At 63.9% G+C, this 113,326-nt stretch carries 106 protein-coding genes and 2 tRNA genes; 70 read left to right on the top strand and 38 right to left on the bottom strand.

The window, feature by feature from the left end; genetic code table 11:
- Positions 1-142: 142 nt before the first annotated feature.
- Positions 143-931 (bottom strand): enoyl-ACP reductase FabI, encoded by a 789-nt coding sequence (gene fabI / locus LPW30_RS04860; protein WP_025280904.1) that lies wholly within the window; start codon positions 929-931, stop codon positions 143-145.
- Between the two features lie 148 nt (positions 932-1,079).
- Here fabI and LPW30_RS04865 point away from each other — a divergent pair, with 148 nt between their 5' ends.
- From LPW30_RS04865 to LPW30_RS04880, 4 genes are read left to right on the top strand one after another with little or no spacing between them, the layout of a single operon-like run.
- Complete coding sequence (locus LPW30_RS04865; RefSeq protein ID WP_239680237.1) at positions 1,080-2,954, top strand: peptide-binding protein; 1,875 nt, start codon at positions 1,080-1,082, stop codon at positions 2,952-2,954.
- Between the two features lie 4 nt (positions 2,955-2,958).
- Entirely contained in the window at positions 2,959-4,341 is a 1,383-nt protein-coding gene (locus tag LPW30_RS04870) for an ABC transporter permease (RefSeq protein WP_025280906.1), read from the top strand.
- Positions 4,334-5,527: an ABC transporter permease gene (locus LPW30_RS04875; RefSeq protein ID WP_238625009.1), complete on the top strand. Its 1,194-nt coding sequence runs from the start codon at positions 4,334-4,336 to the stop codon at positions 5,525-5,527. The genes LPW30_RS04870 and LPW30_RS04875 overlap by 8 nt, the downstream gene beginning before the upstream one ends.
- Positions 5,528-5,529: 2 nt before the next feature.
- Positions 5,530-7,185: an ABC transporter ATP-binding protein gene (locus tag LPW30_RS04880; RefSeq protein WP_025280908.1), complete on the top strand. Its 1,656-nt coding sequence runs from the start codon at positions 5,530-5,532 to the stop codon at positions 7,183-7,185.
- Here LPW30_RS04880 and LPW30_RS04885 read toward each other — a convergent pair.
- The 4 genes from LPW30_RS04885 to LPW30_RS04900 all read right to left on the bottom strand — a co-directional run bounded on the left by LPW30_RS04885 (position 7,175) and on the right by LPW30_RS04900 (position 11,002).
- Entirely contained in the window at positions 7,175-7,888 is a 714-nt protein-coding gene (locus tag LPW30_RS04885; protein WP_238625010.1) for an FHA domain-containing protein, read from the bottom strand. The genes LPW30_RS04880 and LPW30_RS04885 overlap by 11 nt on opposite strands.
- 15 nt (positions 7,889-7,903) lie before the next feature.
- On the bottom strand, positions 7,904-8,626 hold the full coding sequence (locus LPW30_RS04890; RefSeq protein WP_239680238.1) for an FHA domain-containing protein: 723 nt from the start codon (positions 8,624-8,626) through the stop codon (positions 7,904-7,906).
- Between the two features lie 10 nt (positions 8,627-8,636).
- The gene (locus tag LPW30_RS04895) at positions 8,637-9,452 is read right to left on the bottom strand and encodes a Stp1/IreP family PP2C-type Ser/Thr phosphatase (RefSeq protein ID WP_238625012.1); all 816 of its coding nucleotides are present in this window, start codon (positions 9,450-9,452) and stop codon (positions 8,637-8,639) included.
- Positions 9,453-9,592: 140 nt separating this feature from the next.
- Positions 9,593-11,002 (bottom strand): LysM peptidoglycan-binding domain-containing protein, encoded by a 1,410-nt coding sequence (locus LPW30_RS04900; RefSeq protein ID WP_029762274.1) that lies wholly within the window; start codon positions 11,000-11,002, stop codon positions 9,593-9,595.
- Positions 11,003-11,083: 81 nt separating this feature from the next.
- Between LPW30_RS04900 and LPW30_RS04905 the strand changes: the two genes are divergently transcribed.
- From LPW30_RS04905 to dnaQ, 3 genes are read left to right on the top strand one after another with little or no spacing between them, the layout of a single operon-like run.
- The gene (locus LPW30_RS04905; RefSeq protein ID WP_238625014.1) at positions 11,084-11,842 is read left to right on the top strand and encodes a class I SAM-dependent methyltransferase; all 759 of its coding nucleotides are present in this window, start codon (positions 11,084-11,086) and stop codon (positions 11,840-11,842) included.
- Positions 11,835-12,290, top strand: coding sequence for a ribonuclease HI (gene rnhA, locus LPW30_RS04910; RefSeq protein ID WP_025280913.1), 456 nt, complete (start codon positions 11,835-11,837; stop codon positions 12,288-12,290). The genes LPW30_RS04905 and rnhA overlap by 8 nt, the downstream gene beginning before the upstream one ends.
- Positions 12,291-12,340: 50 nt before the next feature.
- The gene (gene dnaQ / locus LPW30_RS04915) at positions 12,341-13,054 is read left to right on the top strand and encodes a DNA polymerase III subunit epsilon (RefSeq protein ID WP_239680239.1); all 714 of its coding nucleotides are present in this window, start codon (positions 12,341-12,343) and stop codon (positions 13,052-13,054) included.
- A 4-nt stretch (positions 13,055-13,058) separates the two neighbouring features.
- Here the strand turns inward: dnaQ and smpB are convergent, their stop codons facing one another.
- The gene (gene smpB / locus LPW30_RS04920) at positions 13,059-13,535 is read right to left on the bottom strand and encodes an SsrA-binding protein SmpB (protein ID WP_025280915.1); all 477 of its coding nucleotides are present in this window, start codon (positions 13,533-13,535) and stop codon (positions 13,059-13,061) included.
- A gap of 96 nt (positions 13,536-13,631) precedes the next feature.
- Between smpB and LPW30_RS04925 the strand changes: the two genes are divergently transcribed.
- From LPW30_RS04925 to LPW30_RS04935, 3 genes are read left to right on the top strand one after another with little or no spacing between them, the layout of a single operon-like run.
- Entirely contained in the window at positions 13,632-15,023 is a 1,392-nt protein-coding gene (locus LPW30_RS04925; RefSeq protein WP_026623526.1) for a sodium-dependent transporter, read from the top strand.
- A 15-nt stretch (positions 15,024-15,038) separates the two neighbouring features.
- A complete protein-coding gene (locus LPW30_RS04930) occupies positions 15,039-15,476 on the top strand; it encodes a type II toxin-antitoxin system RatA family toxin (protein ID WP_238625015.1) in 438 nt (145 codons plus the stop codon).
- Positions 15,466-15,756 carry an RnfH family protein gene (locus tag LPW30_RS04935; RefSeq protein ID WP_238625016.1) on the top strand — a complete coding sequence of 97 codons (291 nt, stop codon included), beginning with the start codon at positions 15,466-15,468 and terminating at the stop codon, positions 15,754-15,756. The genes LPW30_RS04930 and LPW30_RS04935 overlap by 11 nt, the downstream gene beginning before the upstream one ends.
- A gap of 15 nt (positions 15,757-15,771) precedes the next feature.
- On the opposite strand, the gene LPW30_RS04940 is transcribed toward LPW30_RS04935, so the two are convergent.
- Positions 15,772-16,101, bottom strand: a complete 330-nt coding sequence (locus tag LPW30_RS04940) for an outer membrane protein assembly factor BamE (RefSeq protein WP_239680240.1) — start codon at positions 16,099-16,101, stop codon at positions 15,772-15,774.
- Between the two features lie 109 nt (positions 16,102-16,210).
- Between LPW30_RS04940 and fur the strand changes: the two genes are divergently transcribed.
- Positions 16,211-16,651 carry a ferric iron uptake transcriptional regulator gene (gene fur / locus LPW30_RS04945; RefSeq protein WP_025280918.1) on the top strand — a complete coding sequence of 147 codons (441 nt, stop codon included), beginning with the start codon at positions 16,211-16,213 and terminating at the stop codon, positions 16,649-16,651.
- Positions 16,652-16,693: 42 nt separating this feature from the next.
- Here fur and recN read toward each other — a convergent pair whose 3' ends face one another.
- Positions 16,694-18,367, bottom strand: a complete 1,674-nt coding sequence (gene recN / locus LPW30_RS04950; protein ID WP_239680241.1) for a DNA repair protein RecN — start codon at positions 18,365-18,367, stop codon at positions 16,694-16,696.
- A 66-nt stretch (positions 18,368-18,433) separates the two neighbouring features.
- Positions 18,434-19,315, bottom strand: coding sequence for an NAD(+) kinase (locus LPW30_RS04955; RefSeq protein WP_025280920.1), 882 nt, complete (start codon positions 19,313-19,315; stop codon positions 18,434-18,436).
- A gap of 148 nt (positions 19,316-19,463) precedes the next feature.
- Between LPW30_RS04955 and hrcA the strand changes: the two genes are divergently transcribed.
- The 8 genes from hrcA to greA all read left to right on the top strand — a co-directional run bounded on the left by hrcA (position 19,464) and on the right by greA (position 30,470).
- Positions 19,464-20,522 (top strand): heat-inducible transcriptional repressor HrcA, encoded by a 1,059-nt coding sequence (gene hrcA / locus LPW30_RS04960; protein ID WP_025280921.1) that lies wholly within the window; start codon positions 19,464-19,466, stop codon positions 20,520-20,522.
- A 145-nt stretch (positions 20,523-20,667) separates the two neighbouring features.
- Positions 20,668-21,258, top strand: coding sequence for a nucleotide exchange factor GrpE (gene grpE, locus LPW30_RS04965; RefSeq protein ID WP_025280922.1), 591 nt, complete (start codon positions 20,668-20,670; stop codon positions 21,256-21,258).
- A 112-nt stretch (positions 21,259-21,370) separates the two neighbouring features.
- Positions 21,371-23,317 (top strand): molecular chaperone DnaK, encoded by a 1,947-nt coding sequence (dnaK, locus tag LPW30_RS04970; RefSeq protein ID WP_239680242.1) that lies wholly within the window; start codon positions 21,371-21,373, stop codon positions 23,315-23,317.
- 127 nt (positions 23,318-23,444) lie between these two features.
- Complete coding sequence (gene dnaJ, locus LPW30_RS04975; protein WP_025280924.1) at positions 23,445-24,596, top strand: molecular chaperone DnaJ; 1,152 nt, start codon at positions 23,445-23,447, stop codon at positions 24,594-24,596.
- Positions 24,593-25,402 (top strand): 4-hydroxy-tetrahydrodipicolinate reductase, encoded by an 810-nt coding sequence (dapB, locus tag LPW30_RS04980; RefSeq protein ID WP_239680243.1) that lies wholly within the window; start codon positions 24,593-24,595, stop codon positions 25,400-25,402. The genes dnaJ and dapB overlap by 4 nt, the downstream gene beginning before the upstream one ends.
- A gap of 148 nt (positions 25,403-25,550) precedes the next feature.
- Positions 25,551-26,687 (top strand): glutamine-hydrolyzing carbamoyl-phosphate synthase small subunit, encoded by a 1,137-nt coding sequence (gene carA / locus LPW30_RS04985; protein WP_239680244.1) that lies wholly within the window; start codon positions 25,551-25,553, stop codon positions 26,685-26,687.
- Positions 26,688-26,772: 85 nt separating this feature from the next.
- Entirely contained in the window at positions 26,773-29,997 is a 3,225-nt protein-coding gene (gene carB, locus LPW30_RS04990) for a carbamoyl-phosphate synthase large subunit (RefSeq protein ID WP_239680245.1), read from the top strand.
- Positions 29,994-30,470 (top strand): transcription elongation factor GreA, encoded by a 477-nt coding sequence (gene greA, locus LPW30_RS04995; protein WP_025280928.1) that lies wholly within the window; start codon positions 29,994-29,996, stop codon positions 30,468-30,470. The genes carB and greA overlap by 4 nt, the downstream gene beginning before the upstream one ends.
- Before the next feature lie 73 nt (positions 30,471-30,543).
- On the opposite strand, the gene yhbY is transcribed toward greA, so the two are convergent.
- A complete protein-coding gene (gene yhbY, locus LPW30_RS05000) occupies positions 30,544-30,834 on the bottom strand; it encodes a ribosome assembly RNA-binding protein YhbY (RefSeq protein WP_025280929.1) in 291 nt (96 codons plus the stop codon).
- Positions 30,835-30,974: 140 nt separating this feature from the next.
- Between yhbY and rlmE the strand changes: the two genes are divergently transcribed.
- From rlmE to pnp, 30 genes are all read left to right on the top strand, one after another.
- Positions 30,975-31,610 (top strand): 23S rRNA (uridine(2552)-2'-O)-methyltransferase RlmE, encoded by a 636-nt coding sequence (rlmE, locus tag LPW30_RS05005; protein WP_025280930.1) that lies wholly within the window; start codon positions 30,975-30,977, stop codon positions 31,608-31,610.
- Positions 31,611-31,656: 46 nt separating this feature from the next.
- On the top strand, positions 31,657-33,585 hold the full coding sequence (gene ftsH / locus LPW30_RS05010) for an ATP-dependent zinc metalloprotease FtsH (RefSeq protein WP_025280931.1): 1,929 nt from the start codon (positions 31,657-31,659) through the stop codon (positions 33,583-33,585).
- Between the two features lie 136 nt (positions 33,586-33,721).
- On the top strand, positions 33,722-34,591 hold the full coding sequence (folP, locus tag LPW30_RS05015; protein ID WP_238625023.1) for a dihydropteroate synthase: 870 nt from the start codon (positions 33,722-33,724) through the stop codon (positions 34,589-34,591).
- Positions 34,592-34,655: 64 nt separating this feature from the next.
- Positions 34,656-36,017 carry a phosphoglucosamine mutase gene (gene glmM / locus LPW30_RS05020; protein ID WP_025280933.1) on the top strand — a complete coding sequence of 454 codons (1,362 nt, stop codon included), beginning with the start codon at positions 34,656-34,658 and terminating at the stop codon, positions 36,015-36,017.
- A gap of 137 nt (positions 36,018-36,154) precedes the next feature.
- The gene (gene tpiA / locus LPW30_RS05025; protein ID WP_239680246.1) at positions 36,155-36,913 is read left to right on the top strand and encodes a triose-phosphate isomerase; all 759 of its coding nucleotides are present in this window, start codon (positions 36,155-36,157) and stop codon (positions 36,911-36,913) included.
- A gap of 3 nt (positions 36,914-36,916) precedes the next feature.
- The gene (secG, locus tag LPW30_RS05030; protein WP_025280935.1) at positions 36,917-37,276 is read left to right on the top strand and encodes a preprotein translocase subunit SecG; all 360 of its coding nucleotides are present in this window, start codon (positions 36,917-36,919) and stop codon (positions 37,274-37,276) included.
- 133 nt (positions 37,277-37,409) lie between these two features.
- Positions 37,410-37,494: transfer RNA gene (locus tag LPW30_RS05035), tRNA-Leu, on the top strand.
- 262 nt (positions 37,495-37,756) lie between these two features.
- Complete coding sequence (locus tag LPW30_RS05040) at positions 37,757-38,113, top strand: NADH-quinone oxidoreductase subunit A (protein WP_025280936.1); 357 nt, start codon at positions 37,757-37,759, stop codon at positions 38,111-38,113.
- On the top strand, positions 38,104-38,580 hold the full coding sequence (locus LPW30_RS05045; RefSeq protein WP_025280937.1) for a NuoB/complex I 20 kDa subunit family protein: 477 nt from the start codon (positions 38,104-38,106) through the stop codon (positions 38,578-38,580). The genes LPW30_RS05040 and LPW30_RS05045 overlap by 10 nt, the downstream gene beginning before the upstream one ends.
- A gap of 27 nt (positions 38,581-38,607) precedes the next feature.
- Positions 38,608-39,333 carry an NADH-quinone oxidoreductase subunit C gene (locus LPW30_RS05050; RefSeq protein WP_025280938.1) on the top strand — a complete coding sequence of 242 codons (726 nt, stop codon included), beginning with the start codon at positions 38,608-38,610 and terminating at the stop codon, positions 39,331-39,333.
- A complete protein-coding gene (locus LPW30_RS05055; RefSeq protein ID WP_025280939.1) occupies positions 39,326-40,579 on the top strand; it encodes an NADH-quinone oxidoreductase subunit D in 1,254 nt (417 codons plus the stop codon). The genes LPW30_RS05050 and LPW30_RS05055 overlap by 8 nt, the downstream gene beginning before the upstream one ends.
- A complete protein-coding gene (locus LPW30_RS05060; protein ID WP_025280940.1) occupies positions 40,579-41,085 on the top strand; it encodes an NADH-quinone oxidoreductase subunit NuoE family protein in 507 nt (168 codons plus the stop codon). Before LPW30_RS05055 ends, LPW30_RS05060 begins: the two co-directional genes overlap by 1 nt.
- A gap of 7 nt (positions 41,086-41,092) precedes the next feature.
- Positions 41,093-42,373 (top strand): NADH-quinone oxidoreductase subunit NuoF, encoded by a 1,281-nt coding sequence (gene nuoF / locus LPW30_RS05065; RefSeq protein ID WP_239680247.1) that lies wholly within the window; start codon positions 41,093-41,095, stop codon positions 42,371-42,373.
- 32 nt (positions 42,374-42,405) lie between these two features.
- Positions 42,406-44,790 (top strand): NADH-quinone oxidoreductase subunit NuoG, encoded by a 2,385-nt coding sequence (gene nuoG, locus LPW30_RS05070; RefSeq protein ID WP_239680248.1) that lies wholly within the window; start codon positions 42,406-42,408, stop codon positions 44,788-44,790.
- 16 nt (positions 44,791-44,806) lie between these two features.
- A complete protein-coding gene (gene nuoH, locus LPW30_RS05075; RefSeq protein ID WP_025280943.1) occupies positions 44,807-45,871 on the top strand; it encodes an NADH-quinone oxidoreductase subunit NuoH in 1,065 nt (354 codons plus the stop codon).
- Positions 45,872-45,885: 14 nt separating this feature from the next.
- Complete coding sequence (gene nuoI / locus LPW30_RS05080) at positions 45,886-46,377, top strand: NADH-quinone oxidoreductase subunit NuoI (protein ID WP_025280944.1); 492 nt, start codon at positions 45,886-45,888, stop codon at positions 46,375-46,377.
- Positions 46,378-46,396: 19 nt separating this feature from the next.
- A complete protein-coding gene (locus tag LPW30_RS05085; protein WP_025280945.1) occupies positions 46,397-46,990 on the top strand; it encodes an NADH-quinone oxidoreductase subunit J in 594 nt (197 codons plus the stop codon).
- A gap of 116 nt (positions 46,991-47,106) precedes the next feature.
- Positions 47,107-47,412, top strand: a complete 306-nt coding sequence (nuoK, locus tag LPW30_RS05090) for an NADH-quinone oxidoreductase subunit NuoK (protein WP_025280946.1) — start codon at positions 47,107-47,109, stop codon at positions 47,410-47,412.
- A gap of 3 nt (positions 47,413-47,415) precedes the next feature.
- Positions 47,416-49,404, top strand: coding sequence for an NADH-quinone oxidoreductase subunit L (gene nuoL / locus LPW30_RS05095; protein ID WP_025280947.1), 1,989 nt, complete (start codon positions 47,416-47,418; stop codon positions 49,402-49,404).
- Positions 49,405-49,462: 58 nt separating this feature from the next.
- On the top strand, positions 49,463-50,977 hold the full coding sequence (locus LPW30_RS05100) for an NADH-quinone oxidoreductase subunit M (RefSeq protein WP_025280948.1): 1,515 nt from the start codon (positions 49,463-49,465) through the stop codon (positions 50,975-50,977).
- 18 nt (positions 50,978-50,995) lie between these two features.
- Entirely contained in the window at positions 50,996-52,441 is a 1,446-nt protein-coding gene (gene nuoN, locus LPW30_RS05105; RefSeq protein ID WP_025280949.1) for an NADH-quinone oxidoreductase subunit NuoN, read from the top strand.
- Positions 52,442-52,500: 59 nt separating this feature from the next.
- Positions 52,501-52,857 (top strand): DUF2818 family protein, encoded by a 357-nt coding sequence (locus LPW30_RS05110; protein WP_025280950.1) that lies wholly within the window; start codon positions 52,501-52,503, stop codon positions 52,855-52,857.
- 67 nt (positions 52,858-52,924) lie between these two features.
- Positions 52,925-53,001 (top strand) — tRNA-Met (locus LPW30_RS05115).
- Between the two features lie 176 nt (positions 53,002-53,177).
- Positions 53,178-53,624, top strand: a complete 447-nt coding sequence (gene rimP, locus LPW30_RS05120) for a ribosome maturation factor RimP (RefSeq protein ID WP_026623521.1) — start codon at positions 53,178-53,180, stop codon at positions 53,622-53,624.
- A 131-nt stretch (positions 53,625-53,755) separates the two neighbouring features.
- Positions 53,756-55,261 (top strand): transcription termination factor NusA, encoded by a 1,506-nt coding sequence (nusA, locus tag LPW30_RS05125; protein ID WP_025280952.1) that lies wholly within the window; start codon positions 53,756-53,758, stop codon positions 55,259-55,261.
- A gap of 92 nt (positions 55,262-55,353) precedes the next feature.
- A complete protein-coding gene (infB, locus tag LPW30_RS05130; RefSeq protein ID WP_025280953.1) occupies positions 55,354-58,074 on the top strand; it encodes a translation initiation factor IF-2 in 2,721 nt (906 codons plus the stop codon).
- A gap of 63 nt (positions 58,075-58,137) precedes the next feature.
- Positions 58,138-58,533 (top strand): 30S ribosome-binding factor RbfA, encoded by a 396-nt coding sequence (gene rbfA, locus LPW30_RS05135; protein WP_025280954.1) that lies wholly within the window; start codon positions 58,138-58,140, stop codon positions 58,531-58,533.
- A complete protein-coding gene (gene truB, locus LPW30_RS05140; protein ID WP_239680249.1) occupies positions 58,530-59,450 on the top strand; it encodes a tRNA pseudouridine(55) synthase TruB in 921 nt (306 codons plus the stop codon). Before rbfA ends, truB begins: the two co-directional genes overlap by 4 nt.
- A gap of 135 nt (positions 59,451-59,585) precedes the next feature.
- Complete coding sequence (gene rpsO / locus LPW30_RS05145) at positions 59,586-59,855, top strand: 30S ribosomal protein S15 (RefSeq protein ID WP_025280956.1); 270 nt, start codon at positions 59,586-59,588, stop codon at positions 59,853-59,855.
- Between the two features lie 55 nt (positions 59,856-59,910).
- Positions 59,911-62,001: a polyribonucleotide nucleotidyltransferase gene (gene pnp, locus LPW30_RS05150; protein WP_238625027.1), complete on the top strand. Its 2,091-nt coding sequence runs from the start codon at positions 59,911-59,913 to the stop codon at positions 61,999-62,001.
- 138 nt (positions 62,002-62,139) lie between these two features.
- Here pnp and LPW30_RS05155 read toward each other — a convergent pair whose 3' ends face one another.
- Positions 62,140-62,535, bottom strand: coding sequence for a cytochrome b5 domain-containing protein (locus LPW30_RS05155; RefSeq protein WP_239680250.1), 396 nt, complete (start codon positions 62,533-62,535; stop codon positions 62,140-62,142).
- 267 nt (positions 62,536-62,802) lie between these two features.
- Here LPW30_RS05155 and LPW30_RS05160 point away from each other — a divergent pair, with 267 nt between their 5' ends.
- Positions 62,803-62,997, top strand: a complete 195-nt coding sequence (locus LPW30_RS05160) for a hypothetical protein (protein WP_025280959.1) — start codon at positions 62,803-62,805, stop codon at positions 62,995-62,997.
- 83 nt (positions 62,998-63,080) lie between these two features.
- On the opposite strand, the gene LPW30_RS05165 is transcribed toward LPW30_RS05160, so the two are convergent.
- Entirely contained in the window at positions 63,081-64,481 is a 1,401-nt protein-coding gene (locus LPW30_RS05165; RefSeq protein WP_025280960.1) for an alanine/glycine:cation symporter family protein, read from the bottom strand.
- Between the two features lie 90 nt (positions 64,482-64,571).
- Positions 64,572-65,531, bottom strand: coding sequence for a hydrolase (locus LPW30_RS05170; protein WP_025280961.1), 960 nt, complete (start codon positions 65,529-65,531; stop codon positions 64,572-64,574).
- 135 nt (positions 65,532-65,666) lie between these two features.
- Here LPW30_RS05170 and LPW30_RS05175 point away from each other — a divergent pair, with 135 nt between their 5' ends.
- From LPW30_RS05175 to LPW30_RS05185, 3 genes are all read left to right on the top strand, one after another.
- Entirely contained in the window at positions 65,667-66,344 is a 678-nt protein-coding gene (locus LPW30_RS05175; protein ID WP_025280962.1) for a class I SAM-dependent methyltransferase, read from the top strand.
- A 65-nt stretch (positions 66,345-66,409) separates the two neighbouring features.
- Complete coding sequence (locus tag LPW30_RS05180) at positions 66,410-67,864, top strand: circularly permuted type 2 ATP-grasp protein (protein WP_025280963.1); 1,455 nt, start codon at positions 66,410-66,412, stop codon at positions 67,862-67,864.
- Positions 67,865-67,868: 4 nt separating this feature from the next.
- Positions 67,869-68,819 carry an alpha-E domain-containing protein gene (locus LPW30_RS05185; RefSeq protein WP_025280964.1) on the top strand — a complete coding sequence of 317 codons (951 nt, stop codon included), beginning with the start codon at positions 67,869-67,871 and terminating at the stop codon, positions 68,817-68,819.
- 39 nt (positions 68,820-68,858) lie between these two features.
- Here LPW30_RS05185 and LPW30_RS05190 read toward each other — a convergent pair whose 3' ends face one another.
- From LPW30_RS05190 to LPW30_RS05220, 7 genes are all read right to left on the bottom strand, one after another.
- Positions 68,859-69,668, bottom strand: a complete 810-nt coding sequence (locus LPW30_RS05190) for a proteasome-type protease (protein ID WP_025280965.1) — start codon at positions 69,666-69,668, stop codon at positions 68,859-68,861.
- 77 nt (positions 69,669-69,745) lie between these two features.
- Entirely contained in the window at positions 69,746-70,288 is a 543-nt protein-coding gene (locus LPW30_RS05195; RefSeq protein ID WP_128571854.1) for a DUF7931 domain-containing protein, read from the bottom strand.
- A gap of 99 nt (positions 70,289-70,387) precedes the next feature.
- Positions 70,388-70,690, bottom strand: a complete 303-nt coding sequence (locus LPW30_RS05200; protein ID WP_025280967.1) for a high-potential iron-sulfur protein — start codon at positions 70,688-70,690, stop codon at positions 70,388-70,390.
- Positions 70,691-70,936: 246 nt separating this feature from the next.
- Positions 70,937-71,419: a DUF3833 domain-containing protein gene (locus LPW30_RS05205; RefSeq protein ID WP_239680251.1), complete on the bottom strand. Its 483-nt coding sequence runs from the start codon at positions 71,417-71,419 to the stop codon at positions 70,937-70,939.
- A 32-nt stretch (positions 71,420-71,451) separates the two neighbouring features.
- A complete protein-coding gene (locus tag LPW30_RS05210; RefSeq protein WP_025281274.1) occupies positions 71,452-72,681 on the bottom strand; it encodes an SAM-dependent methyltransferase in 1,230 nt (409 codons plus the stop codon).
- Complete coding sequence (locus LPW30_RS05215) at positions 72,681-73,490, bottom strand: DUF1365 domain-containing protein (protein WP_420797711.1); 810 nt, start codon at positions 73,488-73,490, stop codon at positions 72,681-72,683. The genes LPW30_RS05210 and LPW30_RS05215 overlap by 1 nt, the downstream gene beginning before the upstream one ends.
- On the bottom strand, positions 73,487-74,830 hold the full coding sequence (locus LPW30_RS05220) for an NAD(P)/FAD-dependent oxidoreductase (RefSeq protein WP_238625032.1): 1,344 nt from the start codon (positions 74,828-74,830) through the stop codon (positions 73,487-73,489). The genes LPW30_RS05215 and LPW30_RS05220 overlap by 4 nt, the downstream gene beginning before the upstream one ends.
- Before the next feature lie 291 nt (positions 74,831-75,121).
- Between LPW30_RS05220 and folE the strand changes: the two genes are divergently transcribed.
- Positions 75,122-75,685: a GTP cyclohydrolase I FolE gene (gene folE, locus LPW30_RS05225; protein ID WP_238625057.1), complete on the top strand. Its 564-nt coding sequence runs from the start codon at positions 75,122-75,124 to the stop codon at positions 75,683-75,685.
- A gap of 48 nt (positions 75,686-75,733) precedes the next feature.
- Positions 75,734-77,185: a cryptochrome/photolyase family protein gene (locus LPW30_RS05230; protein ID WP_239680252.1), complete on the top strand. Its 1,452-nt coding sequence runs from the start codon at positions 75,734-75,736 to the stop codon at positions 77,183-77,185.
- On the opposite strand, the gene LPW30_RS05235 is transcribed toward LPW30_RS05230, so the two are convergent.
- Positions 77,173-78,123, bottom strand: coding sequence for a MerR family transcriptional regulator (locus tag LPW30_RS05235; RefSeq protein WP_239680253.1), 951 nt, complete (start codon positions 78,121-78,123; stop codon positions 77,173-77,175). The two genes, LPW30_RS05230 and LPW30_RS05235, sit on opposite strands and share 13 nt — an antisense overlap.
- Before the next feature lie 66 nt (positions 78,124-78,189).
- Between LPW30_RS05235 and LPW30_RS05240 the strand changes: the two genes are divergently transcribed.
- Both LPW30_RS05240 and LPW30_RS05245 read left to right on the top strand, forming a co-directional pair.
- On the top strand, positions 78,190-78,981 hold the full coding sequence (locus LPW30_RS05240) for an SDR family NAD(P)-dependent oxidoreductase (RefSeq protein WP_238625035.1): 792 nt from the start codon (positions 78,190-78,192) through the stop codon (positions 78,979-78,981).
- Positions 78,978-79,418 (top strand): nuclear transport factor 2 family protein, encoded by a 441-nt coding sequence (locus LPW30_RS05245; RefSeq protein WP_239680254.1) that lies wholly within the window; start codon positions 78,978-78,980, stop codon positions 79,416-79,418. Before LPW30_RS05240 ends, LPW30_RS05245 begins: the two co-directional genes overlap by 4 nt.
- A gap of 49 nt (positions 79,419-79,467) precedes the next feature.
- On the opposite strand, the gene LPW30_RS05250 is transcribed toward LPW30_RS05245, so the two are convergent.
- The 3 genes from LPW30_RS05250 to LPW30_RS05260 form a co-directional block, all read right to left on the bottom strand.
- On the bottom strand, positions 79,468-79,956 hold the full coding sequence (locus tag LPW30_RS05250; RefSeq protein WP_239680255.1) for a DUF302 domain-containing protein: 489 nt from the start codon (positions 79,954-79,956) through the stop codon (positions 79,468-79,470).
- A gap of 54 nt (positions 79,957-80,010) precedes the next feature.
- On the bottom strand, positions 80,011-80,469 hold the full coding sequence (locus LPW30_RS05255; protein WP_238625037.1) for a C40 family peptidase: 459 nt from the start codon (positions 80,467-80,469) through the stop codon (positions 80,011-80,013).
- 80 nt (positions 80,470-80,549) lie between these two features.
- Positions 80,550-82,154, bottom strand: a complete 1,605-nt coding sequence (locus LPW30_RS05260; protein ID WP_025281284.1) for a bifunctional aminoglycoside phosphotransferase/ATP-binding protein — start codon at positions 82,152-82,154, stop codon at positions 80,550-80,552.
- Positions 82,155-82,240: 86 nt separating this feature from the next.
- On the opposite strand from LPW30_RS05260, the gene mrcB reads away from it, so the two are divergent.
- Positions 82,241-84,655 (top strand): penicillin-binding protein 1B, encoded by a 2,415-nt coding sequence (gene mrcB, locus LPW30_RS05265; protein WP_239680256.1) that lies wholly within the window; start codon positions 82,241-82,243, stop codon positions 84,653-84,655.
- A 16-nt stretch (positions 84,656-84,671) separates the two neighbouring features.
- On the opposite strand, the gene LPW30_RS05270 is transcribed toward mrcB, so the two are convergent.
- Together LPW30_RS05270 and LPW30_RS05275 are read right to left on the bottom strand one after the other, a co-directional pair.
- Positions 84,672-85,700, bottom strand: coding sequence for an agmatine deiminase family protein (locus LPW30_RS05270; protein ID WP_239680257.1), 1,029 nt, complete (start codon positions 85,698-85,700; stop codon positions 84,672-84,674).
- A 23-nt stretch (positions 85,701-85,723) separates the two neighbouring features.
- Positions 85,724-86,032, bottom strand: coding sequence for a hypothetical protein (locus LPW30_RS05275; RefSeq protein ID WP_084306754.1), 309 nt, complete (start codon positions 86,030-86,032; stop codon positions 85,724-85,726).
- 60 nt (positions 86,033-86,092) lie between these two features.
- Here LPW30_RS05275 and sfsA point away from each other — a divergent pair, with 60 nt between their 5' ends.
- The 3 genes from sfsA (at position 86,093) to lolD (ending at position 88,990) form a co-directional block, all read left to right on the top strand.
- Complete coding sequence (sfsA, locus tag LPW30_RS05280) at positions 86,093-86,800, top strand: DNA/RNA nuclease SfsA (protein WP_239680258.1); 708 nt, start codon at positions 86,093-86,095, stop codon at positions 86,798-86,800.
- 211 nt (positions 86,801-87,011) lie between these two features.
- Positions 87,012-88,259 (top strand): lipoprotein-releasing ABC transporter permease subunit, encoded by a 1,248-nt coding sequence (locus LPW30_RS05285; protein WP_238625040.1) that lies wholly within the window; start codon positions 87,012-87,014, stop codon positions 88,257-88,259.
- Between the two features lie 11 nt (positions 88,260-88,270).
- Complete coding sequence (gene lolD, locus LPW30_RS05290) at positions 88,271-88,990, top strand: lipoprotein-releasing ABC transporter ATP-binding protein LolD (RefSeq protein WP_239680259.1); 720 nt, start codon at positions 88,271-88,273, stop codon at positions 88,988-88,990.
- Positions 88,991-89,089: 99 nt separating this feature from the next.
- Here lolD and LPW30_RS05295 read toward each other — a convergent pair whose 3' ends face one another.
- A complete protein-coding gene (locus LPW30_RS05295) occupies positions 89,090-89,623 on the bottom strand; it encodes a DUF2062 domain-containing protein (protein ID WP_025281290.1) in 534 nt (177 codons plus the stop codon).
- Positions 89,624-89,705: 82 nt separating this feature from the next.
- Here LPW30_RS05295 and LPW30_RS05300 point away from each other — a divergent pair, with 82 nt between their 5' ends.
- The 8 genes from LPW30_RS05300 to kdsB all read left to right on the top strand — a co-directional run bounded on the left by LPW30_RS05300 (position 89,706) and on the right by kdsB (position 98,033).
- Positions 89,706-91,997: a DNA internalization-related competence protein ComEC/Rec2 gene (locus tag LPW30_RS05300; RefSeq protein ID WP_239680260.1), complete on the top strand. Its 2,292-nt coding sequence runs from the start codon at positions 89,706-89,708 to the stop codon at positions 91,995-91,997.
- A gap of 80 nt (positions 91,998-92,077) precedes the next feature.
- A complete protein-coding gene (locus LPW30_RS05305) occupies positions 92,078-92,710 on the top strand; it encodes a MotA/TolQ/ExbB proton channel family protein (protein WP_025281292.1) in 633 nt (210 codons plus the stop codon).
- Entirely contained in the window at positions 92,707-93,126 is a 420-nt protein-coding gene (locus tag LPW30_RS05310) for an ExbD/TolR family protein (RefSeq protein WP_025281293.1), read from the top strand. Before LPW30_RS05305 ends, LPW30_RS05310 begins: the two co-directional genes overlap by 4 nt.
- Positions 93,123-94,907, top strand: a complete 1,785-nt coding sequence (gene msbA, locus LPW30_RS05315) for a lipid A export permease/ATP-binding protein MsbA (RefSeq protein WP_239680261.1) — start codon at positions 93,123-93,125, stop codon at positions 94,905-94,907. Before LPW30_RS05310 ends, msbA begins: the two co-directional genes overlap by 4 nt.
- Positions 94,861-96,036 (top strand): hypothetical protein, encoded by a 1,176-nt coding sequence (locus LPW30_RS05320; RefSeq protein ID WP_239680262.1) that lies wholly within the window; start codon positions 94,861-94,863, stop codon positions 96,034-96,036. The genes msbA and LPW30_RS05320 overlap by 47 nt, the downstream gene beginning before the upstream one ends.
- Positions 96,033-97,034 (top strand): tetraacyldisaccharide 4'-kinase, encoded by a 1,002-nt coding sequence (lpxK, locus tag LPW30_RS05325; RefSeq protein ID WP_238625043.1) that lies wholly within the window; start codon positions 96,033-96,035, stop codon positions 97,032-97,034. The genes LPW30_RS05320 and lpxK overlap by 4 nt, the downstream gene beginning before the upstream one ends.
- Before the next feature lie 5 nt (positions 97,035-97,039).
- Positions 97,040-97,237 carry a Trm112 family protein gene (locus LPW30_RS05330; protein WP_025281297.1) on the top strand — a complete coding sequence of 66 codons (198 nt, stop codon included), beginning with the start codon at positions 97,040-97,042 and terminating at the stop codon, positions 97,235-97,237.
- 31 nt (positions 97,238-97,268) lie between these two features.
- Positions 97,269-98,033: a 3-deoxy-manno-octulosonate cytidylyltransferase gene (kdsB, locus tag LPW30_RS05335; protein ID WP_025281298.1), complete on the top strand. Its 765-nt coding sequence runs from the start codon at positions 97,269-97,271 to the stop codon at positions 98,031-98,033.
- 387 nt (positions 98,034-98,420) lie between these two features.
- Here kdsB and LPW30_RS05340 read toward each other — a convergent pair whose 3' ends face one another.
- Positions 98,421-98,705 (bottom strand): hypothetical protein, encoded by a 285-nt coding sequence (locus LPW30_RS05340; RefSeq protein ID WP_238625044.1) that lies wholly within the window; start codon positions 98,703-98,705, stop codon positions 98,421-98,423.
- Positions 98,706-98,806: 101 nt separating this feature from the next.
- On the opposite strand from LPW30_RS05340, the gene LPW30_RS05345 reads away from it, so the two are divergent.
- On the top strand, positions 98,807-99,406 hold the full coding sequence (locus LPW30_RS05345; RefSeq protein ID WP_025281300.1) for an NUDIX domain-containing protein: 600 nt from the start codon (positions 98,807-98,809) through the stop codon (positions 99,404-99,406).
- A gap of 107 nt (positions 99,407-99,513) precedes the next feature.
- Here the strand turns inward: LPW30_RS05345 and acs are convergent, their stop codons facing one another.
- From acs to dksA, 10 genes are all read right to left on the bottom strand, one after another.
- Positions 99,514-101,457, bottom strand: a complete 1,944-nt coding sequence (acs, locus tag LPW30_RS05350; RefSeq protein WP_025281301.1) for an acetate--CoA ligase — start codon at positions 101,455-101,457, stop codon at positions 99,514-99,516.
- A gap of 272 nt (positions 101,458-101,729) precedes the next feature.
- Complete coding sequence (locus tag LPW30_RS05355) at positions 101,730-102,797, bottom strand: DUF294 nucleotidyltransferase-like domain-containing protein (RefSeq protein WP_239680263.1); 1,068 nt, start codon at positions 102,795-102,797, stop codon at positions 101,730-101,732.
- Between the two features lie 209 nt (positions 102,798-103,006).
- Positions 103,007-104,779 carry a sodium:solute symporter family protein gene (locus LPW30_RS05360; protein ID WP_239680264.1) on the bottom strand — a complete coding sequence of 591 codons (1,773 nt, stop codon included), beginning with the start codon at positions 104,777-104,779 and terminating at the stop codon, positions 103,007-103,009.
- An 18-nt stretch (positions 104,780-104,797) separates the two neighbouring features.
- Positions 104,798-105,064, bottom strand: coding sequence for a DUF4212 domain-containing protein (locus LPW30_RS05365; RefSeq protein WP_026623515.1), 267 nt, complete (start codon positions 105,062-105,064; stop codon positions 104,798-104,800).
- A gap of 136 nt (positions 105,065-105,200) precedes the next feature.
- On the bottom strand, positions 105,201-107,126 hold the full coding sequence (locus LPW30_RS05370; RefSeq protein ID WP_239680265.1) for a putative nucleotidyltransferase substrate binding domain-containing protein: 1,926 nt from the start codon (positions 107,124-107,126) through the stop codon (positions 105,201-105,203).
- Positions 107,127-107,287: 161 nt separating this feature from the next.
- A complete protein-coding gene (locus tag LPW30_RS05375; protein ID WP_025281305.1) occupies positions 107,288-108,610 on the bottom strand; it encodes a sigma-54-dependent transcriptional regulator in 1,323 nt (440 codons plus the stop codon).
- Complete coding sequence (locus tag LPW30_RS05380) at positions 108,607-111,567, bottom strand: sensor histidine kinase (protein WP_239680266.1); 2,961 nt, start codon at positions 111,565-111,567, stop codon at positions 108,607-108,609. The genes LPW30_RS05375 and LPW30_RS05380 overlap by 4 nt, the downstream gene beginning before the upstream one ends.
- Positions 111,557-111,799 (bottom strand): hypothetical protein, encoded by a 243-nt coding sequence (locus LPW30_RS05385; protein WP_035369100.1) that lies wholly within the window; start codon positions 111,797-111,799, stop codon positions 111,557-111,559. The genes LPW30_RS05380 and LPW30_RS05385 overlap by 11 nt, the downstream gene beginning before the upstream one ends.
- 15 nt (positions 111,800-111,814) lie before the next feature.
- A complete protein-coding gene (gene gluQRS / locus LPW30_RS05390) occupies positions 111,815-112,720 on the bottom strand; it encodes a tRNA glutamyl-Q(34) synthetase GluQRS (RefSeq protein WP_239680267.1) in 906 nt (301 codons plus the stop codon).
- A 74-nt stretch (positions 112,721-112,794) separates the two neighbouring features.
- On the bottom strand, positions 112,795-113,250 hold the full coding sequence (dksA, locus tag LPW30_RS05395) for an RNA polymerase-binding protein DksA (RefSeq protein WP_025281308.1): 456 nt from the start codon (positions 113,248-113,250) through the stop codon (positions 112,795-112,797).
- Between the last annotated feature and the right edge of the window lie 76 nt (positions 113,251-113,326).

Raw genomic sequence — 113,326 nt, forward strand, 5'->3', positions numbered from 1 at the left:
GTCCATCAGAAGTTCATTGTTACCCTGGGTTGCCGACCCATCTCCCCTGCGGGGAGATGGGCGCTTGCAGGCCCTCAATATAGCCCCTCTCCCCCATGGGGAGAGGGGTTGGGGTGAGGGGAGAAGAGCACAGTAGAACCCATCAGACCTCCGCCGGCCCCAGCCCCAGTGTGCTGTAGCCGGAGTCCACGTAAGTGATCTCCCCGGTGATGCCCGAGGCCAGGTCCGAGCACAGGAACGCGGCGGCGTTGCCCACCTGCTCGATGGTCACGTTGCGACGCAGCGGGGCATTGTTCTCCACATGGTCCAGGATCTTGCGGAAGTCGCCGATGCCGGCGGCGGCCAGGGTGCGGATGGGGCCGGCGGAGATGCCGTTCACGCGCACGCCCTCCGGGCCCAGGGTGTAGGCCAGAAAACGCACGTTGGCCTCCAGGCTGGCCTTGGCCAGGCCCATGAGGTTGTAGTTGGGCATGGAACGCACGGCGCCCAGGTAGGACAGGGTGAGGATGGACGCATCCCGGCCCTTCATCATGGGCCGGGCCGCCTTGGCCAGGGCCGCCAGGCTGTAGCTGCTGATGTCATGGGCGGTGTTGAAGGCCTCCCGGGACATGCCATCCAGGAAATCACCCTCCAGGGCCTCCTTGGGGGCGAAGGCGATGGCATGTACCAGGCCCTCCAGTCCATCCCAGTGCTGACCCAGTTGCTCGAAAACCGCATTGATCTGTTCGTCGCTGGATACATCGCAGGGCAACACGATGCTGGAGCCGCATTCCCCGGCGAGCTTGGCCACCCGATCCTTCAGGCGATCGCCCTGGTAGGTGAAGGCCAGTTCCGCGCCCTCACGCGCCATGGCCTTGGCAATGCCATAAGCGATGGAGCGGTTGCTGGCCACGCCCGTGATGAGCACCCGCTTGCCGGTCATGAAACCCATGCTGTGATCTCCTGTCTGTCTGTTTCAGTGGTATCAAGATGATTCGGCGGACATGATACTACTAACGGTGCGGGACGCGCGCCCCACCCCTTGTCACACCCTCGCCGAACCCGGAGACTTGGCCCTCAAGCCGTCATGGACCCGTCCGATGGAAAAACGCTACACCTCGAAAGACTTCGTGATGCTGGGCCTGTTGCTGGGTCTGGGGTTGCTGTTGATCCTGCTCATGTACCAGGTGGATCGGCAGTGGTCCCGCATGGCGGAGATGCAGCGTACCCTGCAGGAGCAGGGAGACGATCTGCGTCGCATCCGCGGGGCGGTGCAGGGGCTGGATGCGCGGCTGCGGGCCGGGGTGGTGGCGCCCGGTGCAGGGGAGGGGCCGGCGGATGCCGATGCCGTGCCCGAGGCCTTTGCCCGGGCCTTCGAGGCCAGCCAGCAACCGGACTTTGCCACCGGAGACTGGCTGGTGCGGGCCTTTCCCACCGGCTTATCCACACTGACGCCGCTGGTGTCCAGCGATGCCTACGCCAGCGAGGTGCAGAGTTATGTGCTCGAGTCCCTGCTGGTGCGCGACCCGGACACCCTGGAATGGCAGGGCCTGCTGGCCCGGGACTGGGCATTCAGCGACGATGGGCTCACCATCACCTTTCAGCTGCGGCAGGGCCTGGAATTCTCCGACGGCGAGCCCCTCACCGCGGATGACGTGGTGTTCACCTACGAGTTCATCATGAACGATGACATCGCTGCCCCCCGGGCCCGGGCCTTCCTGGAAAAACTGGAAAAGGTGGAGGCCCTGGGCGAGCACGAGGTGGCCTTCACCTTCTCCGAGCCCTATTTCAACAGTCTTTCCCTGGCCGGCGGCATGCAGGTGATGCCCCGCCACTTCTACGAGCCTTACCTGGATGAGCCCCGCCGCTTCAATGAATCCCGCGGCCTGCTGCTGGGCTCGGGTCCCTATCGCCTGAGCGATCCCAAGGGCTGGACACCGGACGCCGGCATGGTGGAACTGCAGCGCAATCCCCGTTACTGGGGTCCGGTGGACCCGCCTTTCAACCGCTTGCTGTGGCGGGTGATCGAGAATGACAGCGCCCGGCTGACCACCTTCCGCAATCAGGACATCGATCTCTACACGGCCCGGCCCCGGGAATACCGGCAGTTGCTGGAGGATGAGCGCCTGCAGGCCCGCACCCAGCACTTCGAGTACATGAGTCCCACCGGCGGCTACACCTACATCGGCTGGAATCAGCGGCGCAATGATGAGCCCACGCGATTCGCCGACCGGCGCGTGCGCCTGGCCATGACCCACCTCACCGATATGGAGCGGGTGATCGACGAGATCATGCTCGGCTATGCGGAGGTGGCCATCAGCCCCTTCAATCCGCGCAGTCCCCAGCATGACAGCAGCCTTGAGCCCCATGAGTTCAGTTTGGACAAGGCCCGCGCGCTGCTGGAGGAAGCAGGCTTCGAGGACCGCAATGGTGACGGTATCCTCCAGGGGCCCGACGGCAAGCGCTTCGAGTTCGATATGGTGTTCTTCCAGGACAACGAGGACACCCGGCGCATGGTGCTGTTCCTGCGGGATTTGTATGCCCGCGCCGGCATCCTCATGCGCCCCCGGCCCACCGAGTGGTCGGTGATGCTGGACCTGCTCAACCGCAAGGATTTCGATGCCATCACCCTGGGCTGGACCAGCGGCGTGGAGATCGATGTCTACCAGATGTTCCATTCCAGCCAGACCGTGTCGGGCGGGGACAACTTCATCAGTTACGAAAACCCGGAGCTGGATGCCCTGATCGAAAAGGCCCGGGCCACGGTGGATGAGGAGGAGCGCATGGCCATCTGGCACCAGGTGCAGCGGGTGCTGCACGAGGACCAGCCCTATACCTTTTTGATGCGTCGCCAGACCCTGGCCTTCGTGGATGATCGGCTGGCCAATCTCAAGCGCACCCGCCTGGGGCTGAATTTGGGCACGGTGCCGTTGGAGATCTACGTGCCCATCGAACAACAACGTCACGCGCGCTGACCCCGTGTTCACCTACATCCTTCGGCGTCTGCTGTTGATGATCCCGACCCTGATCGGGATCACCATCGTGGTGTTCGTTGTCATGGCGGCGGCCCCCGGGGGCATCAGTGCCCAGTCCCTGGTGGACGGCATGAACCTGGAGCCCCAGGCCAAGCAGGCCATGGAGGACTACTACAACCGCATGTACGGGCTGGATCAGCCGCCGCCGGTGCAGTATCTGCGCTGGGTGAACAACATCTCGCCGGCCGGTTTCACCTTCGACCGGGATGGGGCCATCGAGGGTTTTTCATTCTGGAAGGGCTCTGAACTGGGCACCAGTTTCCGCTATGGGAGGCCGGTGGGGGACCTGATCGCCGAGCGATTGCCCATCACGCTGCTGCTTAACGTGTTGTCCATTCCCATCATCTACATCATCGCCATCGCCGTGGGAGTGCAGGCCGCCACCCGGCGCGGCGGCAGCTTCGATACCGGCTCCGGCGTGGTGCTGCTGGGCCTGTGGTCGGTGCCCACCATGCTGGCCGGGGTGCTGCTCATCGGTTTCTTCGCCTCGGAACAATTCTGGCGCTGGTTCCCCACCGGGGGCATCAATCGTCGCGAGGCCCTGGACATGACCTTCCTGCCCCACTGGGGCACGGCCACCGACCTGCTGATGTTGTTCCTGCTGGCGGGCCTGGGAGCCGCCCTGATGGTCTGGCTGGCCCTGCGCGCGGCGCAGCGCTGGCGACTGCTGGTGGGCAGTGCCACCGGCGCAATCCTGGGTTTCATGATGGCGGCCCAGGTGTCGGATCAGGCCTTCGGGTTGCTGCACCTGCTGCTCATGGCCGGCGTCGGTGGCAGCCTGGCCCTGGCGGCGGGGAACAGTTTCGTGGCCCTGCGCGTGGGCCTGCTGGGGCTGGTGGGCATGGCCATCGGCATCGGCCTGGCGGCGGGGCTGGCCCAGGGGGAGTTCGTGCGCGGCTTCCTGCTGGATCGGCTCTGGCATCTGGTGCTGCCGGTGCTGTGCCTGGCCTACGGGGGCTTTGCCTTTCTCGCCAAGCTCACCCGCTCGGCGGTGCTGGAGAACCTGCTCTCGGACTATGCGCGCACCGCCCGGGCCAAGGGGGTGAGCGAGCGGGACGTGCTCTGGCGGCATGTGTTCCGCAATTCATTGTTGCCGCTGATCACCGTGTCGGCCACCCTGCTGCCCAGCCTGCTGGCCGGATCGGTGATCGTGGAGACCATCTTCTCCATCGATGGCATGGGCAAGCTGGCCGTGGAGGCGGTGCAGACCCGTGACCGGGAACTGGTGCTGTCGGTCACCCTGATCAGTGGTGTGCTCACCCTGGCCGGCTACCTGATTGCTGATCTGTGTTATGCCATTGCCGATCCCCGGGTGAGTTATGACTGAATCGACCCAGGAAGCGCTTGCCCCGCCGCGCCAACGCCGCAGCTATGCCGCCCAGGTGGTCCGCGAGGTGCTGCTGCGCTGGGGCGCGCGCATCGGCCTGACCTGGATCCTGCTGCTGGTGATGGTGGCGGTGTTCGCCCCCTTCCTGGCCACCAGTCATCCGCTGCTGGCCATGGGCGAGGGGGGGCTGATGGCGCCGGTGCTGACCCATCTCACGGCGGCGGACGTGACCCTGCTGGCGGTGTTCTTCACGGCGGTGGCGGTGTGGTTCCTGCGCCGGCCCTTCTGGCACAAGCTGCTGGCGGTGCTGGCCGTGCTGGTGATCAGCGGCAGCCTCAGCCACTTCACCGTCTCGCCGCCGGAACTGGTGATCTACGAGCAGCATCGCGAGGCCGAGGCGGCGGGGCAGTATGACTGGGTGCTGTGGGCCCCGGTGCCTTACTCCCCCAAGGACTATCTGCGTGATTTCGGTGACACCGGGCTGGAGTCGCCCCTGGCCGACGAGATCCGCCGCCACTGGCTGGGCACCGAGGAGAACGGCGCCGATGTGCTCTCGCGCATGATCCATGCCTCGCGCATTGCCCTGGGGATCGGCTTCATCGCCACCGGCATCGCCCTGGGCATCGGCATCATCGTGGGCGGGCTGATGGGGTATTTCTCGGGGATCGTCGACATCATCGGCATGCGCATCGTGGAGATCTTCGAGGCCATTCCCACCCTGTTCCTGCTGCTCACCTTCGTGGCCTTCTTCGGACGCAGCCTGTACATGATGATGATCATCATCGGCATCACCTCCTGGTCCGGTTACGCCCGCTACGTGCGCGCGGAGTTTCTCAAACTGCGTGAGCAGGACTACGTACAGGCAGCGGTGGCCTGCGGCCTGCCGCTGCGTTCGGTGCTGTTCCGGCACATGCTGCCCAATGGGGTGGCCCCCATCCTGGTGGCCGCCAGCTTCGGGGTGGCCTCGGCCATCCTGGCGGAGGCCACCCTGAGCTTTCTGGGGCTGGGGCTGGTGGACGACCCCTCCTGGGGGCAGATGCTCAACCAGGCGGTGCAGTCCTCCTCCTTCAACTGGTGGATGGCGGCCTTCCCCGGCGGCGCCATCTTCCTCACGGTGTTCGCCTACAACCTGGTGGGCGAGTCCCTGCGTGACGCCCTTGACCCCTACCTGAAGAAGAAGGCCTGACCGTGCTGCTGGAAGTGAAGGATCTGCACACCCATCTGGAGGCCGGCGGCGAGACGGTGCGCGCCGTGGACGGGGTGAGTTTTGGCATTCAGCCGGGCGAGACCTTCTGTCTGGTGGGGGAGTCGGGCAGCGGCAAGTCGGTGACGGCGCTGTCGGTGATCCAGCTCCTGCCCCGGGACATCAGCCGGCATCCGGGCGGCCAGATCCTGTTCCGGGCCCGGGACGTGCAGGGTCGCAGCGAAGTGGTGGACATGCTGCAACTGGATGAGGCCCGGCGGCGGCAGATCCGCGGCATGCGCATGAGCATGATCTTCCAGGAGCCCATGACCTCCCTGAACCCGGTGTTCCCGGTGGGCGATCAGATCGTCGAGGTGCTCAAGCTGCACCAGCCCCAGCTCAGTGACGCCGAGGCCCGGGAGCGGGCCGTGGAGGCCCTGGCCCAGGTGCAGATCCCCAACCCCGCCGAGCGGGCCGACGAGTTCCCCCATCGCCTTTCGGGTGGCCAGCGCCAGCGGGTGATGATCGCCATGGCCATGGCCTGCGAGCCCGACCTTTTGATCGCCGATGAGCCCACCACGGCCCTGGATGTGACCGTGCAGGCGGAGATCCTGCGCCTGATGCGGGAACTGCAGGAGCGCAATGGCATGTCCATCCTGTTCATCACCCACGATTTCGGGGTGGTGGCGCAGATGGGCCATCGACTGGGCGTGATGCGCCTGGGCAAGCTGGTGGAGGAGGGCACGGTGCGCCAGGTGCTGGATCACCCGGAGCACCCCTATACCCGCCAACTCATCGATGCCCTGCCGGAGAATCTCACCCGGCGTCGGGAGGCGGCGGGGGAGGGCGGGACACCAACACCCACTGGCGATCCCCTGGTGCGGCTGGATGACCTGCAGATCCATTTCCCGGTGCGCAAGGGGCTGATGCGCCGGGTGGTGGACCACGTGCGAGCCGTGGACGGGGTGAGCCTGGAGATTCCCCGGGGCCAGGTGCTGGCCCTGGTGGGGGAATCCGGCTGTGGCAAGACCACCCTGGGTCGGGCCATTCTCCGTCTGGTGGAGCCCACCGGCGGCTTCATCCACTTTGGTGGCGACGACATCACCCGTTTGCCCCGAAGCCGCATGCAGCCTTACCGGCGGCGCATGCAGATCATCTTCCAGGACCCCATGTCGTCGCTGAATCCGCGCCTCACGGTGGCGGCCACGCTCACCGAGCCCATGGCGGTGCACGGGATCGGCATCGACAAGGAGGATCGTCTGGAGCGGGCGGCCAGGGTGCTGGAGCAGGTGCAACTGCCCACCGATACCCTGTGGCGCTATCCCCATGAATTCTCCGGAGGGCAGCGTCAGCGCATCGGCATTGCCCGGGCCTTGGTGCTGGATCCGGCCTTCATCGTCTGCGACGAGGTGACCAGTGCCCTGGATGTGTCGGTGCAGGCGCAGATCCTGGAGATCCTCATGAGCCTGACCCGGGAGCGGGGGCTGACCCTGCTGTTCATCACCCACAACATCGGCGTGGTGGAGTACCTGGCCGATACCATGGCGGTGATGTATCAGGGGCGGGTGGTGGAATACGGGCCGGCGCGCCGGGTCTGTCGCCAGCCGGAGCACGAGTACACCCGCAAGCTGCTGGCCGCCGTGCCCCGGGTCAGTCCATGACCAGGACCATGCGCACCCCGGCCACCTCCAGCACATCGCAATCTTGCAGGCTGCGGCTGTCCCCCTCGGCCAGGGGCTCTTCGTTCACCTGGGGTGGATCCAGTTCCGAAAACAGGTTCGTCAGCGTGGTGGCCTGGCCCCGTTCTCCCAGGGCAATGACCACCACCTGACGGCCCGGCTCGCCCAGGACGTTCAGGGGTGAGAGCAGATCCAGGTTGCGACCCTGATTGCGGCCGCTGCCGATGTGCAGGCGGGCGTGGGGTCGCGGGGCGTGTGGATCTTGTGTGGGGCGTGCGTCCACTTGTGTTTGCATGTCCTGGATGCGGCGGGCCACCTCGTCGCAGACCGGGCCCGGTGGCATGCCGGGCGTGGCCAGGCGCAGCATATCCATGGGTGGGGGCGCAGCGGCCGAAGGCGATTCCAGTTGCAGCCGCAGGCGCCAATTGCCGATGAGGATGAAATCCCCATCCTTGAGGGCCTTCTCCTGGATGCGCTCGCGATTGACGTAGGTGCCGTTGGTGCTATCCAGGTCCTGCAGGATCACCTCTTCCCGGTACAGCCGCAGGCGCGCGTGGTGGCCGCTCACGGTGCGGTCCTGCAGACAGATGAGGTTGTCGGGCTTGCGACCGATGGTGGTCGTCCCCTCCGAGAGGGGGAACTCCCCTTGGGGTTGGCGGTTCTTGTAGGCCAGGAGTCGTGCCATGGAGAGCGGTTCCGGTCAGTGATGCTGGCTCAGCGTGGAACGGTCGATGAATTCCATGCTCACGCCGGCGATTTCGATTACGTCCTGGTGTTGTAGTGCCCGGGGCTGGGTGCCCAGATCCTCACCGTTCAGGCGAGGGGCGTGGGGGTGGCTGCCACCCTCCACGCGGCTGATGTGAAAGGTATCACCCCGACGGCTGATGGCTGCCACCTGTACTCCAGGGCTGCCGATGGTGGTCAGCGCCTTGGTCAGCGGCCATTCCCGCCCGGCCTGTGCGCCGGTGAGCACCTGCAGACAGGCGCCATGGGTGAGGGGCGTGTGTCCCGGTGCCCGCGTTGCGCCGGCACTCGCCCCGTCTGAGGGGTTCTTGCCGGTGCGGGTAGTGATGATCAGCGTTTCCTCGGGTGGATCAGGGTCCTGATCCTCGGTCATGTCCTCCGGCGGGACGCGGGTGAACAGCAGTTCGTGACTGCCGATGGCGATTCTGTCACCTTCGAGCAGGACCCGCTTGCGTACGGACTGATCGTTCACCAGGGTGCCGTTGGTGCTGTTCAGATCTTCCAGGATGATGTCATTGAGCAGGGGGATCAGCTGGGCGTGATAGCCGCTGACCGCCAGGTTGTCCAGGCGGATGTCGTTGTCAGGGCGGCGACCGATGGTGATCGGCTTGTTGCCCAGGGCCACGGTGCCTCTGAGGGTTTCACCGGTGTTGATGATCAGTCGGGGAAGTGACTTCATGGCCATGAGCTTACCGTCGCAGACCCAGGAGTCGATGATACCAGCGACCCCGCGTTCGCGAGGCCAACGAGGTGCGCCCGATCAGCACCGAGACGTTGTCCCGGCCACCCGACTCGTTCGCGTGTCGTACCAGTTCCCGGGAGGCCTCGTGCGGGTCGGCCTGATGGCGGCCGAGAACGTCCTCGATCATGGCATCCTCCAGCATGTCATTGAGGCCATCGGAGCATAGCAGGTAGATGTCGCCGGGCATGACCAGTTCCTCGCGGATGTCCACCGCCACGGTGGAGTCGATCCCCAGGGCGCGGGTGACCAGGTTGCGGTTCAATGATGTCCGTGCCTGGTCGGCGCTGCACAGGCCCCGGTCCACCAGTTCCTGGATGAGGGTGTGATCCACGGTGAGCTGTTCCAGCTCGCCGTTGCGAAAGCGATAGATCCGGGAGTCCCCCACGTGGGCGAGAATGATGCGCCCGGGACGCAACAGGGCCACGGCCAGGGTGGTTCCCATGCCGGCGTTGCCCACGTTATCCGCGGCGGCCTCATGAATCGCCCGGTTGGCCTGGATGACGGCCTCGCGCACCTGCAGGCTGATCTCATCGTTGCTTTCCCCCTGGCCGCCCCCGGCGCGGGCCAGGCTCTGGCGTAATTCGGCAATGATGGTGTCCACGGCGATGCGGCTGGCCACATCCCCCCCGGAATGCCCCCCCATGCCATCGGCCAGCACCATGAGGCCCAGTTCCGCGTCCTCGCCGATGGCATCTTCATTTCTTGCCCGTGTGCGTCCCGGGTCGGTACATCCGGCAATCTGCAGCGTCTCTTTCAGGGTCATCCGGGCTGTCGCCGTCTGCGTGCGGTGAGGTGGTCAAGGAACTCTCAGGATAGCCTCGCCCGTTTGCCGATGCCATCACAGAATAGCGCGAAAGGTGGCAATCGGTGGGGTGACCGGCCACCCGGGGCCAATGTTCGGCTTCAGGCAGAGACTGCCTCACCGCTGGTGCGGATGATCAGGGTCTGGCCCGGGCGCAGGATGTCGGAGGTGGACAGTTCGTTCCAGCGGGCCAGGTCCCGGACAGTCACGCCATGATGGCGGGCCACATGCCAGAGGGTGTCGCCGGGTTTGACCGTGTATTCCACCTGGCGGGTGGGTTCGTTGCCTTGAGTCGGGCCCGCGGCGACCTGCCGGCTGACGCCCGGGGACGGGATCAGCAGATGATCGCCGGCACGGATGATGGTGCCTTTGAGGTTATTGACCTCCTTGAGCGTGCCCACGGTCACGTCATAACGAGCGGCGATGCGGCCCAGGTTTTCACCTGACCGGATGCGATGACGCTGCCAGGTCACGCGCTCGCCATCGTCCAGCTGGCTGAGGCCATCGTGAAAGTCGCTCACGCGGTCTGCTGGCAACAGCAGATGATGCGGGCCGTTGGGTGCCGTCGCCCAGCGGTTGAATCCGGGGTTGAGCGTTCTCAGGGTTTCCTTGTCCACTCCGGCCAGTCTGGCGGCCACTGCCAGTTCAATCTGCCCCTTGGTATCCACTACCTGGATGCGAGGTTCATCGGGCACCGGTGTCAGGCCGACCTGATAACGCTGCGGGTCGCGCACGATGGCCTGCAGGGCCAGCAGGCGAGGGACGTAGTGCTGTGTCTCCCGGGGGAGGTCCAGATGCCAGTAGTCGGTGGGTTTGCCCCGACGCTCATTGCGTTGAATGGCGCGGCTCACCGTGCCCTGGCCAGCGTTGTAGGCGGCCAGGGCCAGCGGCCAGTCGCCTTCAAAGCGTTCATTGAGTTGGGTGAGGTAGTCCAGGGCCGCTTGGGTGGAGGCGTGGATGTCCCGACGACCGTCGTACCACCAGTTGCTCTCCAGGCCGAAGTGGCGGCCAGTGGAGGGGATGAACTGCCAGATGCCCGCCGCCTGACTGGGGGACTGGGCCATGGGGAGATAGGCGCTTTCGACGATGGGCAGCAGCAGCAACTCCGTGGGCAGCCCCCGGGCCTCGATCTCTTCCAGGATGTAGTGAAGGAAGGGGGCGGCACGGGCGGTGACCTGCTCCAGATATTGGGAATATTCCTGGTGCCACTCGATATACCGTAACACGCGGTCCTCGTCACGGGCGTCGGGCATCCCCATGCCCCGGCGAACCCGGGCCCACAGGTCATCGTCGACCCCCAGCTCGGCGACCGAATGCTCGCTGATGGCCCGTGCCACCTCGCTCCTCAGATGCTCGGCCTCTGCCTCGCTGGGAGGGCTCGGCAGCATGGGCTGGACCGCCTCCTCGGCGCCCTCCAGGGGCTCCCGATCGGGCAGGCTGGCACACCCTGCAAACAGGATGCAGATGCCAGTGGCGGCCCCCCAGTGTCCAAGCGTTTTCTTCTTTATCATAGGCGCGCTAGGATAGCGGGGGCGGTTCCCCCCCTCAACCCTGACTGGCCACTCTTCGCGAAAGTCTCTATCCTCCGCCCTATGTCGCCCTCCCATGCTCCCATCGTCGATCGCCAGGACGCCTTGCGCCGCTGGTATTCGACGCCCCCCGGGCGAGCGCTCCTGGCGGCGGTGCAGGTCCACCTGGATCGTTTCCTGCCGGAGTTGTTCGGTTTTCATGCCCTGCAACTGGGGCAGGTGGCCCTGGGTGAGGATCTGCTGACCAGCAGTCGCATCAATCATCGATTTTGTATGGAATACCGACCGGTTGAGGGCCATGTGGCGGCGCTTCCGGAGGCGTGGCCGGTGCTGGCCGACTCCCTGGATCTGGTGCTGCTGATGCACACCCTGGAACTGAGCGATGATCCGCACCAGGTGATGCGGGAAGTGGAGCGCACCCTGCTGCCGGAGGGCAATGTGATCATCGTCGGCTTCAACCCCCTGAGTGCGATGGGGTTATGGGAGATGTTGCCCGGGCGTCGTGGGAGCACACCCTGGGCCCAGCCCTGTTACAGCACCGGCCGCACACGGGAATGGCTGTCCCTGCTAGGCTTCGAGGTGCTCGCCCGGGCCTACGCGGGTTTTACGCCACCCGCTGGCGGAAAGGGGCTGCGGGAGCGGCTGGGTATCGTTCATGGGCTGGGGGGACGCAATCTGCCTTACCTGGGAGGGGCCTATGTGATTCTGGCCCGCAAGCGGGTGTCCACCATGACCCCGATGCGTCCCCGCTGGCGCGCCATGCGGGGAATGGTCCCCGGTGGCATGGCAAAACCCTTGTGCAGGAGACGTGATCGTGAGTGAAGTGGTGGAAATCTATACCGATGGCGCCTGTCGCGGTAACCCGGGTCCCGGCGGCTGGGGCGCGGTGCTGCGCTTCAAGGGGAATGAAAAGCACCTCAAGGGGTCGGAGGCGCTGACCACCAACAACCGTATGGAGCTGATGGCCGCCATCCAGGCCCTGGAGACCCTCAAGCGCCCCTGCCAGGTGGCGCTGACCACCGATTCACAATATGTGAAGAACGGTGTCAATCAGTGGATGCCCAACTGGAAAAAGCGCCAGTGGCGCACGGCCGCCGGCCAGCCCGTGAAGAACCAGGATCTGTGGCAGCGTCTGGACGCCGCCGCGGCGCTCCATCAGGTGAGCTGGCATTGGGTGCGCGGTCACACCGGTCACCCTGAAAACGAGTTGGCCGATACCCTGGCCAACCAGGCCATCGACGAGATGAAGGCGGGTGCCCTGGCCGGATGAGCCGGGCCTGCAAGCACGCGGCATCGCCTTAAAGCCCCACCGAGAGAACCATGCAGACCGATACCCCCGCACGTCAGATCATCCTCGACACCGAAACCACCGGCCTGGAGCCGGCGCAGGGGCATCGCATCATCGAGATCGGTTGCGTGGAGATGGTCAAGCGCCGCCTGACCCGCCGACACTATCACCAGTATCTGCAGCCTGACCGGGAGGTGGATGCCGGTGCCGAGGAGGTCCACGGCATCAGCAATGCCTTTCTGGCAGACAAACCCCGCTTTGCGGACGTGGTGGAAGACTTCCTCGAATTCATCCGTGGCGCCGAGTTGATCATCCACAATGCCCCCTTCGATGTGGGATTCATCAATCACGAGCTCAAGCTGCTGGGGGCAGACCGGGGGTGCGTGGAAGACCACTGCACGGTCACCGACTCTCTGGTGATGGCCAGGAAGATGCACCCGGGCCAGCGCAACAGCCTGGATGCCCTGTGCAAGCGGTACCAGATCGACAACTCCGGTCGCGAACTCCACGGGGCCTTGCTGGATGCCCGTATCCTGGCAGATGTCTACCTGGCCATGACCGGCGGGCAGAAGACCCTGTCCCTGGGGGGCGACGCGGAAGGGGAGGGGGCAACCGGGCCTGCCGAGGTGGCCATCCGCCGCCTGTCCGCCGATCGACCCCGGCTCGCGGTGCCCCGGGCCAGCGAGCAGGAACTCGAGGCCCACCACCGCGTGCTGGAAAAGCTGGGGGTGGAGGAGCGCTGGTGAGCGCTCAACCGCTCTTGAGTACCCGCGCCTTCTCCCGCTGCCAGTCCCGTTCCTTCTCCACGGCCCGCTTGTCATGGGCCTTCTTGCCCTTGGCCAGGCCGATCTCCAGCTTGGCCCGACCCCGTTTCCAGTACAGGGCCAGCGGCACCACGGTGTAGCCGCGCCGCTCCACCAGGCCGATGAGCTTGCTCAGTTCGGTGCCGTGCAATAGCAGCTTGCGGGTGCGCGAAGGGTCCGGGTTGATATGGGTGGAGGCCGTGGACAGCGGGCTGATGTGGGCCCCGAACAGCCAGGCCTCACCCCGCTTGATGAGCACATAGCTCTCGCTCAACTGCGCCCGTCCGGCGCGCATGCTCTTCACCTCCCAGCCCTCAAGCACCAGGCCCGCCTCCAGGCGATCCTCGATGAAATAGTCGTGTCTGGCCTTCTTGTTCAGGGCGATGGTACTGCCGCCCCCCTGGTTTTTTTGTTTCTTGCTCATGGCGGCGATTATAAACGAGGGGCGGCTCGTCGGGGTGAGACGTTGAGGCCTGAGCGGAATTTCATCAAAATGACCGGCAAATCCGGAGGATCCACAATGAGAAGAGAAACCTCGATACACGGGCAGTGGTCGTCCAAGCTGATTTTCGTGCTGGCGGCCACCGGCTCGGCGGTAGGGCTGGGGAACATCTGGCGATTTCCTTACATCGCCGGTGAGAACGGGGGAGGTGCCTTCGTGCTCATTTATCTGGCCTGCATCCTGGCCATCGGTCTGCCCATCATGATGGCCGAGATCAGCCTGGGGCGGCGGGGGCGCCAAAGCCCCATCAATACCATGGCCACCCTGTCCAGGGAGGAAGGCCTGAGTCGCATCTGGGGCATGGTGGGCTGGATTGGCGTGGCAGCCGGCTTCATGATCCTGTCCTTTTACAGCGTGGTCGCCGGGTGGTCGCTCTCCTATGTGTTTCGCGCTGCGGGCGGGGCCTTCTCCGGTCTGGACGCTCAGGGTGTCGAGGCCCTGTTCAACGGCCTGGTTTCCGATCCGGAGCGTTTGCTGGCCTGGCATACGCTGTTCATGATCATGAACGTGCTGGTGGTCGCGCGGGGGGTGCGCTCCGGCCTTGAACAGGCGGTGAAATTCCTCATGCCGGCCCTGTTCGTCCTGCTGCTGGTGATGGTGGGCTATGCCTACAGCCTGGGGCATTTCGGGGAAGGGTTGCGATTCCTGTTCAAGCCCGACTTCAGTCAGGTGACCGGCGATACCATCCTGCTCGCCATGGGGCAGTCCTTCTTCACCCTCAGCCTGGGCATGGGGGCCATCATGATCTATGGGTCCTACCTGAGCTCCCGGGCCTCCATCGCCCGGACCTCGGCTGCCGTGGTGTCGGCGGATACCGCAGTGGCCCTGCTGGCCGGTATGGCGATCTTCCCCATCGTCTTCGCCAGTGGCCTGGCCGCCGACGCGGGTCCCGGGCTGATCTTCATGACCCTGCCCCTGGCCTTTGCGGAGATGCCCTTCGGCCTGTTCTTCGGCACCCTGTTCTTCGTGCTGCTGGTGATGGCCGCCTGGACCTCGTCCATCTCCCTGATGGAGCCGGCGGTGGCGTGGCTGTCGGAAAACCGGGATATCGAGCGCCCGATGGCGGCGGTGATCGTCGGCGCCATCGCCTGGCTGCTGGGGATCGGTACGGTGCTGTCCTTCAACCTGTGGTCCGCTGGCTTTGGCTTCCACGTGTCCTGGGGCGGGGAGGTGATCTACGTTGGCGGCACGATATTCGACATCCTGGAATACCTGACCATGAATATCCTGCTGCCCCTGGGGGGGCTGCTGATCGCCCTGTTCGTGGGCTGGCGCATGACCCGTCGTTCGGTGGAGGATGAGCTGGGTATCGGCTCCCGGCTGATTTTTGGAGCGTGGTACTATGTGCTGCGCTTCGCAGCGCCCATCGGCATCCTGCTGGTGTTCCTCAAAGCGATCAATATCATCTAGTGCCAGAGGAGTCTCATGCCTTCCATCAGTCGTCAGGCCATCGTGCCGTACACGCCCCAGGAGATGTTCGATCTGGTGAACGACGTCAAGGCGTATCCGGGCTTCCTGCCCGGATGCCGTTCCTCGGCCGTGCTATCGGCCGATGAGGACGAGATCAAGGCCTCCATTGAACTGGCCAAGGGGGCAGTGCGCAAATCGTTCACCACGCGCAATCGTCTGCAGCGCAACAAGATGATTGAAATGCGCCTGGTGGATGGCCCTTTCCGCCACCTGGAGGGCTTCTGGCGGTTTGATGCCCTGAACGAGAATGCCACCCGGGTGTCCCTGGACCTGGAGTTCGAATTCTCCAACCGCATCATGAGCGCGGTGATCGGGCCTGTGTTCCACCAAGTGGCCAACAGCCTGGTGGATTCCTTCGTGAAACGCGCCCGGGTGGTCTATGGTGCCCGCTGACAAGCCATCGGGGTTGCGCGTGGAGGTGGCCTACGCCCGGCCCGAGAAGCAGGTGGTGCTGGAGGTGTCCCTGCCGGAGGGGGCCACCGTCGAGCAGGCGATTCAGGAGTCGGGAATCCTGGATCAGTGCCCCGAGGTCGACCTGGCCAGCAACAAGGTGGGTGTGTATGGCAAGCTGGCCAAGCTCAACGCCCCCTTGCGGGATCGGGACCGGGTGGAAATCTACCGGCCGTTGATCGCCGATCCCAAGGCGGTGCGCAAGCAGCGGGCTGCCCAGTAGCAGCCCGCTGCCGGATTAATGGTGCCCCCCGGTATCGCTGATCCGGCTCACCTGCCCCTGTTCGAAGAAAACGGTCAGGCGTCGGCGCTCCGCGGGGCCATCGCCGGGTTTGAGGTAGTAGACGTAATCCCAGCGCCGGTCCCCCTGGAAGGGGTCCCTGAGCACGGGTTCGCCCAGCAGGAAACGCACCTGGCGCGGTGTCATGCCCTCCTGGAGCTGTTCCACCTGATCTTCATTGAGGGCGTTGCCCTGTTGCACGTCCGGTTTGAACACCGAAAACAGCCCGCCGCTGCAACCCTGCAACAGGCCGGCGATAAGGATAGAATAGAGAATCAGTCTTGCCATGATTGCTTCCAGTAAGCCGTGAATTGCAAGATGGGTCCTGTCCCGAACACCACATAGCGCGGAATTCTACACCAAGCCAGGGTGTAGCCCCGCATGGAGAACCCCTCCGATGGAAACTCAAGACCTCAAAAAGGCCGGACTCAAGGTGACGTTGCCCAGGGTCAAGATTCTGCAGATCCTGGAAAAGGAAGAGGATCACCACATGAGCGCGGAGGCCATCTACCGGGAGTTGCTGGGGGCCGGCGAGGAGATCGGCCTGGCCACCGTCTACCGGGTGTTGACCCAGTTCGAGGCTGCCGGCCTGGTGAGTCGCCACCACTTTGAAGGCAACCAGGCGGTATTCGAGCTTGAGCGCGGGCGCCATCACGACCACATCGTGTGTGTGAAATGCGGGCGTGTGGATGAGTTCGTGGATCCCTTGATCGAGGAGCGACAGCAGGCCATTGCCAACCGCCTGGGCTACACCATCAAGGATCATGCGCTGATCATTTACGGCCAATGCAGCCAGAGTTCCTGCCCCTGCGCGAAGGATGAGGACGAGGAAGACTGAGTTCCGGGCTGCCGGGCGCTCAAACAGGGGGCGCCGTGAAGGCTAGGGCGATGCGCCTGCCCGATTGACCATTTCGGCTGCGTGGGCAAGGGTCTGTTCCGTGATCTCCACCCCGCCCAGCATGCGCGCCAGTTCCTGTACCCGGTGGTCGTCCACCAGGGGCTGGATGCGGGTGGCGGTGTGATCCCGTCCCTTGTGCTTGCTCACCTGCAGGTGATGATGGGCCTGGGCGGCCACCTGGGGAAGATGGGTGACGCACAGCACCTGGCGATGCTCGCCCAGGGAGCGCAACTGCCGGCCCACCACCTCGGCCACCGCGCCACCGATGCCCGTGTCCACTTCGTCGAAGATGAGCGTGGCCGTGGGCAGGGCGCGGGCGGCGATCATCTGGATGGCCAGGCTGATGCGTGACAGTTCGCCGCCGGAGGCCACCCGGGCCAGTGGCTGCACCGGCTGGCCCGGGTTGGCGCTGACCTGGAAACTGATCTGGTCGGTGCCATGGGGCGTGGGCTGTCCCTCGGGCTGGGAGGCCACCTGGCACTGAAAACGCCCCCCCTCCATGCCCAGGCCCTGCATGGCCTCGGTGACCGCCCGTGACAGCCGATCGGCAGCCTTGTGGCGCGATTGGTGCAGGGCCTGGGCTGCCTTGCGGCAGTCCGCCAAGGCCGTGTTCACCGCCTGGTGCAGTTCGTCCAGATTGCCCATGCCCTCCTCCAGATCGGCCAGCTCATCCTGCATCTGGTCCAGAACCTGCGGGAGTGCCTGCGGTTCCACCCGGTGCTTGCGGGCGAGGTCCTGAATGGCGGCCATGCGTGACTCCACGAATTCCAGGCGCGCCGGGTCCATCTCCAGGCCATCGGCATAGCGTCTCAGCCAGTCTGCCGCCTCGCGGATCTGGATGTGGGCGGTGGCCAGCAGTTCCCGGGGTTCGCTCAGGCGCGCATCCAGCGACTCCCCTTGCTCCAGTTCCCCGGCAAAGTGCCCGATGAGCGACTCGGCGCTGTCGTCGCGCTCATACAGGGCCTGGTAGGCGGACTCCGCCATTTCCATGAGTCTTCCGGCATGGGCCAGTCGGCCGTGCTCCTCCTCCAGTTGGCTCCATTCCTCCGGCGCCAGTTCCAGGGCCTGGAGTTCTTCCACCTGAAAACGCAGCAGGTCCCGACGGTCATCCCGTGCCTGGCTGTCCTCGCTCAGGTCGGCCAGGCGGCTTGCCAGCTTCTGCCACTGGGCATGGCTCTGGCGCATGGTCGCCAGCCGTTTGGGATGGTCCGCGTATTCATCCAGAATGCGCCGCTGCACCTCCTTGCGCAGCAGTGACTGGTGAGCGTGCTGGCCGTGTATGTCCACCAGCATCTCGCCCAGGGTCTTGAGGGATTGCAGGGTGGCGGGACTGCCGTTGATCCAGGCCCGGCTCTTGCCGTCCCGGTTGACCACCCGACGCAGCAGGCATTCGCCGCTGTCCAGACCCTGTTCCTCCAGCCACGCAGAGGCCGCTGCCTCGTTGCCGATCTCGATCTGCACGCTCACCTCGGCACGCTGTGCCCCGTGGCGCACCGCGCTGCTGTCGGCCCGATCTCCCAGGACAAGGCCCAGTGCATCCACCAGGATGGATTTTCCGGCACCGGTCTCCCCGGTGAGGGCGGTCATGCCATCCGTCAGATCCAGCGAGAGTTCATCGACGATGGCGAAGTCACGGATATGGATATGAGTGAGCATGGCCTCGGGTGTCCGCTATCAGGTTTCCTCTATTGTAATCACATACAGTATCCCGGCGCACCCGGCTCAGGGTTGCTCACCCCAACCCAGCTTCACCCGGAGGATCTGCAGATAGTCGTAACCGGTGGGGTGGATCAGGTGAAGTTTGCGGGGTTTGCTCTCGATGATGATGCGGTCCAGCGGTTCCATGTCGATGGTGTCCTGCCCATCCAGGGCGGCCTGGGCCCGGGTACGGCTGTGTTCGTTGACGGCGATCTCGATGCGGGCACCGGCCGGCACCACCAGGGGGCGGTTGCTCAGGCCGTGGGGGCAGATGGGGACCAGGACCACGGCCTCCAGGCAGGGGGAGAGGATGGGGCCGCCCCCTGACAGGGCATAGGCGGTGGAGCCGGTGGGGCTGGCCACCACCATGCCATCGGCTCGCTGGGTGTTGACGAAACGGCCGTTGATCCAGGTATCGAACTCGATCATGCGCACCACATCACGGATGTGCATCACCACGTCATTGAGGGCATCGCCTTCCGCTACCACCTGATCACCGCGCATGACACGGGCGGTGAGCATCTGCCGGTCATCCTCCACGTACAGTCCCGACAGGATCTCGTCCAGCCGGCCCAGCATCTCATGGGGAGACACATCCACCAGAAAGCCCAGGCGCCCGGCGTTGATGCCCAGCAGCGGCACGCCGGCGTCCACCAGGGTGCGGGCGGCGGCCAGGAAGGTGCCGTCGCCTCCGGCAATGATGGCCAGATCGGCACGGGCGGCGATCTCTTCCCGGGAGACGGTCTCGCAGCCGCCGATGTCGCTCAGCCAGGGCACGGCGCTGCTGTCGAGCAGGACGTGGCGCTGATGATGCAGAAGGTGCGACACCAGCGCATCCAGGATGTGTGCGAGGGGCTGGTCGCCGGTTTTGGCAATGATGCCGATGGTCTGAAAATGCTGGTTCATGGGCGGATTATGGTGGAAATCCCGTCAGGAGGGTATGGGCTGGATCATGGCCTGATGGATGGGCGGGGGCGGGGGTTTCTTGACAGCCGGGGGCGCAGGAGTAACATGCGGTCCTGGCACTCTGCCCTGATGAGTGCCAAGGTGGCCCATGAAGACGACCCACACGAGCAACACGCAGCCTCTCAATGATCGCGCCCGCCGGCTCCTGCGGGCGCTGGTGGAGAGTTATGTCCGCGAGGGTCAGCCGGTAGGGTCGCGTACCCTGGCGCGCACCGCAGGCCTGGATCTGAGTCCCGCCTCGATCCGCAACGTCATGTCGGATCTGGAGGAGATGGGGCTGGTCAGTTCGCCTCATACCTCGGCCGGTCGGGTGCCCACGGCCCAGGGATATCGCCTGTTCGTGGACTCGCTGCTGGAGATCAAGCCCCTGGACAGCCAGGAAGTACGCACCCTCAAGGAGCGCCTGAACCCGGAGCTGGATACCAAGTCGCTGGTGGAGTCGGCGTCCGATCTGCTTTCCGCAGTCACGCAGATGGCCGGCATGGTGCGGGTGCCGCGGCGAGATCATGCCGCCCTGGTACAGATCGAATTTCTCAAGTTATCAGGGCGCCAGGTGCTGGCGATCCTGGTGATGAACAAGAACGAAGTGCAAAACCGCATCCTGCAACTGGATCGGGAATATTCCCACAGCGAGTTGCAGCAGATGGCCAACTATCTCAATGAGCACCTGGCGGGGCTGGACCTGCGCCAGGCCCGTGAGCAGGTGCTGCGGGAGATGAAGGCGGTGCGCGAGCACATGAACACGATGATGCTGGCCGCCATTCAGCTGGGTGAGCAGGCCTTCAGTGACCAGGAGCAGGACGACCAGGTGGTGTTCACGGGGCAGATTCACCTGCTGGACTACGCGGAACTGTCCAGCGTGGAGAAGTTGCGCAGCCTGTTCGAGGCCTTCACCGAAAAACGGGATCTGCTCACGTTGCTGGATACCTGCATCAGTGCCCAGGGTGTGCAGATCTTCATTGGTCAGGAATCGGGCCACAAGGTGCTGGATGACTGCAGCGTCGTGACGGCGCCTTACAACGTGGGCGGCCAGGTGGTGGGCGTGCTGGGGGTGATCGGGCCCACCCGCATGGCCTATGAGCGCATCATCCCGGTGGTGGACATTACCGCCAAGCTGTTGGGCGCGGCCTTGAATTCCCGAAATTGAATCCCACATAGGTGGCAGGAGAGAGCCTCGGGGCTGGCGGCGGTGGCCGTCTGGCACTCCGTGGCTTTGTCATGTCGAGAACAAGGGCCCCGCGCCGGGAGCGGGGGGCCAGGAACCAGTCACGTATTAGCCGAGCGGAGTTTTCATGGCGAACGACGAACACAAAGATGATGCGCAGGCCGCAGAGGATACCGCGGCCCCGCAGGAGCAGCAGACCGAATTCAATCCAGCCACGCTGCTCAAGCAGCTGGAAGAGGCCCAGGCCGAGGCTCGGGAATACTGGGACAAGCTGGTGCGCAGTCAGGCGGAACTGGAAAACCTGCGCAAGCGCGCCAAGCGCGACGTGGAGCAGGCCCACAAGTACGCCCTGGAGAAATTCGCCGGCGAATTGCTGCCGGTGCGCGACAGCCTGGAGATGGGGCTGGACGCGGCCCAGGGTGAGGCGGATGTGAACAAGATCCGCGAAGGCACCGAGCTGACCCTGAAGATGCTGGTCCAGGCCATGTCGAAGCACGGTATCGAGGCAGTGGACCCCGAGGGGGAGCGCTTTGACCCGGAGCGGCATCAGGCCATGTCCATGCAGGAAAACGCCGAACTGGAGCCCAATACGGTGATGACGGTGATGCAGAAGGGCTATGTCCTCAATGATCGTCTGCTGCGCCCGGCCATGGTGATCGTCAGTCGGGCCCCGGCCTCCGAGCCACCTCCGTCGCAGGATCCGCCGGCCGGACAGTAAGGCATCGAACAATGTAAACGGTCAGGGGTTGAAAAGCCCGTGAGCGCCCCCACGTACCGGGTAGTCCTGACGAATACAGTCTTGAAAGTCATCTGAAATCTGGAGAATCACCATGGGTAGAACAATCGGTATCGACCTGGGAACCACCAATTCCTGCGTCGCCTTGATGGAAGGCGGCAAGGCCAAGGTCATTGAGAACTCGGAAGGTGGTCGCACCACGCCCTCCATCGTGGCCTTCGCCGAGGATGGCGAAGTGCTGGTGGGGCAGTCCGCCAAGCGCCAGGCGGTGACCAACCCGACCAACACCCTGTTTGCGGTCAAGCGTCTGATCGGGCGGCGTTTCGAGGAGCCCGAGGTGCAAAAGGACATCAACATGGTGCCCTACAAGATCATCAAGGCGGACAACAACGACGCCTGGGTGGAAGTCCGTGGCAAGAAGATGGCGCCGCCGGAGATCTCCGCCCGCGTGCTGCAGAAGATGAAGAAAACCGCCGAGGACTACCTGGGTGAATCGGTCACCGACGCTGTCATTACGGTGCCGGCCTACTTCAACGATTCCCAGCGCCAGGCCACCAAGGATGCCGGCAAGATTGCCGGTCTTGAGGTCAAGCGCATCATCAACGAGCCCACTGCGGCGGCCCTGGCCTATGGTCTGGACAAGAGCCGTGGTGACAGCAAGGTGGCCGTGTATGACCTGGGCGGCGGCACCTTCGACGTGTCCATCATCGAGATCGCCGAGGTGGACGGCGAGCATCAGTTCGAGGTGCTGGCCACCAACGGTGACACCTTCCTGGGTGGCGAGGACTTTGACACCCGCCTGATCGATTACCTGGCTTCCGAGTTCAAGAAGGAGCAGGGCATCGATCTCAAGGGCGATCCGCTGGCCATGCAGCGCCTCAAGGAAGCCGCCGAGAAGGCCAAGATCGAGCTGTCCTCCAGCCAGCAGACCGACGTGAACCTGCCCTACATCACGGCCGACAACACCGGGCCCAAGCACCTGAACATCAAGGTGTCCCGGGCGAAGCTGGAATCCCTGGTGGAAGAGCTCATCAAGCGCACCATCGAGCCCTGCAAGGTGGCCCTGAAGGATGCCGGCCTGTCCGTGTCCGACGTGGACGACGTGATCCTGGTGGGTGGTCAGACCCGCATGCCCAAGGTGCAGGAGGCGGTGAAGGACTTCTTTGGCAAGGATCCGCGCCGCGACGTGAATCCGGACGAGGCCGTGGCCGTGGGCGCCGCCATCCAGGGCGGTGTGCTGGGCGGCGACGTGAAGGACGTGCTGCTGCTGGACGTGACCCCGCTGTCCCTGGGCATCGAGACCCTGGGTGGCGTGATGACCAAGCTCATCGAAAAGAACACCACCATTCCCACCAAGGCGAATCAGGTGTTCTCCACCGCCGAGGACAATCAGACGGCGGTCACCGTGCATGTGCTGCAGGGTGAGCGGGAGCAGGCCGCGGCCAACAAGTCCCTGGGCCGCTTTGACCTGACGGACATCCCGCCGGCGCCGCGTGGTGTGCCGCAGGTGGAGGTGACCTTCGACATCGACGCCAACGGCATCCTGAACGTGTCCGCCAAGGACAAGGCCACCGGTCGCGAGCAATCCATCGTCATCAAGGCCTCCTCGGGTCTGAGCGAGGACGAGATCGACAAGATGGTCAAGGACGCCGAGGCCCACGCCGAGGAGGACAAGCGCTTCCATGAACTGGTGGGTGTGCGCAACCAGGCCGACAACCTGATTCACTCGGTGGAGAAGACCCTCAAGGACATGGGCGACCAGGTGGAGGCCGACGAGAAGTCCAGCATCGAGTCCGCCCTTAACGACCTGCGTGAGGCCATGAAGGGTGATAGCAAGGAGGATATCGAGGCCAAGACGCAGAAGTTGACCGAGGTCTCCGGTAAACTGGCCGAGCGCATGTATGCTCAGCAGGCTGACCAGGGGGGCGCCGAGGGCGCTACCGCGGGTGCCGGTGATCAGTCCGGCGGCCAGGGCCAGCAGTCCACCCAGGATGATGTGGTGGATGCCGAGTTCGAGGAAGTGGACGACAAGAAGAAGTAAACCCGCACGCGGGGCCGCTACATGGGGTCCCGTGTCAGGCAATCAGGGTCCGCTGGCTGTCTTTATCCCCTTCGGGGGAGGAAGGCGGCCTGCGGGCTTTACCGTTTCTGAGTGACCCACGGTAATCATGGCAAAACGCGACTATTACGAAGTCCTGGGGGTGGCGAAGAACGCCAGCGAGGACGCGCTCAAGAAGGCCTTCCGTCGGATGGCCATGAAATATCACCCGGACCGCAATCCAGGCGACAAGCAGGCGGAAGACCGCTTCAAGGAGGCTCGGGAGGCCTATGAAGTGCTCTCCGACGCCCGCAAGCGGGCCGCCTACGATCAGTTCGGTCACGCCGGCGTGGACGGCGTCCGCGGTGGTGGCGGCGGCCCTGGGGCTGGCGGGGGCAGCTTCAGCGATATCTTCGAGGACATCTTCGGCGATATCTTCGGGACCAGCGCCCGGGGCGGTGGCGGCAGTGGCGCCTTCCGGGGGTCCGATCTCCAGTACAACCTGGAGATGACCCTGGAGGAGGCGGTGTTCGGCACGGACGTGAAGATCCGCGTGCCCACCCTGTCCACCTGCAAGGCCTGTAACGGCAGTGGTGCCGCGCCCGGTACCACGCCCGAGACCTGCGACACCTGTGGCGGCATGGGGCGTGTGCGCATGCAGCAAGGCTTCTTCTCGGTGCAGCAGACCTGTCCCCGTTGCCGTGGCACCGGCAAGATCATTCCCAAACCCTGCGGCACCTGCCGTGGCCAGGGTCGCGTGGAGGAGCGTCGCACGCTGACGGTGACCGTGCCGCCCGGCGTGGACAGCGGCGACCGCATCCGCCTTTCGGGCGAAGGCGAGGCCGGCATCAATGGCGGCCCGTCCGGGGACCTGTACGTGCAGGTGCACGTGAAGCCCCACCAGATCTTTACCCGCAAGGGCAGCGACCTGTACTGCGAAGTGCCCATCAGCTTCGCCACAGCCACCCTGGGTGGCGAGCTGGAGATCCCCACCCTCAAGGGCCGTGTGGCCCTGAAGGTTCCGGCGGAAACCCAGACCGGACGGCTGTTCCGTCTGCGTGGCAAGGGGGTGCGTTCGGTGCATGGCGGCGCCGAGGGCGACATGATCTGCAGCGTCAAGCTGGAAACCCCCATCAACCTCACCAAGGAGCAGAAGGAACTGCTGCAGCAGTTCGAGGCCAGCATGAAGGCCGGCGGGGAGCGTCACAGCCCCCAGCATGAGGGTTGGCTCGATGGTGTGAAGGGCTTTTTTGAAGACCTGAAATTCTGGAGAAAATCATGACGCCAGCGCGTATCGCCATTGTTGGTGCCGGCGGTCGCATGGGGCGCACCCTGATCGAAGCTGTTGGCCAGGCTCCGGGCCTGGAATTGACCGTGGCCACGGAACAGCCCGGCAGCAGCCTCCTGGGCAGCGACGCCGGTGAGTTGGCAGGGCAGGGGCGCCTGGGCGTGGCCCTGGAGTCGGATCTGGCCGCACTGACCGACCGTTTCGACCTGCTTATCGACTTCACGCGACCGGAGGGAACCCTGGACCACCTGGAGATCTGCCGCCAGGCGGGGCGGGGCATCATCATCGGTACCACCGGCTTCACGGATGAACAGAAGACGCGGATCAGCGAGGCGGCCCGGGAGATCCCGGTGGTCTTTGCACCCAACATGAGTGTGGGTGTCAACCTGTGCCTGCAGTTGCTGGACATGGCCGCCCGGGTGCTGGGCGACGAGGTGGACGTGGAAGTGGTCGAGGCCCATCATCGCCACAAGGTGGACGCCCCTTCCGGCACGGCCCTGCGCATGGGGGAGGTGGTGGCCTCGGCCCTGGGACGCGATCTCAAGGACTGCGCTGTCTACGGCCGTGAAGGTGTGACCGGGGAGCGGGATCGCAAGACCATCGGCTTTGAGACCATCCGCGCCGGGGATATCGTGGGTGAGCACACGGTGATGTTTGCCGGTCTGGGCGAGCGGGTGGAGATCACCCACAAGGCCTCCAGCCGCATGACCTTCGCCAAGGGGGCCGCCCGCGCCGCCACCTGGCTGGCAGGGCGCTCAGCCGGGCTCTATGACATGCAGGACGTGCTGGGTCTGCGCTGATTTCAGGCGGTGTTGACGGGGGCTGCATTGGACACCCCCGGGCCTGATCCGCTACTATTTGACCCATCCTTACGTTGTTGTCTAATCCTATCCGGGCTGGTCGGGCTGGTCTCGTCCCGCCCCTTCTGTATGCGTGTCGGAGGTCAGCTTGAAAACCACACCCGCCTTGTTGGCATTGGAAGATGGCAGCCTCTTTCACGGTCATGCCGTGGGCGCCGAAGGTCTCACCGTGGGTGAGGTGGTGTTCAATACCGCCATGACCGGATACCAGGAAATCCTCACGGATCCCTCCTACTCCCGTCAGCTGGTCACGCTGACCTACCCCCATATCGGCAACACCGGGGTCAACCCCGAGGACGAGGAATCCGACCGCCCCCATGCGGCCGGCCTGATCGTGCGTCATGTGCCCTCGCGCATGTCCAACTGGCGCGCCACCGAGACGTTGCCCGATTATCTGGTACGCCACGGCGTGGTGGCCATCGGCGGTGTGGATACCCGCCGCCTCACCCGTCTGTTGCGCGAGAAGGGCGCCCAGAACGGCTGCATCATGGCCGGCGAGGTGGATGAACAAAAGGCCCTGGAAGCCGCCCTGGGCTTCCAGGGCCTCAAGGGCCTGGATCTGGCCAGCGAGGTCACCACCCCGGAGACCTACACCTGGAATGAAGGTACCTGGGTGCTGGGCGAGGGCTACCGCAAGGCACCGCAAGCACAGCCCCATCACGTGGTGGCTTACGACTTCGGCACCAAGCGCAATATCCTGCGCATGCTGGTGGACAGGGGTTGCCGCGTGACGGTGGTGCCGGCCCGGACTCCGGCGGCCGACGTGCTGGCCCTGAAACCCGACGGCGTGCTGCTCTCCAATGGGCCCGGCGACCCGGAGCCCTGCGACTACGCCATCACCGCCATCCGCGAGCTGCTGGAGCAGAAGAACCTGCCCATTCTCGGTATCTGCCTGGGGCATCAGTTGCTGGGCCTCGCTGTCGGGGCGCAGTCCATGAAGATGAAGTTCGGCCACCACGGTGCCAACCATCCGGTGCAGGATCTGGCCACCGGGCGGGTGATGATCTCCAGTCAGAACCATGGCTTTGCCCTGGATGATGCCCAACTGCCGGACAACGTACGGCCCACCCACCGCTCCCTGTTTGACGGTACCCTGCAGGGCGTCGAGCTCACCGACCGCCCGGTACAGACGTTTCAGGGTCACCCGGAGGCCTCCCCCGGTCCTGCCGACGTGGCCCCGGGTTTCGACCGGTTCATTGACATGATGCGAGCCCGCGCCTCCTGAAGACGGCGCAAGCCGCGGCATCGCCAGACCCCATTCGCCCACCGGCGCGCCCGAGCGCGCCGCGTTGCCCACGGTAAGACATTCCATGCCCAAGAGAACCGATCTTAAGAGCATCCTGATCCTCGGTGCCGGCCCCATCGTCATCGGCCAGGCCTGCGAGTTCGACTATTCCGGCGCCCAGGCCTGCAAGGCCCTGCGCGAGGAGGGCTACCGGGTGATCCTGGTGAACTCCAACCCGGCCACCATCATGACCGACCCGGAGATGGCCGATGCGGTATACATCGAGCCGGTGGAATGGAAGACCGTATCGCGCATCATCGCGCGCGAGAAGCCGGATGCGGTCCTGCCCACCATGGGCGGACAGACGGCGCTGAACTGTGCCCTGGACCTGGCCAAGCATGGCGTGCTGGACAAACATGGCGTCAAGCTCATCGGTGCCTCCGAGGATGCCATCGACATGGCCGAGGACCGGCACCGCTTCCGCGAGGCCATGAGCGAGATCGGCCTGGAGTCGCCAGTGGCCTACATGGTCAACAGCTGGGAAGAGGCCCAGCGGGTGCAGCCGGACATCGGCTATCCCATCATCATCCGGCCATCCTTCACCATGGGCGGCAGCGGTGGCGGCATCGCCTACAACCGCGAGGAATACGAGGACATCGTCAAGCGCGGCCTGGATCTCTCCCCCATCAACGAGGTGCAGGTGGAGGAGTCCGTGCTGGGCTGGAAGGAATTCGAGATGGAGGTGATCCGCGACAAGGCGGATAACTGCATCATCATCTGCTCCATCGAGAACCTGGACGCCATGGGGGTGCACACCGGTGATTCCATCACCGTGGCCCCCGCCCAGACCCTCACCGACAAGGAATACCAGATCATGCGCGACGCCTCCGTGGCCGTGCTGCGCAAGATCGGCGTGGAGACCGGTGGGTCCAATGTGCAGTTTGCCGTGAATCCGGAGAACGGCCGCCTGGTGGTGATCGAGATGAACCCCCGGGTGTCCCGCTCCTCGGCCCTGGCCTCCAAGGCCACCGGCTTCCCCATCGCCAAGGTGGCGGCCAAGCTGGCCGTGGGCTTCACCCTGGACGAGCTGCGCAACGAGATCACCGGCGGCGTGACCCCGGCCTCCTTCGAGCCCTCCATCGACTACGTAGTCACCAAGATCCCCCGCTTCACCTTCGAGAAGTTCCCCAGTGCCGAGGCCAAGCTGACCACCCAGATGAAGTCGGTGGGCGAGGCCATGGCCATCGGTCGCACCTTCCAGGAATCCTTTCAGAAGGCCCTGCGGAGCCTGGAGACGGGCAATGACGGCCTCAACGGCAAGGTGGACCTGGGCAGCGAGGACGCCGACGCCGAGGTGCGTGCGCGCCTGGCTGATCCCGGTCCCGACCGGATCTGGTACGTGGGCGATGCCTTCCGCCTCGGGTACAGCGTCGAGCAACTGTTCGAGATGACCTGGATCGACCCCTGGTTCCTGGAACAGATCCAGGAGCTGGTGCTGATCGAGCAGTCCCTCAAGGATCGTTCGCTCAAGGAGATCGATGCCACCGAGATGTTCCGTCTCAAGCAGTACGGCTTCGCCGACCGCCGCCTGGCCACCCTGTTGCAGGAAACCGAGCGCACCGTGCGCGAATATCGCCACGGCCTCAAGGTGCATCCGGTGTACAAGCGGGTGGATACCTGCGCTGCCGAGTTCGCCTCCACCACCGCCTACATGTATTCCACCTACGAGGAGGAGTGCGAGGCCGAGCCCTCCAGTCGCGAGAAGATCATGGTGCTCGGTGGCGGCCCCAACCGCATCGGTCAGGGCATCGAGTTCGACTACTGCTGCGTGCACGCCGCGCTGGCCATGCGTGAGGACGGGTACGAGACCATCATGGTCAACTGCAACCCGGAAACCGTCTCCACCGACTACGATACCTCCGATCGCCTGTTCTTCGAGCCTTTGACGCTGGAAGACGTGCTGGAGGTCGTGCACCTGGAGCAGCCCAAGGGCATCATCATCCAGTTCGGTGGCCAGACACCGCTGAAACTGGCCCGCGACCTGGAGGCCGCCGGTGCGCCCGTGATCGGCACCACCCCGGACTCCATCGACCTGGCCGAGGACCGCGAGCGCTTCCAGAACCTGATCAACGAGCTGGACCTGATTCAGCCGCCCAACCGCACGGCCCGCAGCGTGGAAGAGGCCGTGCGCCACGCTGAGGCCATCGGCTTCCCCGTGGTGGTGCGCCCCTCGTATGTGCTGGGCGGCCGGGCCATGGAAATCGTCTATAACGAGACCGACCTGCGCCGTTACATGCGTGATGCCGTGCAGGTCTCCAACGATGCACCGGTGTTGCTGGATCGCTTCCTGGACGATGCCGTGGAGGTGGATGTGGATGCCATCAGCGATGGCAAGGAAGTGGTCATTGGCGGCATCATGCAGCATATCGAACAGGCGGGCGTGCATTCCGGTGACTCCGCCTGCTCGCTGCCCCCGTACAGCCTGAGCATGGAATTGCAGGACGAGATTGCCGAGCAGGTACGCAAGATGGCCGTGGGTCTGAACGTGGTGGGTCTGATGAACACCCAGTTCGCCGTCCAGGGCGGTAACAAGATCTTCGTGCTGGAAGTGAACCCGCGCGCCTCGCGCACCGTGCCCTTCGTCTCCAAGGCCATCGGCATGCCGCTGGCGAAGATCGCCGCCCGCTGCATGGCGGGTCGCAGCCTGGCCGAGCAGGGTGTGACCGACGTGATCCGGCCCAAGTACTTCTCCGTGAAGGAGGCCGTGTTCCCGTTCATCAAGTTCCCGGGGGTGGACCCCATTCTTGGCCCCGAGATGAAATCCACCGGCGAGGTGATGGGCGTGGGTCGCAGCTTCCCGGAGGCCTTTGCCAAGAGCCAGTTGGGTGCGGGCGTGACCCTGCCCACCGCGGGCAAGGCCTTCATCAGTGTGCGTGACGCCGACAAGGACGAGATCGCTCAGGTGGTGCGTCACCTGGCGGACAAGGGCTTTGAGTTGATCGCCACCAAAGGCACCGCTCAGGTGCTGGAAGACGCTGGCATTGCCTGCAAGCGCATCAACAAGGTCACCGAGGGTCGACCGCATATCGTCGACATGATCAAGAATGACGAGATCAGCCTGATCATCAACACCACCGAGGGTCGGCAGGCCATCGCCGACTCCTACACCATCCGCCGGGAGGCCCTGCAGCACAAGGTGAGCTACACCACCACCCTGGCAGGCGCGTTTGCCACCGTTGAAGCCCTGTCCTTCCTGGATAGCGAGAACGTGTACTGCCTGCAGGACATGCATAAGGAGAACCTGGCATGAGCAAGACGCCGCTGACGGTCCGTGGGGCCGAACTGCTCAAGGCAGAACTGCAGAAGCTCAAGAGCGAGGATCGCCCTCGGGTAATCGCCGCCATTGCCGAGGCGCGCGCCCACGGTGACCTGAAGGAAAATGCCGAGTATCACGCAGCTCGAGAGCAGCAGGGGTTCATCGAGGGGCGCATCAAGGAGTTGGAGGGCAAGCTCTCCAACGCGCAGATCATCGACGTGACCACACTGAATGCGGGTGGCAAGGTGGTGTTCGGCGCCACCGTGGATCTGCTGGATCTGGATTCGGATCAGGAAGTGAGCTACCAGATCGTCGGCGACGATGAGGCGGACATCAAGGCGGGTCGGATCTCCGTGAACTCCCCCATCGCTCGCGCGGTGATCGGCAAGGAAGAGGGTGATGAATTCACCTTCAACGCCCCGGCGGGCGAAAAGCACTACGAGGTCGTGGCCGTCCGGTATGTGTGAGGCCCCCTCACCCCGACCCCTCTCCCGCTAGGGGAGAGGGGCTTCGAAACGGGGCCAGGCCCTTCTTTGCTCCCTAGGGCAGTTTCACCACCGGCTTTTCCGGATTGCGCCGAAACAGGGTGGCAATGTTGCCGATCCGCTGCACCAGAGTCGCGCCGCTTCGTTCGCACATCTGCGCCACCACCTGATCCCTCAGCTCACGATTGCCCACCCCCACCTTCACCTTGATGAGTTCATGATGATTCAGGGCAATGTCGAGTTCTTCCAGCACGGCATCGGTCAGGCCGTGTCGGCCGAGGCTGACCACGGGTTTCTTGTCATGGGCCAGCGTGCGAAGGTGTTTGATCTGCTGAGGGGTGGGCATGGCGGTGAACAGGGTTCCGACTGAGATGGACAGGCCGCGCAGTTTGAGGGCTCGCTCGTCAACTCTCAAGTGCTGTCGCCCCAAGGCCCATCCGGTTGAGGTATCCTCACGCGCTCGTCCATTCACAGACCTCGCCCATCATGTCCCGCAGCAAAAGCAGCCAACGCTGGCTCAAGGAACATTTCAGCGACCCTTACGTGCAAAAGGCCCAGGAAGAGGGCTGGCGCTGCCGGGCCGTCTACAAGCTCCAGGAGATCCAGGAGCGGGATCGGCTGATCCGCCCTGGGATGCGGGTGCTGGATCTGGGGTCCGCCCCCGGGGGCTGGAGCCAGTATGCCGCAGGCCTGGTGGGCCGCAAGGGCTGTGTGATTGCCTCGGATATCCTGGAGATGGCTCCCCTGGAGGGTGTCACCTTCGTGCAGGGGGATTTTCGCGAGGACGACGTGCTGGATGCCATCCTCGCCGCCATGGGGGCCGAGATGGGGGATGAGCCCGCTGACCTTGTACTTTCCGATATGGCCCCCAATATCAGTGGAATGGATGCGGTGGACCAGCCGCGCGCCATGTACCTGGCAGAGCTTGCCCTGGACACAGCCGGTCGGGTGTTGAAACCTGGCGGGGATTTCCTGGTCAAAATTTTCCATGGCGAAGGGTTCGACGAGTACGTGAAGACCCTGCGCGGGCAATTCAACAAGGTGCAGATTCGTAAACCCCAGGCTTCCCGGGCCCGCTCCCGCGAGGTGTATGCGTTGGCCAGGGGCCGCAAACTGGTGTAAGGTCTGTGAAACCAACAGCACACCACGGAATAGTCGAGGTAGACCCTTGAACGAGCTGGTAAAAAACCTGATTATCTGGGCGGTTATTGCCATCGTGCTGATGTCGGTGTTCAACAACTTCACACCGCAGCAGCAGGAGGCTCAAGCCTGGTCCTATTCGGAATTCATTGGCGAGGTGAAGGCCGGACGCATTGACAGCGTCTTCATCGAGGACAAGACCATCGAGGGGCGCACCATCAACGGTGAGCAGTTCCGCACCCATGCCCCCGATGATCCGGGTCTGATCGGCGATCTGCTCAACAGCAACGTCGAGATCCGCGTCGACGAGCCCGCGCAGCGCTCCCTGTTCACGGACATCCTCATCAGCTGGTTCCCGTTCCTGCTGCTGATCGGCGTGTGGATCTACTTCATGCGTCAGATGCAGGGTGGGGCCGGTGGTCGTGGCGCCATGTCCTTTGGCAAGAGCAAGGCGCGCATGATGAGTGAGGACCAGGTGAAGATCACCTTCACCGATGTGGCCGGCTGCGACGAGGCCAAGGAAGAAGTCAGCGAACTGGTGGATTTCCTGCGCGATCCCAGCAAGTTCCAGAAGCTGGGCGGCAAGATTCCCCGCGGTGTGCTGATGGTGGGGTCTCCGGGTACCGGTAAGACGCTGCTGGCCAAGGCCATCGCCGGCGAGGCCAAGGTGCCGTTCTTCAGCATCTCCGGCTCCGACTTCGTCGAGATGTTCGTGGGTGTGGGCGCTTCCCGGGTGCGTGACATGTTCGAGCAGGCCAAGAAGCATGCGCCCTGCATCATCTTCATCGACGAGATCGATGCCGTCGGTCGCCAGCGTGGCGCCGGTATGGGTGGAGGTCATGATGAGCGCGAGCAGACGCTGAACCAGCTCCTGGTGGAGATGGACGGCTTTGAGGGAACGGAAGGCATCATCGTCATTGCTGCCACCAACCGTCCCGACGTGCTGGACCCGGCGTTGCTGCGCCCCGGTCGCTTCGACCGCCAGGTGGTGGTGCCGTTGCCGGATGTGCGTGGTCGCGAGCAGATCCTCAAGGTGCACATGCGCAAGGTGCCGGTGGATGACAACGTCAAGCCCGACCTGATTGCCCGCGGTACGCCCGGTTTCTCGGGGGCCGACCTGGCCAACCTGGTCAATGAGGCAGCGCTGTTTGCCGCCCGGGCCAACAAACGCCTGGTGGAGATGATCGACTTCGAGCGGGCCAAGGACAAGATCATGATGGGCGCCGAGCGCAAGTCCATGGTCATGAGCGAGGACGAGAAGAAGCTCACCGCCTATCACGAGGCTGGGCATGCCATTGTGGGGCGCCTGGTGCCGGAGCATGATCCGGTTTACAAGGTGAGCATCATCCCCCGTGGGCGGGCGCTGGGCGTCACCATGTTCCTGCCGGACGAGGATCGCTACAGTCACAGCAAGACGCGCCTGGAAAGTCAGATCTGCTCCCTGTTTGGCGGCCGTATCGCCGAGGAGATCATCTTCGGGCCGGACAAGGTCACCACGGGTGCGTCCAACGACATCGAGCGGGCCACCTCCATTGCCCGCAACATGGTCACCAAGTGGGGTCTTTCCGACCGCCTGGGTCCGCTGGCCTACGGTGAGGACGAAGGCGAGGTCTTCCTGGGTCGTCAGGTGACTCAGCACAAGCAGATGTCCGACGAGACGGCCCATGCCATCGACGAGGAAATCCGCCGGGTGATCGATTCCAGCTACGAGCGGGCAAAGACCATCCTTGAGGAGCACATGGAGAAACTGCACACCATGTCGAGGGCGCTCATGAAATATGAGACCATCGATGTGGAGCAGATCAACGACATCATGGAAGGGCGTGAACCCCGGGATCCGGACGGCTGGACCGGTGGTGATGAACCCGGTTCCGGCGACGGTGACGCCAGTGCCAAGGGTGATGGCAAGGACAAGGAAGGCAAGGGCATCATTGGTGGCCCTGCCAGTCAGACCTGAGCCCCGGATGCCGCCTCACGGCGGCATTTGAAGCCGGTAAGACAGAGAAGCCGCCCTCAGGGGCGGCTTCTCTGCGTCTGGCCCTGTCATGGTCCCGGAATGGCCCCGGAATGGCCATGAGTGCCCATGGCCGGTTATGATCCAGTTCTTTCACGGCCATGGTTTCGTCATGCAGTTTGGTCAGTACACCATTGATCTCACCCAGCCCCGCATCATGGGCATTCTCAACGTCACCCCGGACTCATTTTCCGACGGGGGTGCCTTCATTCATCCTGCCCAGGCCATTGAGCACGCGCTCACCATGGTGGAGGAGGGGGCCGATTTCATTGATGTGGGCGGTGAGTCCACACGCCCCGGCGCTGCATCCGTCCCTGTCGAGGAGGAACTGACCCGGGTCGTTCCCATCATCGAGGCCCTGGCGCCCCGGGTGCCGGTGCCGATTTCCGTGGATACCAGCAAGGCCGAAGTGATGCGGGCCGCCTGCGCCGCGGGTGCCACACTGATCAACGATGTGCGTGCCCTGCAGGACCCGGGGGCCCTGGAGATGGCAGCGCGGTGCGAGGTTCCCGTGTGCCTGATGCACATGCAGGGTCAGCCCCGCAGCATGCAGGTGGATCCCCGGTATGGGGACGTGGTGGCCGAAGTGCGCGATTTTCTGGCCGAGCGGGTGGTGGCTTGTCGGGCCGCAGGCATTTTGGCGGACCGCCTGTTGCTGGATCCGGGTTTCGGTTTCGGCAAGAACCTGGAGCACAATCTCACCCTGTTGCGCCGTCTCCCGGAGCTGGCCGTGGAGGGATTGCCGCTTTTGGTGGGGATGTCGCGCAAGACCATGATCGGCCGGATGCTGGGTGATGAGCGGCCAGCCTCGGAACGAATCCAGGGCAGCGTGGCGGCGGCCCTGCTGGCTGCCCAGCAGGGGGCCAGCATCCTGCGTGTGCACGACGTGGCGGCCACCCGGGATGCGCTGCGCGTGCTCCGGTCGGTGGGTGAGCCGTTCATTCACTGAAAACTCGGGCAAGCGCGCCGCTTCGCTGCGCCGAAACCCTCTTGATCAGGACAGGCTTGGATTGATGACTCAGGAAAGACAGTATTTTGGTACCGACGGCATTCGCGGACGGGTGGGGCGTTACCCCATGACGCCGGATTTCGCCTTGCGCCTGGGCTGGGCGGCAGGGCGGGTGCTGGCCCCCGATGGTGAGGGCCTGGTGCTGATCGGCAAGGACACCCGTGTGTCCGGTTACATGTTTGAGTCGGCCCTGGAGGCCGGCTTGTCGGCGGCCGGGGTGGATATCCGCTTGCTGGGCCCCATGCCGACGCCCGCGGTGGCCTACCTCACCCGTACCTTCCGGGCCTCGGCGGGGATCGTGATCAGCGCCTCCCATAACCCCTATTACGACAACGGCTTCAAGTTCTTCTGCACCAACGGCAACAAGTTGCCCGACCCGGTGGAGCTGGCCATTGAGGCAACCCTGGGTCAGCCCATGGAGACCGTGGATTCCGCGGATCTGGGCAAGGTGGAACGGGTGGTGGATGCAGCCGGTCGCTACATCGAATTCTGCAAGAGCACCATCCCGACCGGTACCCACCTGCACGGCCTGCGTATCGTCGTGGATTGTGCCAATGGCGCGACCTACGCGGTGGCACCCCATGTGTTCGAGGAACTCGGTGCCGAAGTGATCCCCGTGGGCGTCCGGCCCGATGGATTCAATATCAACGAGGGTTGCGGGGCCCTGCATCCTCGTGAGCTTCAGGCCGCTGTGCTGGCCCACAAGGCGGATCTGGGCATCGCCCTGGATGGGGACGGGGACCGTCTGATCCTGGTGGACGAGCGCGGCGATGTGGTGGACGGGGATCAGGCCCTGTGCATCATCGCCCTGGCGCGCCACCGGGACGGCATCCTGCAAGGAGGCGTCGTGGGTACCCTGATGAGCAACCTGGGTCTGGAACAGGCCATGGAGTCGGCAGGCATTCCCTTCAGGCGGGTGGCCGTGGGCGATCGTTATGTCATGGAGGCCCTGCATCACGAAGGCTGGTTGCTGGGTGGGGAGTCCTCCGGGCATCTGATTTGCCTGGATCGTACCTGTACCGGCGACGGGATCATTTCGGCGCTGCAGATCCTCGAGGTGATGGGCACCACCGGGCGGCCGCTTTCCGAATTGCAGCGGGGCATGGAAAAATACCCGCAGACCTTGTTGAACGTGCCCGTCAACCCAAGCGCTCGTCCCCACGGGTTGCTGGATACCCAGACCGTGCGCGAGGCGGTCAGGGATGCTGAATCCACCCTGTCTGGCCGTGGTCGCGTACTCCTCAGGCCCTCGGGCACAGAGCCGCTTGTGAGGGTGATGGTGGAGGGATCCGACATGGCCCTGGTGGGGCGCCTTGCCCAGGACCTGGCGGACTGCGTTCGCCACGCGGCCGAGCGTGCATCCTGAAATTGATTTATCGGCCGCGCGCAGGTAGGATTCCCCGCTTCATGATCCGGGGACGACAGGGGCCGGATTGCTCCCTCCGGGGAGGCAGAGGACCTCTGTGTTCAGCCGGGTGGGTGTCCATTTCACGGAGATGATCCATGCGTAGACCCCTGGTGGCTGGTAACTGGAAGATGAACGGTTCGCGCTCGGCGAACCAGGCCCTGATGCACGACGTGGCTGCTCAGGTGGCCGCTCTTGACTCGGTCGATGTGGCGGTCTGCCCGCCATTCGTCTACCTGGAGCAAGTGTCGTCGCTGGTGGGATCCGCGATTGCCCTGGGTGCCCAGGATCTTTCCGATCAGGACGAGGGCGCTCACACCGGCGAGGTGTCCGGAGCCATGCTCAAGGACCTGGGTTGCCAATACGTGATCGTTGGGCATTCCGAACGGCGCACCCTCTATGGTGAGGATGATGCCTTCACGGCCCGCAAGTTCGCCGCGGCGCGTCGCCATGGGCTCAAGCCCATCCTGTGCGTGGGCGAATTGCTGGAAGAGCGCGAGCAGGATATCACCGAAAAGGTGGTGGCCCGACAGTTGGACGCCGTGCTGGATCTCGAGGGTGTGGAGGCGTTTCGTGACGCCGTGGTTGCCTATGAGCCCGTCTGGGCCATTGGCACCGGTCGTACCGCCACGCCGGATCAGGCCCAGGCCGTGCATGCCTTCATTCGGGAGCGACTGGCGGGGCACGATGCCTCTGTGGCAGCGGGCGTGCAGATTTTGTATGGAGGCAGCGTTAAAGCCGACAATGCTGTCGAGTTGTTCAACCAAGCGGATATTGATGGCGGCCTGATCGGCGGCGCCTCACTCAAGGCGGCGGATTTCCTTGCGATCTGCAGGGCCGCCGGTCAAGCAGGATAAACCATGCTGTATAGCATTTTATTGGTAGTTCAGGTAGTCTTGTCCATCGGTTTGATCGTGCTGGTTTTATTGCAGCATGGCAAGGGTGCTGATGCAGGAGCGGCCTTTGGTAGTGGCGCCTCGGCTACCGTTTTCGGGGCTCGGGGGTCAGCCAATCTGCTCACGCGCGCCACGGCACTGACCGCCACGGGGTTCATCATCAATAGCCTGGTGCTCACCTACCTGGTGGCCAATAGGCCTGAGGCTCCGAGCGTCATTGACCTGATCGATACGACACCCCAGCGTGTTGAACAGCCGGCCAGCATGCCTCCGGAAGATGATGACTCCGGAGACGATGTCGGCCCGGTGGACGTCCCCAACTAAGAGGGATGCCACCCAGGCAGGTCACCCTCGGGGAGGCCTGTCCGAAGGAGTGGGGAGGAGGAGTTGCCTGTGGCGCCATGACGTTGCCACAGGTGAGTGGGGCGTCACAGGCCCCGTGTTCGTGATGCATCGTGCAGATGTGGTGGAATTGGTAGACACGCCGTCTTGAGGGGGCGGTGGCGAAAGCCGTGCCGGTTCGAGTCCGGCCATCTGCACCATTCTTCATTCAGGCGTCGCTGTCGTTCCGGCCATTTCTTGCGGCGCTGCACAAAAAAATCCAGCAGTATCAATGAATTAGTTTATTCTAATGCTTGACACCCTTATAACGGGTGCCATAGACTCCCCCGGGCTTTGAGAAATTCAGGGCACTTTCCAGCGGCCCCGATAACTAAAAACTAGGTGGCATGCGCGCTCTTGCATGCACACATAGCATCACCGAGGCCTGCCGCATGCATCGCCATGGGGTGGGAGGAGAGGAACATGCTCGAAAACTACCTGCCTGTATTGGTGTTCATCGGCATCGGCGTGCTCGTTGGGGTGATTCCTCTCGCTCTGGGCATGGCAGTGGGCCCCAGTCGCCCTGACGCCGCCAAGGGCTCCCCCTACGAATGCGGTTTCGAGGCCTTTGAGGACTCCCGCATCAAATTTGACGTCAGGTTCTACCTGGTCGCCATCCTCTTTATCATCTTCGATCTGGAAATCGCGTTTCTCTTTCCCTGGGCCGTCGCCCTGGATTCCATTGGATTGTTCGGGCTTCTGGCCATGGCCATGTTTCTGGGTATCCTGGTGATCGGGTTCATTTACGAGTGGAAGAAGGGGGCCCTGGAATGGGAATAGAAGGCGTCCTTGAAAAAGGCTTTGTCACCACCTCTGCCGACAAGCTGATCAACTGGGCTCGCACGGGTTCCCTGTGGCCCATGACCTTCGGGCTGGCGTGTTGCGCCATCGAGATGATGCACACCGGTGCAGCGCGATACGACATGGACCGCATGGGTGTGGTGTTCCGCCCCAGCCCCCGTCAATCGGATGTGATGATCGTCGCCGGCACGCTGGTCAACAAAATGGCCCCTGCGCTCCGCAAGGTGTACGACCAGATGCCTGAGCCGCGCTGGGTGATCTCCATGGGGTCGTGTGCCAACGGTGGTGGTTACTATCATTACTCCTATTCAGTCGTGCGGGGCTGTGATCGCATCGTCCCCGTGGACATCTATGTTCCCGGATGTCCTCCCACGGCCGAAGCGCTGCTATACGGAATCCTGCAACTGCAGAACAAGATCCGTCGCACTCACACCATCGCCCGCTGACGGGCGGCCTCCAGCCAGGATCTCATGATGAGCGAGAAACTCGACAGACTGGCCGCGTGCCTGGAGAAAAAGTTCAAGGGCCGGCTGCTGGGTCTGACCCAGGCGCGTGGCGAGATCACCATCCAGGTGGCGCCAGACGACTGGCTACCCTTGGCACGCATGCTGCGAGACGATCCCGAGCTGGGTTTTGAGATGCTCGTTGACGTCTGCGGCGTGGACTACATGGCCTATGGCGTGACCGAGTGGGCTACGGAGGCCTCCAGCAGCGAAGGCTTCAGTCGCGGTGTGGAAGCGGCGACCTTCGGGCGCTTCACTTTCGACGAGGCCCCAGCGGCTGGAGGACACGAGGGACCGCGCTTCGCTGCGGTCTATCATCTGCTTTCCATCTCCCATAATCACCGCTTGCGCGTGCGCTGCTTTTGTCCCGACGACGAATTCCCCGTGCTGCCATCGGCGGTGGAGGTGTGGTCCTGCGCCAACTGGTTCGAGCGTGAAGCCTTCGACCTTTTTGGAATCGTCTTCGAGGGGCATCCGGATCTGCGTCGGATCCTGACCGATTATGGTTTCGTGGGCCACCCCTTCCGCAAGGATTTCCCCCTGGTGGGGCATGTGGAGATGCGCTACGACCCGGAACAACAGCGGGTGATCTATCAGCCGGTGACCATCGAGCCCCGTGTGCTGGTGCCTCGGGTCATTCGCGACGATCACCGTTATCTGGATGACTCGGCCGAGGAGACATCCGCCGATGCCTGAGATTCGCAACTACACCCTGAACTTCGGTCCCCAGCATCCGGCGGCCCACGGCGTGTTGCGCCTGGTGCTGGAGATGGATGGCGAGGTGGTGCAACGAGCCGATCCACACATCGGCCTGCTGCATCGTGGAACGGAGAAGCTGGCCGAAAGCAAGCCCTACAACCAGAGTATCGGTTACATGGATCGGCTCGATTACATGTCCATGATGTGCAACGAGCACGGCTACTGCATGGCCATCGAGCGTCTGCTGGGCATCGAGCCTCCGCTGCGAGCCCAGTACATCCGGGTGATGTTTGATGAGATCACCCGCATCCTCAACCACCTCCTGTGGCTGGGCACCCATGCTCTGGATGTGGGGGCCATGACCATGTTCCTGTACTGCTTCCGCGAACGTGAGGATCTGGTGGATTGCTACGAGGCTGTGAGTGGTTCGCGCATGCATGCCACCTATTATCGCCCCGGCGGTGTGGCCCGGGATCTGCCCGACACCATGGCGCAGTATCAGCCGTCCCGCTGGAAGAGCAAGGCCGATGTGGCCGTTCTCAATAAGGAGCGCCAGGGTGGGTTGCTGGACTTCATCGAGGCGTTCACCGAACGCTTCCCCACCAAGGTGGATGAGTACGAGACCCTGCTTACCGAGAACCGCATCTGGCGCCAACGCACGGTCGGGATCGGAGTGGTCGATCCGGAACGCGCGCTGCAGCTGGGCTTTACCGGGCCCATGCTGCGTGGCTCGGGGGTGGAGTGGGATCTGCGCAAGAAACAGCCCTACGCCGCCTACGATCGCGTGGATTTTGACATCCCCGTGGGCGTTAACGGCGACTCCTACGATCGCTACCTGGTGCGCATGGAAGAAATGCGCCAGTCCAACCGGATCATCCGCCAGTGTGTGGAATGGCTGAAGAACAATCCCGGCCCGGTGCGTGTGGATGATCGCAAGATCATGGCGCCGGCACGGGAAGAGATGAAGGCAGATATGGAATCCCTGATTCATCACTTCAAGCTCTTCACCGAGGGCTACTGCGTGCCCCAGGGGGAGGCCTACGCCACTGTGGAGCATCCCAAGGGAGAGTTCGGCGTCTACATGATTTCCGATGGGGCCAACAAGCCTTATCGAGTGAAGGTGCGGCCGCCGGGTTACGTGCATCTTTCGGCCCTGGATGAAATGTCCCGAGGGCACATGCTGGCCGACGTGGTGACCCTGATCGGCAGCCTGGATATCGTTTTCGGGGAGATCGACCGCTGATGTCAGCCAATCCGACCCAACGCAAGTCCGACCTGCTCAGCGAGCACGTCCGCCATGAAATCGACGACTGGCTAGCCCGCTACCCGGAGGATCAGCGACAGTCCGCTGTGCTGGGTGCGCTGCGGGCAGTTCAGCATGAGCATGGCCACCTGTCCACCGAGATGATGGATGCAGTGGCCGACTATATCGGCATGCCCGAGATCGCCGTCTACGAGGCGGGCAGTTTCTACTCCATGTTCGAACTGCAGCCAGTGGGCAAGCACAGCATTTCGGTGTGCACCAACATCTCCTGCATGCTGCGGGGCGGCGACAAGATTCTGGAACACCTGGAGAACAAGCTGGGTGTCGGCCTGGGCGAATCGACCCCCGACGGCCGTTTCTTCCTCAAGCGCGAAGAGGAATGCCTGGCCGGGTGCTGTGGCGCTCCCATGATGCAGGTGAACCACGTCTATCACGAGCATCTCACCCCCGAGCGGGTCGATGAGATCCTCGACAAGCTGGACTGAGGCGGCCATGGCGAATCGTATCTGTTTCATCACCCGGGGTTTTGACGAACCCTGGACCTACGAGAACTACCTCAAGGTGGGTGGCTATCAGGCCCTGGAAAAGATCCTCAAGGGTGAGCTGTCACAAGAGGCGGTGATCGAAGAGGTCAAGGCTTCCAATCTGCGCGGACGGGGCGGGGCCGGCTTTCCTGCGGGCCTCAAGTGGAGTTTCATGCCCCGCACGGCGCCGGGCCAGAAATACGTGGTCTGTAACTCGGATGAGTCCGAACCGGGCACCTGCAAGGACCGCGATATCCTGCGCTACAACCCACACGCATTGGTGGAAGGCATGGCCATCGCCGGCTTCGCCATCGGCGCCACGGTGGGCTACAACTACATGCGAGGCGAGTTCCTGGACGAGCCCTACCAACGATTTTGCCAGGCCGTGAAGGAGGCCTACGAGCATGGCTGGCTGGGCAAGGATATCCAGGGATCGGGCATCGATTTCGACCTGTATCCCACACTCGGCGCCGGTGCCTATATCTGCGGCGAGGAAACCGCACTCCTGGACTCCCTGGAAGGCAAGAAGGGAATGCCGCGCTTCAAACCACCGTTCCCTGCCAACTTCGGGCTCTATGGTCGTCCCACCACCATCAACAATACCGAGACCCTGGCCTCGGTGCCCATCATCATCCGCGAGGGCGGGCAATGGTTTGCTGACATGGGGGTGGAGCGATCCGGCGGCGAGAAGCTGTTTTCGGTGTCCGGTCACGTGGAAAAGCCCGGCAATTTCGAGGTGCCCCTGGGCACGCCCTTCAGCGAATTGCTGGAGATGGCGGGCGGTGTCTGGAAGGGGCGCAAGCTCAAGGCCGTGATTCCCGGTGGCTCGTCAGTGCCGGTGGTGCCCGGTGACATCATGCTCAAGACCAATATGGATTACGACGCCATCGTCAAGGCCGGCTCCATGCTCGGCTCCGGGGCCGTCATCGTGATGGATGAGACCACCGACATGGTCAAGGCCCTGCAGAGGATCTCGCGGTTCTACTTCGCTGAATCCTGTGGCCAGTGCACGCCCTGCCGGGAAGGCACCGGCTGGTTGTACCGGGTACTGACACGGATCGTGGAGGGGCAGGGTCGCATGGAAGACCTGGAGCGACTGGACGACGTGGCCGCCAAGATCGAAGGTCGCACCATCTGTGCCCTGGGGGACGCTGCCGCCATGCCGGTGCGCAGTTTCGTCAAGCACTTCAGGCATGAGTTCCAATACTACATCGAGCATGGCCGCAGCCTTGTGGCAGACGCGGCCTGACCCATGGCGTTCGGTGCAACGGGAAGCGAAGCATGAGTGAGGATCTGGTCAATTTCGAGGTCGACGGCATCCCCTTGAAGGCAGAAAAGGGGAGCATGCTGATCCGTGCGACGGACGCGGCGGGTATCCACATCCCCCGGTTCTGTTATCACGACAAGCTGTCCGTGGCCGCCAACTGCCGCATGTGCCTGGTGGAGGTGGAGCGGGCGCCCAAGCCCATGCCTGCCTGTGCCACGCCGGTGGCCGAGGGCATGAAGGTCTATACCCGCTCGCCCAAGGCGCTGGCCGCACAGAAATCCACCATGGAGTTTCTGCTGATCAATCATCCCCTGGATTGTCCGGTCTGTGATCAGGGTGGCGAGTGCGAGTTGCAGGACGTATCCATGGGCTTTGGGGAGGATATCTCCCGCTACAGCGAACCCAAGCGGGCGGTCAAGGATCAGGATATCGGTCCGCTGATCGCCACGGAGATGACCCGCTGCATTCATTGCACCCGTTGCGTGCGCTTTGGCGAGGAGATCGCCGGCATGCGCGAACTGGGAGCCACCGGTCGTGGCGAGAACATGGAGATCGGTACCTTCGTGGCCAAGACGGTGGCCTCCGAACTGTCGGGTAACGTCATCGACCTGTGCCCGGTGGGTGCCCTCACCGCCAAGCCCTCGCGCTTCACCTACCGAGCCTGGGAGCTGGTTCAGCACGCCACTGTTGCCCCCCATGACTGCGTGGGCTCGAATCTCTATCTGCATACCTACAACGGGCAGGCCATGCGCGTTGTGCCCCGGCGCAATGACGGCGTCAACGAGACCTGGATCTCCGACCGGGATCGCTTCAGTTACACCGGTCTGTCTGCCGACGATCGCCTGACTCAACCCATGATCCGCCAGAAGGGCGAGTGGGTGGTGACCGACTGGGAGACGGCGTTGACCCGCGTGGTGGAAGGATTGCGGGCTCAACCCGCCGAGGCTTGCGGGGCCTTGCTCTCCCCCCAGGCCAGCCTGGAGGAACTCTATCTGGCGCAGCAGTGGCTGCGTGGCCTGGGTATCCATCACCTGGATCATCGTCTGCGCCAGTCCGACTTCTCGGATCAGGGGCGTGCCCCGCTGTTCCCCTATCTGGGCGGTAGTCTGGAATCCCTGGAGCAGGTTTCCGCCTGTCTGCTGGTGGGCTCCAACATTCGCAAGGATCAGCCCATGGCGGCCCATCGCCTGCGCAAGGCAGCGCTGGACGGTGCGGCCATCATGGCCATCAATGTCCGTGACTTCCCTTTCCATTTCCCGGTGGAGCCGCAGGTGGTGGTGGATCCCCAGGGCATGGTGATGACACTGGCGGCGGTGGCCGCGGCGGCCCTGGAAAAGGCCGGTGGCAGCACTCCGCGCGGTTTCGCGGATCTCCTCAAGGCCGCTCAGGTTACCGATGAGGCCCGCGCCATGGCCGAGAGGCTGGCAGGGGAGGGCGATGCGCGCATCCTGCTGGGCATCCAGGCTCAACATCATCCCCAGTTCTCGCTCCTGCGTGCCCTGGGGGGCGTCATCGCCGATCTGACGGGGGCCACCCTGGGTTATCTCTCCGAGGGCGGCAATGCCTCGGGTGCCTGGTTGGCGGGTGCCGTGCCCCATCGGGGCCCCGGTGGGGCTGCCCTGGAGACAGCCGGTCAGCCGGCGGGTGACTGGTTATCGGGCGCTCCCAAGGGTTGTGTGCTGCTGAACGTGGAACCCGACCTGGATTGTGCCGATCCCGCCCAGGCAATGCAGGCCATGGAGAACGCCGATTTCGTGGTGGCCCTGACGCCATTTGCCGGGGAGTCCTTGCGCAAGGTGGCCCATGTGCTCCTGCCGGTGTCCACCTTTGCCGAGACCGCCGGTACCTACGTGAATGCCGAGGGTCGCTGGCAAAGCGTGAAGGGTGCAGCCACGCCCCCGGGGGAAGCGCGCCCTGCCTGGAAGGTGCTGCGGGTGCTGGGAAACATGTGTGATCTTGCCGGCTTCGAGTATCTGTCGTCCGAGCAGGTTCGCGACGAGGTCAAGGCACGCCTGGCAGAGGCCGGGGTGAGTGACTTCGATACGCGGGTGCACCATGACGGCAGCAAGCTGCCGGTGCCACCCAAGGCGGCCGGCCTGCAGCGGGTGTCATCGGTGGGTCTGTATGCGATTGATTCGCTGGTGCGGCGTTCGCGTCCGCTGCAGGCCACGCCAGACGCCGGAGACGGTGATGCGGCGCGGATCAATGCGGCCCAGGCACGCAGCCTGGATCTGTCCGAGGCCGCCGAGGTGGTGGTGCGCCAGGGCAAATTGACTGCACGCATGCCGCTGGTGATCGACGAGAGCATCCCCGAGGGGTGTGCCTGGCTGCCTGCGGGCGTCAGTGTCACCAGCGGCCTGGGGCCGTCCCACGGGCCGGTGGAATTCCACAAGGTTTGACGATCAGGGTTCAAGCATGCAGCAAGCCATGATTCAGTTCTGGGAAGGGTTGCCGTTGATCGTACAGATCAACCTCAAGATCATGGCAATCCTCACGCCGCTGATGCTGGCGGTGGCGTATACCACCTTCGCCGAGCGCAAGATCATCGGCTATATGCAGGTGCGGGTGGGCCCCAATCGGGTGGGTCCCCGAGGCTGGCTGCAGCCCATCGCCGACGCGCTCAAGTTGCTCACCAAGGAGGTGGTGATCCCCACCAATGCCAACCGGTACCTGTTCCTGATCGCTCCGGTACTGGCCATTGCCCCCGCCCTGGCGGCCTGGGCGGTGGTGCCCTTCGACGATGGTATGGTGCTGGCGGATATCAACGCCGGACTGCTCTTCCTGCTGGCCCTCACCTCCATGGGGGTGTACGGCATCATCATCGCGGGCTGGGCCTCCAATTCGCGCTATGCGCTGCTGGGCTCCATGCGCTCGGCGGCTCAGATCATCTCCTACGAGATCGCCATGGGATTCGCCCTGGTGGGTGTGATCATGGCTGCGGGCAGCCTCAACGTGGGGGAGATCGTGATGGCTCAGCAGGGCAGCGTCTATCACTGGTTCCTGCTGCCGCTGTTCCCCCTGTTCCTGGTGTATTTCATCTCCGGGGTGGCTGAGACCAACCGCGCGCCCTTCGACGTGGCGGAAGGGGAGTCGGAAATCGTCGCGGGTTTCCATGTGGAATACTCGGGCATGGCATTTGCCGTGTTCTTCCTGGCCGAGTACGCCAACATGATCCTCATCTCGGCCCTCACCGCCCTGCTGTTCCTGGGAGGATGGCTGTCGCCGTTCGAGGGGATTCTGCCCGAGTCCGCCTTCGCCATTCCGGTGCTCGGCTGGCTTCTCGACAGTGGCATCCACTGGTTCCTGATCAAGACGGCCTTCTTCCTGTTCCTTTTCCTTTGGTTCCGCGCCACCTTCCCCCGGTATCGCTATGACCACATCATGCGCCTGGGCTGGAAGGTGCTTATTCCCGTGACCATTGTCTGGCTGTTTGTCGCGGGTGTCGCCGTGGCCATCGGCGTCGGACCCTGGTTCGCGTGAAGGAGGTTTTCATCATGGGCACGGCCATTCGTCAGTTCTTCAAGACCTTCCTGCTCTGGGAGCTGCTGCTGGGCATGAAATTGACCGGCCGCCACCTCTTCGAGCGCAAGATCACGGTGCAGTATCCGGACGAGACGACCCCCATATCGCCTCGCTTCCGCGGGCTGCACGCCCTGCGCCGTTACCCCAACGGTGAGGAACGCTGCATTGCCTGCAAGCTCTGCGAGGCCGTGTGTCCTGCGCTGGCGATCACCATCGAGTCGGAACAGCGCGATGATGGCACTCGACGCACCACGCGCTACGACATCGACCTGTTCAAATGCATCTATTGCGGGTTCTGCGAGGAGGCCTGCCCGGTGGACTCCATCGTCGAGACCCATATCCAGCATTATCACTTCGAAAACCGGGGTGAGCAGATCATGACCAAGGACAAGCTCCTGGCCATTGGTGACAAGTACGAAAAAGAAATCGCCGCGGCCCGGGCGGTCGACGCGCCCTATCGTTGATGAGGAGGCCCCGGATCACATGACTTTCGAAGCATTCCTGTTCTATTTCTTCTCGGTGGTTCTGGTGGGATCTGCCGTGGCGGTGATCACCGTGCGCAACCCTGTGCATGCGGCATTGTTCCTGGTGCTGGCCTTTGTGGCCACGGCTGCCCACTGGATCATGCTGGAGGCAGAATTCCTCGGCATCCTCCTGGTGCTGGTCTACGTGGGCGCGGTCATGGTGCTGTTCCTGTTCGTGGTCATGATGCTGGACATCAACATGTCGCGTATCCGTGAAGGCTTCATGAAGCTCCTGCCGGTGGGCATCGTGGTGGCGGTGGGCATGATGGTGGTCATGGCCATGGTGGTGGGTGCCCAGGTGTTTCAGGTGGAACCGCCGGTCCCGGCCAGCGCCGACTACAGCAACACCGAGGCCTTGGGGCAGTTGCTGTACACCGAATACGTTTATCCATTCGAAATCGCCGCAGTGATCCTGCTGGTGGCCATCATCGCCGCCATCGTGCTCACCCTGCGAAAGCGCCCCGACACCCGCTATCTGGATCCGGCCAAACAGATCCAGATCCGGCGGGAAGACCGGGTACGCATGGTGAAAATGGAATCCGAAAAGAAATAAGGGTAGAGGGCGCCCCGGCCCGGTGACACCGCCGGCGCCGGGAAGTCAGGGCTGAACAAAACCACCCGAGCGGGCACCGTCGAGAGACCTGCGCAGGGCCAACAACGGGACCAAGCATGATTCCTCTGTCGCATTACCTCGTTCTGGGGGCGATCCTGTTCGCGCTCAGCGTGACCGGGATCTTCCTGAACCGGAAAAACCTGATCATTCTGCTCATGTGCATCGAACTGATGCTCCTGGCGGTGAACATGAACTTCGTGGCCTTCTCCCACTATCTGGGGGATCTGGCGGGCCAGGTGTTCGTGTTCTTCATCCTCACCGTGGCCGCTGCCGAGGCGGCCATCGGACTGGCCATCCTGGTCCTGGTTTTCCGTAACCGAGAGACCATCAATGTCCAGGATCTGGACGAGATGAAGGGGTAAGACATGGAGACGCTCTATCTTGCCATTGTGCTGGCGCCCTTGCTGGGGGCCATCGTTGCCGGACTCTTCGGGCGTCAGGTGGGCCGCGTGGGTGCCCACAGTGTCACCATTGCCGGCGTCGCCATCTCCTTCGTGCTCTCCCTGGTGGTCTTTTGGTACCACGCCATGGCCGGTGGGGAGGTCTATAACGAGACCGTCTACACCTGGCTGGTGAGTGACGGCATCCGCTTCGAGATCGGTTTCCTGGTGGACAACCTCACCGCCATGATGATGCTGGTGGTCACCTTCGTTTCACTGATGGTGCATGTGTACACCATCGGTTACATGCAGGATGACCCGGGTTACCAGCGTTTCTTCGCCCTGATCTCGCTGTTCACCTTCTCCATGCTGATGCTGGTGATGGCCAACAACTTCCTGCAGTTGTTCTTTGGCTGGGAAGCCGTGGGCCTGGTGTCCTATTTGCTGATCGGCTTCTGGTTCAAGCGGCCCACGGCCATCTATGCCAACATGAAGGCCTTCATCGTCAACCGGGTGGGCGACTTCGCCTTTGTCCTGGGGATCGGCGCGGTGGTCTTCCATGCCGCCAGCCTGGACTACATGGAGGTCTTCGCCCAGGCCGACACCATGGCCGATGCCACCATCAGCATCCTGCCGGGCAGCGAGTGGTCGCTGCTGACGGTGGCCTGCATCCTGCTGTTCATCGGTGCCATGGCCAAGTCGGCGCAGGTGCCCCTGCACGTATGGCTGCCGGATTCCATGGAAGGCCCGACGCCCATCTCGGCCCTGATCCATGCCGCCACCATGGTGACGGCGGGTATCTTCATGGTGGCCCGCATGTCGCCCTTGTATGAATACTCGGTGGCAGCCCTGAGCTTCATCCTGGTCATTGGCGCCATCACCGCCTTCTTCATGGGCCTGATCGGCCTGGTGCAGAACGACATCAAGCGGGTGGTGGCCTATTCCACCCTGTCCCAGCTGGGCTACATGACGGTGGCCCTGGGTGCCTCGGCCTATGCGGCGGGCATGTTCCACCTGATGACCCACGCCTTCTTCAAGGCGCTGCTGTTCCTGGCGGCCGGCTCGGTGATCATGGCCCTGCATCATGAGCAGGACATGCGGCGCATGGGCGGGTTGCGCAAGTACATGCCCATCACCTACGCCACGGCGTTGATTGGCTCGCTGGCGCTGATCGGCTTCCCGGGGCTGGCCGGTTTCTTCTCCAAGGACGGCATCATCGAGGCGGTGCACATGTCCTCGACCCCAGGGGCGACGTTCGCCTATGTGCTGGTGCTGGCGGGCGTGTTCGTCACGGCCCTGTACACCTTCCGGATGTTCTTCATGGTGTTCCATGGGGAAGAGCGCTTCCGCCATGCGCCGCCGGCCGCGGGGCATGATGAGGGGCACGGTCATGGACATCACGGTGGCACGCCCCACGAGTCTCCGTGGGTGGTGACCGTACCGCTGATCCTGCTGGCCATCCCTTCCGTGCTGGCCGGCTATTTCGTGGGCCCCTTGCTGTTCGGTGACTTCTTTGCAGATGCCCTGTTCGTGGACGAGAGTCGCGATGTGCTGGCCAGGCTGGGTGAGGGCTATGACGGCGTCCTGGGCTTCATCATCCACGGCATCATGATGCCCCCCTTCTGGCTGGCCATGGCGGGCCTGGGCACGGCCTGGTACGTGTACATGAAGCGGCCGGAACTGGCCCAGAAGGCGCGGGATACCCTGCCTTGGGCATACAACATTCTGGACCGCAAGTATGGGTTCGACGAGTTCAATGATGTCGTGTTCGCCGGTGGGGCGCGCCGTCTGGGGCAGTGGTTGTGGCGCTTTGGCGACACGCTGCTGATCGATACGGTCATCGTCAACGGCAGTGCCCGCGCGGTGGGCTGGGTATCGGGTCGTCTGCGCCTCGGCCAGACGGGTTACCTGTACCACTATGCCTTCGCCATGATCATCGGGCTGCTGGTGTTGATCCTGGCCTTCGCGCTGTAGGGTCGGCACCTCTTGCACCACGATACGGTTAAACGCGGGATTCCAACGGGAAGAGCACATGTTTGCTGACTGGCCACTTTTGTCTCTGGTGATATGGACGCCGATTATCGGTGGACTCATCGTATTGTTTGTGGGTGATCGGATGCCGGAGGCATCCCGGCGCCTGTCCCTGTCGATTGCGGTCCTGACTTTCCTGTTGAGCCTGCCATTGTTTGCGCTCTTCGACCGCTCCACCCACGAGATGCAGTTCGTGGAATGGGTGCCCTGGATCAGTACCTTCGACATCCATTACCACCTGGGGGTGGATGGCATCTCCATGCCGTTGATCCTCCTGACCACCTTCACCACTGTGTTGGTGGTGCTGGCGGCGTGGGAGGTGATCCAGTACCGGGTGTCCCAGTACATGGCTTCGTTCCTCATTCTGGCAGGTCTCATGAACGGGGTGTTTTCGGCCCTGGATGCCGTGCTGTTCTACGTGTTCTTCGAGGCCATGCTGATCCCCATGTTCCTGGTGATCGGGATCTGGGGCGGGCCCAACCGGATCTATGCCACCCTGAAGTTCTTCCTCTACACCTTCTTCGGGTCGGTGTTCCTGCTCATCGCACTGATCTACCTTTACACCCAGGCAGGCAGCTTCGCCATCCTGGACTTCCACCATACGCCGCTGGGCATGACCGCCCAGACACTGATCTTCCTGGCCATGCTGCTGGCCTTCGCGGTCAAGATTCCCATGTTCCCGGTGCATACCTGGTTGCCGGATGCCCACGTGGAGGCGCCCACCGGGGGGTCCGTGATCCTGGCGGCCATCATGCTCAAGATCGGCGGCTACGGCTTCCTGCGCTTCTCCCTGCCCATTACGCCGGATGCGGCCATGGCCCTGGATTGGCTGATGATCACCCTGTCGTTGATCGCAGTGGTGTACGTGGGCATGGTGGCGCTGATGCAGAAGGACATGAAGAAGCTCATTGCCTACTCCTCCATTGCGCACATGGGGTTCGTGACCCTGGGCTTCTTCATCGTGTTCATGATCTACAACAATACCGGTGACTGGCAGGGGGCCGGGCTTGGGATCAGCGGCGGCATGGTGCAGATGGTCTCCCACGGCCTGATCTCGGCGGCCATGTTCCTCAGTGTGGGCGTGCTCTATGACCGCATGCACAGCCGCCAGATCGCCGACTACGGCGGCGTGGCCAACACCATGCCCTGGTTTGCAGCATTCTTCGTGCTGTTCGCCATGGCGAACACGGGACTGCCCGGCACTTCTGGTTTCGTGGGCGAATTCATGGTCATCCTGGCGGCCTTCCGTGCCGATTTCTGGATCGCCCTGCTGGCTGCCACCACGTTGATCCTGGCCGCCGCCTATACCCTGTGGCTGGTGAAGCGGGTGATCTATGGCGAGGTGGCCAACGACAACGTGGCCCAATTGCAGGATCTGAACCGGCGGGAATTCTGGATCCTCGGCGTGCTGGCCTTTGCCGTACTCCTTCTGGGAGTCTGGCCGGCGCCGCTGCTGGACGTGCTGGACGCCACCGTGGACAACCTGGTGCGGCATATCGCCGTCTCCAAGCTCTAAGCGTTCCTGGATACCGATATGACCTTTGAGATACCGGATTTCGTTCCCATCATCCCCGAGCTGTTCCTGCTGGGCATGGCTTGCGCCATCCTGGTCGCGGATCTGTTCATTCCCCAGGCGCGTCGGGATATCACCTACGGGCTCACCCAGTTCACGCTGTTGGGCACCTTTGCCCTCACGGTGATCCTGGCGGCCCCGGAGACCCGGCTCACCTTCAGTGACAGCTTTGTGGCCGATCCCATGTCGGATCTTCTCAAGTCAGTGGTGCTGCTGATATCCGCGGCGGTGTTCCTCTATTCCAGGCCCTACCTGCAGAGTCGGAATCTGCACAAGGGCGAGTTTTATGTGCTGGGCCTGTTCGGTGTGCTGGGGATGTTGATCATGATCTCCGCCCACAGCCTGCTCACCCTGTACCTGGGGCTGGAACTCCTGGCTCTCTGCCTTTATGCCCTGGTGGCCTTCGATCGGGACTCGACCGTGGCCTCCGAGTCGGCCATGAAGTACTTCGTGCTGGGTTCCATCGCCTCGGGCATGTTGCTCTATGGCATGTCGCTGCTCTACGGGATCACGGGCACCCTGGATATCGCCGGTGTCACCCAGGGTGTGGTGGCCGCGGCAGCCGGTTCGGCTGATCATGGTATTGCCCTGGTGTTCGCCCTGGCCTTCGTGGTGGTGGGCCTTGGCTTCAAGCTGGGGGCCGTGCCATTCCACATGTGGTTGCCCGATGTCTATCATGGGGCGCCCACGCCGGTGACGCTGTTCATCGGTGCCGCACCCAAGATTGCCGGTTTTGCCATCGCCATGCGTCTGCTGGTGGATGGCTTGGGGCCCTTGCACGGCGACTGGCAGGGCATGCTGCTGATCCTGGCGGTGCTTTCCCTGGCGGTGGGCAACGTCGTGGCCATCGCTCAGACCAACATCAAGCGTATGTTCGCCTATTCGACCATCGCCCATGTGGGTTTCATCGTCATGGGGCTGATGTCGGGTACTGAGGCGGGCTATGCCGCCGCGATGTTCTATGTGATCGTGTACGCCATCACCTCGGCGGGTGCCTTCGGCATGGTCCTGTTCCTGTCACGCAAGGGCTTCGAGGCGGACAATATCGAGGACTTCAAGGGATTGAATGATCGCAGTCCCTGGTTCGCGTTCATCATGCTTCTGCTGATGTTTTCCATGGCCGGGGTGCCACCCACCGTGGGCTTCTATGCCAAGCTGGCGGTGCTGCAGTCGGTGGTGCAGGTGGAGTTCGTCTGGCTGGCGGTGTTTGCCGTGCTCATGTCGGTGATCGGTGCCTTCTACTACCTGCGGGTGGTCAAGTACATGTACTTTGACAAGCCCACGGACACGGCGCCGTTGCCCCAGGGAACCGGCATCAACGTGGTGCTGTCCATTAACGGGTTGCTGGTCATCGGCCTGGGGATCTTCCCCGGTCTGCTGATGGCCCTGACGGCCGCCGCGAGATAGGCTGTGCGGATGCCGCGCATCGCGTGGGGCCCGGACTCACGGAAAACCGGAACTGATTGATGGATACGTTGCAGATTGCTGTATGGTTTTACCTGGGCGCCATGATCCTGGCGGCCAACCTGCCCTGGATGACCGACAGGGTGTTCTTTTTCTTCTCTGCCCCCGGCGGCAGAAAGGCACCGGGTTGGCGGTTCGCGGAATGGGGTGTCCTGTATGGCGTGGCCCTGGCACTGGGTTGGGCGCTGGAGAACTACATGACCGGCAATGTCCACGGGCAGGGTTGGCAGTTCTACGCCATTACCCTCTCCCTGTTCGCCGTGTCTGCCTTCCCGGGGTTCATCTACCGCCACGATCTGCGCAAGCATCTGGTCCGTCGCAGTCGGGTACCGCATGCTGCCTCGGAAACGGCAGATTGATTTAAAGAAAAGTGTGAATCGGGGGTTGCAGTCCCTGGAAAAGATGCGTAATATTCACAGCCTCAGTTGCGGGGTGGAGCAGTCTGGCAGCTCGTCGGGCTCATAACCCGAAGGTCGCAGGTTCGAATCCTGCCCCCGCTACCAGGTACCGTAAAAGGCCCCTCTTGGGGCCTTTTTCTTAGCCGCAGCAGTGTCCTTGGCGTCTATTTCATGCGCACCCGACAGGGGGCGCCAGATGAAAGGTTGCTGCTACGGCGATGTTCTCGAATGGGCCCTGGGGCCCATTTTTTGTTTGTGGGGTGCATGTGCGACAGGACTCCCTGGAATTGACGCGTCTGATTCGTCCCGTGGTCGAGGGGCTCGGTTACGAGTTGTGGGGCCTGGAGTATCGGGTTCAGCGCACCAGTGCCTTTTTGAGGATCTTTATCGACGGCCCGGACGGCGTCACCCTGGACGACTGCGCCACCGTGAGTGATCAGGTGAGCGGCGTGCTGGACGTGGAAGATCCCATACCGGTGCCCTATCGCCTGGAGGTGTCTTCGCCCGGCATGGACCGTCCGCTCTTCGAGTCGGCCCATTACCGGCGTTACCCGGGTGCCCGTGTTCGGGTCCGCACCATCTGGCCCGTGGAGGGCCAGCGCAACTTCAAGGGCGTGATCGAGTCTGTGGAGGATGAGACGGTGGTGCTCGCCCTGGATGATGGCGAGGGCTCTGTGCGCATCCCCCTGGAATCGGTTTCCCGGGCACGATTGGTGCCCAGCTTCTGAAAGCCTGGATCTTGCCGGATGAGTCCGGCGTCGGATTCACCCCAGGTCGTCATGGTGGCCAATCACCGGGCGCTGTGAGCCGGACGCCGCCGAGCAGGCCGCGCCGGGGCAATTCATGTGGAGACGTTTGAATGAGCAAAGAAATCCTGCTGGTGGTGGACGCCGTCTCCAATGAGAAGGGCGTCGACAAGAGCGTGATCTTTGAGGCCATTGAGTCCGCTCTGGCCTCCGCCACACGCAAGAAGCACGGCGGCGAGATCGACGTGCGCGTCAGTATTCACCGGGAGACCGGCGACTACGAGACCTACCGTCGCTGGTGCGTGGTGGACGACGAGGACCCGGAGTTCGAAAGCCCCGAGCGGCAAATCCTCTATTCCTACGCGATTCAGGATCACCCGGACATTCAGGTGGGCGAATACATCGAAAAGCCCATCGAGTCGGTGGAGTTCGGTCGCATCGCTGCCCAGACCGCCAAGCAGGTCATTGTGCAGAAAGTGCGCGAGGCCGAGCGGGCCAAGGTCGTGGATGAGTTTCAGGATCGCGTGGGCGAACTGGTGATGGGCACGGTGAAGCGCTCCGAGCGCAACGGCGTGTTTCTGGACCTAGGGAGCAATGCCGAGGCCCTGATTCCCCGTGACGAGATGATCGCCCGGGAGACGGTGCGCCCCAACGACCGACTGCGCGGTTATCTGCGCGAGGTGCGTACCGAGCAGCGGGGACCGCAGTTATTCGTGAGTCGCACCGTGCCCGAGTTCCTGGTGGAGCTGTTCAAGCTGGAAGTGCCGGAAGTGGGGCAGGGTTTGATCGAGATCATGGGGGCGGCCCGGGATCCGGGCATGCGCGCCAAGATCGCCGTACGCTCCCACGACCCTCGCCTGGACCCGGTGGGTGCCTGCGTGGGTATGCGTGGCTCCCGGGTGCAGTCCGTGTCCAACGAACTGGCCGGTGAGCGTATCGATATCATTCTCTGGAACGAGAACCCTGCCCAGTTCGTCATCAACGCCATGTCGCCGGCGGAGGTGCTGTCCATTGTGGTGGACGAGGACCGCAACAGCATGGACATCGCCGTGGCCGAGGAGAAGCTTTCCCAGGCCATCGGTCGTGGCGGTCAGAACGTTCGTCTGGCATCGCAACTCACGGGGTGGGAATTGAACGTGATGAGCGAAAAGCAGGCCGTGGAGAAGAACGAACACGAAACGGCCGAACTCCAGAAAATGTTCATGGACAGCCTGGACGTGGATGAGGAAGTGGCTGCCATCCTGGTGCAGGAAGGCTTTTCCAGCATTGATGAAGTGGCCTACGTGCCCACCGCCGAGATCATGCAGATCGAGGAGTTCGACGAGGAAATCGTCGAGGAACTGCGTCGCCGTGCCCGGGATGCCCTGCTGACCAAGGCCATCGCCTCGGAGGAGCAGCACACGGGTGGGGCGCCGGCGGCCGACCTGCTGGAAATGGAGGGCATGGACTCCGAGTTGGCGCATCGTCTGGCCGCTCGCGGAATCTGCACCATGGAGGACCTGGCCGAGCAATCGGTGGACGACCTGGTGGAACAGGCATCGGTCGACCCGGAGCAGGCGGCCAGCCTGATCATGGCGGCTCGTGCCCCCTGGTTTGCGGACCAGACAAAAGACGCGTAAGTAAGAAGGACCAGCGCGCCTGCCGTGCGCGCGCCCCAGGCCAAAGGTCGGGGCCCGGTCCGCGGAAGCATTCAGATCGGAGGTAACGGCACATGACCGACGTTACGGTGAAACAGTTGTCAGAGATGGTGGGAACGCCCGTGGAGCGGCTGCTTGAGCAGCTCTCCGAAGCGGGTGTGTCCGTCTCCGATCCCGATCAAATGGTGACCGAGGAGCAGAAGTTCAAATTGCTCGAGCACCTGCGAAAGGCCCATGGCAAGTCCGAAGAGGATGGCCAGGGGCGACGTATCACACTACGTAGACGCAGCACGACCGAGTTGAAGGTGGCCGGCGCCCAAGGGCGCGCCAAGACCGTCAGCGTGGAAGTGCGCAAGCGCCGCACCTACGTCAAGGGCGGGGCCACCGAGCCCGAACAGCCTGAGGCCCCGGCTCCGGTGGCCGAGTCCGGTCCGCCAGAAGGGAAGCCCGAGCCCCTACCGGAATCTCCGCAGCCGCAGGCTGTCGAGCCCACGGCAGAGGCCCCCGCAAAACCGCGCACCGAACAGCCGGCCGAGCCCGAACAGGCCCCGGTGGTCGAGGAGGCCAAGACGGCCGAGCAGGAACAGGCCGAAGCCGAGGCGCGCGCCGCAGAGCGCGCCGCCGAGGAACAGCGTCAGGCCGAAGAGGCGGCGCGCCAGGCGGAAGAGCAGCGCAAGGCGATTGAAGCCGAAGTCCTCAAGGCGGCAGAACAGGAAACCCGTCAGCAGGCCGAGCAGCAAACCCGTCAGGCTGCCGAGGAACTCGCTCGTCGCGAGGCCGAAGTGCGCGCTGCGGCCGCCGCGGCCGCCGCACCTCCTGCTGCCGCTCCGGCCGCGCCCGCCACCCCGCCGCCCGCTGGCGATCAGCCCCGTGGCAAGCGTCGTCGCGGCAAGGAACGGGAAGATGCGGGCAAATCCAAGCGCGAGGAACTGCACGTCTCCAGCGACAAGCGGGGGCGTCGTGGCAAGGGCAAGGGTGGCCGCGCAGCGGCTGCCGTCACGCCCAGCAAACACGGTTTTGAAAAGCCAACGGCACCCGTGGTGCGTGAGGTTGCCATCCCCGAGACCATGACCGTTGGCGAACTGGCCCAGAAGATGGCCATCAAGGCGCCTGAGCTGATCAAGACGCTCATGGGTATGGGCGTGATGGCCACCATCAACCAGTCCATTGATCAGGACACCGCCACCCTCGTGGTGGAGGAGATGGGGCATATCGCCAAGCCCATGCAGGAAGCCGAGGTGGAAGAGGAGCTCTCCCTGGAAGTCGAGCAGGCTGGCGAAGCCGTGCTCCGTCCCCCGGTGGTCACCGTGATGGGGCATGTGGACCACGGCAAGACCTCTTTGCTGGACTACATCCGACTGACCCAGGTGGCCGAAGGCGAGGCGGGAGGCATTACCCAGCATATTGGTGCCTATCATGTGCCCTTCAAGAACCGCGCAGGTGTCACTTTCCTGGACACCCCGGGCCACGCGGCCTTCACCTCCATGCGTGCCCGCGGTGCCAAGGTCACCGACGTGGTGGTCCTGGTGGTGGCGGCGGACGACGGCGTGATGCCGCAGACCCTGGAAGCCATCCAGCACGCCCAGGCGGGCGAGGTGCCCATCGTGGTGGCGGTCAACAAGATCGACAAGCCGGAAGCCGATCCGGAACGGGTGAAGAGCGAACTGGCGCAGCACAACGTCATCTCGGAAGAGTGGGGTGGCGAGACTCAGTTCGTGCACGTCTCCGCCAAGTCCGGCGAGGGGATCGACCGCCTGCTGGAGGCCATCCAGTTGCAGGCTGAACTCATGGAACTCAAGGCCCATCAACATGGGCAGGCCCGTGGCGTGGTGGTGGAATCCAAGCTGGACAAGGGCCGGGGCGCCGTGGCGACACTGCTGATCCAGTCCGGCACCCTGGAGAAGGGCGACGTCATCCTCACCGGCCAGGAGTTCGGTCGCGTGCGGGCCATGTTCGACGAGAACGGCAAGCCGGTGAAATCTGCCGGACCCTCCATGCCCGTGGAGGTGCTGGGTCTGTCGGGCGTGCCCAACGCTGGCGATGACATGCTGGTGGTTCAGGACGAGCGCAAGGCCCGTGAAGTGGCCCTGTTCCGGCAGGGCAAGTTCCGCGAATCCAAACTGGCCACCCAGCAGGCTGCCAAGCTGGAGAACCTGTTCAGTCAGATGCAGGAAGGTGCTGCCTCGGTGGTCAACATTCTGTTGAAGGCCGATGTTCAGGGCTCTGCCGAAGCCTTGCGCGACTCGTTGGAGAAACTCTCCACCGACGAGGTGAAGGTCAAGATCGTGTCCGCCGGCGTGGGGGGTATCACCGAATCCGACGTGAACCTGGCCACGGCCTCCAGTGCCATCATCATCGGCTTCAACGTGCGGGCCGATGCCGGGGCTCGCAAGGCCGCCAGCGACATGGATGTGGACCTGCGTTACTACAGCGTGATCTACGAAGCCATTGACGATGTGAAGCAGGCCCTCTCCGGACTGTTGTCGCCGGAGATGCGCGAGGAGATCATCGGTCTGGCCCAGGTTCGGGATGTGTTCAAGTCCTCCCAGTTTGGCGCGGTAGCCGGCTGCCTGGTCATCGAAGGCAGTGTGCGCCGGGGCAATCCCATCCGCGTGCTGCGTGACAACGTGGTCGTCTATGAGGGTGAGCTGGAGTCCCTGCGCCGCTTCAAGGATGACGTCAACGAGGTCAAGACCGGTACCGAGTGCGGTATCGCCGTGAAGAACTACAATGATGTGAAGCCCGGCGACCAGATCGAGGTCTACCATCGGGTCGAGGTGGCGCGGTCCCTCTGAAGTCGGGGACACGCCACATGAACCGACGTCACGCCATGGCATCCAACGCCCGGGGTTTTTGACATGCCCAAAGATTTTTCCCGTTCACAACGCGTGGGCGACCAGATCCAGCGGGAGCTGGCCGAACTGATCCGCGAGCAGGTCAAGGATCCCCGTGTGGGCATGCTGACCCTCTCGGGGGTGGAGGTGAGTCGCGATCTGGCCCATGCCAAGGTCTTCTTCACCGTGCTGGGGGATCAGGACGCCATCGAGGGAACCACCCAGGGGTTGCGTCAGGCGGCCGGGTTCCTGCGGCGAGAACTGGGTCGGCGGATGCGCATCCGCACCGTGCCGGAACTGCATTTTCGCTATGATGATACCCAGGAAAAGGGGGCCCGACTGTCGGCCCTCATTGATGAGGCGGTGGCCAGTGACCGCGCGCGCCATCCGGATGCCTCCGACGACAAAGATCCTCAATGAGCAAACCGAAAATCCAGCGCCGTGACGTCCACGGCCTGATCCTGCTGGACAAGCCTCAGGGGTACACCTCCAATCAGGCCCTGCAGCGGGTGAAGTACCTCTTTCGGGCCCGCAAGGCCGGCCATACCGGCAGCCTGGATCCCCTGGCCACCGGCCTGTTGCCCCTGTGCTTTGGCGAGGCCACCAAGGTTTCCGGGTTTTTGCTGGATGCCGACAAGCGCTACCACGCCGTGTGCCGTCTGGGGCAGAAAACCCTGACCGGCGACGCCGAGGGTGAAGTGATCGAAACCCGGGCCGTCCCTGCCCTGGTTGGGGCGCAGATCGAGTCGGTCCTGGACCGGTTTCGCGGGCCCATCGAGCAGATCCCGCCCATGTATTCAGCGCTCAAGCACCAGGGCCAGCGGCTGTACGATCTGGCCCGCAAGGGGCAGGAAGTGGAGCGTCCTCCCCGGCCGGTGACCATCCATGACCTGCGCTGCCTGGCCCATGATGACGATACCCTGACCCTGGACGTGGTGTGCTCCAAGGGGACCTATATCCGTACCCTGGTGGAGGATATCGGGGAGGCCCTGGGTTGCGGGGCCCACGTCATCGCCCTGCGGCGCATCGGCCTGACGCCTTTCGAAGATCCGCAGATGGTCACCCTCGAACAAATCGAGGCCCTGGCAGAACAGGGCCCCGAGGCACTGGATGATGCCTTGAGGCCCCTGGATGAGGCGCTGGTGCACTGGCCGGCGGTCACACTGGACGCCGATAGTGCCTTTTACCTGGGGCAGGGGCAGGCGGTGTTCGTGCCTGGCCTGATGCATCGGGGTCACTTGCGGCTATATGGCCCCAAGGATCGCTTCCTGGGGGTGGGGCGCCTGCTGGATGATGGCCGGGTGGCCCCCAAGCGGCTGATCGTCCAGCCGACCTGACCCTACGCGTATGACACGATGGCTGGCGCCTACAAGCCCCTGTTCTGAAAAGGGGGGGCATGATAGAATCGCGAGCCTTCAGAAAAGAATGCAGCGGCCCCGTTTGGCCGGATCCCATCCCAGGAGTTTTCAAGAATGTCCCTGAGCAGTGAAGTGAAGTCCGAGATCGTTGAGAAGTACAAGCGCGATGCCGCCGACACCGGTTCCCCGGAAGTCCAGGTGGCCCTGTTGTCCGCGCGTATCCAGCACCTGATGGGGCACTTCTCCACGCACAAGAAAGATCATCATTCCCGCCGTGGTCTGTTGAAGATGGTCAACCAGCGCCGGAAGCTGCTCGACTATCTCAAGAGCAAGGATCAGCAGCGCTATCAGGATCTGGTCAGCAGCCTGGGTCTGCGCCGCTAAGTACCCGGCAACGTCCTTGCCGAGTCCACTCAGAACAAGCCAACCGGGATACAACGTGCCGTCAATTACCAAGTCGTTCCAGTACGGTCAGCATACCGTCACCCTCGAAACCGGCGAGATCGCCCGTCAGGCCACGGGCGCCGTCATGGTGGATGTGGCCGGTACCGTGGTGCTGGTAACGGCCGTAGGCCGCAAGGAGGCCGTCCCGGGGCGCGATTTCTTCCCCCTGACGGTCAACTATCAGGAGCGGACCTACGCAGCAGGGCGTATCCCCGGCGGTTTCTTCAAGCGCGAGGGGCGTCCCTCCGAAAAGGAAACCTTGACCTGTCGCTTGATCGACCGCCCCCTGCGGCCGCTGTTTCCCAAGGGCTTCACCAATGAGGTGCAGGTGGTGGCGACGGTCATGTCGCTGAACCCGGAAGTGGACCCGGATATCCCGGCCCTGCTGGGAGCCTCCGCTGCGGTGGCCCTGTCGGGCATGCCGTTCGCCGGCCCCATCGGCGCTGCCCGGGTGGGTTATCAGGATGGCGAATACCTGCTGAACCCCGACATCACCCCGCTGAAGGATTCCCAGCTGGATCTGGTGGTGGCCGGTACCCAAAATGCCGTCATCATGGTGGAGTCTGAGGCGACCGAGCTTTCTGAAGAGGTCATGCTGGGCGCCGTGATGTACGGTCACGAGCAGATGCAGGTGGCCATCAACGCCATTCGCGAACTGGCCGCCGAAGCCGGCAAGCCTGCCTGGGACTGGCAGCCGCCGGAAGAGGACAAGGACCTGCGCACGCGCGTGGAAGAGGCCTGTCTGTCGGATTTGACCGCTGCCTACCAGATCGCCGAAAAGCAGGAGCGGACCGCGCGCATCAAGGAATTGCGCGATGAGGTGAAGGCCCGTCTCGCCGATGGCGAGGAGGGCTCCCCCGAAGCCGAAGAGATCAAGGAGGTCTTCCACGACATCGAGAAGCGCATTGTGCGCAACCTGGTTCTGGACGGTAAGCCACGCATCGACGGTCGCGACACCACCACCGTGCGCCCGATTGGTGTGCGCGTGGGTGTGTTGCCCCGCACTCACGGCTCGGCACTGTTCACACGGGGTGAAACCCAGGCCATCGTCACCGCGACCCTGGGCACGGACCGGGATTCCCAGATCATCGATGCCATCGAGGGCGAGCGCCGCGAGCGCTTCATGCTGCATTACAACTTCCCTCCCTACTGCACCGGCGAGACCGGCATGGTGGGCACGCCCAAGCGCCGCGAGATTGGGCATGGCCGTCTGGCCAAGCGGGGTGTTCAGGGTGTGATGCCGGCAGACGAGGACTTCCCCTATGTGCTGCGGGTGGTCTCGGAGATCACAGAATCCAATGGATCCAGTTCCATGGCTTCGGTCTGCGGCACCAGCCTGGCGCTGATGGATGCTGGCGTGCCCCTGAAGGCGCCAGTGGCCGGTATCGCCATGGGCCTGATCAAGGAACAGGACCGCTTTGCGGTGCTGTCCGACATCCTCGGGGACGAGGATCACCTGGGCGACATGGACTTCAAGGTGGCCGGTACGGAAGACGGCGTCACTGCGCTGCAGATGGACATCAAGATCGACGGTATCACCCGCGAGATCATGGAAAAGGCCCTGGGTCAGGCCCGCGAAGGCCGACTGCATATCCTCAAGGAGATGGGCAAGGTCATTACCACGCCGCGCGGTGAAATGTCCGCCTATGCGCCGCGTTTCATCACCCTGCGCATCAATCCGGAGAAGATCCGGGACGTGATCGGCAAGGGTGGCGCCACCATCCGTGCCCTCACCGAGGAAACCGGTGCCACCATCGATATCGACGATTCCGGTGTGATCAAGATCGCCTCGGTGGACAAGGAAGCCGGCGAGGAGGCCAAGCGCCGCATCGAGGAGATCACCGCCGATGTGGAAGTGGGCCGGGTCTACGAGGGTCGTGTCGCCAAGATCATGGACTTCGGCGCCTTTGTCACCATCCTGCCCGGCCGTGACGGCCTGGTGCATATCTCCCAGATCTCGGAAGAACGTGTGGAGAGTGTGTCGGACAAGGTGAAGGAAGGGGAGACGGTCAAGGTGAAGGTGCTGGAAGTGGACAAGCAGGGCCGTATCCGCCTGAGCATGAAGGCTGTCGGTCAGGGCGAGTAGGTTCTCCCGCCGGCGTGAGAGGGGCTCAGGACGCCCCTCCTGTCCCCATGATTTTCCCTCCGCAGTAGATGCACTGGCATCTCCCTTCTCCGCTCCGGGGAGAAGGGCCGGGGATGAGGGGCGTGGCGCCCCCGAAGTTCAGTCCTGCTCGCGATCTGCCGACGCCTCCCCCTCAAGAATACCGATCAGATACCCCTCCAGCAGGATCCCCGCTGCGTCGCTGTGGGGCATGCCGTAACCCTTGGTTTCCCAGGCCTCCGTGGCCTCCTGGCCGCACCAGTGCAGTACCAGCGCGGGCGGTCCCGGGTGACGCGGCAGGTACTCGCTGATGTCGTATACCTTCCCGTGAATCGCTTTCCAGCAATCCTCCGGTTGATCATGTCGCGCCAGTTCCTCCTGAGTGATCACCGGCAGTGTCTCGTCCGCCTCATCGGCCATCGATGCAAGAGGGGAGGCGAGCAGTGCCGTCCCGAGGAACGCAGCCAGCCCCCATTGACGTGGAGAGAGGAGCGGGACGAAGCGGGTCGAGGGCATGGAATCATCCTTTGGGCGGAAGAGTGTCGGGCGATGGGAGCAGCGGGCGTCACCACGACGCGGTGCGCCACCCCCATAACATAAGGGATCGGACCCGCAAGTGAATAGAAACCGGCCTCGCTGGAAGGGGTGATTCAATGATCCCGGACAATCACGAAGCGGGCTTGATTCGCGCACGCCGATGTTCTCAGCTAGCATCCTGGGTCAGATGACATCCGTCCTGAACGGCGGCGCCGAGGGCGCTGCCCCGGCAATGAGGTTGCACACGTGCGAATCGGTATCGGTATCGGTGTATTTCTGGTGGGTCTGATCTGGCTGTTGATGCGAGCGGGCAATATCCCGCTGGAGATGAGTGGCCTGGGGGTCATCGGTTACCTGAGTCCTGCCCTGCTGGTGATTGTGGTGGGTCTGGGGATCTTTGCCTGGGGTCCGGGCAGTGAGGCCGAGACCTCCAGCGACTGAGGCGAACGCGCAAGCCACCCTGCCTGCTCCCTGCAAGGCCTTGATGGAAGGCCCGTGGGGAGCAGGCAGGGGTCAGGTTTGCCTTACCCGCCACCCTTGCCGCCATCCGACCCCTTGCGGGCCGCCATGGCTTTCTCGCGTTCTTCCTTCATGTACTGAACCTTCTCCTTGGCCAGCACGCCGGCCAGCAGCACCAGGGCGATCAGGTTGGGCGCTGCCATCAGGCCGTTGAGGGTGTCGGAAACATCCCATACGGTGGTCAGCCCGCCGATGGCCCCAAGGAACAGAAAGCCCACGAAGATGATCCGGTAGGGCAGGATCACCCGCTTGCCGAAGGCGTACTCCCAACTCTTCTCGCCGTAGAAGTTCCAGGTGAGCATGGTGGTGTAGGAGAACAGCACGATGGCCATCAGGACGATCCAGCCACCCAGGCCCGGCAGGCCGCTGGCGAAGGCGCTGCTGGTGAGTTCCGCACCGGTCTGCCCGGTCTGTATGACGCCGGTGACCAGGATCACCAGGGCCGTCATGGTGCACACCACCAGGGTGTCGATGAAGACCTCCCACATCCCCCAAAGACCCTGCGCATAGGGCTTGTTGCGGGCCTGGGCGTGGACGATGGAGGCTGAGCCCAGGCCCGCCTCGTTGGAGAAGATGCCCCGTGCAATGCCATAGCGGATGGCGCCCGCCACGGTGGCACCGGCAAAACCGCCGATGGCAGAGGCGGGTGTGAAGGCGCCCGCGAAGATCTGCGCAAATGCCCCGGGGATCTGGTCGTAAAAGCTCACCAGGATGCCGATGGCGCCGATGACATAGATCAGGGCCATCGTGGGCACGATGCGCTCGGCGGTCACGGCGATGCGCTTGATGCCCCCCAGGGTGACCAGGCCGACGAAGAACATGACCACCAGACCCGTCACCCAGTTGGGCACGCCCATGCTGGTCTCCAGGGCGTGAGCCATGGTGTTGGCCTGCACCATGTTGCCGATGCCAAAGGCCGCCAGGCCCGCCAGGAAGGCATAGAGCAGGGCCAGCCATTTCCATTTCTTGCCCAGGCCGTACTCTATGTAATAGAAGACCCCGCCCGAGACCCGACCGTCCGATTCCACCTGGCGGTATTTGAGACCCAGGGTGGCCTCGGCCAGCTTGGTGGCCATGCCCACCAGGGCGACGATCCACATCCAGAACACCGCCCCCGGCCCGCCAAGGGCGATGGCTGTGGCCACCCCGGCGATGTTGCCCACACCGATGGTGGCCGCCATGGCAGAGGTGACTGCCTGGAAGGGTGTGATGGCACCCTTCTCCACCTTCTGGTCGCGGCGGAAGAGGGTGCCGAACGTGCGTCGCCAGGCGAAGAAGAGATGGGTGAACTGAAAGAAGCCAAGCCGGATGGTGAGGTAAAGCCCCGTGCCCACCAGCAGGATCATGAAGGGAGGGCCCCAGACAATGTTGTTGACCCAATCGTTGACCGCAAGAAGTCCCTGCATCATGGTGTGTCTCCCCTGTCGGGCGGGTGGTGATTGCGTTTGCTTTTCTTGACCAACCTCAACGACAGTTTAACGGTTGCTCATGAACTCTCAAGCACCCGCAGCCAGGCTGCCTTGCAACCAATGAGGCACGCGGCGCTCCAGCCAGTAGCTGCCCCGGCCCTCCACGAAACCCACATGCCCCCCGTGGCGAGCCAGTTCCAGGTTTACGGAAGACGACAGCTCCGCTTCGGTGGGGATGACATCCGGGGTCATGAAGGGGTCATCCATCGCATGCAGGATCAGTGTGGGGACCTGGATGCCACGCAGGTACTGCCGGCAACTGCAGTGCCCGTAGTAGTCGTCCACATCCTTGAAGCCGTGCAGCCGGGCGGTGACGGCGTCGTCGAACTCCCGAAAGGTGCGCAAGCCTGACAGACTGTCGCAGTCGATGGGAAGGACCATGCGGCTGCATTTGGCCTGGGTGGAGCGCTTCAGTCGCCCCACCAGGTAGCCCTGGTACACGCGAGACAGGCCTTTTTCCATACGCCGTGCGGCCTTGTCCAGGTCGAAGGGCACGGAGATGGCCACCGCCGCCGTCAGGGGACTGGCGTTGCCCGTTTCGCCCAGCCATTTCAGCAGGGCATTGCCGCCGAGGGAGACGCCGATGGCCGCCACCGGCCGTTCGGGAAACCGCCGGGTCAGTTGTTCCACCACCCAGGCCATGTCACCGGTGTCGCCGGCAAAATAGCTGCGGGGCAAACGGTTGGGTTCGCCGCCGCAGCCACGAAAGTGCATGGTCAGGGCCTGAAAGCCCTGGTCGTGCAGCCGGTGCATCAGCCCCGCAGCATAGGGGGAGCGACTGGATCCCTCCAGGCCGTGAAACAGGATCACCAACGGGCCGTCCACGTTGGGCGCCCAGTCCAGATCAAGAAAATCGCCATCAGGCAGTTCCATGCGCTCACGGCGCAACGGGATCGAATGACGAGGGCGCAAAAGGTTGGGCAGGATGGTTTGCACATGACTGCCCCGCAACCAGAATGCCGGATGAAAATCGGCCTGCGTGATCATGGTCGTTGGTTTCTCGGTCGGGCTCGGGGGGCGGTCGTTGCCCCCCGGTGAATGGTCGTTTTATCGAGCGGGTCACTTGAAAGTGACGACACTAGTCGTTAAAACAGGTGCATACTCCCATATTGGAAGCATCTCATGGATCTCTCCTCGATCAAGAGCGCCTATCGGCGCTATGCGAGATATTACGACGCCGTGTTCGGCCCGATCTTCGCGGGTGGCCGACGCCTGGCGATGGAAATGGTGAACGCGGAACCGGCGCCACGCGTCCTGGAGGTGGGAGTCGGCACCGGGCTGTCCCTGCCCGATTACCGGGAGGATGCCCGGGTGGTGGGGATCGATGTGAGCCCCGACATGCTGCAGATCGCCAAGGAACGTGCCGAGGAGGGGCAGCTCAAACAGGTGGAGGCGCTCCTGGAGATGGACGCCGAATGCCTGGCGTTCGCCGACGACAGTTTTGACTGTGTCGTGGCCATGTATGTAGCCTCCGTGGTGCCCAATCCCGACAAGCTCATGCGGGAGATGCAGCGTGTGTGTGTCCCTGGTGGGGATGTGCTGGTGATCAACCACTTCGCCTCCAGTCACCCCGTGGTGCGCCGGGTGGAGCGGGCCCTGCGGCCCCTGTCGCGCCTGGTGGGTTTCAGGCCCGACATGGAGCTGGATAGCCTGCCCGAACTTCCCGGGCTCAACCGCGTGGGCGTGCACAAGACCAACCTGTTCGGTTACTGGAAGCTGGTGCATTACCGAAATGGCGAGGCGCCCCTGGCGGAGCCGGAGCAGCCATTGACGCCTCGCGCGGCGGACCAGCCCGGCTGATCCCGATTGCTATCTGCTCGCCGTCCCCGCTGGGGACGACGGACCCACCCACTCAAGAGTCCCTTATGAGCATCGACTGGAAGGCGTACGACCCCAATGGATTTTACGATGAACTCATCAGTGCCCCGGGCATCTCACGCCCGGCCGCCCAGACCCTGACCGATTATCTGCGATCCCTCGGTGACGCCGAGATACACGAGCGCAAGCAGGCCGCCGAGCATGCCATCATGGAGATGGGCATCAGCTTCACGGTGTATACGGAAGGTGGCAACATTGATCGGGCCTGGCCCTTCGACATCATCCCCCGGATCATCCCGCGGACCGAATGGAGCCGCGTGGAAGCCGGGCTGCGCCAGCGCCTCACAGCGTTGAACATGTTCATCAACGACATCTACAACGAGCAGCGCATCGTCAAGGACAAGATTTTCCCGGCCGAGGTCCTGGCCCAGTCCCGCAACTTCCGCGAGCAATGCCGGGGTATCCAGCCCACCCATGGGGTATGGGCGCATATCTGTGGTTCCGACCTGGTGCGCGATGCCGATGGCAGCTTCTATGTGCTGGAGGACAACCTGCGGGTGCCCTCGGGCGTGTCGTATATGCTGGAGAATCGTCAGGTCACCAAGCGGGTGTTTCCGGAGCTGTTCGAGAACTACAGCATCCAGCCCGTGGATGAATACCCCTCCCAGCTCTTTGACATGCTGGCCAGCCTTTCGCCCCGCCCCCTGGATTATCCCGAGGTGGTGGTACTGACGCCGGGTATCTACAACTCCGCGTACTTCGAGCACGCCTATCTGGCCCAGCGCATGGGCGCAGAGCTGGTGGAGGGGGCAGACCTGGTGGTCTGCGATGATGACTGCGTGTACATGCGCACCATCGATGGTCTGGAACGAGTGGACGTGATCTATCGTCGCATTGACGACCTGTTCCTGGATCCGGAGGCCTTCAGCCCCGAATCCATGCTGGGCGTGCCCGGAGTGATGCGGGCCTGGCGTGCCGGTAACGTGGCCCTGGTGAATGCACCGGGTGCCGGTGTGGCCGACGACAAGGTGGTGTACGCCTTCGTGCCCAAGATGATCCGTTACTATCTGGACGAAGACCCCATCCTGCCCAACGTGCCCACCTACCTGTGCATGGACGACAAGGAGCGGGAACACGTGCTGGCCAATCTGGACCAACTGGTGGTCAAACCGGCCAACGAGTCGGGAGGGTACGGGATGATCATCGGCCCCCACGCCACGCCCACCCAGCTGGAGGAGTTTGCCGAACTCATCAAGCGCGATCCGCGTAATTACATCGCCCAGCCCACCCTCAAGCTGTCCACGTCACCCACGCTGTGTGACGGGCACCTGGAGCCCCGGCATCTGGATCTTCGCCCCTTCGTGCTCCAGGGGGTGCGCACGGATGTGACCGCAGGGGGGCTCACACGGGTTGCCCTGCGCAAGGGTTCCCTGGTGGTGAACTCCTCTCAAGGGGGTGGCAGCAAGGACACCTGGATCGTTGACACGGATACCCGGGACTGAATACATGCTTTCACGCGTCGCAGAACGGCTTTACTGGATGGCCCGCTATATCGAGCGGACCGAAAACACGGCCCGTATGGTCACCGCCTTCAACCATCTGGCCCTGGACATGCCCTATCAAACCCGGGTGTCCTGGGCCGGGCTGGTGTCCATCACGGGCAGTGATGCGATATTCGAGGAGCGCTACTCCGAGTACAACGAGGCCAATGTGGTCAAGTTCCTCCTGGGTGACCCCGCCAACCCGGGATCGATCCTCAATGCCCTGACCAGCGCCCGGGAGAATGTGCGTACCACGCGGGATCGGGTGCCCACCGAGGTGTGGGAAACGGTGAACGAACTGCATCTCTACGCCCGCTTCAATCTGGATGCGGGGGAGGGCAAGCGGGGGCGCTATCGCTACCTGTCCCAGATTCGCAGCCGCTGTCAGCAGATCACCGGGATGCTGGCGGGCACCATGAGCCACGACCACGCCTATGATCTGATCAAGGCTGGGCGCAATCTGGAACGGGCGGACATGACGTCACGTCTGCTGGATGTGGGCGCCGTGGGGTTGCTCTCGCGTGGGAAAGATGCGGACGAGGACGCCTCGCCCTTCGAGGGACTGCTGTGGATCAACATCCTCAAGTCGTTGAGCGCCTTCCAGATGTACCGTCAGCATGTGCGCCGGCGGGTCAACGCGACCGATGTGCTGCGCTTCCTGGTGCAGGATCCGGAATTTCCCCGTTCCATCAGTCATGCCCTGGCGGAGGTGGAACACAGTCTGGCCAACCTGCCCCGTAATGACATCCCCCTGCGCATGGCCATGCAGGTGAAGCGCCATGCCGTGGACTCCCAGGTGGACAAGCTGCTGGAGCCCAAGGAGTTGCATCGGTTCATCGATGACCTGCAAAAGGAGATGGCGGAACTGCATGGCCTGGTGGCGGAGACCTGGTTCCGCCTGGACAAGGCGGCCTGAGACCCGGCATCCGGGTCTGGCACCCTCAAGCCGGCGTGCTTAGCCGGTTTTTTTGGAAGGTTTGCGCGTACTGCGGCGGTTGACGGTGACTTCCGTGCCGCGGCGTTTGCGTCCGCGAGCAGCCTCCCAGTCAAAGCGGGGCAGGTCCCGGAAGGCGGCCTTGATGTTGTCGTCCCAGGACCGCTTCAGATCGGTGAGATAGTCATCATCCGCCTCCAGGCACAGATAATGCTCGAAGGTCAGGCTGTCGCGTTCGTAGACAATCACCTCGATGGGAGGGCCCACGGTCACATTGGAACGCATGGTGGAGTCTATGGATACCAGGGCGCAGCGCGCCGCGTCACCCAGGCTGCCTTCGGGGCTGATGATGCGATCCAGAATGGGTTTGCCGTACTTGCTCTCGCCGATCTGCAGGAAGCGCGTATGGGACGAGGCCGTGATGAAATTGCCCTGGGGGTAGACCAGGTAGATCTCCGGTTCCTGTCCGGCAAACTGCCCGCCGATGATGAAAGAGGCATCGGCCCGGAATCCGGCCTTGGTGAGGGCCTCCCCGTGTTTTTCCTGCTCTTCACGGTTCACCCGGCCCAGGTATTCCGCCGCGTCGGACATGCCCCGCACGGTGTGCAGGCTCTCCTCCGCGCTGTCCTCGATGTCGCGCTTGAGGCGCGCCAGTACCGCCTGGGTGGTGGCCAGGTTTCCGGCGGCGAGTAAAACGAAGACACGATCCTCCTCCACTTCGAAGGTGTGCATCTTGCTGTAGGTGCTCACCTGATCGGCACCGGCGTTGGTGCGTGAGTCCGAGGCAAACACCAGCCCGGCGTCCATGGTGATGGCAAGGCAATAGGTCATTGAGGGATGTGGTTCCTGAGCGGCGGTAAGGCATAGTAGGAGGGGGTTGCACCGGGCGTCAATGCCAAGGGGCTTAATCACAGGTGCAGCCGCCGCAAATGGGGATCCGGTTCGCTCGCATCCCAGTAGGTGATGAATTGCTCACCCATGAGCTTGCACCGCCGGGGGGCGTGGAAATTCACCACTGCCTGATAGCGCAGGGCCTGGGGTTGATGAATGAGGCCCTGGCGGTCGGCAACGAGAAAGGCTTCAGCGACGGAGCGCCGATCCTTTTCACTCATGCGGCGGACCTGAATGCGGCTACTCAGGCGCTGGGCCAGGGCGATGAGGCGGTGGGTTGTACCTCGCAGCGGGTCGCTGTCCTGGATCAGGATGCGGATGTCCGCGTGGCGACTGCTACGAGCCAGCCGGGAGATGGGTTCCACCACCGCCGGGGTGTCGAAGATCGCCGGATCCAGGTGCCGGCTGGTGACCCAGAGGCTGCGCCGGCCCTGTTCCGCCATGCGTTGCACGGCCAGGCACAGCTGATCGGGCGTCTCCAGTGTGATATCGCCGTCGGTGCGGCCGAGCAGATAGCGTTCCGGGTGTTCCATCAGGGGTTGAGCGGAGGTGGTGTACATGATGGAGGCCTCCAAACGATAAGACCCGCACGGGGCGGGTCTTGAGCAACAGGCCCACCGAAAGTGGGCGCTGCTGCGGATCGATCATCCGGGACTGGATCAGCCGCGGGCAACCCAGGCGGTGCACCAGCCGTCGGCGGCCACGACCTTGCCGGGGAATACGGCGCAGGGGCCCCACTCTTCCTGGCTGGGATCGTTGTACAGCAGGCAGTTGGAGCAGTACTGACCTTCAACTTCGGACTGGTGCACGTACTGCAGGGCCTGGGCCTCGGCAGATTCGGGATCCAGGCGCTCGGCGGCTGCGGCAGTGGTGGTCCAGCCCAAGCCGGCGACGGGCACGGCCACCAGGCCGGCGACACCGAACTTCAGGAAGCTTCTACGGCTAAGGTCTTGCTTCTTCATTCTCTTTTACTCCTAGCGTCTCGCGATGATATCAACGGGGGCCGGCGCGGGGTTCTCTGCCCTGATCATCCGGTGATCCCGATTAAGCGGGCTGGGCCCGTCTTGCTGTCAGCCTTCGGTCACTGATAAAAATCATTCCCGATGGCCTTATCTTTATTCTGGTAAGTATCCAATAAACGGCGCCTGAGGGCTAGTCTTGACGGGAAAATCGTTACCCGGATGGCGGCCCCTCTGGAGAGGGATTCGTCAACTCGTGTTGTCGTCACTCCGACGAAAGAACAGTGTCACCTCACCCAGGCGGATGCCGAACTTGCTCATCACCGCGCGGTTCACCAGCACGCCGTCCTCGTGCATGAACATCCAGTCGTCGAAATTCACCCGCCAGATACGACCGCTGATGGGCAGGCGCAGGACATAGGTGAAATTGAAGGCCTGTCCGCAGAGCTTGCCCTTGGCTGTCCCCTCCACATCGTCGGCGCGACCCTCGTAGTGCTGGGCATCCAGGCGCTTGAGACGCCAGACGCGTCGATCCTTCTCGCCATCGTCGTAGACGAAATCCTCTTCCAGCACCAACTCATCTCCCTCCACATGTCCCAGGATGTCCACGGTGAACTGGCGATGCACCGTGCCAAATCGATCCTGAAACAGGCCCCAGGCCTTCACCTGACCATCGAAATAGGCCTCCAGGTCAAGGGTGGGCTTGCGGTCTTTGAATGCCTCGATCTTCATGGCTCACCTCCAGGGTGACGGCGACTGAATCATCAGGCGGGCGCTTCCAGCACGGCGTGCATCAGATCCGTGTTGCGGGAGCGGAAGCCCGCCTCGCAATAGGCCAGGTAGAACTCCCAGGTGCGCAAAAAGCGCTCGTCATAGGAGCCCAGGGAGAGAATCGCGCTGGATTGTTCCTGAACACGCTGGTACCAGCGGTCCAGGGTGCGGGCATAATGCTCTCCATGAAATTCTCGGTGACGAAGGGCCAGCCCGGCCTTGTCCGCGCATTCGCTGAAGATATCCACCGTGGGCAGCATGCCGCCGGGGAAGATATACAGTTGAATGAAATCTGCGGCGCGGCGGTAATAGCCGAAGGCACCCTCGTCAATGGTGATCACCTGCACGGCGGCACGGCCTCCGGGCTTGAGGCTCTTGCGTACCGTCTCGAACCAGGTGGGCCACCAGCGCTCGCCCACCGCCTCGAACATCTCGATGGACACCACGTGGTCAAATTGTTCGCTCACATCCCGGTAGTCCTGCAGGCGCAGATCCACGCGGTCGGCCAGGCCCGCCGCCTCCAGCCGTGCCTGGGCATAGTCCAGCTGCTCCCGGGAGAGGGTGACACCGGTCACCCGGTGGCCCTGGCGGGCGGCGTATTCGGCAAAGCCGCCCCAGCCACAGCCGATTTCCAGGATGTGTGAACCGGGAGCCGCGTCCAGGTGTTCCAGCAGGCGGGCGTACTTGCGTTGCTGGGCGGCCTCCAGGGGTTCATCTTCCTTCTCCAGCAGGGCGCAGGAGTAGGTCATGGTCTCGTCCAGCCACAGGCGGTAGAAATCGTTGCCCAGGTCGTAGTGGAACGAGATGTTGCGGCGGCTGCCATCGCGGCTGTTGGCGCGGAACTGGTGGCGAAGGAAATCTGCCACCCGTGACCAGAAGGCGCTGTAGACCAGACTGCGGATATATTCCTGATTGACCGACCCCATGGCCAGCAGGGCCTGCAGGTCCGGCGTGTCCCAGTCTCCCACCATATAGCCCTCACCCAGGCCCACCAGGCCCCGGGACAGCAGGCGCCGCAGCAGGACGCCCGGGCGGTGGATCCGGATGGTGCCACAGCCACCGGGGTGCGTGCCCTGAACCCGATGTTCGCTGCCATCGGGGCCGATCACCCGCAACTCCCCCGAGTGCAGGCCCCGCAGCCGCCGTAGCAGAAAACGCATGGCAAAGCCGCCGGTGCGGGCGCCCAGGGTACGGGGCTGGGTGGGTGTCTGTTCCACGGACATCAGTTCATCTCCTCTGAGGATGAGCTGGGCTTGCTGTAGTACTTGCCGCCTTTCCACCAGATCTTCAGGGCCTGCCAGTGAATGCCGAAGATCACCTTGAAGGTCATCAGGGGCATGGTGGCCACGGCCTTGAGCAGCTCGCGGTCACTGAGTGGACGTGCATGACCTGTCTGGCTGGCGGCCAGCATGAGTTTGGACCGCTGATATTCATGGATGAGAACACTCAGACCCTGTCCCGGTTCCGACAGCCGGAACTGATAGCGTGCATCCATCTCGATGAAGGGGGAGACGTAGAAGTGCTTGTCCTGGCTGGCACGCACCGGCCAGTCCAGGGGTTGATCCCCGTTGTGGAGGACATAGTGATGACAATCCCCGAGGGTATTGCTCACTTCGCAGATGATGGCCCGCAGGCTGCCGTCCCGGTGCAGGCAGTAGAAAAGGCTCAGGGGATTGAAGACGTAGCCCAACACCCGTGGGAATGCCAGCAGGAAAATGCGACCACCCTCCAGGTCCACGCCCGCCTGGGCCAGTTGCGTTTCTGCCCAGGGGCGCAGCGGGGTGCCGTCGCGGGCGCCATGGTCGCGATCATCCAGGCTCAGGAGATTGAAGCGGTTCACCGACAACAGCCGGAGTCGTCGATCCAGGGCGTTTAGCCGGTCCACGTCCACCACCAGGCTGAAGACCCGGTAGACGAAGCGGTAATCCACGGGAAACAGCCGCCGGTGCATGACCCGGGTGCGGTAAAGGCGTCCATCCTCCATGTCCGCCAGGCCCATGGGGGCTCCGGGGTCTCCTTCGGGAAGGCTCATGACGCCTCCGTTCCGACCGCGCCAGCTGGTTGCGCCGCCTCGTCACCGGTGGCCTCGCGGGGGATGCTCCAGGGCGGTGAGACGCCCAGGCGTCCGGCGATCTGAATGGCCGAGCGCAGGCCGTCCTCGTGGAAGCCGTATCCCGTCCAGGCGCCACAGAACCAGATGCGGTCGGCACCTTGCAACTCCGGGAGCTGCTTCTGGGCCTCCATGGCGCGCTGGTCGAACACCGGGTGATGGTAGCGGATCTCCCGGATGATGGTCTCCTCCCGCGGCTCGATCAGCGGGTTGAGGCTCACCAGGTAGTCCCTGGATTCATCCAGGGCCTGTAGCCGGTTCATCCAGTAGGTGACCGAGACGGCATTGGCCGGGGAATCGGCGGTACGCTGTCGGGCCATGTAGTTCCATGATGACCATACCCGCTTCATGCGCGGCATCAGGCGCACGTCGGTATGCAGCAGGGTGCGGTTGGGCTGGTAGGTGAAGCACTGCAAAATCCGGGATTCGGCCTCGGTGGGATCCTCCAGCATGCCCAGCACTTCATCGGCGTGGCAGCCGAACACCACCTGGTCGAACGCGTGTTCTCCCTGGTCATCGGTGATCACCCGTATCTGCCCCTCCTGACGCTGGACGGCCACGACCCGACGATTCGCATGCACGCCTTCGGGCAGGGCCTTGAGCATTTGCCGGACGTACTCGCGACTGCCCCCCTTGACCGTGTGCCACTGGGGGCGGTCGGCCAGGTCCAGGAGCCCATGGTTGGAGAAGAAGTTGAGGAAGGACTCCAGGGGGAAATCCAGCATGCGGTGGGTGGGGCAGGACCAGATCGCAGCCGCCATGGGCAGCAGGTAATCATCGCGAAAACCTGGGCCGTAACGTTCCTGAATCAGGTACCCGCCCAGCGTCACCTGGGGCACGTCGCCACTCTGGAGCAGGGCCTTGCCGGTGCGGTTGAACCGGAGGATGTCCCGCAGCATGCGCAGGAACCGGGGGTTGAACAGATTGCGACGCTGGGCGAACAGGGTATTCAGGTCCGAACCCGCGTACTCCAGCCGACCGCCGCCCACGGAGGCCGAGAAGGACATATCGGTGGGTTGCGACTCAATGCCCAGATGGGCGAACAGGGCCTTGAGGTGGGGATAGTTGCGGTGATTGAAGACCATGAATCCGGTATCCACCCCGCGCGGGCCCTGATCCCCGGGGACATCGACGGTGTTGGTGTGGCCGCCGATGTAATCATTCTTCTCGAATACTGTCACATCATAGTGTCGTGACAGCAGCCAGGCGCTGGCCAGTCCCGAGATCCCTGCGCCGATGACGGCGATGCGTTCGCGAGCCATGTGATTCCCCTAGTCCTGAAAAGGATACTTATACATTAACTGTACAAGCTTTGATTTTTATTGTACAAGGTTTTTGAGAGCGCTGCTTTTCAATCGAGTGCTCAAGATTGTGACCATACGATGGTGGCAAGACCCGGGACAAGAGCGCTGCGGGACAGGGTTGCGCCGCCGCGGTCATGAGAGGATGGAACGGTCCAACATACATGCTGTCACCTGCACGGAGAAAAGGCCATGACAAAGACGGTCACGAAGATTGCCGGGGGCAAGGAGCCGGTGGAGGCTCATGAGCCCATGTCGGCTGATGAACTTGCCGAACACTATCGGCTGATGCTCGAAGGGCTGGGGGAGGACCCGGGTCGCGAGGGGCTCCAGGGCACGCCACTCAGGGCCGCCAAGGCCATGCAATACCTCACCAGTGGCTATCATCAGTCCCTTGAAGAATTGGTGAACGGGGCGCTGTTCGCCTCCGACAGCGATGAAATGGTGCTGGTCAAGGACATCGAACTGTATTCGCTCTGCGAGCATCATTTGCTGCCCATCATCGGCAAGTGCCATGTGGCCTATATCCCCGATGGCAAGGTGATCGGCCTGTCAAAGATTGCCCGCATCGTGGACATGTTCGCCCGGCGCCTGCAGATCCAGGAGAGCCTGACCCGGGAGATCGCCCAGGCAGTGATGGACGTCACCGGCGCGCGGGGCGTGGGCGTGGTGGCCGAGGCCAGGCACATGTGCATGATGATGCGTGGGGTGGAAAAGCAGAATTCCGCCATGCTCACCTCGGTGATGCTGGGTAATTTCCGGGACGACGCCCGCACCCGCTCGGAGTTCCTGGAACTGATCCGCCGCAGCCATTGAGGAGGTTTCGGGTTTGCCTCGGGTATTCGGCCACAAGGGGTGAGGGCTATGACCACTGCACTGATCTGGTTCAGGCGGGATCTGCGCCTGGCGGATAACCCCGCGCTCATGGCGGCCCTGGACTCGGCCGAGCGTATCGTGCCCGTGTACATCCATGCCCCGGAGGAGGAAGGGGGCTGGGCGCCGGGTGGGGCGTCGCGCTGGTGGCTGCATCATGGCCTGGCTCGACTGGGCCAGGATCTGGCCGAACTCGGGGCACCACTGGTGATTCGCACCGGCCCCAGCCTGGAAACCCTCCAGGATCTGATCCGCGAGACCGGCGCGTCTCATGTGCACTGGAATCGGCTCTATGAGCCGGACATCATCCACCGGGACACCCGCATCAAGCAGGCCCTGCAGGCGCAGGGTGTGCAGGCGCGCAGTTTCAATGGGGCACTGCTCCTGGAGCCATGGGCGGTGCAGAACCGCTCGGGCGACCCCTACCGGGTGTTCACTCCCTACTGGAAAGCCTGTCAGGCCCAGGGGGCCCTGGAAGTCAGTCTGCAGCCCCGGCCCGGGCGGCTGATGTCGGCGTCGGAAGACTGCCGCGGCGAGGCCCTGGAAAGCCTGGGGCTGTTGCCCACCATTTCGTGGGATGCGGGACTGGCCGAGGCCTGGACGCCGGGGGAGGAGGGGGCTCACACGGCCCTGGAGGGTTTCCTGGATCACGCCCTGGCCGATTATGGGGAAGCCCGTAACCTGCCTGATCGGGTCGGTACGTCCCGCCTTTCACCGCATCTGCACTTTGGGGAGATCAGCCCCCGGCAGGTGGTTCACGCCTGTCAGCGGGCGGTGGCTCAGGGTCGGCACCGGGGAGCAGATGCCTCGGTGAAGGCCTTTCTCGGTGAGGTGGGCTGGCGCGAGTTCGGGCATCATCTGCTGTTTCACTTCCCCCACACGCCCTTGAATCCCCTGGACACCCGTTTCGAGGATTTCCCCTGGCCACCTCAAGATGACGACGCCCTGCAGGCCTGGCAACAGGGCCGTACCGGCCTGCCCATCGTGGATGCCGGGATGCGCGAGTTATGGACCACCGGCTGGATGCACAATCGGGTTCGCATGATCACCGCCTCGCTGCTCACCAAGAATCTGCTCATCCACTGGCGCGAAGGCGCCCGCTGGTTCTGGGATACCCTGGTGGACGCGGACCTGGCCAGCAACACCCTGGGCTGGCAATGGACGGCCGGCTGCGGGGCGGATGCTGCCCCCTATTTTCGCGTGTTCAACCCGGTGCTCCAGGGAGAGCGGTTTGACCCCAAAGGCGACTACGTGCGTCGCTGGGTGCCGGAACTCAAGAATCTGCCGGACAAGTACCTGCACAAGCCCTGGCAGGCCCCGGAATCCGTGTTGCGTGGCGCTGGCGTCCGACCTGGACGGGATTATCCGCGACCCATCGTGGATCTGGCGGTCAGTCGCCGCGAGGCCCTGGCGGCCTGGGAGACCCTGCGTCAATCCGCGTGAGCCGAGCGCAGATGGGCTTCCAGTTGACGCGTGGCCTGCCAGGGGTCGCGCTCCAGGGGAATCAGGCCGGCCCCCGTCAGGGCACGGCGGTGTTGATGGGCGCTGGGGCCGGCGGCCAGCACCGGGCTGTTGATCCTGCCCGACCAGGACGGCAGTCCCCGGGTGAGCAGGTCGCGGGACAGACGGTCCTCTCCTGCCAGGATCAGGCCCCGGGCCGGAACCTGATTCATGGTGGCCTCCAGGGTGTCCAGGGTGACGGGGCCGGCCAGCCACAGCACCCGCAGGCCCTGGGTGGCGGCCAGCAGGGCCAGCATGTCCAGGTCCAGGGCTTCGCCCTGCTCCGGGAAGGGCGCAAGGACCAGGACCGGCCCCTGGGCATGACTCAGTTCGTGACGAAATCGGGACGCCAGGGTGTAGCGGGCCCAGCCCTGGAAGAAGGCCCGGGCGGCGGCTGACAGAGGCGTATCCCCGACCCGATCCCGCAGCGCCGTATGGGCGGGCCAGAGCAACTGGGGGATGACCTGTTGCACCGGGAAGATCGACATGGCGTCGGCGTAAACCCGCTCCAGGGCGTGGCTGTCGAATTGCAGGGCTGCAGCCGTCAGTCGTGCCTGATAGTCGGCCCAGGCAGAGGAGGGGCCATGGCCCGGGGTGCCTTGCGTGGGCGTTGATGGGTCGGGGGCATCCAGCAGCTTACCCACCTGGCCGATGGAAATGCCCTGATCCAGCAGTTCGAGCACCTGGCGGATGCGATCAATGTCGCCGGTGCTGTAGAGTCGATGTCCCTTGGGTGTGCGTTGCGGACGGATCAGCCCGTGACGCCGTTCCCAGGCACGCAGGGTGACCGGGTGCACTCCGGTCATGGAGGTGACCGTGCGGATGGGGAACAGCCCGTCAGTCTCGGGCGGCGAGACCTTGGCTGGGGGTGTCGGCGTCATGTCGTGATTGTACAACCGTTGTATAATTTTTGTGTAGCCTCGAGCGAGGCGGGAGGGTATCGGGTCATGGCAGAGCAGACGCAAATGAACGGTGCGGCCACGAACACTGCCGGGGTCGTGTGGCTGGTGGGGGCCAGTACCGGCATCGGCCGTGCCCTGGCCTTGCGCCTGGCCGCCGCTGGCTGGTGTGTGGCGGTCACCTCCCGTAGTCGGGACAAGCTGGAGGCGCTGGCCGCCGAGGCCTCCGGGCCCGGGCGCATCCAGGCCTTTCCCGGAGATGTCACCGACGATGCCGGGCTCAAGACCCTGGTGGAGGAGATCGAGGCCCATGCGGGGCCGGTGGATATGGCCATCCTCAATCAGGGGGACTACCAGCCCATGGGGCTGGAGGAGTTCGATCCCGCCCTGTTCAAACGCATCGCGGACATCAATTACCTGGGCGTGGTGAATGGGCTGGCTGCGATCATGCCGCCCATGATCCAGCGCGGCCGTGGCCAGATCCTGGTCACCGCCAGTCTGGCCGGATACCGGGGCCTGCCTCGGGCTGCCCCGTATTCCGCCTCCAAGGCGGCAGTGATCAATCTGGCCGAGTCCCTGCACCCGGAGCTGGCACAAAAGGGGGTGAGCCTGAGGCTGATCAATCCCGGTTTCGTGAAAACGCCCATGACCGACAAGAACCAGTTCAAGATGCCGTTTCTCATCGAGACCGACGCAGCGGTGGATGCCATCATGAAGGGGCTGGACCGCAAGGGGTTCGAGATCAGCTTCCCCAGGCCCTTTGCCATCATCATGAAGACCCTGCGCCTGCTACCCTATGCTGTATTCCTGCGACTCACCGGGAGGATGGTGAAAACATGAAGGATGTCATGGAGGCCTCGGCACGCCGCTATGCCGGTTTCTTCACTCATCTCAAGGAAACGGATCTGGATCGGCTGGGCGAGGTCTTCACGCCCGACGCCCGTTTCAAGGATCCCTTCAACGACGTGAGCGGGCTGGACGGGATCGAGATGGTGTTCCGCCACATGTTCCGCAACTGTCCGGAGCCGCGCTTTTACATCCACGCCTGGGCGGTGAAAGACAACACCGCCTATTTTCACTGGCGTTTCACCGACCGGGAAGACAACGGCGTGAGCGGCATGCGTCTGGATGTGGATGGCATGAGTCGGGTGCTCTTCAATGATTCCGGTCTCGCCATCAGTCATGTGGATTACTGGGATGCGGCCGAATATCTTTATGAACAGATCCCTGTCCTGTCGGCAGCCATCCGGTTCGTGAAGCGCCGTATCACGGCCTGAACCGGCCCCGCCTCCGGCGGGGCCGGTGGCTGCATCCTGGAGCGTCAGGTCAGAACGTCAGGGCCTCGCGCACGATCTCATCGAGCAGATCTTCCACGGCCTGCAGGGCCTGGCGGGCGTCCGCGTCCTCCAGCAGCGCCGGTCGCCGATAACCCAGGTGGATCACGCCGGGTTCGTCCACGGTCTCATACACGGCCACCACGTAGGGACAGAAGACGATGTTGTGGGGGTCGGTCTCCATCATCTGCCGCGACAGCCCGGCACTGCAGAATTCCAGGGCCTGGGCGTGCTTGAACAGGGCTTCTCCCCCCACATCCGCCCCCGTACGCGCGAGCATGGCACCGATATGGGCCACATTGTTGATGACGATGCCTCGGTCGACGATGGCCATCTCCAGGGCCTCCCGATACCATTCGAAATCCCCTTCGATACTGTAGACGCGCATGTGCTCGGTGTCCCGATGCGGTTCCGCGGCGTGAATGGGGGCGGCGAGGATGAGGGCCATGAGGGTGGCCAGGACAATGAGGGGGCGTGGCATGGTGGTCGGCTCCTTGATCGGATCAGATCGGTTTGACTTGCAACTTCGGTCAGTTCATTCGTGCTCATAGTAATGACCGGCATGCAGGAAGCGGCGGCTCCAGTAGGGGTTATCCAGGCGCTCCGTGCTCACCGGGCGTCCGCTGGAGGGGGCGTGGACGAACTGACCGTCGCCGATGTAGATGCTCACATGGCTTGGGCCTGAGCCCTTGGTGCGGAAGAACAGCAGGTCACCGGGCTCCAGTGAGCGCGGCGATACCCTCTGGATCTGGCCACTTTGCTCGCGGGCGGTGCGGGGCACGGAAAGGCCGATGTGTCGATGGGTGTACCAGACCAGACCGCTGCAATCGAAGCCCTCGCGGGGGGATTGGCCACCATACTGGTAGGGGGTGCCCACCTGGTTGAGCGCGGAGAACACCACCCCTGCACGTTGTTCGGACAGCGACTCGGAGTGGCTGGGCGCCAGTGAAGCCTCCGGGCGCTCCGGCGTCGCGCCACAGGCCATCAGGGCCATGCCGAGTGTCAGGACGATCGCTCCCTGGAGGGAGCGGGCCCTGCTGACGGAGATCCGGCCGCGCCCTGTGGCCCGCAGGGTCATCTGCCCGGACCGGCGGGCCCGCCCGCGTCGTTTGCGGTCGGTGCCAGGGCTTCCTGCACCTGCTGAAGCGGGAGCGGGGCAGTGGTGTCGATGGTGATCACCGGTTCGGCGGGCAGCAGCGGCTCGTGGCTGTCCAGTTGATGGTTGACCACGCTCATGTCGGCATCGGAGGCATCATCTCCGGCGCGGGCGCGCTCGGCAATATGGGTCCGTAACTGTTCTGGGTCGGCCCGGTAGTCCAGTACCCGGAAGGGCATTCCACGGGTTCGGGCCAGCTCGGCAAAGCGCGCCCGCTGGGCCGTCTTGAGGAAGGTGGCATCCACGATCACCGGATAGCCGGCCTCCAGCACCTCCACGGCCAGCTCACTCAGTCGCCCATAGGTTCGTTCCGTCAGGTCCGGTGAATACAGGCCCTGGTTCGTCCCGTTGCTGCGCCGCTCGGTGGGACGGATGCCGGACATGCGCTTGCGTTCCACATCAGAGCGCACACGGATGGCATCAACCGCTTCCATCAGCGGCTGACTCATGGTGGTCTTGCCACTGCCGGAAAAGCCATGATTGATAAACAGGGCCTTGCCACGGGGTTTTGTGAAACCCTCTGCCAGGTCCAGGTAGGCGTGGCATTCCCCGGTAAGCCTCTCCCGATCGCCCTCAGGTAGTTCGTTCTGCCCCAGCCGGATCACTGCCACCTTGGCCCGCACCATGGCTCGGTAGGCCTGATAAAAATCCAGGAGGCGCATGCCCCGGTAGTCTCCCGTGTGTTCCAGCCAGATATTCAGAAAACGATTGGCATGGGCCGGGGCGCCTCGATCCTTGAGGTCCATGGTGAGGAAGGCCACTTCGCTGACGATGTCGATCCAGCGCATGAAGGGGTTGAACTCGATCCCGTCGAACAGCGTGGGCTCATCATCCACCATGGCCATGTTGCCCAGATGCATGTCCCCATGGCATTCGCGGATGAAGCCGCGCTGCTTGCGCTCCATCAGCAAAGGCCGGAGTTCCTCAAAGCGCGCCAGGGTCCAGGTTTCCACACGTTCCAGTTGCGCCAGCCGCTCGGTATCGTTGAGCAGCTTGCGGATCTGCTCGAAGTTCTGCTGCATGGGTTGGAGGACCTTCTCCGGTTCCCCGTAGTCGCTCTCCGGCGGGGCCACGGCGATCCGTTCATGGAAGGTGGCCACCCGACGGGCCATGTTTTCCATGAGCTCGATGGAAAGGTGGCCCTCGGACTGCAGATGGTCCAGCATCAGCGAGGTGTCGAAGCGTTTCATGCGCACGGCATACTCGAAGGGTGCATCCGGGCCATTGAATACCGGTGCCTCCGGGCTGCCGGAGAAGGCCACCAGGTCGTCGTAGATCCGGGGGGCGAGGCGTCGGTTCAGGCGCAGTTCCTCTTCACAATAGAACCGACGACGCTCCAGTTGCGTGAAGTTCAGAAAGCCCAGGTCCAGAGGTTTCTTGATCTTGTAGGCGAAATCGCCGGCCAGCAGCACCGTGGAGATGTGAGTCTCGATGCGTTCCACCTCATCCACGGGATGGGGATACGCATCGGGCTGCTCAAGGGTGCGGATCAGTCGCCGCTGTAGGGTCTGTTGATCGGTCATGATTGTGTGATGGGGCTTCGACCGCAAGGGGGCCTGAGTGGGTATAGTGTAGTGGAACCTCAAGAATCCTACCCGATCCCACGACCATGGCAAAACGAACCACCCGGCGCGCGGCGCCCAGGAAGGACAGCAAGGACAGCAGCAAGGAAGGCAAGTCCACTTCCCGGCGCCGATCGGGAAACCGGTCGTCCCGCAGCAAGCGCCGCAGTCGCCGCCGTTCCCGGCTGGGCATCGCGCTGGCGTTCACTGCCCTGCTGGGGCTGGGGACCCTGGTGGGGTTGGGGGGCTATACCCTGCATCTGGATCAACAGATTCGCTCCCAGTTCGAGGGCAAACGCTGGTCACTGCCGGCCCGGGTGTTCGCCCGTCCGCTGGAGATCTATGTGGGCCTGGATCTGGACCGCGAGACCCTGGAGCAGGAACTGCAGTTGTTGCATTACCATCCTGGGCAAGAGGGCGGCGGACGTTATGCCCGCCGGGGTGACAGCCTGGTCCTCAATACCCGTGGATTTCCCTTTGCCGATGGCTACGAGCCGGCGCGCAGCGTGCGCGTGTCCTTCAGTGATGGCCGCGTGAGCGGGCTTGAGGACCTGGAGCAAGGCAACTCGCTACCCCTGCTGCGCCTGGAACCGGCGCTGATCGCCAACATCTATCCCAGCCACGGCGAGGATCGCCTGCTGGTGCAACTGGACGACGTCCCCGAGGAACTGATTCGCACCCTGCTCACGGTGGAGGACCGCAAGTTCTACGAACACCGGGGCGTGGACCCGGCGGGCATCGCCCGGGCGGCCCTGGCCAACCTGCGGGCGGGGCGCACCGTACAGGGTGGCAGCACCCTGACCCAGCAGTTGGTGAAAAACTACTTCCTCACCCATGATCGCAGTTGGGGGCGCAAATTCAACGAGGCCATCATGGCCCTGTTGCTGGAGTGGCGCTACGACAAGGACGAGATCCTCGAGGCCTATCTCAATGAGGTCTTTCTGGGGCAGGACGGCATGCGGGCCATCCATGGGGTGGGCATGGCCAGTCAGTTCTATTTTCAGCGTCAGCTGAGTGAACTGGGCACCGCCGAGATGGCTCTGCTGGTGGGCATCATCCGTGGCCCAAGTTTCTATGACCCACGCCGCCGGCCCGAGCGGGCCATGGAACGCCGCAATCTGGTACTGGCCCTGCTGAAGTCGGAGGGCCACCTGGAGAGCGATCAGGCTCGCGCAGCGCGGGAGCGCCCGCTGAACGTCAGCGCCAATCCGCCGTCCGGAGTGACGCCGTTCCCGGCCTTCGTACAACTGCTCAGAGATCAGCTGCGTCGGGATTACCGGGACGCGGACCTTCAGGAAGAGGGCCTGCTGATCTTCACCACCCTGGACCCCATCAAGCAATTGGCCACGGAGCAGGCACTGGTGCGCCGTCTGGCGCGTCTGGAACAGGGCCGGGGGCTGCCCGAGGGAAGTCTGCAGGGCGCCGTGGTCTTGACTCGCCCCGACAACGGTGAAGTGCTGGCCGTGGTGGGGGATCGCCAGGTGCGCCAGGCTGGTTTCAACCGGGCGCTGCAGGCCCGCCGACCCGTGGGGTCGGTGATCAAGCCGATGGTTTACCTGGCGGCCCTGTCCCATCCGCATCGCTATTCACTGGCCACACTCCTGGAGGACGAGGCCTTCACCGTGGAACTGGATAATGGCGACACCTGGACGCCGCGCAATGCCAGTCGCGAATTTTATGGACAGGTGACCGCTCAGGAATCCCTGGTGCGCTCCTACAACGTGGCCACCACCCGCCTGGGCATGGACCTGGGCGTGGGGCGGGTGGTGGAACAGATCCGGCGTCTGGGCATCAGGCAGGACCTGCCCGCCTATCCTTCGCTGTTGCTGGGTGCCGTGGACATGAGTCCGCTGGAGGTCACCGGCCTGTATCAGGGCCTGGCCTCCGGGGGGTACCACGTGCCCCTGCGTGCCATCCGCGAGGTCATGGACCGTGAAGGGCAATTGCTGCAGCGTTACTCCCTGTCGCTGCGCCAGGCGGCGGACGAGAAGGCCGTCTATCTGGTGACTGCGGCCCTGCACGAGGTCACCCGCAGCGGCACCGGCCGCAGGCTGCAATCCAGTCTGCCCGAGGGGCTGGCCGTGGCCGGCAAGACCGGCACCACCGGGGAGATGCGGGATGCCTGGTTCGCCGGCTACAGCGGCGACGCCCTGGCCGTGGTCTGGGTGGGCCGGGATGACAATCAGCCCATGGGGCTGACGGGTTCCAGCGGGGCGCTGCCGGTGTGGAGTGATGTGATGCAGGCCGTCTCCCGCCGCGGCCTGATGCCCTCGGTCCCGGAAGGGGTGGCCTGGCGTCTGATTGACGCAGAAACCGGCCTGCTGGCCGAGGAAGATTGCGAAACCGCCCAGTGGATGCCCTTCATCGACGGCTCTGCACCCATGCAGCGCTCGGAGTGCGGGGTGCAAACGCCACCGCAGGAGGCGTCTCAACCCCGGTGGTTGTTTGGAGGGGGACAGTGAGGGTTTGGGCTCACTGTTAAGGCGATGATGGAATCTGCATCGTCACACAATGCAGACTCCCGAACTGGCGGATCAGCGCCCGGCAGTCGATGCCGATAACCTCCCGCTCCGGAAACACACCCGCCAGCGCCTCCAGTGCCACCTCGTCGTTGGGGTCGTTGTAGGTGGGTACCAGCACGGCCCCGTTGATGATCAGGAAATTGGCATGCGTGGCGGGCAGGCGCTGCCCCTCCTGGTTGTGGATGGGGGCCGGCAGGGGCAGGGGGATCAGACGGTAAGGGTGCCCCTGGGGCGTGCGCAGGGCCGCCAACTCGCGGGTCATGGCCAGCAACGGGCCGTGATGCGGGTCCTCCGGGTCTTCGCACACCACATGGGCAATGGTATCCGGGCTGCACAGGCGGGCCAGGGTATCCACATGGCCGTCGGTGTCGTCCCCCTCCAGATGGCCATGTTCCAGCCACAGCACCCGTTGTGCACCCAGTTCACGTTCGAGCATCGCCTCCACAGCCGCGGCGTCCAGACCCGCATTGCGCGAGGGTGTCATCAGGCAGCAGCGGGTGGTCAGTATCGTCCCCAGGCCATCGGATTCGATGGACCCTCCCTCCAGGACAAAATCCACCGGTCGCAGTGCACGCTCGCCGAAGACCCCCTGATCATGCAGACGGGCGGTGATGCGATTGTCCGCGTCGGCGGGATACTTGCCCCCCCAGCCGTTGAAGGTGAAATCCAGCATGACCGGGGTGTCGTCTTCCAGGATGGTCAGTGGGCCATGGTCCCGGGCCCAGGTATCATTCCCTGGTGCCAGGGCCGTGGTCACCCGCCGCATGTCCACCTGGGACTGGGCCAACTCGCGACAGACGTGAATCTCGTGGTCCTCGTCCCGGCAGGCCACGATAAGGGATTCCCGGCGGGTCACCTCCCGGGCGATGCGTGCAAACACATCCTCTCCCTCGGGCAGAATGGGGGCCCAGTCGGAATCCTCATGGGGCCAGGTGAGCATCACGCCATCCTGCGGCGCCCACTCAGGGGGAAGGATTCGTCTCATGGGGGGACTCGAGTGGGAAGCTGTCAGTGTCGCGGCAGATCGACGCGGTCGGCATCCACCACGGTATGAATGACGTGATGGCCCTCGAACACCACCGAGAAGCCATCATAATCCCAGCGGGTGATGGGCGGCTGGCCCACCGTCGGGTGGCGGGTGAGGGGCTCGCCGAAGCGTTGCACCACCGTGCGCTGGTGCATGCCACGCACCGGCTGCTCGGGCTTTTCCAGCACCTGGGGTTGCCCGCTGGGCAGCATCAGGATATCCGCCGACGCCGCAGGAGCCAGGCACAAGGCAATCACCAGGCTTGCGCATGAGGCGGACAATCTGGACATCATGGACTCCAGCGAAAGAAACATGACCTCAATATATCACCGGCCCCCCGGGGAGAAAACATGATCCTGCCCGCCCCCCTCATTCCTGGCACCCTGCAAAGACGCTACAAGCGCTTCCTGGCCGACGTCACCCTCGACGATGGCCAGGAAATCACCGCTCATTGTCCCAACACCGGCTCCATGATGGGCTGCATGGAACCCGGCGCCCGGGTCTGGCTCAGCCGCAGCGATGATCCCAAACGCAAGTGCCCCCACACCTGGGAACTGGTCCAGGCACGGGAAGGCGTCCTGGTGGGCATCCACACCGGTCGCAGCAATGCCCTGGTGGAAGAGGCCATTCGCAGCGGCCACCTGCCCACACTGGCCAACCCCACCGAGCTGCGCCGGGAAGTGCGCTACGGCCGAAACCGCAGCCGCATCGATCTCTTGCTCACCCTGGACGACACACCCTGTTATGTGGAAGTGAAGAATGTGACTGCAGCCGTGGACAACGGAGTCGCCCTGTTTCCCGACGCCGTCTCCACCCGGGGCACCCGCCACCTGCAGGAACTCATGGCCATGGTGGAAGAGGGGCATCGGGCCGCCCTGGTCTTCTGCGTGCAGCGTGAGGATGTCACCCGCGTGCGCCCCGCCGACGAGATCGACCCCGACTACGGCCACTGGCTGCGCCGCGCCGCCGAGTCCGGCGTCGAGATCCTGGCCCTGGGTGCCCGGGTGTCGACCCGGGATATCACACTGCATCGGACCCTGCCGGTGGATCTGGAATAATCGTCTGGCACTTAGGCAGCCCCTGAGGTGTCCGGGGGGCCGCGGGCGGGCGTTCACCGCATGGATGCGGTGGCCGAGCCTACAGGGACGTATTCACGGCGTCCCGCTGGCGGCCCCCCGGACACCTCAGGGGCGGTCGACGTCCCCGACCCGGAAGCGTCAACCCCGAACCCCCGTATCCATCCCACCCAACCTGTGATTTAATCCCGCCATGTTCCGACCCCTGGAAATCTTCATCGGCCTGCGCTACACCCGCGCCAAGCGCCGTAACCACTTCATTTCCTTCATCTCCCTGATCTCCATGCTGGGGATCGCCCTGGGCGTGACGGCACTGATCACCGTGCTCTCCGTGATGAACGGCTTCGAGAAGGAACTGCGCGAACGCATCCTGGGCATGGCCTCCCATGCCACCATCGCCGAATTCGGCGGCCAGTTACGCAACTGGGAAGCCGTCATGGCCCAGGCAGAAGGGGCCGACCGGGTGGTGGGCGTGGCCCCCTACGTGGAAGGCGAAGGCATGTTCTCCAGTGGCCGCCAGGTCAGCGGCGCCATGGTGCGCGGTGTCATCCCCGACCTGGAGGCCCGCGTCTCCCGGGTGGGCGAACACATCATCTTCGGCAGCATGGACGACCTGCAGGCACGCGGCTTTGGCGTCGTCCTGGGCAAGGAACTGGCCCTGGCCCTGGGCGTGGGGATGGGCGATCGGGTCACCCTCATCACCCCCCAGGCCGCCGTCACCCCCGTGGGCGTGCTGCCCCGAATGCGGCGCCTGAACGTGGTGGGCATCTTCGAGGTGGGCATGTTCGAATACGACCGCAGCACCGCCTTCATCCATCTCGACGATGCCCGGCAGATCTATCAGACCGACGATGCCGTGTCGGGCCTGCGCCTCAAGCTGGACGACATGATGCGCGCCCCCATCATCGCCCGCCAGGTGGCGGCGGAACTGGACGGTCGCTTCTGGGTGAACGACTGGACCCGCCAGCACGCCAACTTCTTCCGTGCCGTGCAGACGGAAAAGACCGTCATGTTCATCATCCTGTCCCTGATCGTGGCCGTGGCCGCCTTCAATATCGTCTCCACCCTGGTGATGGTGGTCATCGACAAGCAGGCCGATATTGCCATCCTGCGCACCCTGGGCCTCTCGCCACGCTCCGTGATGGCCGTGTTCATGGTGCAGGGCACCGTGATCGGCGTGGTGGGCACCCTGCTGGGTGTGGCCGGCGGCATCACCCTGGCCCTCAATGTGGAGACCATCGTCCCGGCCATCGAGTCCCTCCTGGGGCAGCAGTTCCTGTCGCCGGACGTGTACTACATCTCCGACCTCCCTTCGGAACTCAATCTCCAGGATGTGGGCCGCATCGGCTCGCTGGCTTTCGCCCTGACCGTGCTGGCCACCCTGTACCCGGCGTGGCGTGCCTCCCGCACCCAACCGGCAGAAGCCCTTCGCTACGAGTGACGAGAGATCGTATGGTGGATTTCGATTTTGATTCCGGCCCGGTGATACGTTGCCAGGGCCTGTCGCGCACCTTCGACGAGGGCGGCCTCACGGTAGAGGTCCTGCGCGGCGTGGATCTGGACGTGCAACCCGGCGAGAAGGTGGCCATCGTCGGCACCTCCGGCAGCGGCAAGAGCACCCTGCTGCACCTGATGGGCGGCCTGGACCTGCCCACGGCGGGCAGCGTGCAGGTCTGGGGGCAGGACATGGCCCGGCTCTCCGACGCCTGGCGAGGGCAGGTGCGCAATCAGCATCTGGGGTTCATCTATCAGTTCCACCATCTGCTGCCTGAATTCACGGCCCTGGAGAACGTGGCCATGCCTCTGCTGATCCGCGGCACCAACCCCAGTGCCGCGGCGGATCAGGCCAGATCCCTGCTGGAACGGGTGGGCCTGAGCAATCGCATGGCCCACAAGCCCGGTGAACTCTCCGGCGGGGAACGTCAGCGCGCTGCCATCGCCCGGGCCCTGATCACCGATCCCAAGGCCGTGCTGGCCGACGAGCCCACCGGCAACCTGGATCGTGGCCGGGCCGAGGAGATCCTCCAGCTCATGCTGCGACTCAACAAGCAATTGCGAACCGCCTTCGTCATCGTCACCCACGACCTGGAACTGGCCCAGCGCATGGACCGGATCATGGTGCTGGAGGGTGGCAATCTGCGGGTCTGGGAAGACAGCGCCGAGACCGCCTGAGCAAGGTTCAGCTATAGAAGCCCCTCTCCCCTGAGGGGAGAGGGGCTCGTAATGTATCTTTCATCATCTGGGGTGCCTCACCACCGTGATGCATGCGAGTTAGCGGGGGCGACGCAGGGTCGGCAGGCGGCGGCGCTTGTCCGCCAGGCGTCTGAGGATGTGCAGGCGCCATAGCAGCCGAATGCTCACATAGCCGGCCAGCCCCGCCACCGTGGACATCAGCAGACTGCCCAGCAGCAGGGGCTGCCAGATCATCAGCAATTCTCCGCTGAACCACGACAGGCTGAACTCGAAGGAAAACCCCCGTGGTGGCTCGCCCATCAGGTAGCGACCGATGGTGTATGCGGTGAGAAAGATGGGTGCCATGGTGAGCGGGTTCGTGATCCACACCAGCAGCACCGCGATGGGCAGGTTCACGCGCACCATCACGGCCACCGCGGCGGCCACCAGCATCTGCATGGGGATGGGCCAGAAGGCCACGAACAGGCCCACCGCAAAGGCGCCCGCCACCGATCTGCGGTTCAGATGCCACAGGTTCGGGTCGTTGAGCACGGCGCCGAACAGCTTCAGGATCTCGAAATCCCGCACCGTGTGGTAACTTGGGAACAGGCTCTTGATGAGCTTTCTCGGCATGGAGTGCTTGAAGTCGTGAGTCGCGGCCCCCGGCCGGCGTTGCGGGGGTGCCTATTATGGATGCTTTTCCAGGGAGTGGAAGATGCAGGGCCGGGCTTTGGTCTTTCTTGCGGGCGTGATGCTGCTGCACAGCCTGGGTGAGTTGCCCGCCCCGGGCTGGGCCTGGCTGCTGCTGGCTTTGCCCATATTTTACCGATTTGCCCCCTCGACGCGATGGCCCCTGTGGGCCATGGCCGGTTTTCTATGGGCCCTGATCCATGCCCACTGGGTGGTGGGACCGTCCCTGGATCCCTCACTATCCGGCCAGGATGTGCGCGTAGTGGGCATCGTCGACAGCCTGCCCGAACCCATGGAGCGCGGTGTGCGTTTCGGGTTTCGCATCGAGTCCGCCAGTGACGACGACTCCACTGCAGCATTGCCCGGGCGGGTTCGGGTGGGTTGGTATGGCCAGGCGCCAGATCTCGCGCCCGGAGAGCGCTGGGCACTCACCCTGCGCCTGCGTCAGCCCAATGGCCTGCGCAACCCGGGCGGATTCGATTATGAGGGCTGGCTCTTTCAGCAGGGCTTCCGGGCCACGGGCTATGTGCGCGACGGGCACACGGCGCGGCGGCTGGGGACGGCGCATTCTCCGGCTCGACACGTGGATCGCCTGCGCGCCGCCGTAGCCGGCCGGATGGACGCGGCACTCGGCGAAGCCGGTTACGGCGGCATCCTCCGGGCCCTGGCCGTGGGGGACCGTTCCGCCATCTCCCAGGCGCAATGGGCCACCCTCATCGACACCGGCACCAACCACCTGATGGCCATCTCCGGCCTGCACGTGGGACTGGTGGCCGGCATGGGGTACGCCATCATGCTCTGGGGGTGGCGGCGTGTCCCGGCGCTGGCCCTGCGCCTGCCGGCCCAGCGGGCCGCCGTCATCGCCGCCCTGATCTGTGCCACCGGTTATGCCGCCCTGGCCGGGTTTGCCGTCCCCACGCAGCGGGCCCTGGTGATGCTGGCAGTGGCGCTGGGTGCTGTCTGGCTGGGCCGCACGGCGCGGCCCTCCCACACGCTGGCCCTGGCACTGATGGCGGTCCTGGTGCTGGACCCCCGTGCCGTGCTGGCACCGGGATTCTGGCTGTCCTTCGCTGCGGTGGCGGTGATCCTTTACGCCGTGGCGGCCCGGGTGGGCCCCATGGGCAAGACCGATGCCCTGCTGCGGGTGCAGTGGGTGGCCGGGGTGGGCCTGCTGCCCCTCACCCTGGTCATGTTCCAGCATGGTTCGCTGATCTCACCCCTGGCCAATCTGTTCGCCGTGCCCTGGGTGAGTTTCGTGGTGGTGCCCCTGGTGCTGGTGGGCGTGGGTCTTTCGCCATGGGTTCCCTGGGCCGCGGAGGCCCTGTGGGGACTGGCCCATCTGGCGGTCTGGGCGCTTTGGCCGGTGCTGGAGCATCTGGCGGACTGGCCGGGCGCCCAGTGGCGAGCCGCACCGCCTGCCTGGACCCTGATACCCGCCTTGCTGGGCCTGGCCTGGTTCATGGCCCCGCGCGCCTGGCCTGCCCGGTGGCTCGGCCTGCTGCTGCTGTTGCCCATGCTCTGGCCGCCCCGGGCAGATCTGGAGCCGGGGGCCTTTCGGGTGGCGATGCTGGATGTGGGGCAGGGTCTGGCGGTGGTGGTCAAGACAGCCGGACACACCCTGGTGTACGACACCGGGCCGCGCTTCAGTCCCCGCTTTGATGCGGGCGAGGCGGCGGTGGTGCCCTACCTGCGACATCAGGGGCGCGACCGGGTCGACGCCCTCATGATCAGCCATGGGGACAATGATCACATTGGCGGCGCCGCCTCCGTGCTATCGCGGCTTTCGGTGAACGCGGTACTCAGCCGGGACCCTGGGCGCCTGGATCACCCCGATAGCATGGAATGCCTCGAGGGCCAGGAGTGGGCGTGGGATGGGGTGGTCTTTCGTGTCCTGCATCCGCCGCCCTTCTGGGGGGATGACAACGAATCCTCCTGTGTGCTCCGTATCCAGGGGTCGGGTGGCAGTGTGCTGCTCACCGGCGATGTGGAGGGCCTGGGGGAGGCCGTACTGGTTCACAGCCATGGTCCGGGTCTGGCCTCGGACGTACTGCTGGTGCCCCATCATGGCGCGGCCACCTCCCTGTCGGAGCCCTTTCTGGATCGGGTGTCGCCGCAGCTGGCACTGGTGAGCACGGGCTTCGAGAATCGCTTCGGACATCCCCATGAGCAGACCCTGGAGCGACTGGAGCGTCGTCGCATCCCGCTCATGGATACCGCGGGGGAGGGTGCCTTTCGGGTGGATGTGCATCCCGACGCCGGTGTGCGGGTCCACCCGGGTTATCGTCATGTGGGGCGACGCCACTGGCATCGCCCCTGACTTCCTTTGCCCGCGATCGCGGGAGTGCAGTATCATGCCCCACGCTTTATCAATCCCTTCCCAACCTAGGACGCCACTAAGTGTTTGAACTGGTCAAGGCCGGTGGCTGGCTCATGCTGCCCATCATCGCCTGTTCCGTGATCGCGCTGGCCATCGTCATCGAAAGGCTCTGGAGCCTGCGTCGCCGCCGGGTGCTGCCCCCGCAACTGGTGGTGCAGATCTGGCAGTGGATTCAGGCCGGTGAGCTGAACGACGCCCGACTGCGCGCGCTGCGCGAGGGGTCTCCGCTGGGCCGGGTCCTGGCCGCCGGGCTGGTCAACCGGCGCAGTTCCCGGGAGGTGATGAAGGAGTCCATCGAGGAGACCGGTCGTCGGGTGGCCCATGAACTGGAACGTTTCCTCAACACCCTGGGTACCATTGCCGCCATCACGCCCCTGCTGGGGCTGCTGGGCACCGTGGTGGGCATGATTCAGGTGTTTTCGGTGATTACCGCCGTGGGCGTGGGCAGCCCGGGTGAACTGGCCGGAGGAATCTCCCAGGCGCTGATCACCACCGCCACCGGCATCTCCGTGGCCGTGCCGGCCCTGATCTTCCACCGCTACTTCCGGGGGCGGGTGGACGAGCTGGTGCTGGACATGGAACAGGAGGCCATCAAGCTGGTGGAAGTGGTCAAGGGTGAACGGGCGCCCACACCCGGGGTGCGGGGCAGTTGAATTTCCGGCGCCGCCAGACCGAGGAGGTGGGGGTCAACCTCACGCCACTGATCGACGTGGTGTTCCTGCTGCTGATCTTCTTCATGGTGTCCACCACCTTCGATCGGCACTCCGTGCTGCAGTTGGAACTGCCCCGGGCCGATGCCACGGAGGAGCAGGCGCTGCCCCGCACCGTGGAACTGGTCATCAATGCCGAGGGGCGCTTCTTTCTGGATGGTGCCGAACTGGTGAATACCCGGCCGGAGACCCTGCGCGCGGCCCTGGGCGAGGTCATCGGCGATGACCAGGAGACCCCACTGGTGATCCGCGCCGATGCCCGCACACCCCATCAGTCGGTGGTCACGGCCATGAACGTGGCCCAGCGTCTGGGCCTGTCCCGCCTGTCCATCGCCACCCTGGGTGGTGAGTCGGAATGAAAAAGCCTCTCCCACCCTCGCAAGCCGCCTATGAGACCTCCGGCTTCCAGGTGTACAAGCGCCTGCTCAGCCATTCCCTTAAATACTGGCGCTACCTGTCCATTGCCGTGCTGGCCATGATCGTCACGGCGGCCACCGAAACGGGTTTTGCTGCATTGATGCGGCCGCTGATGGATGGCAGTTTCGTGGAGCAGGACGAAACCCTGATCCGCTGGATCCCCGTGATCATCCTGGCGATCTTCTTCATTCGCGGGATCGGCGAGTTCCTCTCCAAGTACACCATGAAGTGGGTGGGCCGGCAGGTCATCAAGGAACTGCGCAGCCAGATGTTCCGGCATCTGCTGCAGATGCCCGTGGCCTATTACGACCGCAATACCACCGGACAACTCATCTCCCGCCTCACCTACAACGTGGAACAGGTGGCCAAGGCATCCACCGACAGCATCACCATCCTGATCCGCGATTCGTTCACGGTGCTGGGGTTGCTGGGCTGGATGCTGTATCTCAACTGGAAACTGACCCTCACGGTGCTGATCGTTGCGCCGGCCATCGCTTTCGCCATTGACCGGGTCACCCGGCGGTTCCGCAAGCTGAGCCGCCGCATCCAGGGCTCCATGGGGGATGTCACCCATGTGGCGGGGGAAGTCATGGATGGCTCCCGTGAGGTGAAGATCTTCGGTGGCGAGGCCTACGAGCAGGAGCGTTTTGACGAGATCAACGAGAAGAACCGGCGCCTGCACATGAAAAAGGTGGCCCTGCAGGCCAGCAACATGCCCATCATCCAGTTCTTCGTGGCCATCGCTCTCGCCCTGATCGTCTGGTTGGCCACCCATGAGACCATGATGCAGGACGTGACCGTGGGGACCTTCGTCTCCTTCATCACCGCCATGCTGCTGCTGATGCAGCCCATACAGCGCCTGGTGACGGTGAACGCCACCCTGCAGCAGGGCATCGCCGCCGGCCAGAACATCTTCGGCCTGCTGGATGAACCCCTGGAGGCGGATAACGGAACGCGCACGCTGGAACGGGCCCGGGGCGACATCGAGATCCGTGACCTGTCCTTCAGCTATGACGAGACCAAGGGCAATGTCCTTGAGGACATCAATCTGCAGGTGCGGCCCGGCGAGACGGTGGCCCTGGTGGGTCGCTCCGGTAGCGGCAAGACCACCCTGGTGAACCTGCTGCCCCGGTTCTACGAGCCCCAGCAGGGGGCCATCCTGCTGGACGGCCTGGACATCCGTGAACTGCGGCTGGCGGATCTGCGCAACCAGATTGCCCACGTGGGTCAGCAGGTGACCCTGTTCAACGACAGCATCGCCCACAATATTGCCTATGGCAGCGCGGTGGACCCCTCGGACGAGGAGAAGATCATCGCTGCGGCCGAAGCGGCCCATGCCATGGAATTCATCCAGCGACTGCCCCAGGGGATCCACACCCAGGTGGGCGACAACGGCGTGCTGCTCTCCGGCGGCCAACGCCAGCGCATCGCCATCGCTCGTGCCCTGCTCAAGGATGCCCCGATCCTGATTCTGGACGAGGCCACCTCCGCCCTGGATACGGAGTCCGAGCGCCACATTCAATCGGCCCTGGAAAACCTGGTGCGCAACCGCACCACCCTGGTCATCGCCCATCGCCTGTCCACCATCGAGAACGCTGATCGCATCGTGGTGATGCAGTCGGGTCGCATCCAGGAAGTGGGCAGCCATGAGGAATTGATCCGCCGGGAAGGTGTGTATGCCCGCCTGCACCAGCTTCAGTTCCATGAAGCCGATGCCCCGTGATCCCTACGGCGCAGCCCTTTGGCCGGTGCTGCAGGCCAATCTCCGGGATCACCTTCAGGGGCGGTCCGGGCAGGCTTATGGTCGCATGGGTCGGCTGCGCGCCCCGGAGGCCAAGGGGCCGCTGATCTGGCTCAAGACGGGCGACACCCGGGCCTCGGTGCGCCTGGGGGCTGAACTCATGGGGGCCATCCGGCGCAAGCGCCTGGATGCCCGGCTGGTGCTCACCTTCGAGCGAGAGTACCGGGACGAGGTGCTCAGGCGCCTGCGTGGCATGAACCGCTTCGGCCTGGGCTTTGGCCCCTGTGACCGCCCGCGGGCAGTGTCCCGCGTGCTGGACAGACTCAAGCCCCTGGGGCTGATCCTGGTGGATACCCCACCGCGTCGGCATCTGGTGGAGCGGGCGGTGGAGCAGGGGGTTCACGTGCTGGCCTTCAACACCGGGCCCACCCCCGTGCCCGTGGAGGCCGCCTATCCCCGGGACGAGATCGCCGCCGCCCAGTGGCGCGACGCGGGACGGGCCGGGACCCTGGCGGAGCCGGCGGATCCGGCCAGCCTGCTGGCAGAGTCCCAGAATCAGGCCACCCTGCTGTCCATGGTGCCCGACGGGACGCCCATCTTCTGGTGGCATGGTCCAGCCCGGGCGTGGCCGGCCATGCGCGATGCCTGGCAGGCTTCGCCGCTGAGTGACTCGGCCCTGCTGTGCGTTTCCGTGGAACCTTCGGACGCCTTGCCAGAAGGAGAGGGGCTGGCCCTGAGTCAGTGGACGCGCACCTCGTTGGCTGCGGGCACCCTGCTATGGGTGGATGATTCGGCCTGGTGGCCGGCAGTGGCCAGCGCCGCCCTGGGTGTGCATCTGTGTGGTGCGGATCGGGACCTGTTGTGGCAGGTCCTGGCCGGTTCCGTTTCGTTAAGTAGCGATGATTCCCTGAGGGCGGCGTTTCCCTGGTTGCATCCCATGGCCCCCGAGTTGTCCAGGCCCGCGCAGGTGATCGACCATTGGCGGGCCGAGGCTGCCGACCCCATCGGTAGCCGCCAACGGGCAGACACGGGCCGGCGGCGCTTCTGGGAGGAGCGTCGGCGGGTTCAGGGTGTGATGGATGCCTTCTTGCAGCGGGTATTCGACTGGTGAAAAGGCTTGAGGATTATTGGGCGGACCGCAACCCGGTGGCGCTCACCCTGTATCCGCTGTCGCTGCTTTACTGCGGTCTGGCACTGCTTAATCGCCTGCGTCTGGAGTGGCGGGCACGCATGCGGCCCCGATTGCCCGTGCGGGCTGTGGTGGTGGTGGGCAATGTCACCGTGGGAGGCACCGGCAAGACGCCCATGGTGGTCTGGCTTTGCAACTGGCTGCGCGAACATGGCTATCGGCCCGGGGTGGTCAGTCGGGGGTATGGCGGACGCTCACGTACCTGGCCACGGGAGGTCACGCCCCGCAGTGATCCGGCCCAGGTGGGGGATGAGCCGGTATTGATTGCCACCCGTGGTGGATGTCCGGTCTGCGTGGGGCCGGATCGCAACCGGGCCGCTCACCTGTTGCTGGCCCAGCATGACTGCGATGTGATCGTCACTGACGACGGTTTGCAGCATTATGCCTTGCGTCGGGACCTGGAGATCGTCATGGTGGACGGTGAGCGGCGTTTTGGTAATGGCTTTTGCCTGCCCGCCGGGCCGCTGCGTGAACCTCTGGAGCGCGTACGCGAGGCGGATTACGTGGTGGTCACCGGTGGAGAGGCCCAATCCGGGGAATACGCCATGCGGCTGGTGTCCCAGGTGGCGATGAGCGTGCGGGACCCGGGCCGCACTCGCCCTTTGAGTGATTTTGCCGGCCAGCGTGTGCATGCCATGGCCGGTATCGGACATCCGCCCCGGTTCTTCGCCATGTTGCGCGAGCGGGGGCTGGAGGTGGTGGGACATGCCTTTCCCGATCATCATGTGTACGGCAACTGCGATATCCGTTTCGGGGACGGCAGTCCGGTGCTGATGACCGAGAAAGATGCCGTAAAATGTCGGGGTATCGCAGGCCCCGAGCACTGGTTCGTGCCTGTGAGTGCCGTGCCTGATCAGGCACTGGCTTTGGCCATTCTTCGCTCGGTCCAGGCCGTGGACCGTATTCACAGTATGAGGTAAAGGACATGGACAAACGTTTGCTCGATATTCTGGTATGCCCTGTCACCAAGGGTCCGCTCATCTTCGACAAGGATAAGGGTGAGTTGATCTCCCGGGCGGCTCGTCTGGCCTATCCCATCCGGGAGGGCATCCCGGTGATGCTGGAGGAGGAGGCCCGCACCCTCAGCGAGGAAGAGGTGGAGAAGTGGAAGGACAAGAAGTGAAGTCGGGCCCGAGGAAAGGGGAGTTGGCCTGATGGGCTTCAAGGTGGTCATACCGGCTCGCTACGCGTCCACCCGGCTGCCGGGCAAGCCCCTGGTGGTTCTGGGCGACAAGTCCATGGTGCAGCATGTGTACGAGCGCGCCCTGGCCAGTGGCGCCGATGAGGTGGTGGTGGCCACGGACGATACCCGCATTGAGGAGGCGGTCAAGGCCTTCGGCGCCAGGGTGTGCATGACATCGGTGCACCATGCCTCGGGCAGTGACCGCATTGCCGAGGTGGCGGCCCGCATGGAGTGGGGCGATGAGGACATCCTGGTGAACCTGCAGGGAGATGAGCCACTCACCCCATCGGCGATTGTGCGGCAAGTGGCGGATAATCTGGCCGATCACCCGGAGGCGGTGATCGCCACCCTGTGCACGCCGATCACGCGAGCGGCGCAGTTGTATGATCCACATACGGTAAAGGTGGTGCGCGATGCCCGGGATTTTGCCCTGTATTTCAGTCGCGCCCCCATTCCCTGGGAGCGTGATGCCCTGGATATGGAGGTCTCACCGGCCTTGCAGGTGTGTCAGCGGCACATCGGTCTGTATGCCTACCGGGTGGGTTACCTGAAGCGCTTCACCCGCATGGAGAGCTGCGCCCTGGAGCGCATCGAGTGCCTGGAACAACTGCGGGCCATGTACCACGGTGCCCGCATCCATGTGGATGTGGCCCTGCAGGCTCCGGGCGCTGGTGTGGATACCCAGGAGGATGTGGAGCGGGTGGAGATGATGCTGGCCCACGCCCAGCCCCGTTGACCGTGGGGGCCCCCTGTGGGAGCGGGCCTCGGCCGATCGTCCACACGCTGAACGAGGAGTGGTTGGAACGAGGAGTGGTTGGCGGAGCCCCCCGTGGGAGCGGCCCTCGGCCGCGAAGGGCGGAGCCCCCGCTGCCCATGCAGGATCATGGGTCGGAGTGGACCTCGGGGTGCCCGGATTCCTTCCAGCGGGACGCCGTGAATACATCCATGTAGGCTCTGCAGCCGCTTCCTGCGGCTGAAGCCCGCTTACAGGAATCCGGGCACCCCGAGGTCCGGACACATTGGAGTCTTTTTCGAAAAGCCTCTCGTGAAAGCATCCAGGTCAAGCCGTGGACACTCCCTCTCCCCGCAGGGAGAGGGGCTCGATTGATCCATCACCGGGGCGTCACCCCTTCAGGACGCGCCGCAGTTCGGCCACCCGGTCGTCACCGGCCAGGGTCTGGATCACGGGGTGGATGTCGCTGTGATCATCATTGAGCAGGGGCAGGGTGAAGGTGCGTTCCACACGTCGGTGTGGTTCACCGTGCTGGTCGGGCTGGATCACATGATGGCCCGCCACCTCGCCCACCACCAGTCGAGGTTCGGGGTCGGTGTCGAGGATCTCGATCACCTGACAGCGGATGCCATCCACCACGGCTTGCTGGCCAATGAGGGGGCTGAGCAGTTTCATGAGTCTGTCCATGGGTATAAGTATACCGATGCTGCCCGGGGATGCCATGGTGCCCGCTGTGCCCCATAATCAAAGAAGAAAAACCAAGGTACCCGAATCACATGAAATGGGACATCCTCAAGGTGGAAGACCTCTACCAGGGCTTCTTCAAGTTGTGTCGGCTGCGCCTGAGTCATGGACGCTTTGCCGGCGGGGAGCCGCTGGTGGTGGAGCGGGAATTGATTCGCCGTGGCCCGGCAGCGGCCGTGCTGCCCTATGACCCGGATACGGATCGGGTGCTGCTGGTGGAACAGTTCCGGGTGGGGGCCATCGAGTCACCTCACGGCCCCTGGCTCATGGAGACCATCGCCGGCCTGATCGAACCGGGGGAGCGCGCCGAGGACGTGGCCCGCCGTGAGGCCCTGGAGGAAGCCGATTGCTCCCTGGGCGAGCTGGTGCTTGCGCACGAGTATTTCTCCACCCCGGGCAGTTCCGATGAGCGTATCTCGGTCTATGTGGGCCAGGCAGATCTATCGGCCGCCAGGAGCGGCATTCATGGCCTGGTGGAGGAGGGCGAAGAGATCCGCACCCATGTGCTGCCGGCGGACGAGGCCTTCGATTGGCTGGATCGCCAGCAGGTGGACACGGCTTTCCCGATCATTGCACTGCAGTGGTTGCGGCTGAATCGGGAGATGTTGCAGGAGAGATGGGGGAGCGGCTAACTCGAGGATCGGCATGCCGCCAGTCCGGCGGTTACGATGGCTGCCGTAAAGAAGAGGGGTCGACCCCCATGGGTCGGCCCCTCTTGTCGTCTTAGGAGTTCAGACGGTTAGGAGTTCAGACGGTTGTCGATCAGCACGTTCACCACGTCCGGATCGGCCAGGGTGGAGGTGTCACCCAGGTTTTCCAGCTCATTGGCGGCGATCTTGCGCAGGATGCGGCGCATGATCTTGCCGGAGCGGGTCTTGGGCAGGCCGGGGGCGAACTGCAGCAGGTTGATCTTGGCGATGGGGCCGATCTCGTCCCTCACCAGCTTGATCAACTCCTTCACCAGGGCATCGTCGCCCTGCTCGCCGGACATCAGGGTCACGTAGGCATAGATGCCCTGACCGGTGATGTCGTGGGGGTAACCCACCACGGCCGCCTCGGCCACCTTGGGATGCAGCACCAGGGCAGATTCGATCTCGGCGGTACCCAGGCGGTGACCGGAGACATTCAGCACGTCATCCACGCGCCCGGTGATCCAGTAGTAGCCATCGGCATCCCGGCGAGCGCCATCACCGGTGAAGTACAGGCCCGGGTAGATGCTGAAGTAGGTTTCCACGAAGCGCTTGTGGTCGCCCCAGAGGGTGCGCATCTGGGCAGGCCAGGAATGGCGGATGCACAGGTTGCCCTCGGCCGGGCTTTCGGTGATTTCGTTGCCCTTGTCGTCCACCAGCAGAGGCTCCACGCCGAAGAAGGGCTTGGTGGCCGAACCCGGCTTCATGTCCACGGCGCCGGGCAGGTTGGCGATCATGTGAGCGCCGGTTTCAGTCTGCCACCAGGTATCCACGATGGGGCAACGGCCATCGCCGACCACCCGGTGATACCACTCCCAGGCTTCCGGGTTGATGGGCTCGCCCACGGTGCCCAGCAGGCGCAGGCTGGAGCGCTTGTGCTTGGTCACGAAGTCATCACCGGCACCCATCAGCATGCGGATGGCGGTGGGGGCGGTGTAGAAGATGTTCACGTTGTGCTTGTCGCACACCTGCCAGAAGCGGCCGTTGTCCGGGTAGTTGGGTACACCTTCGAACATCAGGCTCTTGGCACCATTGGCCAGCGGGCCGTACAGGATATAGGTGTGGCCGGTCACCCAGCCCACGTCGGCGGTGCACCAGTAGACTTCGCCGTCCTTGTAGTCGAACACCATCTTGTGGGTCATGGCCGCCTGCAGCAGGTAGCCGCCGGTGGTGTGCATCACGCCCTTGGGCTTGCCGGTGGAGCCGGAGGTGTAAAGGATGAACAGCGGATCTTCGGCGTCCACTTCCTCGGCGGGGCAATCGGCGCTGGCATTGGCCAGTTCCTCGTGATACCAGACATCCCGACCTTCCTTCCATTCCACCGGCTCGCCACCGCGCTTGACCACGACCATGGTGGAAATGCTGGGGCATTGGGCGGCAGCCTTGTCGGCGTTGCCCTTCAAGGGCACCTTGCGGCCACCACGCAGGCTCTGGTCGGAGGTGATCAGTACCTTGGCTTCGGCGTCCTGGATGCGGTCGCGCAGGGCGTCGGGGGAGAAGCCGCCGAAGACAATGGAGTGCACGGCACCAATGCGGGCACAGGCCAGCATGGCCACGGCGGCCTCGGGGATCATGGGCAGGTAGATGGAAACCCGGTCACCCTTTTTCACGCCCTTGGATTTGAGCACATTGGCGAACTTGCACACCTCTTCGTGCAGTTCACGATAGGTGATGGTGCGGTCGTCGGAGGGGTCGTCGCCTTCCCAGATGATGGCGGCCTGATCACCCCGGGTGTCCAGGTGCCGATCCAGGCAGTTGTACGCCACGTTGAGCTTGCCACCCTGGAACCAGGTGACCCGCGCCTCGTCCTCGAAGGAGCCCGAGCGAACCGTGTCCCATTTCTTGAACCAGGTGAGGTATTTCTCGGCCTGCTCGGCCCAGAAGGTGTCCGGGTTGTCGACGGATTGCCGATACATGGCCTCGTACTGCTCGGCGTTCACATTGGCCTTGGCGGCAAAGTCCTTGGGTACTTCGTGAACCTTCACTTCCGACATGAGATCTCCTCCTGCTAATGCATGGAATTGAATGAAATCGGGCCGATGAATCGGCTAATTCGTCATTATAACTTCTTGGCGGTCAAGCATAACGCGCCAGCCCGGTGCTGACTATCCCGACTTGCTGCATAGGGCAAGTGTCGACGATTCCGGGTGGGCAGGGGTCCGGGCCGGCTCTTGCCCCTCACCCCAACCCCTCTCCCCGCAGGGGAGAGGGGCTTGGATCGTATCTTTCATCATCGGGGGAGACTCACCGCCGTGATGCATTAGAGTCAGGTGGGCAGCCCCCCCAGATAATGCCGGCCGATGCTGCGCTGCATGAAGCGCACTTGGGCAAAGGCCCGGCATAGCCGCTTGCGTTCGTCGGCGGAAAACTCCCCGCTTTCGACCCGGTTGTCCAGCGGCCTCTTCGCACGAATGAGGCGGGCGTGCTGACGGACCCGGAGTGTGGTGATCAGATCCCAGGCCCGTATCAGTTCCTCCCCTGCAGATGGGCTGATGGTGCCCAGCCTGATGGTGGCTTCCAGGCGTTCGCGCGTATGCAGTTCGGCCAGGCCATGGGCCACCGCCAGCAGTCGCGCCAGGCTGACGATGGGCATGATGCCCCTGCGTTTGAGATCCAGTGGCCTGGCCCGCGTGAACCAAAAGGCCGGGCATCTCAGCCCCAGGCGCCACAGCGGGCTGCGTGGGGGGCTGTCCTTGAGTGCCTCGCGGGCCATGGTGGAGATGAACCAGGTGCTGTTGCGTGCCTCGGGGGTCACCCGTTCCCGCACCGCGCGTAGCAGCGAGGGGTCTCCGTGGATCGTGCGCAGATCCAGGAAATTCTGCGCCAGCATCACCGACTTGAGGGCCGGGCTGCGTATCCAGTCCAGAAAATACCGCTGCCAGACGGCCACGGGCTGCTGCCAGTCCTCGTTGCGGGCCATGACGCCTCCGATGCACAGGTGCAGACCGCAGCTGTCCAGATCCCCGGTGACCCGCTCCGCCAACCGATGAAAGTGGTCCCGTTCGGCCGCCGTGGGGGGGCGTGCCAGGATCAGGGCATTGTCCTGATCGGTGTGTACCGTCTGTTCGCATCGCCCCTGGGAGCCGCAGGCCACCCAGGCAAACCCCATGGGCGCGGGGCCCAGTTCCGTCTCGGCCAGTTCGATGGCGCGACGGGTGAGGGCGTCGCTGAAGGCGGAGATGCGCTGTCCCACCTGATCCCCTGTGGCGCCCTGGTCCACCCATTGCATCTGCAGCCTCGGCATGCCCGCGGCCAGGGTGCGCAGCGTCGCATGATCCGGTGCTTGCAGGATCTGCGTCAGCATGGGCTCGGTGGGCAGCGCCAGGTCGTGCATGCGTTACGAGGGTGGGGCTGAGTGTATCGATGGGTCGACTCCTCCGGTTAACTGGGGACGGAAGACCCTGCCTTCAGGGCACGGATGTCATGACCTGAAGGCAAGATCCTACCGCTGCGTTGCAGCAAAAGCGAGGGGCCCCGCGAACGGGGCCCCGGTCCTTGCGATGTCACTTCCTTTCAACGTTGCAGGGCAACGCGGGCTTTCGATCAGGAAGAGGCGGCGTCGGCACGCGGCACGCGCACGCTTTCCACCAGGTCCTGGATCTCCTTCGGCGGCGGGGCCGTCAGCTTGGACACGATCAGTGCGGCGGTCACGTTCAGGATGGCGCCGATGGTGCCAAAGCCCTGGGGCGAGATGCCGAAGATCCAGCCGTCCGGGTTGTCCGGCAGCAGGGCCGTACCCGGCAGGAACAGGAAGCCCTTGAACAAGAAGATGTACGTCAGGGTGGCGAACAGGCCCACCAGCATGCCGGTGATGGCGCCCTGCTTGTTCATCCGCTTGTAGAAGATGCCCATCATCAGCACGGGGAACAGCGTGGCGGCCGCCAGACCGAAGGCCAGTGCCACCACCTCGGCCGCGAAGCCTGGTGGATTAAGCCCCAGGTAACCGGCCAGCAGGATGGCACCCACCATGGCCAGACGCCCGGCCAGGAGCTCCCGTTTCTCCGATATGTTGGGCATGAATACACCCTTCAACAGGTCATGAGAGATGGCCGATGATATGGCCAGCAACAGACCCGCTGCCGTGGACAGCGCTGCGGCGATACCCCCTGCCGCCACCAGTGCGATCACCCAGTTGGGCAGGCCAGCGATTTCAGGGTTGGCGAGCACCAGGATATCCCGGTCAAAGCGTTCCAGACGGTAGCCCTGACCTTCCACATCGTCGGTCCAGGCCGGCGGGTTGGCTGGATTGTAGTAGTGAACCCGCTCACCTTCACCTTGCTGCTGGAATTCCATCAGGCCGGTGTCTTCCCAGGTGCGCATCCAGTCGGGACGGTCCTCATAGGCCATGGCCTCGGCGGTGTTGCCCACGCCTCCCGGGTGCAGGGTATTGATGATGTTGTACATGGCCATCGCACCCACGGCGGGGGCGGTGGTGTACAGGATGGCAATGAACACCAGGGCCCAGCCAGCGGACTTGCGGGCGTCACGTACGCGGGGCACGGTGAAGAAGCGGATGATCACGTGGGGCAGGCCCGCGGTACCGATCATCAGCGCCATGGTCAGCAGGAACATGTTCAGCGTGCTGAATGCTTCACTGGTGGTGTATTGCGTGAAGCCCAGGTCCACCAGGACGTTGTCCAGGGCGGTGAGCAGGTAAACGCCGTCCTGGCCGCTGAGCGTACCGCCCAGGCCGGTCTGCGGCAGGAAGTGCCCGGTCAGCTGCAGGGAGATGAACACGGCGGGCACGGTGTAGGCGAAGATCATCACCACGTACTGGGCGATCTGGGTGTAGGTGATGCCCTTCATGCCGCCAAGCACGGCGTAGATGAACACCACGGTCATGCCGGCGATCAGGCCCCAGAGCAGGTCCACCTCCAGGAAGCGCGAGAAGGCGATACCCACGCCACGCATCTGCCCGATCACGTAGGTGATGGAGATCACCAGCAGGCAGATCACCGCCACGATACGTGCCGTGTTCGAGTAGAACCGGTCACCCACGAACTGGGGCACCGTGAACTTGCCGAACTTGCGCAGGTACGGAGCGAGCAGCAGCGCCATGAGCACGTAACCGCCGGTCCAACCCATGAGGTAGACCGAACCGCTGTACCCCAGGAAGGCGATCAGGCCCGCCATGGAGATGAAGGAGGCCGCCGACATCCAGTCCGCCGCAGTAGCCATACCGTTGGCGACCGGGTTCACCCCCTTGCCGGCCACGTAGAATTCGCCCGTGCTACCCGCGCGGGCCCAGATGGCAATGCCGATGTACAGCGCGAATGTCGCGCCGACCACCAGCCATATCATGAGTTTCAAATCCATAATCTTGGTCCCCCAGTCTTATTCTTCGTGGACGTCGAACTGACGGTCCAGCTTGTTCATGCGCCAGGCATAGAAGAAGATCAGCATCAGGAAGACGTAGATCGCTCCCTGTTGTGCCATCCAGAAGCCCAGCGGGTAACCACCCAACGACACCATGTTCAGCACCGGTGCCAGGAAGATGGGCAGGATGTATCCCGCAATGAACCATACGGTCATGCAGCCCACCAGGATGCGAACGTTGGCCTTCCAGTAGGCCGTTCTTTGTTCCTGCAGTTTTGTGTTCATTCGGCACTCCTCCTATCAAAGGCTTGGTTTTTTACCACTTGCTTGTATTGCATCACTCGGTAAATCCTCCATCGTTCACTTTTTGTTCAACCATTGTCAGCGGGTGTTCGGGCTCTTGTGATATGGCCCATGGGTGTCAAAGCTGGTAATCCAGTGCCAGCCGTGACTGAAGCTTGCGCACTTGCCGGAAGGCTTCCTTGAGAATGCGCCGCTCCAGTTCGTCGAGTCGCTCCGGGTTGACGAAATTGCTCAGGGTCTGCCCAGCCTGCGCCTGGTCCTGATGGGTGCGCATGCGCAGGAGTTGGATGTAGTGGTAGGCGTTGAGCCAGGCGGCCACATCCTCGCGCTTGAGCACGCCGGCCTCCACACAGGCTTCCAGGCGCCGGCTGGTGTTCACCTCCGGGATGCCGTGGGCCAGGGCATAGATCCGGGCCACATCAACGATGGGGGTGGCACCATTCACCTTCATGTCCAGGCTGCGTGGGTAATCGCCCCGGGAGGTGACCTTGAAGTCTCCGAACAGCCCCAGGGGGGGCCTCAGGCGCAGCGCGTTTTCCGCCATCTGGCGTCGGAAGCGACTGTTTTTGGATGTCTTTTCCAGGAACCACTGGCGCAGTTCCTCGGCGGGGCCCTCGCTGCCGAGGATGACCCGGAAATCGAAATAGATATTGGCATTGAGCAGATGCTTGGGGGTGCCCTGATCCACCCACTGGGTGAAGCGTTGACGCCATTCCTCGGGGGTGAGACAGCATTCCGGGTTGGAGGCCATCACATTGCCGCGGCACAGGGGGTAGCCGCATTGGTCCAGGGCCTGATTGATGCGCTGGGCCAGGGGCAGCAGGCGCTTGCGGGCCTCATCGGCAGTCATGCCATCCGGAGGCAGGAAGACGATGCCATTGTCCTGGTCCGTCTTCAGGGTCTGTTCCTGCCGGGCCTCGCTGCCAAAGGCCAGCCAGTCGAATTCGGGGATATCCGTACCCTCGTCCCGCCGGCAGATCTGGATCACCCGGCGGGTGATCTGGTCGTTGAGCAGGGTGATGATCTGGGTGATCTGATCCACGCGCACCCCCTGGGCGATCATCTGCCCCACCAGCAGGTGCACGTCCCGACCCAGGCGGGTCAGCGTGGCCACATCCTCGGCGCCACTCACCGACCGGCTCAGATTCACCAGGCCCACCCGCTGCAGGGAGAACAGGTCCCGCTCGGAGATCACGCCGGTGAGCCGTCCCCGCTCCACAATGCACAGGTGGTGGAAGCCGTGGCTGGCCATGAGCATGGCCGCCTCGAAGGCGAAGGACTTGGGGGGCAGGGTGATCGGATCCCGTGTCATCACGGCGCTGATGGGCTGATCCAGCCCCACCTCGGGCAGCGACACGCGGTTGAGAAGATCATGCAGGGTGAACACGCCCAGGGGGCGTCGATCATCGTCGGTGATGACCACGCTGCCCACGCGCTCATCATCCATGGTCTGCAGGGCCTCGCGGATGCGGGTCTCGGGCCGGCAGACCACCGGCTCGCGGCGCACGCGCTCCCCCAGGGTGATGTTCAGCGAGGTGTCGCCACCCAGTCCGGCGGCGGCACTGGACTGAACCTGACGCCGCACCTTGTCCAGCAGGTTGGCCAGACGCCGGGTGCAGAAGTCCTGGAACTCCGAGGACATCTTGAACAGCTTGTTGAAGTCTTCCCGGTCCAGTTCGAAACAGAAGGTGTCTTCCGCTGCCCGGTAGCGTGTGCGCACGGCGCGCCGCCCCACCAGGGCGCCCACCGGGAAGCATTCCCCGGGGCTCAGTTCCCAGGCGGTGTTGATCACGTTGCCGTCTTCGTCCACCGGCTCGCCCAGCACCCGGCCCTGCTTGATGATGTAGAAGCGATTGGCCGGCCCCATCTGGGGGGAAGTCACCTGCTCATCGCGGGCGTAAAAGACCAGCTTCAGGCGCTTGGCAAGGAACTCCAGATGCACCAGATCCATCTGGTCGAACGGCGAATGACGCCCCAGGAATTCCATCACCGGGATCAATACACCCTGGGGGCGCTCTCTGCCGTTGTTGTGGTCTGTGTGCATGCGTAACCGGATGAACCGTGGCTGTACAACCGGTAATGCAGGGATCGTGCCTGGTATGTGTTCCCTGTGGAAACAGTAGGTTGGCAATGGATGGTGTGTTTCGGGATGTTACCTCGGGTAACAGGTGTTACCTTCGGTAGCAGCTGGCGGTCGCCGCCGGATCATCCCTTGGGTCGGGGCATCCCCATGCGCGTGCGACGCTCCCACAGGGCCTTGCGGCTGATGCCCAGACGACGGGCCAGTTCGGTCTCGGTCATGTGGGCCTGATTGTCCAGCACGAACTGGCGGAAATAATCCTCCAGGCTGCTGTTGGCGGTGTCGGTCTTGTCCACGGGAGGCGTGAGGGCGAGGTGCTCGGGCTTGATGCAATCCCCGTCGGCCAGGATGACCGCACGTTCGATGGCGTTCTCCAGTTCGCGCACGTTGCCAGGCCAGGCATGGGCCTGCATGGCTTCCAGCGCCGATGGATCCAGCCTGATCGTGCCCCGCTTGAGTCGTCGGCAGGCCTTGTCCAGCAGGAATTCGGCCAGCCTTGAGATGTCCTCGCGGCGCTCGCGCAGGGCTGGCAGGGTCACCTCCATGACCTTCAGCCGGTAGTACAGGTCTTCCCGGAAACCACCCTCACGCACCATGGTTTCCAGGTCCCGATGGGTGGCGGCCAGCAGGCGCAGGTCCACCTTGCGGCTGCCGGTGGCGCCCACCCGTCGGATCTCGCCATCCTGGAGCACCCGCAGCAGGCGTGACTGGGCGGCCGGGGTCAGTTCGCCGATCTCGTCCAGGAACAGGGTGCCGCCATCGGCCGCCTCGGCCAGCCCCTGACGGGTCTGGCCGGCCCCGGTGAAGGCGCCTTTTTCGTGACCGAAGAGTTCCGATTCCAGGAGTCCTTCGGGGATGGCGGCACAGTTCACCGAGATCAGCGGTGCCTTGGCGCGATGGCTCTTCTTGTGGATGGCCCGGGCCACCAGTTCCTTGCCTGTGCCCGACTCGCCGCGAATCAGCACGGTGGTGTCGGTGGGGGCCACTTTTTCCAGGGTCTTGCAGATCTGCTGCATGGCCTGCGACTCCCCGACCATGCCTTCCACCGGATAGGCCTGTCCGATCTGGGAGTGCAACTGGGCATTCTCACGTTCCAGCTGGTGCTGCTTGAGGATGCGGGCCACACACAGCAGCATCTCGTCGTGATCGAAGGGCTTGGCGATATAGTCGGCGGCCCCGTGTTTCATGGCCTCCACCGCCGAGCGCACGCTGGCGTAGCTGGTCATGATCAGCACGGGCGTGTCGGGGCAGTGATCCACCATGATGATGCCCTCACCATCGGGCAGGCGCAGGTCGCTGATGACCAGGTCGAAACAGGTCTGCTGGCATTGCTCCTGCGCCCTGGCGAGGCTGTCGGCCTCGGCCACCCGGTAGCCCTCGTGCTCCAGCAGGCGCCCCAGGGCGCGGCGGATCACCGCCTCGTCCTCGACGATGAGTATGCGGTTCAAGCCATGGTCTCCTCTTCTTCGATGGCCGGCAGCCGGATGCTGAAGCGCGTGCCCCCCTGGGCACGGCTGTCGGCATATACCAGACCGCCATGGTCCTGAATGATGCTGTAAACCACCGAGAGCCCCAGGCCCGTGCCTTCCCCGGGTGGCTTGGTGGTGAAAAAGGGTTCGAAGATCTGGTCCAGCAAGCCCGAGGGGATGCCGGCGCCTTCATCGTCCACGTGGATCTCCACGCCCCCAGGCAGTCGGGTGCCGCGGATGGCGACGCGGTCGCCGGGGATCGAGGCCTGCAGGGCATTATTCACCAGGTTGACGAAGACCTGCAGCAGCCGCTGATGGTTGCCGCGGGCCTTCAGGTCATTGGGCACCTCATTGACGCAGGTGACTTCGCGGCCCACGTCGCTGAGCTTGATCAACTGCAGGGCCTCCTCCACGCAGTCCCTCAGGTTCACGGTCACCGGCAGGGGCCGGGGCGCCTCGCCCGCGTGGCTGAAGGTGATCAGTGACTGCACGATATCATTGATGCGCCGGGTCTGTTCCAGGATCTGTTTCACGGTGAGATCCACCTCGGCGGGGTCCTGCTCATAGCGCAGGTTCTGGGCCAGGGAGGTGATGCCGGTGAGCGGGTTGCCGATCTCGTGGGCCACCCCGGCGGCCAGGCGGCCAATGGAGGCCAGACGGTCATTATGGGCCACCTCGCTCTCCAGGTTGTGCAGTTCGGTGAGGTCCTCCACCAGCACCACCATGCCACCCAGTCCATGGGCGGCCGAGCGGTCCGCGGCCGGGGACTCGATGGCTGCCTTGTGCAGGTTGAGCCAGCGGTAGCGGCCCTCCACGGAGATCTGCAGCTTGTAGAGGTGTTTGTCGTCACCACTGATGAAGGTGCGAAGCACCCCCTCCCAAGGGTCCTTGAGAGCACTCAGGGGCTGGCCCACGGCGTGTCCTGCGTCGATCCCGGAGATCATGGCCATGGTGTTGTTCCAGATGAGGATGTCCCCGCCCGGGTCGATGGAGCAGACCCCCAGGGGCAGTTCATGCAGCACCTGGCGGTGGTAGCGACGCAGGGTGTCCAGTTCCGCCGCCAGGCCCCGCAGGCGCACGGTGGAATGCTCCAGCTGCTCCTCCACGAACCGCAGGCTGTCGGCCAGGGCCACCTGGGCCTGGGGGGCCACGTTCAATTGATTGTCCACGATCATCCGCGCCAGCAAAGGACCCATCAGCCCGGACAGATTGCGCTCCAGGCGCGTACGCAGCCGGCGCAACTCGCCGGGTCGCTTCTCCGAGGGCTGCATGCCCAGGTCCTGCAGAGCCCGCTGGATCTCCAGGCCCGCGGTCTGGGGGCCGATCACCTGGGCCAGGTGGGATTCCAGTTGCGCCACGTTACGGGCATCGGCAGTCACGCCGGCCGGTGATAGCTGTTCCCGACGACAGGCCTGGGCTGCCTCGGTCTCTTCCCGGGTGGGACGGGTCAGCAGGGAGCCGATCACGAACAGCAGGCTGTTGAGGGCCAGGGACCAGAAGGTGGCAAAGGCCCAGCGGTTTTCGTCCTCGGCCCCCATGACCACGGCCAGGTTGAAATCGATCATGGGCAGGCCGGACTCATGAATCACCGGGATGATCAGCGCCAGTATCCAGACGGCGATGCCCCCCAGCAGTCCGGCGATGAAGCCGATGCGGGTGGCACGTGGCCAGAACAACAGGGCCAGGTATCCAGGCAGGAACTGGGCCACGGCCACGAAGGAGATCAGCCCCACCTGCACCAGGCCCTGGTTGAACTCCAGCAGCCAGTAAAAGCCGTAGCCCATGGCAATGATCAGCAGGATCAGCAACCGCCGGCCCCACAGCAGCCATCCGTACAGGTTGCTCTGGGGCAGACTCTGCTGATTCACGTGGGCGGGCAGGATGAGATGATTCAGGCACATGGCGGCCAGGGCCAGGGTGGTGATGATCATCATGGCGCTGGCGGCGGAGACCCCCCCAATGAAGGTGAACAGGGCCAGCCAGCTGGCACCTCCATCCACCGGCAGTGCCAGCGCAAAGTAATCCGCGGGGGTTTCCAGGGCGGCAGCCTGACCGGCCCACAGGATGAGCGGAATGGGAAGATTGAGCAGCAGCAGGAACAGGGGCAAGCCCCAGGTGGCCACCCGCAGGGCGCGTGGATCCATATTTTCCACGAACAGCATGTGGAACTGTCGGGGCAGCAGGAAGGCGGCGGCAAAGGCCAGCAGCATGAGGGTGAACCAGGGGCCTTCACTCACCGGTTCATAGAGCGCCTCCAGGGCCTCGGGGTGCTCCATCAGCCAGGTATTGAGGCCGCTCCAGCCACCAAAGATGCCGAACAGGGCGAAGGCGCCCACCATGAGCAGGGCCACCAGCTTCACGGCGGATTCAAAGGCAATGGCCACCACCAGGCCCTCGTGTTTCTCACGCGGGGTGATGTGGCGGGCGCCAAACAGGATGGCGAACAGGCCCAGCGTGGCGCAAAAACCCAGGGCCAACAGGTGGGGCGGCGCCTCCTGGGTGAGCACCGAGACCGAGTCGGTCACCGCCTTGATCTGCAGGGCAATGTAGGGAAGGATTCCCGCCAGCATGAACAGGGTGACCAGCAGGCCGGTCCACTGGCTGCGATAACGAAAGGCGAACAGGTCCGCCAGGGAGGTGAGTTGATAGTCGCGCACCAGCCTGAGAATGGGGGCGAGCAGCAGGGGGGCCAGCATGAAGGCCAGGGTCACCCCCAGGTAGATGGTGAGATAGTTGTAACCCTCGCTCTGGGCAAAGCCCACGCTGCCGTAATAGGTCCAGGTGGTGGCATACACGCCCAAAGAGAGCACGTAGACCATGGGATGGCGTACCAGGGCAGAGGGGAGCCAGCCCCGTTCGGTGGCATGGGCGATGAAGAACAGCAGGGCCAGATAGGCCACACCGACGGCATAAAGAACGCCGATCTCAGAGATCATGGCGCCCGCGCCCCCACTGGATCAGAATACCCACTCCGATGAGCCCGCCCCAGAGGGCATACGGCAGATACCAGGGCATCCCCGGTCGCGACCACCAGTCCACCAGCGGCGAGGCGAACAGCAGCACGCCCAGCAAAAACAGGATGAGGGTCTTGTCCAGGGCCGACATGGTGTTACCAATGGTGACGGGTGGCAGGGCGTAAGCATGCCGGATGCGGGCGGTTTTGGCCAAGTGCCCGCCGTCCCCTCATCCCCGGCTTCTTTCCCTCGAGGGGAGGGGTGAGTCGGGTGGGGTGTACCCTGCCAGGGCACGCGCCAGTACCTCCTCCACGCCTGCCCCGGGTTCGCCCCCATCCAACCCCAGAAAGTCCATGACCTTCAGCAGGTTCTCCACCGGCGTTTCATCATCCACCGCCGGGGCATGGGTTTGCTTGGAAAGTTTGGCGCCCTGTTGATCCATCACCACCGGATGATGCAGGTAGATGGGTCTGGAATACCCCAGCAGGGATTGCAGGTATATCTGCCGAGGCGTCGAGGCCAGCAGGTCAATGCCACGGACCACATGGGTGACCCCCTGAAAGGCATCGTCCACCACCACGGCCAGTTGATAGGCGGTGAGCCCGTCGGCCCTTCGGATCACGAAATCACCGATCTGGCTGGCCAGCTGATGGCACACCTCTCCCTGGGCACGATCGTTGAAGCAGATGGGATCATCATGAGTGCGTACCCGCAGGGCGCGGGGCGATTTGCCGGCGGTCAGACCCTGGCGACAGGTGCCCGGATAGACGGGACCTTCCAGCCCCTGCCGGGCCAATGCGGCGATCTCCCGGCGGGTACATCCGCAGTCATAGGCCCACCCCCGCTCCCGCAGGTGCTGCATGGCATCGGCATAGGCCTTCAGCCGGGTGCTTTGATAGAGCACCGGGCCGTCCCAGTAAAGGCCATGGGTTTCGAGTGTACGCAGGATGCGGTCAGCGGCGCCGGGTTCCTCCCGAGGCGGGTCCAGGTCCTCCATGCGAACCCGCCATGTTCCGTCATGGGCACGGGCATCCAGCCAGGAGATCACGGCGGCGACCAGGGAGCCAAAATGCAGCGGACCGGTGGGGGAGGGGGCGAAACGACCTGTGTAGGCGGGTTTCAAGGGTTCAGCCATGGGGAGCCCCGATACGGGGGGCCTCGGTGTGCGGCATTTTTGCGTCCCGCCGGCAGGCGGGACGCCAGGGGGCATCAGGCCATCTGCTTTTCCTTGATTTCCTGAAGGGTCTTGCAGTCGATGCACAAGGTGGCGGTGGGGCGGGCTTCCAGACGACGGATGCCGATCTCCACGCCACAGGCCTCGCAGTAACCGTAGTCGCCGTTGTCCAGATCGGTGAGCGCTTCCTCGATCTTGCGGATCAGCTTGCGCTCCCGGTCACGGGTGCGCAGTTCCAGGCTGAATTCCTCTTCCTGGGTGGCGCGGTCGGCGGGGTCGGCGAAATTGGCGGCGTCTTCTTTCATGTGACCTACGGTGCGGTCCACTTCCTCCATGAGTTGCTGGCGCCAGGCCAGAAGGATATTGCGAAAGTGCTCCTTCTGGTCCCGATTCATGTACTCCTCGCCCTCCGTGGGCTGGTAAGGGGCAATTCCATCATCCGGTCGGGACATCTTGCCGGGTTGGTTGGGCTGATTGCTGCTGGAGGCCATCGCTGCGCACACTCCTGACTGTCCAAAAGGCGAATGTAGATACCAGAGAATCCCCAGGGGTGCAAGCGAAATGCCG

Origin of the sequence: Ectothiorhodospira variabilis (assembly GCF_022227625.1) — a bacterium.
Lineage (GTDB): Bacteria > Pseudomonadota > Gammaproteobacteria > Ectothiorhodospirales > Ectothiorhodospiraceae > Ectothiorhodospira > Ectothiorhodospira haloalkaliphila.

What these genes read in the sequence shown, in the direction of transcription:
- fabI (WP_025280904.1), bottom strand. Translation starts at nt 931, where the DNA reads ATGGGTTTCATGACCGGCAAGCGGGTGCTCATCACGGGCGTGGCCAGC.
- LPW30_RS04865 (WP_239680237.1), top strand. Translation starts at nt 1,080, where the DNA reads ATGGAAAAACGCTACACCTCGAAAGACTTCGTGATGCTGGGCCTGTTG.
- LPW30_RS04875 (WP_238625009.1), top strand. Translation starts at nt 4,334, where the DNA reads ATGACTGAATCGACCCAGGAAGCGCTTGCCCCGCCGCGCCAACGCCGC.
- LPW30_RS04885 (WP_238625010.1), bottom strand. Translation starts at nt 7,888, where the DNA reads ATGGCACGACTCCTGGCCTACAAGAACCGCCAACCCCAAGGGGAGTTC.
- LPW30_RS04890 (WP_239680238.1), bottom strand. Translation starts at nt 8,626, where the DNA reads ATGAAGTCACTTCCCCGACTGATCATCAACACCGGTGAAACCCTCAGA.
- LPW30_RS04895 (WP_238625012.1), bottom strand. Translation starts at nt 9,452, where the DNA reads ATGACCCTGAAAGAGACGCTGCAGATTGCCGGATGTACCGACCCGGGA.
- LPW30_RS04900 (WP_029762274.1), bottom strand. Translation starts at nt 11,002, where the DNA reads ATGATAAAGAAGAAAACGCTTGGACACTGGGGGGCCGCCACTGGCATC.
- LPW30_RS04905 (WP_238625014.1), top strand. Translation starts at nt 11,084, where the DNA reads ATGTCGCCCTCCCATGCTCCCATCGTCGATCGCCAGGACGCCTTGCGC.
- dnaQ (WP_239680239.1), top strand. Translation starts at nt 12,341, where the DNA reads ATGCAGACCGATACCCCCGCACGTCAGATCATCCTCGACACCGAAACC.
- smpB (WP_025280915.1), bottom strand. Translation starts at nt 13,535, where the DNA reads ATGAGCAAGAAACAAAAAAACCAGGGGGGCGGCAGTACCATCGCCCTG.
- LPW30_RS04925 (WP_026623526.1), top strand. Translation starts at nt 13,632, where the DNA reads ATGAGAAGAGAAACCTCGATACACGGGCAGTGGTCGTCCAAGCTGATT.
- LPW30_RS04930 (WP_238625015.1), top strand. Translation starts at nt 15,039, where the DNA reads ATGCCTTCCATCAGTCGTCAGGCCATCGTGCCGTACACGCCCCAGGAG.
- LPW30_RS04940 (WP_239680240.1), bottom strand. Translation starts at nt 16,101, where the DNA reads ATGGCAAGACTGATTCTCTATTCTATCCTTATCGCCGGCCTGTTGCAG.
- fur (WP_025280918.1), top strand. Translation starts at nt 16,211, where the DNA reads ATGGAAACTCAAGACCTCAAAAAGGCCGGACTCAAGGTGACGTTGCCC.
- recN (WP_239680241.1), bottom strand. Translation starts at nt 18,367, where the DNA reads ATGCTCACTCATATCCATATCCGTGACTTCGCCATCGTCGATGAACTC.
- LPW30_RS04955 (WP_025280920.1), bottom strand. Translation starts at nt 19,315, where the DNA reads ATGAACCAGCATTTTCAGACCATCGGCATCATTGCCAAAACCGGCGAC.
- hrcA (WP_025280921.1), top strand. Translation starts at nt 19,464, where the DNA reads ATGAAGACGACCCACACGAGCAACACGCAGCCTCTCAATGATCGCGCC.
- grpE (WP_025280922.1), top strand. Translation starts at nt 20,668, where the DNA reads ATGGCGAACGACGAACACAAAGATGATGCGCAGGCCGCAGAGGATACC.
- dnaK (WP_239680242.1), top strand. Translation starts at nt 21,371, where the DNA reads ATGGGTAGAACAATCGGTATCGACCTGGGAACCACCAATTCCTGCGTC.
- dnaJ (WP_025280924.1), top strand. Translation starts at nt 23,445, where the DNA reads ATGGCAAAACGCGACTATTACGAAGTCCTGGGGGTGGCGAAGAACGCC.
- dapB (WP_239680243.1), top strand. Translation starts at nt 24,593, where the DNA reads ATGACGCCAGCGCGTATCGCCATTGTTGGTGCCGGCGGTCGCATGGGG.
- carB (WP_239680245.1), top strand. Translation starts at nt 26,773, where the DNA reads ATGCCCAAGAGAACCGATCTTAAGAGCATCCTGATCCTCGGTGCCGGC.
- greA (WP_025280928.1), top strand. Translation starts at nt 29,994, where the DNA reads ATGAGCAAGACGCCGCTGACGGTCCGTGGGGCCGAACTGCTCAAGGCA.
- yhbY (WP_025280929.1), bottom strand. Translation starts at nt 30,834, where the DNA reads ATGCCCACCCCTCAGCAGATCAAACACCTTCGCACGCTGGCCCATGAC.
- rlmE (WP_025280930.1), top strand. Translation starts at nt 30,975, where the DNA reads ATGTCCCGCAGCAAAAGCAGCCAACGCTGGCTCAAGGAACATTTCAGC.
- folP (WP_238625023.1), top strand. Translation starts at nt 33,722, where the DNA reads ATGATCCAGTTCTTTCACGGCCATGGTTTCGTCATGCAGTTTGGTCAG.
- glmM (WP_025280933.1), top strand. Translation starts at nt 34,656, where the DNA reads ATGACTCAGGAAAGACAGTATTTTGGTACCGACGGCATTCGCGGACGG.
- tpiA (WP_239680246.1), top strand. Translation starts at nt 36,155, where the DNA reads ATGCGTAGACCCCTGGTGGCTGGTAACTGGAAGATGAACGGTTCGCGC.
- secG (WP_025280935.1), top strand. Translation starts at nt 36,917, where the DNA reads ATGCTGTATAGCATTTTATTGGTAGTTCAGGTAGTCTTGTCCATCGGT.
- LPW30_RS05040 (WP_025280936.1), top strand. Translation starts at nt 37,757, where the DNA reads ATGCTCGAAAACTACCTGCCTGTATTGGTGTTCATCGGCATCGGCGTG.
- LPW30_RS05045 (WP_025280937.1), top strand. Translation starts at nt 38,104, where the DNA reads ATGGGAATAGAAGGCGTCCTTGAAAAAGGCTTTGTCACCACCTCTGCC.
- LPW30_RS05050 (WP_025280938.1), top strand. Translation starts at nt 38,608, where the DNA reads ATGAGCGAGAAACTCGACAGACTGGCCGCGTGCCTGGAGAAAAAGTTC.
- LPW30_RS05055 (WP_025280939.1), top strand. Translation starts at nt 39,326, where the DNA reads ATGCCTGAGATTCGCAACTACACCCTGAACTTCGGTCCCCAGCATCCG.
- LPW30_RS05060 (WP_025280940.1), top strand. Translation starts at nt 40,579, where the DNA reads ATGTCAGCCAATCCGACCCAACGCAAGTCCGACCTGCTCAGCGAGCAC.
- nuoF (WP_239680247.1), top strand. Translation starts at nt 41,093, where the DNA reads ATGGCGAATCGTATCTGTTTCATCACCCGGGGTTTTGACGAACCCTGG.
- nuoG (WP_239680248.1), top strand. Translation starts at nt 42,406, where the DNA reads ATGAGTGAGGATCTGGTCAATTTCGAGGTCGACGGCATCCCCTTGAAG.
- nuoH (WP_025280943.1), top strand. Translation starts at nt 44,807, where the DNA reads ATGCAGCAAGCCATGATTCAGTTCTGGGAAGGGTTGCCGTTGATCGTA.
- nuoI (WP_025280944.1), top strand. Translation starts at nt 45,886, where the DNA reads ATGGGCACGGCCATTCGTCAGTTCTTCAAGACCTTCCTGCTCTGGGAG.
- LPW30_RS05085 (WP_025280945.1), top strand. Translation starts at nt 46,397, where the DNA reads ATGACTTTCGAAGCATTCCTGTTCTATTTCTTCTCGGTGGTTCTGGTG.
- nuoK (WP_025280946.1), top strand. Translation starts at nt 47,107, where the DNA reads ATGATTCCTCTGTCGCATTACCTCGTTCTGGGGGCGATCCTGTTCGCG.
- nuoL (WP_025280947.1), top strand. Translation starts at nt 47,416, where the DNA reads ATGGAGACGCTCTATCTTGCCATTGTGCTGGCGCCCTTGCTGGGGGCC.
- LPW30_RS05100 (WP_025280948.1), top strand. Translation starts at nt 49,463, where the DNA reads ATGTTTGCTGACTGGCCACTTTTGTCTCTGGTGATATGGACGCCGATT.
- nuoN (WP_025280949.1), top strand. Translation starts at nt 50,996, where the DNA reads ATGACCTTTGAGATACCGGATTTCGTTCCCATCATCCCCGAGCTGTTC.
- LPW30_RS05110 (WP_025280950.1), top strand. Translation starts at nt 52,501, where the DNA reads ATGGATACGTTGCAGATTGCTGTATGGTTTTACCTGGGCGCCATGATC.
- nusA (WP_025280952.1), top strand. Translation starts at nt 53,756, where the DNA reads ATGAGCAAAGAAATCCTGCTGGTGGTGGACGCCGTCTCCAATGAGAAG.
- infB (WP_025280953.1), top strand. Translation starts at nt 55,354, where the DNA reads ATGACCGACGTTACGGTGAAACAGTTGTCAGAGATGGTGGGAACGCCC.
- rbfA (WP_025280954.1), top strand. Translation starts at nt 58,138, where the DNA reads ATGCCCAAAGATTTTTCCCGTTCACAACGCGTGGGCGACCAGATCCAG.
- truB (WP_239680249.1), top strand. Translation starts at nt 58,530, where the DNA reads ATGAGCAAACCGAAAATCCAGCGCCGTGACGTCCACGGCCTGATCCTG.
- rpsO (WP_025280956.1), top strand. Translation starts at nt 59,586, where the DNA reads ATGTCCCTGAGCAGTGAAGTGAAGTCCGAGATCGTTGAGAAGTACAAG.
- LPW30_RS05155 (WP_239680250.1), bottom strand. Translation starts at nt 62,535, where the DNA reads ATGCCCTCGACCCGCTTCGTCCCGCTCCTCTCTCCACGTCAATGGGGG.
- LPW30_RS05165 (WP_025280960.1), bottom strand. Translation starts at nt 64,481, where the DNA reads ATGCAGGGACTTCTTGCGGTCAACGATTGGGTCAACAACATTGTCTGG.
- LPW30_RS05170 (WP_025280961.1), bottom strand. Translation starts at nt 65,531, where the DNA reads ATGATCACGCAGGCCGATTTTCATCCGGCATTCTGGTTGCGGGGCAGT.
- LPW30_RS05175 (WP_025280962.1), top strand. Translation starts at nt 65,667, where the DNA reads ATGGATCTCTCCTCGATCAAGAGCGCCTATCGGCGCTATGCGAGATAT.
- LPW30_RS05180 (WP_025280963.1), top strand. Translation starts at nt 66,410, where the DNA reads ATGAGCATCGACTGGAAGGCGTACGACCCCAATGGATTTTACGATGAA.
- LPW30_RS05185 (WP_025280964.1), top strand. Translation starts at nt 67,869, where the DNA reads ATGCTTTCACGCGTCGCAGAACGGCTTTACTGGATGGCCCGCTATATC.
- LPW30_RS05190 (WP_025280965.1), bottom strand. Translation starts at nt 69,668, where the DNA reads ATGACCTATTGCCTTGCCATCACCATGGACGCCGGGCTGGTGTTTGCC.
- LPW30_RS05195 (WP_128571854.1), bottom strand. Translation starts at nt 70,288, where the DNA reads ATGTACACCACCTCCGCTCAACCCCTGATGGAACACCCGGAACGCTAT.
- LPW30_RS05200 (WP_025280967.1), bottom strand. Translation starts at nt 70,690, where the DNA reads ATGAAGAAGCAAGACCTTAGCCGTAGAAGCTTCCTGAAGTTCGGTGTC.
- LPW30_RS05205 (WP_239680251.1), bottom strand. Translation starts at nt 71,419, where the DNA reads ATGAAGATCGAGGCATTCAAAGACCGCAAGCCCACCCTTGACCTGGAG.
- LPW30_RS05210 (WP_025281274.1), bottom strand. Translation starts at nt 72,681, where the DNA reads ATGTCCGTGGAACAGACACCCACCCAGCCCCGTACCCTGGGCGCCCGC.
- LPW30_RS05215 (WP_420797711.1), bottom strand. Translation starts at nt 73,490, where the DNA reads ATGAGCCTTCCCGAAGGAGACCCCGGAGCCCCCATGGGCCTGGCGGAC.
- LPW30_RS05220 (WP_238625032.1), bottom strand. Translation starts at nt 74,830, where the DNA reads ATGGCTCGCGAACGCATCGCCGTCATCGGCGCAGGGATCTCGGGACTG.
- folE (WP_238625057.1), top strand. Translation starts at nt 75,122, where the DNA reads ATGTCGGCTGATGAACTTGCCGAACACTATCGGCTGATGCTCGAAGGG.
- LPW30_RS05230 (WP_239680252.1), top strand. Translation starts at nt 75,734, where the DNA reads ATGACCACTGCACTGATCTGGTTCAGGCGGGATCTGCGCCTGGCGGAT.
- LPW30_RS05235 (WP_239680253.1), bottom strand. Translation starts at nt 78,123, where the DNA reads ATGACGCCGACACCCCCAGCCAAGGTCTCGCCGCCCGAGACTGACGGG.
- LPW30_RS05240 (WP_238625035.1), top strand. Translation starts at nt 78,190, where the DNA reads ATGGCAGAGCAGACGCAAATGAACGGTGCGGCCACGAACACTGCCGGG.
- LPW30_RS05245 (WP_239680254.1), top strand. Translation starts at nt 78,978, where the DNA reads ATGAAGGATGTCATGGAGGCCTCGGCACGCCGCTATGCCGGTTTCTTC.
- LPW30_RS05250 (WP_239680255.1), bottom strand. Translation starts at nt 79,956, where the DNA reads ATGCCACGCCCCCTCATTGTCCTGGCCACCCTCATGGCCCTCATCCTC.
- LPW30_RS05255 (WP_238625037.1), bottom strand. Translation starts at nt 80,469, where the DNA reads ATGGCCCTGATGGCCTGTGGCGCGACGCCGGAGCGCCCGGAGGCTTCA.
- LPW30_RS05260 (WP_025281284.1), bottom strand. Translation starts at nt 82,154, where the DNA reads ATGACCGATCAACAGACCCTACAGCGGCGACTGATCCGCACCCTTGAG.
- mrcB (WP_239680256.1), top strand. Translation starts at nt 82,241, where the DNA reads ATGGCAAAACGAACCACCCGGCGCGCGGCGCCCAGGAAGGACAGCAAG.
- LPW30_RS05270 (WP_239680257.1), bottom strand. Translation starts at nt 85,700, where the DNA reads ATGAGACGAATCCTTCCCCCTGAGTGGGCGCCGCAGGATGGCGTGATG.
- LPW30_RS05275 (WP_084306754.1), bottom strand. Translation starts at nt 86,032, where the DNA reads ATGTCCAGATTGTCCGCCTCATGCGCAAGCCTGGTGATTGCCTTGTGC.
- sfsA (WP_239680258.1), top strand. Translation starts at nt 86,093, where the DNA reads ATGATCCTGCCCGCCCCCCTCATTCCTGGCACCCTGCAAAGACGCTAC.
- LPW30_RS05285 (WP_238625040.1), top strand. Translation starts at nt 87,012, where the DNA reads ATGTTCCGACCCCTGGAAATCTTCATCGGCCTGCGCTACACCCGCGCC.
- lolD (WP_239680259.1), top strand. Translation starts at nt 88,271, where the DNA reads ATGGTGGATTTCGATTTTGATTCCGGCCCGGTGATACGTTGCCAGGGC.
- LPW30_RS05295 (WP_025281290.1), bottom strand. Translation starts at nt 89,623, where the DNA reads ATGCCGAGAAAGCTCATCAAGAGCCTGTTCCCAAGTTACCACACGGTG.
- LPW30_RS05300 (WP_239680260.1), top strand. Translation starts at nt 89,706, where the DNA reads ATGCAGGGCCGGGCTTTGGTCTTTCTTGCGGGCGTGATGCTGCTGCAC.
- msbA (WP_239680261.1), top strand. Translation starts at nt 93,123, where the DNA reads ATGAAAAAGCCTCTCCCACCCTCGCAAGCCGCCTATGAGACCTCCGGC.
- LPW30_RS05320 (WP_239680262.1), top strand. Translation starts at nt 94,861, where the DNA reads ATGCCCGCCTGCACCAGCTTCAGTTCCATGAAGCCGATGCCCCGTGAT.
- LPW30_RS05330 (WP_025281297.1), top strand. Translation starts at nt 97,040, where the DNA reads ATGGACAAACGTTTGCTCGATATTCTGGTATGCCCTGTCACCAAGGGT.
- kdsB (WP_025281298.1), top strand. Translation starts at nt 97,269, where the DNA reads ATGGGCTTCAAGGTGGTCATACCGGCTCGCTACGCGTCCACCCGGCTG.
- LPW30_RS05340 (WP_238625044.1), bottom strand. Translation starts at nt 98,705, where the DNA reads ATGAAACTGCTCAGCCCCCTCATTGGCCAGCAAGCCGTGGTGGATGGC.
- LPW30_RS05345 (WP_025281300.1), top strand. Translation starts at nt 98,807, where the DNA reads ATGAAATGGGACATCCTCAAGGTGGAAGACCTCTACCAGGGCTTCTTC.
- acs (WP_025281301.1), bottom strand. Translation starts at nt 101,457, where the DNA reads ATGTCGGAAGTGAAGGTTCACGAAGTACCCAAGGACTTTGCCGCCAAG.
- LPW30_RS05355 (WP_239680263.1), bottom strand. Translation starts at nt 102,797, where the DNA reads ATGCACGACCTGGCGCTGCCCACCGAGCCCATGCTGACGCAGATCCTG.
- LPW30_RS05360 (WP_239680264.1), bottom strand. Translation starts at nt 104,779, where the DNA reads ATGGATTTGAAACTCATGATATGGCTGGTGGTCGGCGCGACATTCGCG.
- LPW30_RS05365 (WP_026623515.1), bottom strand. Translation starts at nt 105,064, where the DNA reads ATGAACACAAAACTGCAGGAACAAAGAACGGCCTACTGGAAGGCCAAC.
- LPW30_RS05370 (WP_239680265.1), bottom strand. Translation starts at nt 107,126, where the DNA reads ATGCACACAGACCACAACAACGGCAGAGAGCGCCCCCAGGGTGTATTG.
- LPW30_RS05380 (WP_239680266.1), bottom strand. Translation starts at nt 111,567, where the DNA reads ATGATCTCTGAGATCGGCGTTCTTTATGCCGTCGGTGTGGCCTATCTG.
- gluQRS (WP_239680267.1), bottom strand. Translation starts at nt 112,720, where the DNA reads ATGGCTGAACCCTTGAAACCCGCCTACACAGGTCGTTTCGCCCCCTCC.
- dksA (WP_025281308.1), bottom strand. Translation starts at nt 113,250, where the DNA reads ATGGCCTCCAGCAGCAATCAGCCCAACCAACCCGGCAAGATGTCCCGA.